Annotated in this window: 98 protein-coding genes and 1 pseudogene (2 of these 99 running past the window's edge); 58 read left to right on the top strand and 41 right to left on the bottom strand. The window is 69.2% G+C overall.

What is annotated here, in order from left to right; all coding sequences use genetic code 11:
• On the bottom strand, positions 1–531 hold the 5' portion of the coding sequence (locus BLR49_RS02700) for a TetR/AcrR family transcriptional regulator (RefSeq protein WP_092533433.1). It extends 186 nt beyond the left edge of the window; only the first 531 of its 717 coding nucleotides appear in the window; the start codon lies at positions 529–531; its stop codon lies off the left edge, out of view.
• A 104-nt stretch (positions 532–635) separates the two neighbouring features.
• Between BLR49_RS02700 and BLR49_RS13925 the strand changes: the two genes are divergently transcribed.
• The 3 genes from BLR49_RS13925 to tsaD all read left to right on the top strand — a co-directional run bounded on the left by BLR49_RS13925 (position 636) and on the right by tsaD (position 5,401).
• Entirely contained in the window at positions 636–2,468 is a 1,833-nt protein-coding gene (locus tag BLR49_RS13925) for an ABC transporter ATP-binding protein (protein ID WP_176765744.1), read from the top strand.
• Positions 2,461–4,290, top strand: coding sequence for an ABC transporter ATP-binding protein (locus BLR49_RS13920; RefSeq protein ID WP_342706619.1), 1,830 nt, complete (start codon positions 2,461–2,463; stop codon positions 4,288–4,290). Before BLR49_RS13925 ends, BLR49_RS13920 begins: the two co-directional genes overlap by 8 nt.
• A 64-nt stretch (positions 4,291–4,354) precedes the next feature.
• Positions 4,355–5,401, top strand: coding sequence for a tRNA (adenosine(37)-N6)-threonylcarbamoyltransferase complex transferase subunit TsaD (gene tsaD, locus BLR49_RS02690; protein ID WP_092533431.1), 1,047 nt, complete (start codon positions 4,355–4,357; stop codon positions 5,399–5,401).
• A gap of 820 nt (positions 5,402–6,221) precedes the next feature.
• On the opposite strand, the gene BLR49_RS02685 is transcribed toward tsaD, so the two are convergent.
• Together BLR49_RS02685 and BLR49_RS02680 are read right to left on the bottom strand one after the other, a co-directional pair.
• Positions 6,222–7,421, bottom strand: coding sequence for a glutamate--cysteine ligase (locus BLR49_RS02685; protein WP_245690377.1), 1,200 nt, complete (start codon positions 7,419–7,421; stop codon positions 6,222–6,224).
• Between the two features lie 110 nt (positions 7,422–7,531).
• Positions 7,532–8,842, bottom strand: a complete 1,311-nt coding sequence (locus BLR49_RS02680) for a class I SAM-dependent methyltransferase (RefSeq protein WP_092532884.1) — start codon at positions 8,840–8,842, stop codon at positions 7,532–7,534.
• A gap of 266 nt (positions 8,843–9,108) precedes the next feature.
• On the opposite strand from BLR49_RS02680, the gene BLR49_RS02675 reads away from it, so the two are divergent.
• The 3 genes from BLR49_RS02675 (at position 9,109) to guaB (ending at position 12,085) form a co-directional block, all read left to right on the top strand.
• A complete protein-coding gene (locus BLR49_RS02675) occupies positions 9,109–9,804 on the top strand; it encodes a SanA/YdcF family protein (protein WP_245690329.1) in 696 nt (231 codons plus the stop codon).
• A gap of 237 nt (positions 9,805–10,041) precedes the next feature.
• On the top strand, positions 10,042–10,338 hold the full coding sequence (gene groES, locus BLR49_RS02670) for a co-chaperone GroES (protein WP_092532878.1): 297 nt from the start codon (positions 10,042–10,044) through the stop codon (positions 10,336–10,338).
• A gap of 223 nt (positions 10,339–10,561) precedes the next feature.
• Entirely contained in the window at positions 10,562–12,085 is a 1,524-nt protein-coding gene (gene guaB / locus BLR49_RS02665; RefSeq protein ID WP_092532875.1) for an IMP dehydrogenase, read from the top strand.
• Between the two features lie 37 nt (positions 12,086–12,122).
• On the opposite strand, the gene BLR49_RS02660 is transcribed toward guaB, so the two are convergent.
• A complete protein-coding gene (locus tag BLR49_RS02660) occupies positions 12,123–12,887 on the bottom strand; it encodes an exonuclease domain-containing protein (RefSeq protein WP_092532872.1) in 765 nt (254 codons plus the stop codon).
• A 612-nt stretch (positions 12,888–13,499) separates the two neighbouring features.
• On the opposite strand from BLR49_RS02660, the gene BLR49_RS02655 reads away from it, so the two are divergent.
• From BLR49_RS02655 to BLR49_RS02625, 7 genes are all read left to right on the top strand, one after another.
• Positions 13,500–14,624, top strand: a complete 1,125-nt coding sequence (locus BLR49_RS02655; RefSeq protein WP_092533429.1) for a GuaB3 family IMP dehydrogenase-related protein — start codon at positions 13,500–13,502, stop codon at positions 14,622–14,624.
• Between the two features lie 152 nt (positions 14,625–14,776).
• Entirely contained in the window at positions 14,777–16,960 is a 2,184-nt protein-coding gene (locus BLR49_RS02650; RefSeq protein ID WP_092532869.1) for an alpha-galactosidase, read from the top strand.
• Positions 16,961–17,076: 116 nt separating this feature from the next.
• Positions 17,077–17,982: a carbohydrate ABC transporter permease gene (locus BLR49_RS02645; protein ID WP_092532867.1), complete on the top strand. Its 906-nt coding sequence runs from the start codon at positions 17,077–17,079 to the stop codon at positions 17,980–17,982.
• A gap of 15 nt (positions 17,983–17,997) precedes the next feature.
• On the top strand, positions 17,998–18,945 hold the full coding sequence (locus BLR49_RS02640) for a carbohydrate ABC transporter permease (RefSeq protein WP_092532864.1): 948 nt from the start codon (positions 17,998–18,000) through the stop codon (positions 18,943–18,945).
• Between the two features lie 8 nt (positions 18,946–18,953).
• Positions 18,954–20,387, top strand: a complete 1,434-nt coding sequence (locus BLR49_RS02635) for an ABC transporter substrate-binding protein (RefSeq protein WP_092532861.1) — start codon at positions 18,954–18,956, stop codon at positions 20,385–20,387.
• A 98-nt stretch (positions 20,388–20,485) separates the two neighbouring features.
• Entirely contained in the window at positions 20,486–20,752 is a 267-nt protein-coding gene (locus BLR49_RS02630; protein ID WP_073328472.1) for an HPr family phosphocarrier protein, read from the top strand.
• A 99-nt stretch (positions 20,753–20,851) separates the two neighbouring features.
• Positions 20,852–21,406: a ribonuclease H family protein gene (locus tag BLR49_RS02625; protein ID WP_092532858.1), complete on the top strand. Its 555-nt coding sequence runs from the start codon at positions 20,852–20,854 to the stop codon at positions 21,404–21,406.
• 19 nt (positions 21,407–21,425) lie between these two features.
• On the opposite strand, the gene BLR49_RS02620 is transcribed toward BLR49_RS02625, so the two are convergent.
• From BLR49_RS02620 to BLR49_RS02605, 4 genes are all read right to left on the bottom strand, one after another.
• Positions 21,426–22,610: an acetate/propionate family kinase gene (locus tag BLR49_RS02620; protein WP_092532853.1), complete on the bottom strand. Its 1,185-nt coding sequence runs from the start codon at positions 22,608–22,610 to the stop codon at positions 21,426–21,428.
• 85 nt (positions 22,611–22,695) lie between these two features.
• A complete protein-coding gene (gene pta / locus BLR49_RS02615) occupies positions 22,696–24,750 on the bottom strand; it encodes a phosphate acetyltransferase (RefSeq protein WP_092532850.1) in 2,055 nt (684 codons plus the stop codon).
• Positions 24,751–25,050: 300 nt separating this feature from the next.
• Positions 25,051–26,049 carry a sugar phosphate isomerase/epimerase family protein gene (locus BLR49_RS02610; protein WP_092532847.1) on the bottom strand — a complete coding sequence of 333 codons (999 nt, stop codon included), beginning with the start codon at positions 26,047–26,049 and terminating at the stop codon, positions 25,051–25,053.
• A 50-nt stretch (positions 26,050–26,099) separates the two neighbouring features.
• Complete coding sequence (locus BLR49_RS02605; protein ID WP_092532844.1) at positions 26,100–27,299, bottom strand: Gfo/Idh/MocA family protein; 1,200 nt, start codon at positions 27,297–27,299, stop codon at positions 26,100–26,102.
• Positions 27,300–27,767: 468 nt separating this feature from the next.
• On the opposite strand from BLR49_RS02605, the gene BLR49_RS02600 reads away from it, so the two are divergent.
• Positions 27,768–28,820, top strand: coding sequence for a LacI family DNA-binding transcriptional regulator (locus BLR49_RS02600; RefSeq protein WP_092532841.1), 1,053 nt, complete (start codon positions 27,768–27,770; stop codon positions 28,818–28,820).
• A gap of 77 nt (positions 28,821–28,897) precedes the next feature.
• Here BLR49_RS02600 and iolG read toward each other — a convergent pair whose 3' ends face one another.
• The 3 genes from iolG to BLR49_RS02585 form a co-directional block, all read right to left on the bottom strand.
• Entirely contained in the window at positions 28,898–29,887 is a 990-nt protein-coding gene (gene iolG, locus BLR49_RS02595; protein ID WP_092532838.1) for an inositol 2-dehydrogenase, read from the bottom strand.
• 14 nt (positions 29,888–29,901) lie between these two features.
• The gene (locus tag BLR49_RS02590) at positions 29,902–30,978 is read right to left on the bottom strand and encodes a transaldolase family protein (protein ID WP_092532835.1); all 1,077 of its coding nucleotides are present in this window, start codon (positions 30,976–30,978) and stop codon (positions 29,902–29,904) included.
• 552 nt (positions 30,979–31,530) lie between these two features.
• Complete coding sequence (locus BLR49_RS02585; RefSeq protein WP_092532832.1) at positions 31,531–32,277, bottom strand: GntR family transcriptional regulator; 747 nt, start codon at positions 32,275–32,277, stop codon at positions 31,531–31,533.
• A 393-nt stretch (positions 32,278–32,670) separates the two neighbouring features.
• On the opposite strand from BLR49_RS02585, the gene iolC reads away from it, so the two are divergent.
• From iolC to BLR49_RS02540, 9 genes are all read left to right on the top strand, one after another.
• Positions 32,671–33,660, top strand: a complete 990-nt coding sequence (gene iolC, locus BLR49_RS02580) for a 5-dehydro-2-deoxygluconokinase (RefSeq protein ID WP_092532829.1) — start codon at positions 32,671–32,673, stop codon at positions 33,658–33,660.
• A gap of 13 nt (positions 33,661–33,673) precedes the next feature.
• Complete coding sequence (locus BLR49_RS02575; RefSeq protein ID WP_092532826.1) at positions 33,674–34,552, top strand: Cgl0159 family (beta/alpha)8-fold protein; 879 nt, start codon at positions 33,674–33,676, stop codon at positions 34,550–34,552.
• Positions 34,549–35,436, top strand: coding sequence for a 5-deoxy-glucuronate isomerase (gene iolB, locus BLR49_RS02570; protein ID WP_092532823.1), 888 nt, complete (start codon positions 34,549–34,551; stop codon positions 35,434–35,436). Before BLR49_RS02575 ends, iolB begins: the two co-directional genes overlap by 4 nt.
• Before the next feature lie 66 nt (positions 35,437–35,502).
• On the top strand, positions 35,503–37,410 hold the full coding sequence (gene iolD, locus BLR49_RS02565; protein WP_092532820.1) for a 3D-(3,5/4)-trihydroxycyclohexane-1,2-dione acylhydrolase (decyclizing): 1,908 nt from the start codon (positions 35,503–35,505) through the stop codon (positions 37,408–37,410).
• 85 nt (positions 37,411–37,495) lie between these two features.
• Positions 37,496–38,989, top strand: a complete 1,494-nt coding sequence (locus tag BLR49_RS02560) for a CoA-acylating methylmalonate-semialdehyde dehydrogenase (protein ID WP_092533427.1) — start codon at positions 37,496–37,498, stop codon at positions 38,987–38,989.
• 256 nt (positions 38,990–39,245) lie between these two features.
• Positions 39,246–40,187, top strand: a complete 942-nt coding sequence (locus BLR49_RS02555; protein WP_092532817.1) for a sugar phosphate isomerase/epimerase family protein — start codon at positions 39,246–39,248, stop codon at positions 40,185–40,187.
• 87 nt (positions 40,188–40,274) lie between these two features.
• Positions 40,275–41,285, top strand: coding sequence for a Gfo/Idh/MocA family protein (locus BLR49_RS02550; RefSeq protein ID WP_092532814.1), 1,011 nt, complete (start codon positions 40,275–40,277; stop codon positions 41,283–41,285).
• Between the two features lie 35 nt (positions 41,286–41,320).
• On the top strand, positions 41,321–42,193 hold the full coding sequence (locus tag BLR49_RS02545) for a sugar phosphate isomerase/epimerase family protein (RefSeq protein ID WP_092532811.1): 873 nt from the start codon (positions 41,321–41,323) through the stop codon (positions 42,191–42,193).
• A gap of 169 nt (positions 42,194–42,362) precedes the next feature.
• On the top strand, positions 42,363–43,817 hold the full coding sequence (locus BLR49_RS02540; protein WP_092532808.1) for a sugar porter family MFS transporter: 1,455 nt from the start codon (positions 42,363–42,365) through the stop codon (positions 43,815–43,817).
• Positions 43,818–43,912: 95 nt separating this feature from the next.
• On the opposite strand, the gene BLR49_RS02535 is transcribed toward BLR49_RS02540, so the two are convergent.
• The 3 genes from BLR49_RS02535 to BLR49_RS02525 all read right to left on the bottom strand — a co-directional run bounded on the left by BLR49_RS02535 (position 43,913) and on the right by BLR49_RS02525 (position 47,073).
• Positions 43,913–44,776: a sugar phosphate isomerase/epimerase family protein gene (locus tag BLR49_RS02535; protein WP_092532805.1), complete on the bottom strand. Its 864-nt coding sequence runs from the start codon at positions 44,774–44,776 to the stop codon at positions 43,913–43,915.
• Between the two features lie 83 nt (positions 44,777–44,859).
• Complete coding sequence (locus BLR49_RS02530; protein ID WP_092532802.1) at positions 44,860–45,861, bottom strand: Gfo/Idh/MocA family oxidoreductase; 1,002 nt, start codon at positions 45,859–45,861, stop codon at positions 44,860–44,862.
• Positions 45,862–46,056: 195 nt separating this feature from the next.
• Positions 46,057–47,073, bottom strand: a complete 1,017-nt coding sequence (locus BLR49_RS02525) for a LacI family DNA-binding transcriptional regulator (RefSeq protein ID WP_092532799.1) — start codon at positions 47,071–47,073, stop codon at positions 46,057–46,059.
• Positions 47,074–47,282: 209 nt separating this feature from the next.
• Here BLR49_RS02525 and BLR49_RS02520 point away from each other — a divergent pair, with 209 nt between their 5' ends.
• Complete coding sequence (locus BLR49_RS02520; protein WP_092533425.1) at positions 47,283–48,437, top strand: zinc-binding dehydrogenase; 1,155 nt, start codon at positions 47,283–47,285, stop codon at positions 48,435–48,437.
• A gap of 154 nt (positions 48,438–48,591) precedes the next feature.
• On the opposite strand, the gene iolE is transcribed toward BLR49_RS02520, so the two are convergent.
• From iolE to BLR49_RS02505, 3 genes are all read right to left on the bottom strand, one after another.
• On the bottom strand, positions 48,592–49,518 hold the full coding sequence (gene iolE, locus BLR49_RS02515; RefSeq protein ID WP_092532796.1) for a myo-inosose-2 dehydratase: 927 nt from the start codon (positions 49,516–49,518) through the stop codon (positions 48,592–48,594).
• Between the two features lie 57 nt (positions 49,519–49,575).
• Entirely contained in the window at positions 49,576–50,772 is a 1,197-nt protein-coding gene (locus BLR49_RS02510) for a Gfo/Idh/MocA family protein (RefSeq protein ID WP_092532793.1), read from the bottom strand.
• Between the two features lie 455 nt (positions 50,773–51,227).
• On the bottom strand, positions 51,228–52,235 hold the full coding sequence (locus tag BLR49_RS02505) for a LacI family DNA-binding transcriptional regulator (protein ID WP_245690326.1): 1,008 nt from the start codon (positions 52,233–52,235) through the stop codon (positions 51,228–51,230).
• 326 nt (positions 52,236–52,561) lie between these two features.
• On the opposite strand from BLR49_RS02505, the gene BLR49_RS02500 reads away from it, so the two are divergent.
• Positions 52,562–52,810 carry a mandelate racemase gene (locus BLR49_RS02500; protein ID WP_092532791.1) on the top strand — a complete coding sequence of 83 codons (249 nt, stop codon included), beginning with the start codon at positions 52,562–52,564 and terminating at the stop codon, positions 52,808–52,810.
• Between the two features lie 98 nt (positions 52,811–52,908).
• Here the strand turns inward: BLR49_RS02500 and BLR49_RS02495 are convergent, their stop codons facing one another.
• Entirely contained in the window at positions 52,909–54,288 is a 1,380-nt protein-coding gene (locus tag BLR49_RS02495; RefSeq protein WP_092532788.1) for an MFS transporter, read from the bottom strand.
• 98 nt (positions 54,289–54,386) lie between these two features.
• On the opposite strand from BLR49_RS02495, the gene BLR49_RS02490 reads away from it, so the two are divergent.
• The 10 genes from BLR49_RS02490 (at position 54,387) to BLR49_RS02455 (ending at position 63,111) form a co-directional block, all read left to right on the top strand.
• A complete protein-coding gene (locus BLR49_RS02490) occupies positions 54,387–55,124 on the top strand; it encodes a sulfite exporter TauE/SafE family protein (RefSeq protein WP_092532785.1) in 738 nt (245 codons plus the stop codon).
• A 151-nt stretch (positions 55,125–55,275) separates the two neighbouring features.
• Positions 55,276–56,832 (top strand): glutamine-hydrolyzing GMP synthase, encoded by a 1,557-nt coding sequence (gene guaA, locus BLR49_RS02485; protein WP_092533422.1) that lies wholly within the window; start codon positions 55,276–55,278, stop codon positions 56,830–56,832.
• A 276-nt stretch (positions 56,833–57,108) separates the two neighbouring features.
• A complete protein-coding gene (gene guaA, locus BLR49_RS02480) occupies positions 57,109–58,092 on the top strand; it encodes a glutamine-hydrolyzing GMP synthase (RefSeq protein ID WP_218121285.1) in 984 nt (327 codons plus the stop codon).
• Between the two features lie 32 nt (positions 58,093–58,124).
• Positions 58,125–58,862 carry a Fic family protein gene (locus BLR49_RS02475; protein WP_245690324.1) on the top strand — a complete coding sequence of 246 codons (738 nt, stop codon included), beginning with the start codon at positions 58,125–58,127 and terminating at the stop codon, positions 58,860–58,862.
• 47 nt (positions 58,863–58,909) lie between these two features.
• Entirely contained in the window at positions 58,910–59,422 is a 513-nt protein-coding gene (locus tag BLR49_RS02470) for a GNAT family N-acetyltransferase (protein ID WP_092532779.1), read from the top strand.
• A gap of 433 nt (positions 59,423–59,855) precedes the next feature.
• On the top strand, positions 59,856–60,176 hold the full coding sequence (locus BLR49_RS13560; protein ID WP_245690322.1) for an AAA family ATPase: 321 nt from the start codon (positions 59,856–59,858) through the stop codon (positions 60,174–60,176).
• Complete coding sequence (locus BLR49_RS13555) at positions 60,173–60,475, top strand: hypothetical protein (RefSeq protein WP_245690320.1); 303 nt, start codon at positions 60,173–60,175, stop codon at positions 60,473–60,475. Before BLR49_RS13560 ends, BLR49_RS13555 begins: the two co-directional genes overlap by 4 nt.
• Positions 60,381–61,046: an ATP-binding protein gene (locus BLR49_RS13550; protein WP_245690318.1), complete on the top strand. Its 666-nt coding sequence runs from the start codon at positions 60,381–60,383 to the stop codon at positions 61,044–61,046. The genes BLR49_RS13555 and BLR49_RS13550 overlap by 95 nt, the downstream gene beginning before the upstream one ends.
• 116 nt (positions 61,047–61,162) lie before the next feature.
• Entirely contained in the window at positions 61,163–61,615 is a 453-nt protein-coding gene (locus BLR49_RS02460) for a zinc ribbon domain-containing protein (protein ID WP_092532776.1), read from the top strand.
• Positions 61,616–61,851: 236 nt separating this feature from the next.
• Positions 61,852–63,111 carry an ATP-binding protein gene (locus tag BLR49_RS02455; protein WP_092532773.1) on the top strand — a complete coding sequence of 420 codons (1,260 nt, stop codon included), beginning with the start codon at positions 61,852–61,854 and terminating at the stop codon, positions 63,109–63,111.
• Positions 63,112–63,115: 4 nt separating this feature from the next.
• Here the strand turns inward: BLR49_RS02455 and dpaL are convergent.
• The 3 genes and pseudogenes from dpaL to BLR49_RS02440 all read right to left on the bottom strand — a co-directional run.
• A pseudogene (gene dpaL, locus BLR49_RS02450) lies at positions 63,116–64,198 on the bottom strand (diaminopropionate ammonia-lyase); the annotation flags it as partial.
• A gap of 583 nt (positions 64,199–64,781) precedes the next feature.
• Positions 64,782–65,624: an aldo/keto reductase gene (locus tag BLR49_RS02445; protein ID WP_092532770.1), complete on the bottom strand. Its 843-nt coding sequence runs from the start codon at positions 65,622–65,624 to the stop codon at positions 64,782–64,784.
• Between the two features lie 15 nt (positions 65,625–65,639).
• The gene (locus BLR49_RS02440) at positions 65,640–66,248 is read right to left on the bottom strand and encodes an NAD(P)H-binding protein (protein WP_092532766.1); all 609 of its coding nucleotides are present in this window, start codon (positions 66,246–66,248) and stop codon (positions 65,640–65,642) included.
• A gap of 118 nt (positions 66,249–66,366) precedes the next feature.
• On the opposite strand from BLR49_RS02440, the gene BLR49_RS02435 reads away from it, so the two are divergent.
• The 6 genes from BLR49_RS02435 (at position 66,367) to BLR49_RS02410 (ending at position 73,610) form a co-directional block, all read left to right on the top strand.
• Positions 66,367–67,143 carry an SDR family NAD(P)-dependent oxidoreductase gene (locus BLR49_RS02435; protein ID WP_092532763.1) on the top strand — a complete coding sequence of 259 codons (777 nt, stop codon included), beginning with the start codon at positions 66,367–66,369 and terminating at the stop codon, positions 67,141–67,143.
• A gap of 44 nt (positions 67,144–67,187) precedes the next feature.
• Positions 67,188–67,679 (top strand): MarR family winged helix-turn-helix transcriptional regulator, encoded by a 492-nt coding sequence (locus BLR49_RS02430; protein ID WP_176765743.1) that lies wholly within the window; start codon positions 67,188–67,190, stop codon positions 67,677–67,679.
• Positions 67,680–67,874: 195 nt separating this feature from the next.
• Positions 67,875–68,339: a MarR family winged helix-turn-helix transcriptional regulator gene (locus BLR49_RS02425; protein WP_092532757.1), complete on the top strand. Its 465-nt coding sequence runs from the start codon at positions 67,875–67,877 to the stop codon at positions 68,337–68,339.
• Positions 68,329–70,617, top strand: a complete 2,289-nt coding sequence (locus tag BLR49_RS02420) for an ATP-binding cassette domain-containing protein (protein ID WP_092532754.1) — start codon at positions 68,329–68,331, stop codon at positions 70,615–70,617. The genes BLR49_RS02425 and BLR49_RS02420 overlap by 11 nt, the downstream gene beginning before the upstream one ends.
• A 136-nt stretch (positions 70,618–70,753) precedes the next feature.
• Positions 70,754–71,764: an aldo/keto reductase gene (locus BLR49_RS02415; RefSeq protein ID WP_092532751.1), complete on the top strand. Its 1,011-nt coding sequence runs from the start codon at positions 70,754–70,756 to the stop codon at positions 71,762–71,764.
• Between the two features lie 343 nt (positions 71,765–72,107).
• The gene (locus BLR49_RS02410; protein WP_092532748.1) at positions 72,108–73,610 is read left to right on the top strand and encodes an ATP-binding cassette domain-containing protein; all 1,503 of its coding nucleotides are present in this window, start codon (positions 72,108–72,110) and stop codon (positions 73,608–73,610) included.
• A gap of 102 nt (positions 73,611–73,712) precedes the next feature.
• Here BLR49_RS02410 and BLR49_RS02405 read toward each other — a convergent pair whose 3' ends face one another.
• The 3 genes from BLR49_RS02405 to BLR49_RS02395 are packed head-to-tail and all read right to left on the bottom strand — an operon-like array spanning position 73,713 to position 77,372.
• Positions 73,713–74,828, bottom strand: a complete 1,116-nt coding sequence (locus BLR49_RS02405; RefSeq protein WP_176765742.1) for an ABC transporter substrate-binding protein — start codon at positions 74,826–74,828, stop codon at positions 73,713–73,715.
• Between the two features lie 49 nt (positions 74,829–74,877).
• Positions 74,878–75,861 (bottom strand): ABC transporter permease, encoded by a 984-nt coding sequence (locus BLR49_RS02400; RefSeq protein WP_092532742.1) that lies wholly within the window; start codon positions 75,859–75,861, stop codon positions 74,878–74,880.
• Positions 75,858–77,372, bottom strand: a complete 1,515-nt coding sequence (locus BLR49_RS02395) for a sugar ABC transporter ATP-binding protein (RefSeq protein ID WP_092532740.1) — start codon at positions 77,370–77,372, stop codon at positions 75,858–75,860. The genes BLR49_RS02400 and BLR49_RS02395 overlap by 4 nt, the downstream gene beginning before the upstream one ends.
• Positions 77,373–77,628: 256 nt before the next feature.
• Between BLR49_RS02395 and BLR49_RS02390 the strand changes: the two genes are divergently transcribed.
• Positions 77,629–78,639: a LacI family DNA-binding transcriptional regulator gene (locus BLR49_RS02390; RefSeq protein WP_092532737.1), complete on the top strand. Its 1,011-nt coding sequence runs from the start codon at positions 77,629–77,631 to the stop codon at positions 78,637–78,639.
• A 119-nt stretch (positions 78,640–78,758) separates the two neighbouring features.
• Here BLR49_RS02390 and BLR49_RS02385 read toward each other — a convergent pair whose 3' ends face one another.
• Positions 78,759–79,691 carry a LysR family transcriptional regulator gene (locus BLR49_RS02385; protein ID WP_092533416.1) on the bottom strand — a complete coding sequence of 311 codons (933 nt, stop codon included), beginning with the start codon at positions 79,689–79,691 and terminating at the stop codon, positions 78,759–78,761.
• Between the two features lie 155 nt (positions 79,692–79,846).
• Here BLR49_RS02385 and BLR49_RS02380 point away from each other — a divergent pair, with 155 nt between their 5' ends.
• Positions 79,847–80,830: an alpha/beta hydrolase gene (locus tag BLR49_RS02380; RefSeq protein WP_092532734.1), complete on the top strand. Its 984-nt coding sequence runs from the start codon at positions 79,847–79,849 to the stop codon at positions 80,828–80,830.
• Positions 80,831–81,120: 290 nt separating this feature from the next.
• Here BLR49_RS02380 and BLR49_RS02375 read toward each other — a convergent pair whose 3' ends face one another.
• Genes BLR49_RS02375 through BLR49_RS02365 form a run of 3 tightly spaced genes read right to left on the bottom strand, consistent with a single transcriptional unit; the run spans position 81,121 to position 84,440 of the window.
• The gene (locus BLR49_RS02375; RefSeq protein ID WP_176765741.1) at positions 81,121–82,344 is read right to left on the bottom strand and encodes an ABC transporter permease; all 1,224 of its coding nucleotides are present in this window, start codon (positions 82,342–82,344) and stop codon (positions 81,121–81,123) included.
• On the bottom strand, positions 82,331–83,479 hold the full coding sequence (locus BLR49_RS02370) for an ABC transporter permease (protein WP_092532732.1): 1,149 nt from the start codon (positions 83,477–83,479) through the stop codon (positions 82,331–82,333). The genes BLR49_RS02375 and BLR49_RS02370 overlap by 14 nt, the downstream gene beginning before the upstream one ends.
• 1 nt (position 83,480) lies before the next feature.
• Positions 83,481–84,440 carry an ABC transporter ATP-binding protein gene (locus BLR49_RS02365; protein WP_092532729.1) on the bottom strand — a complete coding sequence of 320 codons (960 nt, stop codon included), beginning with the start codon at positions 84,438–84,440 and terminating at the stop codon, positions 83,481–83,483.
• A gap of 161 nt (positions 84,441–84,601) precedes the next feature.
• On the opposite strand from BLR49_RS02365, the gene BLR49_RS02360 reads away from it, so the two are divergent.
• Together BLR49_RS02360 and BLR49_RS02355 are read left to right on the top strand one after the other, a co-directional pair.
• Positions 84,602–85,729, top strand: a complete 1,128-nt coding sequence (locus tag BLR49_RS02360) for a sensor histidine kinase (RefSeq protein WP_245690316.1) — start codon at positions 84,602–84,604, stop codon at positions 85,727–85,729.
• On the top strand, positions 85,726–86,373 hold the full coding sequence (locus tag BLR49_RS02355; RefSeq protein ID WP_092532723.1) for a response regulator: 648 nt from the start codon (positions 85,726–85,728) through the stop codon (positions 86,371–86,373). Before BLR49_RS02360 ends, BLR49_RS02355 begins: the two co-directional genes overlap by 4 nt.
• Positions 86,374–86,441: 68 nt before the next feature.
• Here BLR49_RS02355 and BLR49_RS02350 read toward each other — a convergent pair whose 3' ends face one another.
• Entirely contained in the window at positions 86,442–87,002 is a 561-nt protein-coding gene (locus BLR49_RS02350) for an NAD(P)H-dependent oxidoreductase (protein WP_092532720.1), read from the bottom strand.
• A gap of 460 nt (positions 87,003–87,462) precedes the next feature.
• On the opposite strand from BLR49_RS02350, the gene BLR49_RS02345 reads away from it, so the two are divergent.
• A complete protein-coding gene (locus BLR49_RS02345) occupies positions 87,463–88,239 on the top strand; it encodes an SDR family oxidoreductase (protein ID WP_092532717.1) in 777 nt (258 codons plus the stop codon).
• A 427-nt stretch (positions 88,240–88,666) separates the two neighbouring features.
• Positions 88,667–88,810 carry a hypothetical protein gene (locus BLR49_RS13205; RefSeq protein WP_176765740.1) on the top strand — a complete coding sequence of 48 codons (144 nt, stop codon included), beginning with the start codon at positions 88,667–88,669 and terminating at the stop codon, positions 88,808–88,810.
• 135 nt (positions 88,811–88,945) lie between these two features.
• Here the strand turns inward: BLR49_RS13205 and BLR49_RS02340 are convergent, their stop codons facing one another.
• Positions 88,946–89,614 (bottom strand): SDR family NAD(P)-dependent oxidoreductase, encoded by a 669-nt coding sequence (locus BLR49_RS02340; protein WP_092532714.1) that lies wholly within the window; start codon positions 89,612–89,614, stop codon positions 88,946–88,948.
• A 356-nt stretch (positions 89,615–89,970) separates the two neighbouring features.
• Here BLR49_RS02340 and BLR49_RS02335 point away from each other — a divergent pair, with 356 nt between their 5' ends.
• Entirely contained in the window at positions 89,971–90,939 is a 969-nt protein-coding gene (locus tag BLR49_RS02335) for an alpha/beta hydrolase (protein WP_218121282.1), read from the top strand.
• 130 nt (positions 90,940–91,069) lie between these two features.
• Here BLR49_RS02335 and BLR49_RS02330 read toward each other — a convergent pair whose 3' ends face one another.
• Positions 91,070–91,489 carry an SDR family NAD(P)-dependent oxidoreductase gene (locus tag BLR49_RS02330; protein WP_092532711.1) on the bottom strand — a complete coding sequence of 140 codons (420 nt, stop codon included), beginning with the start codon at positions 91,487–91,489 and terminating at the stop codon, positions 91,070–91,072.
• The gene (locus tag BLR49_RS02325; protein WP_092532708.1) at positions 91,486–92,355 is read right to left on the bottom strand and encodes an NAD(P)H-binding protein; all 870 of its coding nucleotides are present in this window, start codon (positions 92,353–92,355) and stop codon (positions 91,486–91,488) included. The genes BLR49_RS02330 and BLR49_RS02325 overlap by 4 nt, the downstream gene beginning before the upstream one ends.
• A 126-nt stretch (positions 92,356–92,481) precedes the next feature.
• Between BLR49_RS02325 and BLR49_RS02320 the strand changes: the two genes are divergently transcribed.
• Positions 92,482–93,063, top strand: coding sequence for a TetR/AcrR family transcriptional regulator (locus tag BLR49_RS02320; protein ID WP_176765739.1), 582 nt, complete (start codon positions 92,482–92,484; stop codon positions 93,061–93,063).
• A gap of 186 nt (positions 93,064–93,249) precedes the next feature.
• Here the strand turns inward: BLR49_RS02320 and BLR49_RS02315 are convergent, their stop codons facing one another.
• The 4 genes from BLR49_RS02315 to BLR49_RS02300 form a co-directional block, all read right to left on the bottom strand.
• Positions 93,250–94,257 (bottom strand): aldo/keto reductase, encoded by a 1,008-nt coding sequence (locus tag BLR49_RS02315; RefSeq protein WP_092532702.1) that lies wholly within the window; start codon positions 94,255–94,257, stop codon positions 93,250–93,252.
• 12 nt (positions 94,258–94,269) lie between these two features.
• The gene (locus BLR49_RS02310) at positions 94,270–94,602 is read right to left on the bottom strand and encodes a carboxymuconolactone decarboxylase family protein (protein ID WP_092532698.1); all 333 of its coding nucleotides are present in this window, start codon (positions 94,600–94,602) and stop codon (positions 94,270–94,272) included.
• A 47-nt stretch (positions 94,603–94,649) separates the two neighbouring features.
• Positions 94,650–95,534, bottom strand: coding sequence for an aldo/keto reductase (locus tag BLR49_RS02305; protein WP_092532695.1), 885 nt, complete (start codon positions 95,532–95,534; stop codon positions 94,650–94,652).
• A gap of 116 nt (positions 95,535–95,650) precedes the next feature.
• On the bottom strand, positions 95,651–96,529 hold the full coding sequence (locus BLR49_RS02300) for an aldo/keto reductase (protein WP_176765738.1): 879 nt from the start codon (positions 96,527–96,529) through the stop codon (positions 95,651–95,653).
• Between the two features lie 117 nt (positions 96,530–96,646).
• Here BLR49_RS02300 and BLR49_RS02295 point away from each other — a divergent pair, with 117 nt between their 5' ends.
• Positions 96,647–97,525, top strand: a complete 879-nt coding sequence (locus BLR49_RS02295; RefSeq protein WP_245690315.1) for a LysR family transcriptional regulator — start codon at positions 96,647–96,649, stop codon at positions 97,523–97,525.
• Positions 97,526–97,883: 358 nt separating this feature from the next.
• Here BLR49_RS02295 and BLR49_RS02290 read toward each other — a convergent pair whose 3' ends face one another.
• The 3 genes from BLR49_RS02290 to BLR49_RS02280 form a co-directional block, all read right to left on the bottom strand.
• Entirely contained in the window at positions 97,884–98,522 is a 639-nt protein-coding gene (locus BLR49_RS02290) for a helix-turn-helix transcriptional regulator (protein WP_092532686.1), read from the bottom strand.
• Positions 98,523–98,778: 256 nt separating this feature from the next.
• Positions 98,779–100,122: an MATE family efflux transporter gene (locus tag BLR49_RS02285; protein WP_092533407.1), complete on the bottom strand. Its 1,344-nt coding sequence runs from the start codon at positions 100,120–100,122 to the stop codon at positions 98,779–98,781.
• Positions 100,123–100,124: 2 nt separating this feature from the next.
• On the bottom strand, positions 100,125–100,574 hold the full coding sequence (locus tag BLR49_RS02280) for a MarR family winged helix-turn-helix transcriptional regulator (RefSeq protein ID WP_176765737.1): 450 nt from the start codon (positions 100,572–100,574) through the stop codon (positions 100,125–100,127).
• A gap of 283 nt (positions 100,575–100,857) precedes the next feature.
• Between BLR49_RS02280 and BLR49_RS02275 the strand changes: the two genes are divergently transcribed.
• The 7 genes from BLR49_RS02275 to BLR49_RS02245 all read left to right on the top strand — a co-directional run bounded on the left by BLR49_RS02275 (position 100,858) and on the right by BLR49_RS02245 (position 111,586).
• A complete protein-coding gene (locus BLR49_RS02275; protein ID WP_176765736.1) occupies positions 100,858–103,317 on the top strand; it encodes a glycoside hydrolase family 3 N-terminal domain-containing protein in 2,460 nt (819 codons plus the stop codon).
• Positions 103,318–103,541: 224 nt separating this feature from the next.
• On the top strand, positions 103,542–104,312 hold the full coding sequence (locus BLR49_RS13830) for a carboxymuconolactone decarboxylase family protein (protein WP_092532680.1): 771 nt from the start codon (positions 103,542–103,544) through the stop codon (positions 104,310–104,312).
• Positions 104,309–104,869: a methylated-DNA--[protein]-cysteine S-methyltransferase gene (locus BLR49_RS02265; RefSeq protein WP_245690313.1), complete on the top strand. Its 561-nt coding sequence runs from the start codon at positions 104,309–104,311 to the stop codon at positions 104,867–104,869. The genes BLR49_RS13830 and BLR49_RS02265 overlap by 4 nt, the downstream gene beginning before the upstream one ends.
• A 75-nt stretch (positions 104,870–104,944) precedes the next feature.
• Positions 104,945–105,796, top strand: a complete 852-nt coding sequence (locus BLR49_RS02260) for an alpha/beta hydrolase family protein (RefSeq protein ID WP_092532677.1) — start codon at positions 104,945–104,947, stop codon at positions 105,794–105,796.
• Positions 105,797–105,968: 172 nt separating this feature from the next.
• Positions 105,969–109,379 (top strand): ABC transporter ATP-binding protein/permease, encoded by a 3,411-nt coding sequence (locus BLR49_RS02255; protein ID WP_092532674.1) that lies wholly within the window; start codon positions 105,969–105,971, stop codon positions 109,377–109,379.
• A gap of 105 nt (positions 109,380–109,484) precedes the next feature.
• On the top strand, positions 109,485–110,954 hold the full coding sequence (locus BLR49_RS02250; protein ID WP_092533398.1) for an alpha-amylase: 1,470 nt from the start codon (positions 109,485–109,487) through the stop codon (positions 110,952–110,954).
• Positions 110,955–111,001: 47 nt separating this feature from the next.
• The gene (locus tag BLR49_RS02245; RefSeq protein WP_092532671.1) at positions 111,002–111,586 is read left to right on the top strand and encodes a DJ-1 family glyoxalase III; all 585 of its coding nucleotides are present in this window, start codon (positions 111,002–111,004) and stop codon (positions 111,584–111,586) included.
• A 97-nt stretch (positions 111,587–111,683) separates the two neighbouring features.
• On the opposite strand, the gene BLR49_RS02240 is transcribed toward BLR49_RS02245, so the two are convergent.
• Complete coding sequence (locus BLR49_RS02240; RefSeq protein WP_092532668.1) at positions 111,684–112,247, bottom strand: hypothetical protein; 564 nt, start codon at positions 112,245–112,247, stop codon at positions 111,684–111,686.
• Positions 112,248–112,274: 27 nt separating this feature from the next.
• The gene (locus BLR49_RS02235; protein ID WP_176765735.1) at positions 112,275–114,386 is read right to left on the bottom strand and encodes a PspC domain-containing protein; all 2,112 of its coding nucleotides are present in this window, start codon (positions 114,384–114,386) and stop codon (positions 112,275–112,277) included.
• A 370-nt stretch (positions 114,387–114,756) separates the two neighbouring features.
• Between BLR49_RS02235 and BLR49_RS02230 the strand changes: the two genes are divergently transcribed.
• Positions 114,757–115,343, top strand: the 5' end (the start) of a protein-coding gene (locus tag BLR49_RS02230; RefSeq protein WP_092532662.1) for an ATP-binding protein. 805 nt of this gene lie beyond the right edge of the window; the window shows 587 of its 1,392 coding nt (coding positions 1–587); its start codon is at positions 114,757–114,759; the stop codon falls past the right edge of the window.

The raw sequence follows: 115,343 nt of genomic DNA, 5'->3' as shown, positions 1-115,343 counted from the left end.
GGCGTCGGCGCCCGTCTCCTTCGCTGAGATCCCCGGGCCCTCGCTGGCGGGGGCGCGCGCCACCTCGGTCTGCAGATGCACGCTGATGACCGTGTCGGCGATGAAGTCCAGTGCCAGGACGGCGTCGTCGGGGGACAGGCCGCCCTGCGTGAGGGCATGCCGCGCCTGCGTAATGGGGCGGGCGAAGAACTGGTAGGCCCAGGAGGTCGACACAAGCACGCCCGCCAGTCCCGGCCGCGCCTCAAGCAAGACCCACAGGCGCTCGGCGTAGTCGCGCGCCACCTGCCGCCAGGGACCGCCCAGATCGGAGAAGTCGGTGTCGGCGGCCACCCGATCCAGGCAGGCGCGCAGCAGGTCCTCGCGCGAACTGATTGTGCGGTACAGCGCCGAGGTCGCCACCCCCAGCCGCTGGGCCACGTCGGAGAGTGTGAAGCGGTCGATGCCGATCTCAAGCGCCGCCTCCACCACGTTCCGGCGGGTGAATCCGGGCTTCGGCCCGGTGGGATTGCCCTGGCGCGTCGTGCGGGTCACGTTACGCGACACGGGTTTGCTTACGGCTCTTGTGCGTTACGTCCCGTGAAAGTAAGTTCGTACTTAGTCAATAAAGAACGGCTTTCTTAATTGGAGTGTGAGACATGCTGAGCACGTCTACGACGAGGGCACCCGACCAGGCACCGTCGTCGACCAGGCCCGGCGACGACCGGGCCCGCGCCGTCGCCGGGCAGGCGGCCGTTAGCCGCCTAGGTGCGCCGGTGCGCTCCCGGCTGCGCCTCGGGCAGGTACTCGTAGTTGTTTCCGGGCTGCTCTCCATCGCCCCGTATGTGGCACTCGTACAGCTGGGCGACATCCTGGTGACGGCGCACGAGGCGGGCTCTGCCCCCGACCCGGAGCGCGTGCGCGCCACGGTGATGGTGCTGATCGGCGCCTACTCCACCCGCCTGCTGCTGTACTCCCTGGCCCTGCTCATCACCCACTTCGCCGACCTGGCCCTGCGTGACCGGCTGCGCCGCGACATCGTGGCCCGACTGACCCGCACGCCCCTGAGCTGGTTCACCGCCTCCACCTCCGGACGGCTGCGCAAGGCGGTGCAGGACGACACCACCACCGTGCACACCGTCATCGCCCACGGGCCGGTGGAGCGCCTCAACGCGGTGGTTACCCCGGTGGCGCTGCTGGCCTGCGCCTTCTGGATCGACTGGCGGCTGGGACTACTGAGCGTCGGCACCATCCCCCTGTACTTCGCCACCTACTCCCTGTCCATGCGCGGCATGAATGAGAAGACCGTGGAGATGGACCGCCGCCTGGAGAACATCTCCTCCGCCATGGTGGAGTTCGTCGCCGGCATCGGGGTGGTCAAGGCCTTCGGACAGGTCGGCCGCGCCCACGCCGCCTACCTGCGTGCCGGCGACGAGTTCTCCACGTTCTACCGCGCCTGGGCCATGTCGATGATGAATATCAGCTGCCTGTCCATCACCTGGGTGTCCATCCCGGTGCTGCTGCTGGTCAACCTGGGCGGCGGGAGCCTGCTGCTGCGCGCCGGCCTGGTCACGTTGCCGCAGGTGCTCGCCACCACCCTGATCGCTCTGGTGCTGCCCGGAGCCATGGTCACCATCGCCAGCGTCTCCTGGTCCTACCAGCAGGCTGGGGCGGCCGCGCTGCGCCTGTGCGACATCCTCGACGCCCCCACCCTGTCCGCGGCCGTTCACCCGCGCCGTCCGGATGGCGCCCGCGTGGAGATCGAGCACGTGTCCTACTCCTATGGGCGGACTCTCGCCGTCGACGACGCCTGCCTCACCCTGGTGCCCGGTACCGTCACCGCCCTGCTGGGCCCATCCGGCTCCGGCAAATCGACCCTGGCAACTCTGATCGCCCGCTTCGCCGACCCCGACGCCGGCACCGTGCGCATCGGCGGAGTGGATCTGCGCGACATGGATGAGCAGACCCTGTACGACACGGTCTCCTTCGTGCTCCAGGATCCCCAGCTGCTCGACGCCCCTATTCGCGACAACATCGCCCTCGGCCGCCCCGACGCGGACCTGGAGCAGGTGCGTGCCGCCGCCCGCGTCGCCCAGATAGACGACTTCATCATGACGCTTCCCAGCGGCTATGACACCGTCGTCGGCCGGGATACGGCCCTGTCCGGCGGGCAGGCCCAACGCATCGCCATCGCCCGGGCAGTCCTGTGCGACACCCCGGTAATCCTGCTCGACGAGGCCACCGCCATGGCCGATCCCGAGTCCGAGGCCGAGATTCAGCAGGCCCTGGCGGAGCTGGTCAAGGGGCGCACGGTGCTGGTGATCGCCCACCGGCCCGCAGCCGTCCGCGGCGCTCACCGCGTAGTGGTCATGGACCGCGGCCGCATCGTGGCTACCGGCACTCACGACGAACTGTTGAACGAGCCCCACTACCGGGCGCTGCTGCGTCAGGGCGGCGTCGCCGTCGACCCCCAGGAGAACAGTCATGACTGAGACCATGAACTCGGCCACGCCTACCACCGTGAACCCGACCGCAGTCGGCGCCCGGGCCGGAGAACATCCGGACGTCTCCCGCTCCCTGATGGCCCGGTACCACCGCCTCATGGGCCCCGTCGCCTGGCGGCAGGTTATCGGCGGTATGGGAATCGGTGTGATCAGCGGCGTGTTCTCGGGCCTGGCGCTGCTGTTCCTGCTGCCGGCCTCAGTGGCGCTGGCGACTGGCCGAAACAGTTGGGGACTCGGCTTCGGTGGCTGGCTGATCGTGCTCGCCGTCCTCGCCGTCGCGGCCGCCGTCGGCGACTACTTCAGCCAGCGCATCGGTATGACGGGCGCACTCGGCTTCCAACACGACGTCCACTACGCCATCGGCGACCAGGTTGCCCGCGTGCCCCTGAGTTGGTTCACCGCCGACTCCGCCGGCGTCATGTCCCGCGCCGTATCCCGGGAGATGATGTCGCTGTCCGAGTCGGCGGCACACTTCCTGAATTCGCTGAGCACCACGGTGGCCGGATGCGCGGTCATCTGGCTGGGTTCCTGGGCCTGGGACTGGCGCCTGGGGCTGCTGCTGACCTGCTCGGCGCCGTTGCTGGCGGTGTTCCTGAGGGTCTCCCGCCATCTGATCGACCGCGGCAAGGCCCTCTCCGAGCCCGCCGAACGCGAGCTCGCCGCCCGCATAGTGGAATTCGCCCGCTGCCAGGGGGCGTTGCGCTCCTGCCACGCGGGCACCGACTACCGCCAGCTGGCCGACGCCTTCGACACCGTCGCCCGCACCTCCCGCCGTGGCCTGTGGTGGGAGAGCGCCGGCAACCTGGTCAACGGAGTCCTGGTCCAGACCATCATCGTCGCCATGATCACCCTGTCGGCCGCACTGGCCGTCTCCGGGGCCTTGGAGCCGATGCAGGCGGTCGTCACCATCGGCATCTGCCTGCGCTTCACCACCATGCTTGAGTCCATCGGCACCACCACCGCCGGTATTGAGGAACGCCGCCAGATGATGGACCACCTCGACACCGGAATGGATGTCGCCCCACTACCGGAGCCGAGCGCCGCCGCTGCGGAGCCTGAGCCCGGTGCCGTCGAGCTCGACGATGTTCACTTCTCCTACCTGCCCGGCGCGCCGGTGCTGCGCGGAGCGAGCCTGCACGTGCCCGCACGCTCCATGTGCGCCGTCGTGGGCCCGTCCGGCAGTGGCAAGACCACGATCGCCCGCCTGGTCGCCCGCTTCTGGGACGTGGATGCCGGCAGCGTGCGCGTGGGCGGCACCGACGTGCGCGACATGCCCGTAGCGGACCTGATGAGCCGGCTGTCCATGGTCTTCCAGGACGTGTACCTCTTCGATGACACCCTTGAGGCCAATATCCGCATCGGGAACCCCGGCGCGGACTCGGCCCGGGTGCGCTGGGCGGCCGACCTGGCCGGGGTGACCGAGATTGTGGACCGGCTGCCGGACGGCTGGGACACACGCGTAGGCGAGGGCGGGCAGGCCCTGTCCGGCGGGGAGCGGCAGCGGGTGTCCATCGCCCGCGCCCTGCTCAAACAAGCCCCCATCGTGCTGCTGGACGAGGCTACCAGCGCCCTGGACGCGGAGAACGAGGCGCATATCGTGGCCGCCATGCAGGAGTTGCGGCGCAACTCCACGCTGCTCGTGATCGCCCACAAGCTGGAGACCATTGCCGCCGCCGACCAGGTCATCGTCCTTAACGAGGTGGGGCAGGTGGCCCAGCGCGGCAGTCACGCCGACCTGGTGGACACCCCCGGCCCCTACCGGGACTTCTGGAACTACCGCAGCCGCGCCGCCGGCTGGCGGCTCGTGTAGTCGCTCAACCGCTGGTCGCGCGGAATCCCGGCCGGGGCCGTTGGGCGGGCTACGCTTGGGCGCCGTGAGTGAACCTTTGATCCTCGGTATCGAGTCCACCTGCGACGAGACCGGTGCCGCCCTGGTGCGCGGGCGCGAACTGCTCGGCGACGTCGTGGCTACCTCCATGGATGAGTACGCCCGCTTCGGCGGCATCATCCCCGAGATCGCCTCCCGCGCCCACCTGGAGTCCTTCCTGCCGACCCTTGACGCCGCCCTGGAGCGGGCCGGGGTGACGCTGAGCGACGTCGACGCCATCGCCGTCAGCGCCGGCCCGGGACTCATCGGCTCTCTCACCGTCGGCGTCAGCGCCGCCAAGGCCCTGGCCGCATCCCTGGGCAAGCCCGTCTACGGCGTCAACCACGTAATCGGGCACATCGCCGTCGATGAGCTCATCGACGGGCCCGTGCCCGAGCACTTCATCGGCCTGATCGTCTCGGGCGGGCACTCCAGCCTGCTGGACATCCACGACCTGGCCACCGACGTCGTCGAGCTGGGGGCCACCCTCGACGACGCCGCCGGGGAGGCCTTCGACAAGGTCGGCCGCCTGCTCGGCCTGCCCTACCCGGGCGGCCCGCACGTCGACCGGCTCTCGCAGGAGGGAGACGTGGAGGCGATCCGCTTCCCGCGGGGCCTGGCGGCGGCCAAGGACCGCGAGCGCCACCGCTACGACTTCTCCTTCTCCGGCCTGAAGACGGCGGTCGCCCGCTATGTGGAGTCGCTGGCGGATGCCGGCCAGGAGGTCCCTGCCGCCGACGTGTGCGCCGCCTTCTCCGAGGCGGTCAACGACTCCCTGACCGCCAAGGCGGTGCAGGCCTGCAAGGACACCGGCTGCGACACCCTGGTGATCGGAGGCGGCTTCTCCGCCAACTCCCGGCTGCGCGCGCTCGCGGTGCAGCGTTGCGAGGAGGCCGGCATCACCCTGCGGCTGCCGCCGCTGAAGTACTGCACGGACAACGGCGCCCAGATCGCGGCCCTCGGCGCGGCGGCAGTGCGTGCGGGCGTGGCGCCGAGCCCCATGGACTTCGCCCCCGACTCCGGCATGCCCCTGGACGTGCCCGTGGCCCGCTGAGCCCGCCGGGCCCGCTGAGCCCGCCGGTCTCCCGCCCCTCTTTTCGCCGAGATCGGTAGATATAACCGCCGAGATCGGTAGAAGTCACGTGCCCAAATCGGTTGATATGGCGATGCCCGCTTGCGCCCATCCATTGAACTCATCCGGCGAAGACCACCGGGGCTGACTTCTTCATCCCGCACGCTCGCGGCCGTGGGCTCCTTATGGGGCTCCCCTCCCGCCACACGACGACGTCAATGACCGCGCATACGCACGACAGCCAGAGGGGGCACGCCCTTATCTGGCTATTCGTGTTTGCGGGTGCGGTGGTTGGCGGCGCGGCCATCTGCGGCGCCGCGGCCTGGAGGTGCTGAGAGCACAGGGTCGAGGTGCCGGGAGTGCGGGGCGGTGGGATGGCGTTGGGTACGCCCCGGCGGCGTCTACTACGCCGGTTAGACCTGCGCTGAAAGCTCCGGATCTCTTCAACAAGCGCCCAACCGGCGTGCTAGCGCACGAACCGGAGTAGCAGAAGCCCCCAGCCCCGGACACCAACACGCCGTCGGCCCCGAGTCGCGGCCCAAGGGTGTAGCCGAACCTCCCGGCCCCCGCGGTCCGACATCCCCCTGGAGCGCCAGACCCCACAGCAAACCCACATACCGGATCAACCTGAATGCAGTCCGAACCCAGACCCCGCACACACCCTCACCGTGGCGGGCGCGCCAGCCCCCATCGCCAGAGCCTCAAGCCCCTTATCTACCGATTTGGGCACGTGACTTCTACCGATCTCGGCGGTTATATCTACCGATTTGGGCACGTGACTTCTACCGATCTCGGCGTGGTACTAGTGGCGAGGACGCGAGGGACGGCGGGGAGGGGCGACGGGACCGGGGCGGATGCCGTCGGACACCAGGGCGGTGATCTCGGCGGGGGACAGCGGCCGGCCGGCGCGCACCTCCTCCATCAACAGCCGCATCGCCGCCTCATTGCTGCTCGCGGCCTTGGCGGCGGCTAGCTGACGTTGATAGGAGGCGCCGGCCGCAAGCGTCGCCCGCACGCTCTCCAGCTCCGCCTCGCAGCCGAGTTCCTCCGCCACCGGCGCCAGCTCGGTGAGCATGCGCTCAACGGTGTCGGTGACCAGCTCCTCCGTGCCGGCGGAGTCGGTGATCAGGATGGCATCCATGCCGTAGCGGGCCGACCGCCACTTGTTCTCGTTGACGTACCACGGCGGAAGCGCGTCCAGCTCCTCCCCGCGGTCCAGACGGCGGGAGAAGTCCTCCACCAGGCACTGGGTCAGGGCGGCGATACCGCCCAGCTCGACGAGGTTGGTGGCGGCGTCGCAGGAGCGCACCTCGATCGTGCCCAGGCGCGGCGAGGGGCGCACATCCCAGCGGATCTCGGTGAAGTCCTCAATGACGCCGGTGTGGACCATGTCGCCGACGAATCCCTCCAGCTCCTCCCAGGAGTCGAGCTGGTGCGGCGCCCCCGCCGTCGGAAGCTGCTGGAACATCATGGCGCGGTTGTCGGCGTAGCCGGTGGAGGCGCCCGCCCAGAACGGGGAGGAGGCGCTCAGGCACTGCAGGTGCGCGGTACGCGTGAGCAGGGCGGACAGGATCGGCAGCACCTTGCTGCGGTCCTCAATGCCCACGTGAACGTGCGTGCCGAAGATGAGCATCTGGTGGCCCCACAGCCGGGTCCGTTCCACCAGCCGGGCGTAGCGCTCGGCGTCGGTGACCTTCTGCACCAGCGGGTCGGCGAAGGGGTGCGTGCCCGCGCTGGCCAACTCCACCCGCAGCGGCTCGACAATGGGAAGCAGCCGGCCATAGGCGAGCGCGATGTCCTCGATGCACTCGGCGACCGTGTGGCGCGCCCCGGAGACCAGTTCCACGGTGTTGAGCATCATCTCCCCGTGGATATGCGGGTCCTCACCCACCAGGCGCAGCACGTCGGCGGCGCACTGGCGCAGGTCCAGGCTGTCGCGGTCCACCAGCTGCAGCTCCCACTCGACGCCGAGCGTGGAGCGTTCGGAGCGGGCGAAGGGCATGTCCGCCCGGTGCAGCAGATGTGAGCGGGGCGTCCGGGTGAATGCGGGCGTGGTCGGTGTCATGACGGAGCTCCTTTGTGCTGGAGACGCGGAGACTTATCTGAAGATGCCTACGACGACGGATGGGCGCTACACGATTCCGGGGGCCGTGCCGGGGCAGCGGGCTCGACGACGAGTACGGCGCCCCGGGGTGAGCGGCCGCGGCCGCCGTCGCCGCGCGGGCCGATGCGGGTCAGCAGCCAGACCTCCCCGGCGTCGCCCTGCGGACGCAGGGAGGCGCGCAGCGCCTCGGGGGAGACGTCGACACCGCGGGCGTGAATCTCCAGGCGGCCGATGCCGCGGTTGCGCACGCGGGAGCGCAGCGCCTTCAGGTGCAGGGGAAGCACCTCCACCAGTCTCCAGGAACGCACGAAGGGGGCCGCCTCCGCACCGGCCGGCGTCGACCCGGTCAGGTAGGCGATGCGGTGCCCGACCGGTACCGCCCCGAGCCTGCCCGCCAGGTGGGCGACCAGGCCGGCGCGGATGGCGGCGCCGTCGGGCTCGTGAATGATGCCTTCCAGGTCCTCCGGGCCTGCGACGGGGTCGAGTTGGACCGGTGGCGTTGCGGGATTGTCGCAGTCTGGGTCGGTCAGCGTATGGGCGACCGGCTCGCCGTCGGCCCCCGAGTGCAGGACCAGGGCGGAACGGCCGGAACCCTCCGGGGCGAGCGGGCCGCACCAGATGCCGGCCTCGACCACCTGACCGTCCACGCTCACCCACTGCACGTGGGCGTCGGCGGGCAGCAGCGCGTGGTCGATGCCCGGGGCGACCTTTACTCCGAGCGCCTCCACCTGCTCGCGCAGGCCTAGGACTTGCCCAAGCGGCGGGGACCAGCACTCGGGGTCGGTGATGCGCCGGCCGCCGGAGCGGCGGGCGGGGTCGGCGAAGACGGCGTCCACGCCCTCCGCCGCCAGGTCCACCTCCAGGGCGTCGGCGCAGCGCACCTCAGCGTTGGGAAACGGAGAGAGGTTGACGGTGGCGAGCGCCGCCGTCGGCTCGTCCCGCTCCACTGCCAGCACCTGCGGGCACAAGGAGGCCAGCGCCAGCGCGTCACCACCGATGCCGCAGCCCAGGTCGGCCACGCAGCGGCTGCCGGCCCGCGCAAAGCGGGAGGCGTGGTGGGCGGACACGGCCAGCCGCGTGGCCTGCTCCAGGGCATCGGGCGTGAACAGCATGCGGGCCGCGAAGGGGCCGAACTTGGCGGCGGCGCGCTGCCGCAGCCGTTGCTGGGTCAACGCGGCGGCCACCAGCGCGGGGGAGTGGCCCTCGCGGCGTAGGGACTCGCCCAGGGCGAGGGCCTGACCGGGGTCGTAGGGGGGCAGTGATTCGAGCAGCCGCCAGCCGTCGGGGGTCAGCAGCGGGGCGAGGTCGAAGCCGTCCATCGCCCAGAATCATGACACGCCTGCCCGCCAACGCGCCGCATACGGAGAGCCGTCTCACGCTTCTCATCCGCTTACCTGAGACCTGACGGCGCCGCCCGGTCCGGTTTCCGTAGCGAAACAAATCGGGTGCACAGGGCGCGCAGCCGGAGCGAACGTCCCCGCCTCGTCGCCCCGATCGGGCTACGCTGACACGTCCGTATGAGCCGGTAGCACCGATGGGTGAACGATCCAGAGCGCCCCGGCCCGGAGGAAGAAGGAGGACCTGCGTGGCACGACGAGACAGGCGCCGCCGCTGGCGGTGGGCCCTGGGTGGGCTGGTTGCGCTCGCGGTGGCCGTGGTGGCGCTGCCGAACGCCTGGGTGTGGACGGCCGCCGCCGGGCACGTGACCGACCACGGGGACGCCGCCGACGACGCGACCGCGCCGGTGGCCATCGTGCTGGGCGCCTCGGTCTACTCCTCCGGCGAGCCCTCCCCGTGGCTGCGCTACCGGCTGGACGTGGCCGCCGAGCTGTACGAGTCCGGGCGGGTGGACGCCATCCTGGTGTCGGGGGACAACGGCCAGACCAGCTACAACGAGCCCATCGCCATGTACGAGTACCTGGTCTCGGCGGGTATTCCCAGCGAGGCGATCGCCGTCGACTATGCCGGATTCGACACCTACGCCACCTGTGTGCGCGCGCAAGAGGTCTTCGGCATATCCGAGGCGATCCTCGTCAGCCAGGACTTCCACGAGCCCCGGGCGGTGGCGGTGTGTCGCGCCGTCGGCGTGGAGGCGTCCGGGGTGGGCGACACGCGCGCCCGCGCCAACCGCAGCACCTGGGCCTACAGCTGGCTGCGTGAGCGCGGGGCGGCGGTCAAGGCCGCCTGGGACGTGTTCACCAGCCGCACTCCGCTGCTGGGGGATCGGGAGACCAGCGTGGACGAGGCCGTGGCCTGGACCCGGGCCAACCGGGAGGCCTGAACGCCGCGGGTAGCGCACGCCGAGGGCGAACCCGGAGACGCGGCTTTAGCACTCGCGTTGACTGAGTGCTAAAGCCACGCGTAGATTCTCCTGGTGGCGCGTGAGGTGCTTCGGCGGCCTCGCGCGACCCGCACCTCACCCGTGCCGGACCGACCCCCGCGACGGCGGCTCGACACCCCGGGATGCGGCAACCAGTCATTTACCCACCCAATCAAGAAGCGAGAAGGGGAGGACGACATGTCGATCTCCATCAAGCCGCTCGAGGACCGCATCGTCGTGCAGACGGTCGAGGCCGAGCAGACCACCGCGTCCGGTCTGGTCATTCCGGACACCGCCAAGGAGAAGCCGCAGGAGGGCAAGGTCGTGGCCGTGGGCCCGGGCCGTGTCGACGACTCCGGCAAGCGCATTCCCGTCGACGTCGCCGAGGGCGACGTCGTCATCTACTCCAAGTACGGCGGCACCGAGGTCAAGTACGACGGCGAGGACTACCTGATCCTGTCCGCCCGCGACGTCCTGGCGGTCGTCACCCGCTGACCCGGCCGTTCGTCGGCGTTTTGACGTTATTGCCGCTGTGGGGTGGCAGGCAGATGCCTGCCACCCCACAGTCGCGTTCCGGGGGAGCCCGTTGCGAGCCGTGGGCAGAGCATGCCGGGGGCTCCGTCCATTTTGCCGAGCCGGCCGCCCCAGCGGCCGCGGCGACGGGCCGCTGCGGGTCTCCGACGTGCGGCGGACGGCGCTCCCGCTCTACGATGCAGGCGTGAGCGAGCCGATCACCAGCCCCGACATCTTTGCCCCCACCGGACTGACCTACGACGACGTCCTCCTGCTGCCCAGGCTGACCGACGTCATCCCCTCCGAGGTCGACACGACCTCCCGCCTGACCCGCAGGATCTGCCTGGCCACCCCGCTGCTGAGCGCCGCCATGGACACCGTCACCGAGTCCGACATGGCCATCGCCATGGCCCGGCAGGGCGGCATCGGCATCCTGCACCGCAACCTGTCGATCGAGGAGCAGGCCCAGCACGTGCGCCGCGTCAAGCGCTCGGAGTCCGGCATGGTCTCCGACCCGGTGACGGTGGGCCCGGACGCCACCATCTCCCAGCTGGACGAGCTGTGCGGCCACTACAAGGTCTCCGGCCTGCCGGTGGTCGACGACGCCGGCAACCTGCTGGGCATCATCACTAACCGCGACCTGCGCTTCGTGCCGCCCGAGCGCTGGGACAACCTGACGGTGCGCGAGTGCATGACTCCGCGCGAGCGGCTGATCACCGGGCCCGCCGGCATCTCCCGGGAGGACGCCAAGGCGCTGCTGGCCGAGCACCGCATTGAGAAGCTGCCGATCATCGACGCCGACGGCCGCCTGTCCGGGCTGATCACCGTCAAGGACTTCGTCAAGACCGAGCAGTACCCCAACGCCACCAAGGACGAGGCGGGCCGCCTGGTGGTCGGCGCCGCCGTCGGCTACTGGGGCGACACCTGGGAGCGGGCGGGCGCCCTGGCCGAGGCCGGCGTGGACGTGATCGTGGTGGACACCGCCAACGGCGGGGCCAAACTGGCCCTGGAGATGATCTCCCGCCTCAAGCACGATCCGGCCTTCGCCGACATCGAGGTGATCGGCGGCAACGTGGCCACCCGCGAGGGCGCCCAGGCGCTCATCGACGCCGGCGTGGATGCCGTCAAGGTGGGGGTGGGGCCCGGCTCCATCTGCACCACCCGCGTGGTCGCCGGCGTCGGCGTGCCCCAGGTGACCGCCGTCTACGAGGCCGCCCGTGCCTGCACCCCGGCGGGCGTGCCGCTGATCGCCGACGGCGGGCTGCAGTACTCCGGTGACATCGCCAAGGCGCTGGTGGCCGGGGCCGATACCGTCATGCTCGGCTCCCTGCTGGCCGGCTGCACCGAGTCCCCCGGGGACCTGGTGTTCGTCAACGGCAAGCAGTGGAAGCGCTACCGCGGCATGGGCTCGCTCGGCGCGATGACTTCGCGCGGCCGCAAGTCCTACTCCAAGGACCGCTACTTCCAGGCCGACGTCTCCGGGGATGACAAGATCATCCCCGAGGGCATCGAGGGGCAGGTGCCCTTCTCGGGCTCCCTGGCCGACGTCGTCTACCAGCTGGTCGGCGGGCTGCACCAGTCGATGTTCTACGTGGGTGCTCGCACCATCCCGGAGCTGAAGGCCAACGGCCAGTTCGTGCGCATCACCGCGGCCGGGCTCAAGGAGTCCCACCCGCACGACGTGAAGATGACCGTCGAGGCCCCCAACTACACCGGCCGCGACTCCTGAGGACGCGTCCGTCGCGGCGTCGGCCGCAGCGGCTTCGTCACATCCCCGCGGGCAGCGGCCAGTCCGGGGCGACGTCGGGCGTGCGGCCGCGGCGGCGCAGGAACTCATTGAATGACTCCGCCCAGTCGCGGTGCGCCGCCGCCTGCCAGCTCATTAGCTCGGTGCGCGGAATGCGGGTGATCTCCGGGTGGGCGAAGGCCATGGCGTCGAGCACGTCCAGGGTGGCGACCACGTCCACCTCGGCGGTGTGCAGGCCGGCGGCCTCGGGGTCGATCCCGTAGAAGCCGCACAGGTCCGTCAGGCGCCGCTTGCCCCTGCGGTAGCGGTCCACCCGCCGGTCGATCACCAGCGGATCCACCACCGGTCCCAGCTCCCGGCCCAGCCGTTGGCGCAAGGTGGGCAGGCCGTGGCGGATCAGTTCGGACTCCAGCAGCGTCAGGTCGTAGGCGGCGTTGTAGGCGACCACGGGCGTGCCCGCCGCCATCGCCGCAGCCAGTGCCGCGGACACCTCCTCCAGCACCTCGCCGGCCGGACGGCCCTCGGTGCGGGCGCGTTCGGTGCTGATGCCGTGCACGGCCGTGGCGGAGGCGGGGATCGCCACGCCCGGGTCCGCCAGCCAGGTGGTCACCTGCTGGGTGCGGGTGCCGTCTGTGCGCAGCGGGCCGCGGGCGACTAAGGCCGCCGTCACCAGCCGATCGGCGGTGGGGCAGACCCCGGTGGTCTCGGTGTCGAAGCCGAGCAGCGGGCCTGCGGCCCAGGAGGCGTGCGGCGTGGCCGTGGCGGGGCGTGATGGCTGGCTCATGGCTCCGAGTGTGCCACCGGCCACCGACACGAATAACGGCCGGCCGCGGCACCACCCGGTTCCCCTGTCCCCTCCGCCGAGATCGGTTGAAGTCACGCACCGAGACCGGTCGATACAACTACCGAGACCGGTCGATGTGGCGGCCGGCTATTCCCCGTCTTGGCGGGGGCCGTCCATGCTGATGACGCTATGCGCACCTGTTTCCGCCACGAACACGCGTTTTGGAGGTTTACACGTGCCTTATACCTGCAAAGCTTCAACTACTCGTGTCTCTGAGGAGAACTCGTGTTTGAGCGGCCAAGTCGTGTTTGTGGCGTGGCCGGAGCGGGCAAACCGGTGCGCGTGCCGGGCGGGATGTCAAAAACGATGACAAATGGCTCAGCGGCGTCCCATGCATGCGCTGCGTACCGTTGGAATTGCAACGTTCGCAGGTGCGTGTTCAAGCTGGCCGCCGGTGTTTGTCAGCGATTGTGACACCTCCCGGCCCGGGGCCGCCCCTTAACGGCGCTACCACTTGCTCCCCGCCGTGGACGCCGCCGATATGGCGGCCGACAGCCGTCGATACCGGCCGACGGCGACTCCCAGGGGGACTTGCCCGCTACGATGCTCGCCATGAGCGGTGAGATCGAGATCGGGCGGGACAAGCGCGCCCGTCAGGCCTACTCCTTCGACGACATCGCGCTGGTCCCGGCGCGCCGCACCCGTGACGTGCGGGACGTGCGTGTTGGCTGGCAGCTGGATGCCTACCACGTGGACCTTCCGGTAATGGCCTCGCCCATGGACTCGGTGATGAGTCCCGAGACGGCGATCCTGGTTGGCCGGCTCGGCGGCATCGGCGTGCTGGACCTGGAGGGACTGTGGACCCGCTACGAGGACCCGGCCCCCGCGCTGGAGCGCATCCGCTCCGCCACGCCCGAGCAGGCCACCGCCGTGCTTCAGGACGTCTACCGGCCCCCGGTGCGCCCTGAACTGATCGCCGCCCGGCTGGAACAGATCCGCCAGGCCGGCGTCGTCGTCGCGGGGCGGCTCAGCCCCTCGCAGACCCAGCGGCACTGGCGCACCGTCGTCGACGCCGGTGTGGACCTGCTGGTCATCCGCGGCTCGGTCGTCTCGGCGGAGCATGTGTCGGGCTCGGTTGAGCCCCTCAACCTCAAGCGCTTCATCTACGAACTGGATGTGCCCGTGGTGGTGGGCGGAGTCACCACGTACACGGCCGCCCTGCACCTGATGCGCACCGGTGCGGCGGGCGTGCTCGTCGGCCAGGGCGGCGGCGCCTCCTCCTCGGTGCGGCAGGTGCTGGGCCTGCACATGCCCATGGCCACCGCCGTCGCCGACGTGGCCGCGGCCCGGCGCGACTACATGGACGAATCCGGCGGTCGCTACGTGCATGTCATCGCCGACGGCTCGGTCGGCAACTCCGGCGACGTCGTCAAGGCCATCGCCTGCGGTGCCGACGCCGTCATGCTCGGTGCCGCCCTGGCGCGCGCCCAGGAGGCTCCCGGCGGCGGCTTCCACTGGGGCGCCGAGGCGCGCCACGAGCGGCTGCCCCGCGGCTATCGCAGCTACGTCGGCACGGTCGGCACCATGGAGCAGATCCTCTCCGGCCCCTCGGATCGGGCCGACGGCACTCTGAACATCATGGGTGCCCTGCGCCGCACGCTCGCCACCACCGGCTACGCCGACGTCAAGGAGCTCCAGCGCGTCGAGATCGTCGTCGCCCCCTACGAGCCGAGCTGACGGAGCCACGGCCCGGCGAGGGGCTGTGGGTGTTTGACGCCACGCATTTCTTCGGTTATAAAATAATCCTAGCGCCGGACCGCGCCGCTGCGGTCGCCCCACAGGCGCCGTTGGCACCCATCCGCACCCCCAGTAATGTCAAAGGAGACGTCGTGCCCGACTCTCGTTCTGTTCACCTGCGCCGCGGCGGCACTTCACTCGTCCTGGGCCTCCTGTCCGATCGCCACCCGGTGGTGCGCCACTGGGGCGAGGACCTGGGCGAGCTCGATGACGGGGCGCTGGCGGACGTCGGCCTGGCCCAGAACATGAGCACCGGTTCCAACCAGAGCTGGACCACACCGGATCTGCCCGTGCTGCCGCTGCCGCATCTGGGCTGGTCGGCCCGCCCGGCCGTTCTGCTGCACCGCGCGGACGGCTCCGCCTTCTCCGTCCACCCCGAGACCGTCACCCACAGCGTCGAGACCGTTGATGCTCCGGGCGGGCATGCCGACGTGGTGACCTCCACCGCCGCCGATCCGGTCCACGGCATTGAGCTGACCACCGTGCTGCGGCTGGAGCCGACCGGCCTGGTGCGGCTGCGCGCCGAGGTTACCGACACCGCCGGTCCCGGTGCCGCGGCACTCGAGATCGACGAGCTCACCCCCGTGCTGCCGGTGCCGTCCGACGCCACCGAGCTGCTCGACATGACCGGCCACCACGCCTTCGAGCGCCAGCCGGTTCGCACGCCCTTCAACCCCGGCACCCGCCTGCGCGAGTCGTGGGAGGGCCGCACCGGGCACGACGCCGCTACCTGGCTGGCCGCGGGCACTTCCGGCTTCGGCTGGCGGCGCGGTCGCGTCCACGCCGTCCACCTCGCCTGGTCCGGCAACACCCGCGTACTCGCCTCACACCCGCAGCAGGGCCACCGGCTGCTGGGTGGTGGGGAGCTGCTCCAGCCAGGTGAGATCGTGCTCGGCCCCGGTCAGTCATACGCCACTCCCTGGCTGGTGGGCTCCTGGGGCGAGGGCCTGGACGCGCTGGTCGCCCGGGCACACGCACACGTGCGCGCCCTGCCCTCCTACCCGACCCGGCCCCGGCCCGTCCTGCTGAACACCTGGGAGGCCGTCTACTTCAAGCACAACCTCCGCACCCTCAAGGCCCTGGCCGATGAGGCCGCGGCAATCGGGATTGAGCGCTTCGTCGTCGACGACGGCTGGTTCGGCTCCCGCCGCGGCGACACCTCCGGCCTGGGGGACTGGCAGGTGTCCGCGGAGGTCTGGCCCACCGGGTTGGAGCCGCTGGCCGAGCACGTGCGCGCCCTCGGCATGGAAATGGGACTGTGGTTCGAGCCCGAGATGGTCAACCTCGACTCCGATCTCGCCCGCAGCCACCCCGAATGGGTGCTGTCCGACGGCGCCGGGGGCGCCATCGAGCACCGTCACCAGCGGGTCCTGGACCTGACCGCACCGGGCGCCTGGGACTACCTCTACCAGGCCATCAGCGACCTGGTGGAACGGCTGGGCCTCGCCTACATCAAGTGGGACCACAACTCCACCGTGCTCGCCGCCGGGCACATGGCCCCCAACGCCGCGCTGGGCACCCGCTACGGCGCCCCCGCCGTCCACGAGCAGACCCTTGCCCTCTACCGGCTCCTGGACGCCCTCCACGAGCGCTTCCCGGACCTGGAGATCGAGTCCTGCTGCGGTGGCGGCGGACGCATCGACCTCGGCATCATCGAGCACACCCAGCGGGTGTGGACCTCCGACTGCAACGACGCCCACGACCGCGCCAACATCAACCGCGGCACCATGACGCTGCTGCCCCCCGAGCTGATCGGCACCCACGTGGGTGCCGGATGCGACCACACCACGCTGCGCAGCCTGGACATCTCCTTCCGGGCGGCCACCGCCCTGTGGGGGCACATGGGCGTGGAGTGGGACCTGCTGTCCGCCACCGATACGGACAAGCAGGGTCTTGCTGAGCTGATCGACCTGCACAAGCAGCTGCGTCCGCTGCTGCACGCGGGCACGGTCGTCCACGCCGACGTCGATGAGGACGACGCCGTGCGCATCCAGGGAGTCGTCGCCCCCGACCGCTCCGAGGCCCTGTACGGCCTGACCAGTCTGGGGCAGGCACTGACCTGGCCCGGCTCGCCCCGGCCCCTGCCCGGCCTGGACCCGGGGCGCACCTACCGGGTGCGGCTGGCGGCCCCCCTGTACGAGGGGCACGTGTACCGGGCTGCCTGGACGCGGCCGGAGGGCGTGGTCCTGCCGGGCTCCTACCTGGTGACCACCGGACTCTCACTGCCCGTGATCCACCCAGACCACTCGTTGCTCGTACGCGTAACCGCCGTATGAACTCCCGTTGACCGCGATTCCCCCCAACTTGGTCCGGCACGGCGCTGCTCGCCGACGCCGTGCCGGACCATCAGTTTTCAGATCCAATCCCCTCGCCAGGAACGGAGCAACCATCCATGTCCACCACCGCCGCGGCCACGCCGTCGCTGCGCAGGAAACCGAAGGATGATCGCCTGCTCGGCATCGCCTTCATCATTCCTGCCGCAATCGGCCTGATCGCCTTCTATATCTGGCCCCTCATCCGGGGCATCTGGCTGTCCTTCACCGAGTACAACCTGCTGACCCCGGAGCAGTTCACCGGCCTGGCCAACTACCGGCGCATGATCGGCGACTCCATCTTCTGGAACGCCGTGTGGGTGACGCTGGAGTATGTCGTGATCAACATCGGCCTCCAGACGATCCTCGCCCTGATCATCGCCGTGCTCATGCAGCGCCTGACCCAGTCCACGCTGGTGCGCTCGATCGTGCTGACCCCCTACCTGGTGTCCAACGTCGTCGTCGCCATGCTGTGGCTGTGGATCCTGGACAACACGCTGGGCATCTCCAACGAGATCATCTCGGCCATCACCGGGGAGAGCGTCAACTTCTTCTCCTCCGCCCTGGCCATCCCCACCATCGCCGTCATCAACGTGTGGCGCCACGTGGGCTACACGGCGCTGCTGATCTTCGCCGGACTGCAGTCGATCCCGGGCACGGTCTACGAGGCCGGCAAGATGGACGGCGCCAGCGAGTGGACCATGTTCTGGAAGATCACGGTGCCGCTGCTGCGCCCCATTCTGGCGCTGGTGCTGATCATGACGATGATCGGCTCCTTCCAGGTCTTCGACACCGTCTCGGTGACCACCCAGGGCGGCCCGGTCAATGCCAGCCGCGTGCTGCAGTACTACATCTACGACATGGCCTTCGGGCGCTTCCAGTTCGGCTACGCCTCCGCCATGGCGGTGGGTCTGCTCATCGTCCTGGCGGCCATCACGATTCTCCAGTACCGCATGACCCGTGCGGGCGAGACGGACCTGGACTGAGAGGAACGACGAACCATGAGCACTCTCACCACCACCGCCCCCGCCGCCGGTGCGAGCCCCGACGCCGAGGTCGGCCGCACGCGAAAGAATGGCCTTTCGGTCGGCCGGGTCATCGCCTGGATCTTCATGGCCCTGGTCATGGTCCTCACGATCCTGCCGTTCTACTGGGTGCTGCGCACCGCCCTGTCCTCCAACGCCGGGATCACCGCCGATCCCACCTCCATCCTGCCGGTCGACATCAACCTGCGCGGCTTCGCCCGCGTATTCGGCATGCAGTCCACCGAGGAGGCCCTGGCCGACGGCGGCTCCGGCGCCTCCATGAACTTCTGGATCTACCTGCGCAATTCGGTGATCGTGTCCACCCTGGTCACTGTCGGGCAGGTGTTCTTCTCCGCCATGGCCGCCTACTCCTTCGCCCGCCTGCGCTGGCGCGGCCGCGACGCCGTGTTCACCCTGTTCCTGGCCGCCCTCATGGTGCCCTCGATCTTCACGCTGCTGCCCAACTTCGTGCTGGTCAAGGAGATCGGGCTGATCGACAACCTGTTGGGCGTGGCCCTGCCGACCATGTTCATGACGCCCTTCGCGGTGTTCTTCCTGCGGCAGTTCTTCATGAACATCCCCCGGGAGCTGGAGGAGGCCGCCCTGCTCGACGGCGCCTCCAAGATCAGGGTGTTCTTCCAGCTGATCCTGCCGATGGCCGCCGCGCCCATCAGCACGCTGGCGATCATCACCTACATCACCGCCTGGAACGACTACTTCTGGCCCCTGCTGGTGTCCTACACGGACTCCTCGCGCGTGCTGACCGTGGCCGTCGCCGTGTTCCGGTCCCAGGCGCCCACGTCCGGCACCGACTGGTCCGGCCTCATGGCCGCGACGCTCGTTGCCGCCCTGCCCATGCTGCTGCTGTTCATGGCGTCAGCCAAGCGCATTGTCAACTCCATCGGCTTCACCGGAATCAAGTGAGGAACGAGATGAATCACAAACTCATGCTCACCCGCCGAGGCCTGCTCACCGGCGCCCTCGCCGGCGCCACGGCACTGACGCTGGCGGCCTGCTCAGGCGGCGACAGACAGTCCAAGTCCAACACGATCGACTACTGGCTGTGGGACGCCAGCCAGGAGCCCGCCTACCAGGAGTGCGCCAAGCGGTTCAAGGAGAAGACGGGCATCACCGTCAACATCACCCAGATCGGCTGGAACGACTACTGGACCAAGCTGACGGCCGGATTCATCGCCGGCACTGGCCCGGACGTATTCGTCGACCACATTGCCAAGTTCGCCCAGTTCGTCGACCTGGACGTGCTCGTGCCGCTGGACGAGCAGGCCGCCTGGTCCGGCGTAGACGAATCCGCCTTCCAGGAGGGCCTGCTGGACCTGTGGAAGGGCGAGGACGGACGCCAGTACGGCTGCCCCAAGGACTGGGACACCGAGGCCATCTTCTACAACCAGGACATGCTTGCCGAGGCGGGTATCTCCGAGGAGGAGATCCAGAACTGCGACTGGAACCTCGAGGACGGCGGCAGCTTCGAGCGCATCCTTGCCCGCCTCACCGTGGACCGCAACGGCGTGCGCGGCGACGAGGAGGGCTTCGACCCCAAGCACGTGAAGGTGTACGGCCTCGGCATTCAGGACTCCGGGTCCAACGACGGTCAGACCCAGTGGAGCCCCTTCACCGCCACGGTGGGGAACTGGCACTACACGGACAAGGAGACCTGGGGCACTCACTACCGCTATGACGAGGAGGACTTCCAGCGCACTCTGGACTGGTACTTCGGCCTGGTGGACAAGGGCTTCCTGAACCCCAACGGGGCCTTCTCCGACGCCACGAGCACGGACATCCAGCTCGGCTCGGGCTCGATCGCGCTGGCGATCCACGGGGCCTGGATGTTCAACACCTTCGCGGGCCTGGACATCAACGTGGGCATCGCGCCCACCCCGATCGGACCCAACGGCAACCGCGCCTCCCTGTTCAACGGCCTGGGAGACTCGATCGTCAAGGACTCCGACAAGATCGATCTGGCCGCACAGTGGGTCGCGTTTCTGGGCACGGCCGAGGCGCAGGACATCGTCGCCTCCTACGGCATCGTGTTCCCGGCGATCTCCTCCTCCACGGACAAGGCCATCGAGGTGTTCGAGAAGACCGGCCTGTCAACCGAGCCGTTCACTGTGCACCTGGAGGAGGGCGGGCAGACCTTCTTCTTCCCGCTGACCTACTTCGGGGCCGACGTCAACGCGATCATCTCGCCGGCAGTGGATGCGGTCTGGGTGGATCGGGTGCCGGCGTCGACGCTCACCGGCTACAACGACCAGGTCAACCTGATGTTCGAAACCTCTGTTCACAGCGAACGAGACCCCCAACCGCATTCCTTGCGGTATTCGCCGCCGTCCGACGGCGAAGTCGGGTAGTGTGAGCCTGACATCAGCCATCGTGCTGGTTCTCATCGGCGCACAGATGCAGTCCCTGCATCCCGGGCGCCGGTCCCGGTTCTCTCTAAGGAGTACATATGGCCCAGGTCACCGCCACAATCGCCTCCAAGGTCGGCCTCCACGCCCGCCCCGCCGCGACCTTCGTCAAGGCCGTCGCCGAGAAGGGCGTCCCCGTCACCATCGCCAAGGAGGGCGGCGCCCCCGTTGACGCCTCCTCCATCCTGGGCGTCATGACGCTCGGTGCCGGCTTCGGCGACGTCGTCACCCTTGCCTCGGACGCCGACGGCGCCGACGGCGCCCTGGAGGAGCTCAAGGCCCTCCTCGAGACCGACCTCGACGCCTGACGCACTGGCGCCGCAAGACGCGCCGCCTGCCCTCCGCCTCGCCGAGGCGGGTGCGCAGGCGGCGCGTCTTGCGCTTTGCGGAGCCGGTAGGGTGCGCCCATGACGATCATTGCAGCGGCGGACGGCTCCGCCCTGGGGAACCCCGGCCCCGCCGGCTGGGCCTGGTACGTGGATGAGGACTGCTGGGCCGCGGGCGGCTGGGAGAACTCCACCAACAACCGCGGCGAGCTCACCGCCGTGCTGGAGCTGCTGCGCGCGACGGCGCAGGCGGGCCTGGCCGGTGAGGAACTGCTCATTCAGGCCGACTCCCAGTACGTCATCAACTCCCTGACCAAGTGGATCCACGGCTGGAAGCGGCGCGGCTGGCGCAAGGGTGACGGCAAGCCGGTGCTCAACGACGACCTCATGAGGCAGCTGGATGCGGCCATGCGCGGGCGCGAGGTGCGTTTCGAGTGGGTACGCGGGCACGTCGGCCACCCCATGAACGAGGCCGCCGACCAGCGCGCCCGCGCCGCCGCCACGGCCTACCAGCGGGGCACCGTCGTACCCGAGGGCCCCGGCTGGACCCGGCCCGGTGCAGATGCGGTGCCCGACTCCGCAGAGCCGAGACCCGCGCCGCGGCAAGCCCCGAGCCGAGCCGAGACGCTCTTCTGACTCCGGTGCCCGGTCGGCCTCAGATGAGCGTCATGGCCTGGCGGGCGATGGCCAGCTCCTCATTGGTGGGGTAGACCAGCACGGCGATGGCCGAGTCCGGGGCGGAGACGATGCGGCCGGTGCCGGAGCGAACCGCGTTCTTCTCGGCGTCCAGGCGCATGCCCATGAACCCCAGGCGCTCCACCAGTTCGGCGCGCAGCCGGTCGTCGTTCTCGCCGATGCCGGCGGTGAAGGTCAGGGCGTCCAGACCGCCCATGACGGCGGTGTAGGCGCCCACGTACTTCACCAGGCGGTGCAGGTAGATGTCCATGGCGTCGCGGGCGTCCTGCTCGCCGGCGTCGATGCGCTTCCACACCTCCCGCATATCGTTGTCTCCGGCCAGGCCCTTCATGCCGGACTCCCGGTTGAACAGGTAGTCGATCTCGTCCACGCTCATGCCGGCCACCCGGCCCAGGTGGAACACCGCCGCCGGGTCGATGTCACCGGTGCGTCCGCCCATGACCAGACCCTCCAGCGGGGTCAGCCCCATGGAGGTGTCCACGGCGCGGCCGGCCACCACGGCGGAGGCGGAGGCGCCGTTGCCCAGGTGCAGCACCACCTGCTTGAGGTCGTCGCGGCCCAGCAGCTCGGAGACGGCGCCGGAGACGAACTGGTGGGAGGTGCCGTGCGCGCCATAGCGGCGGATGGAGTACTTGTCAGCCACGTCCCGCTTGAGGGCGTAGCGGGCGGCCTCCTCCGGCAGGTTCTGGAAGAAGGCGGTGTCGAACACGGCCACGTGCGGCACGTCGGACAGCAGCTCCAGGCCCACCTCGATGCCCTTGAGGTGGGCGGGATTGTGCAGCGGACCGAGCGGCACCAGCTCGCTGATCTTGGTGATCACGTCCTCGTCAACCAGGGCGGGGCCGGAGAAGTAGCGCCCGCCCTGAACCACCCGGTGGCCGACGGCCACGATGTTCGCCTCGGACAGGGCCGGGCCCTTCTCGTCGAACAGGCGCAGCACCTCCGCCAGGCCGTACCCGTGGTCAGGCACCGGCTCGTCCAACTGGGTCTTCTCGCCGGCGTGCCGGTGGATGATCGTGCCGGCCTCCTCACCGATGCGCTCAACCAGTCCAGAGGCCAGGGACTGGCCGGAGTCGGGGTCGACGAGCTGGTACTTGATGGAGGAGGAGCCGGAGTTGATGACGAGAACGGTCCGGGTAGTCACAATGAGCCTTTCTGCGGTTCGGGAGAAGACGAAACTTGGGAATGCGCCTGGGCCGCCGCGGGTGTGCGGCGGCCCAGGCGCCGGGTCAGGCCTGGGCCTGAACGGCGGTGATGGCGACGGTGTTGACGATGTCCTCCACCAGCGCGCCACGGGAGAGGTCGTTGACCGGCTTGTTCAGACCCTGCAGCACCGGTCCGATGGCGACGGCCCCCGAGGAGCGCTGCACGGCCTTGTAGCCGATGTTGCCGCTGGACAGGTCGGGGAAGATGAACACGTTGGCGCGGCCGGCCACCTCCGACCCGGGCGCCTTCTTGGCGGCGACGGTCGGGTCGATGGCGGCGTCGTACTGGATGGGGCCCTCGACGGCGAGCTCCGGCGCCTTCTCCCGCACGATCTCGGTGGCCTCGCGCACCTTGTCCACGTCCGCGCCCTTCCCGGAGGTGCCGGTGGAGAAGGACAGCATGGCCACCCGCGGCTCCACGCCGAACTGGCGGGCCGTCTCGGCCGAGGAGATGGCGATGTCGGCCAGCTGCTCGGCGGTCGGGTCGGGGTTGACGGCGCAGTCGCCGTACACCAGCACCCGGTCCTCCAGCAGCATCAGGAACACCGAGGACACGATGGAGGTGCCCGGCTTGGTCTTGATGATCTGGAAGGAGGGGACGATGGTGTGCGCGGTGGTGTGGGCGGCCCCCGAGACCATGCCGTCGGCGTCGCCCATGTGCACCATCATGGTGCCGAAGTAGGACACGTCCTGGACCTGCTCGCGCGCCTGCTCCAGGGTGACGCCCTTCTTGGCGCGCAGGCGGGCGAACTCCTCGGCGTACTTCTCCAGCAGCTCGGGGCTGTCGGTGGGCACGACCCGGGCGGCGGAGATGTCCAGCCCCAGCTCGGCGGCGCGCGCCCGCACCGTGGCCTCGTCGCCCAGCAGGATCAGGTCGGCGATGCCCCGGCGGGCGATGACGTCGGCGGCGCGCAGGATGCGGTCGTCGTCGGGCTCCGGCAGGACGATCGTCTTGCGGTTGCCCCGGGAGCGCTCGATCAGCTCGGCTTGGAACATGATGGGGGTGACGACCTCGCTGGGCTCCACCTCCAGGGCGGCCAGCAGGGCGTCGACGTCGGCCTCCTGCTCGAAGGTGGTCACGGCGACGTCGAGCTTGCGGGAGGATGCCTGCCCCAGCCCGCCCTGCAGCGAGCCGGCCACCGAGGCGGCGGCGAAGGTATCCAGCGGGGAGGTCATTACCGGCAGCGGCAGCCGCAGCCCCTTGATCAGGCGCAAGGCGTGCGGGGCCACCTCGAAGCCGCCGTTGAGCACCAGCCCGGACAGGTTCGGGAAGCCGGTGGAGGCCTGGGCGGCGGCCAGCGAGATCAGGGCGGCGGACCGGTCGGCGGGGACGATGACGACCTGGCCCTCGTTCAGGCGCTCCAACACGTGGGAGACGTCCATGGCGGCGATGAGCACGCCCTCGGCCTCACGGTCCAGCAGCGCCTCGTCGCCGGAGATCAGGGTGCCCTCGACGGCGTCCATCACCTCGCGCACCGAGGGGGCGCCCAGCAGCGGCACCTCGGGCAGGGTCGTGGTGGTCACTCCCTGCAGGCCCGCCAGGGCGGCGGCGACCGCCGCCCGCGTGTCCGCTGGGCACTTGTTGGCGACGACGGCGACGGTGCGGGCGTGGTTGTCGGCGATCTCGGCCATGGAGACCTCGACGCTGCCGCGCACGTCATCGGGGACGCCCTGCCCGGAGACCACCAGCAGCACGGGCACGCCGATATTCGCGGCCACGCGGGCGTTGAGGGCCAGCTCGGGATTGCCGACGACGTCGGAGAAGTCAGAGCCGTCGATGATGACGACGTCGTGGTCGCGGGCGACCGCCCGGTAGGCAGCGACGATGCGGGACAGTGCCTCGTCGGGGTCGGCGTGGAACTCATCCCAGGTCACGCCGATGCACTGCGCGGCCGGTGTGGTGGAGCCGCAGCGGCGCAGCAGCAGGTCGAGGAAGGGCTCGTTCTCGCGGGAGGCGACGAAGGGGCGGAAGACGCCGACCTTCGCCACGACTTTCGTCAGGGAGGCGACCAGGCCCAGGGCCACGGTCGACTTGCCGGTGCTGGCATTGGGAGAGGCGATGTAAATGCTGCGCGCCACGGTTCGGATGTCCTTTTCGCGTCTCGACGTCGAGTGGGGTGCGCCGCGGGCGGCCGTAGCGCATCGGACCTAAGTCTGCCCCAATTGGCGCGATCTTGGGGGCCGCAGAGTCGGCCTACGCACGTTTATGTCCGACTTTTTGGTCACTTGCCGGGCGGGAGCAGCGGGAGCAGTGGGACGGGCGCGGGCGGGAGGAGGTGTGGCCGGGCCGGCGGGAGCGGCCCGAGGTACGAGGGCCGCGGGTGGTAAGCCGAGGCCGCCTCCTCCCGCCCGTCATGGGGCGGCCGGGGCGGTTGCCATTCAGAGCTTGGCGGCTGCCGCGAGCAGGTTGGCGGCCGAGAGCTGCAGTCCCTCGACGTTGCCGTAGTCGGCGTCCTCGTGCTCGATGTTGACGTTCATGTCCGGGTTGACGGCGGTGATGGTGCGCAGGAACTCGGCCCAGTAGTCGGTGTCGTGTCCCAGGCCGAGGGCGACGAACCGCCAGGCGGGGTCCTGCGGCCAGGCAGCGCACCAGTAGCCGTAGGCGACCGGGGTCTTGTTCTCCGCCTCGGCGGGGACCGGTACGAAGTCCGTGTCGAGCACGCCGCGGTAGGCGGCGCCGGGGAAGACCTTGGTGTCCTTGGCGTGGACGTGGCCGACGAGGCTCCCCAGGCGCTTGGTGGCGGCGATCGGGTCCATCTGCTGCCAGAACAGGTGCGAGGGGTCCATATTCACCTTGATGTTCGTGGCCCCGGTCTCCTCCACCAGTCGTTCGAAGGAGGGAATGTTGAAGACCAGGTTGCGCGGGTGCAGCTCCAGGCAGACCTGCACTCCGTGGTCCCGGGCCAGGGCGTCGATCTCCTTGAAGAAGGGCACCACCACGCTCCACTGGTAGGCGAGGATCTCCATGTCGATGCCGTTCCACGGGTTGACCACCCAGGTGGGGTACTTCGCCGTCGGGTCGGTGCCGGGAGTGCCGGACATGGTGACGATCTCGCCGACGCCGAGCAGGCCCGCCAGCTTGATGGCGTTGCGGATGTCCTCGGCGTGCTTGATGCCCTCGGCGGGCAGCGGCGAGGTGGGGTTGCCCGAGGTGTTCAGGCCGGACAGGCGCATGCCGCGCTCGGCGAAGACGCCCAGGTAGTCCTCCCGGGCCGCCTGGGAGGCGAGCAGGGCGTCCACCGGGCAGTGTGGGGAGGGGATGAATCCGCCGACGTTGACCTCGGCGCCGGTCAGGCCGGCCTCCTTGAGGACGTCGAGGGCGGCTTCCAGGGGTCGGTCGGACAGGCACGCGGTGTAGGCGCCGTAGTTGAGTGCCATGGTGGGTCTCTCCTTCGAGTGTGGTTGGTAGGTGTGGCCGTATGGCGGGGTCAGCGGTTGAAGGGGGTGAGGTCGACGGCGGCGCCGCCGTTGGCGGCGGAGGTGGCTACGGCGTCGGCGATGAGCATCTCGCGGTAGCCGTCGGCGAAGGTGGCGCAGGGCGGCAGCGCGCCCTCGGTGACTCCGGCGACTTGCTGCAGGAAGGCGTAGGCCTGGTAGGTGAACTGCTCGATCTGGGTCAGGCCCACCCCGCCGAAGGCCATGGACGAGCCGCGTGCGAAGTAGGGGAAGGTGGGGTTGACCAGCACCTGGCGGGCGCCGCCCAGGCCGGCGGGGGAGTTCACGTCGTCGAGCTTGATCTCGCCGCAGCGGGCCAGGTCCCAGGAGGCCCGCCCCTTGGTGCCCAGCACGTCCAGCATCATGGCGTTGGGCATGTTCCAGGCCACGCGCGAGCAGGAGAAGGTGCCGACCGCGCCGCTGGCGAAGTGCCCGGTGAAGGTGGCGACGTCGTCGTTGGTGACCTCGGCCAGCTCCACCGCGTAGGTGTCCAGGGCGGTGCCGCGGGTGACGTGCCCCTTGGCGACGGGCCGCTGCTTGATGGAGGTCATCATGGCGCCGCCGGAGACGGACACCAGCGGCCCGCAGATGAGCTCGGCGGTGTCGATCAGGTGGCTGCCGACGTCGCCCAGGGCGCCGGAGCCCATGGGGCCGGAGTAGCGCCAGGCCATCGGGGTGTTGGGGTCGACGCCGTAGTCGCACCAGTAGCGGCCCTCGAAGTGGTTGATCTCGCCCAGGTGGCCCTCGCGCACCAGCTTGGCGATCTCGGCGATGGCCGCGTTGCGGCGGTAGGTGAAGCCGACGGCGGTGACTGTGCCGGCGGCCCGCTCGGCCTCGGCCATGGCCCTGGCGGACTCCAGCGTGTCCGCCAGGGGCTTCTCGCACAGCACGTGCTTGCCGGCGCGGATCAGGGCCTCGGCGATCTCGCGGTGCAGGGCGTTGCCGACCACGATGGAGACGATGTCGATGCTGGGGTCGTCGGCGATGTCGCGCCAGTCGGTGACGGCCTTCTCGTAGCCGTAGCGTTCGGCGGCGTCCTTGGCGAAGGGCTCGTAGGCGTCGGCGATGGCGGCCAGGCGGATCTTGGGCAGGCCGAGGTCGTAGACGGTGCCGACCTGGCGCCAGGCGTTGGCGTGGGTGGTGCCGGCCATGCCGGCTCCGATGACGGCGACTGACAGAGAGGTGTGGCTCATGGTTTGTCCTCGTTGACGGTGGTAGTGATGGCATGCGTGCGTGAGCGGCGGCAGATGCCGACTGCGGGCAGCGGCAGGGGGTGTGGCGCCACAAATTCACGCGCGTGAATTCCTTGAGGAGAGTATGGTCTGCGTGCGCTCGGCTCGTCAAGGGGCGGGAGTCGATGAGTCTGAAATTAGTCAGGACAAACCCGGTATGCCTCGGAGCTCTTCCGCTTCTCCCGGCCGACGCTTCACGACCCTGGGGTACGCTGCACGACCCTGGGGTACGCTGCACGACCCTGGGGTGGTCGTGATCTGTACCCCAAGGTCGTGAATTGCCTCTAAGGTCGTGCGGTGCGGCCGCCGACGCGTGCGGCCGCGGCCGCTTCGGCAGGGCTCATAGAATCCGCGAATCACACCGCCCGCCCGTACTCGGGCGAGGAGCTCGGACGGGCCGTCGGTACGCAGCGTCGTAGGAGGAAGTGCATGCCTCGAGATAGCGCCTCGCGCATCACCATCGCCATGGTCGCGGCGCGCTGTGGTCGGTCGGTGTCTACCGTGTCGGCTGCGCTCAATGGTGCCCCGGGCGTGGCTCCCGCCACCCGCGAGGCGATCCTGCGGACCGCGCGTGAGCTGGGATACGAGGCCGACTCCCGAGCGCGCCTGCTGCGCCGCAGCCACTCCGGGCTGATCGGGGTGAGCTTCGCGGTCGGACAGGCCTTCCAGGGGCTCGTCGTCGACGGCCTGTACCAGGCGTGCGCCGCGCTGGATCACTCCCTGACGCTCGCTGCCGTCACGCCGCACCGCGGCGGGGTCGAGGGACTGCACGCCCTGCTGGCCGACCACTGCGAGGGCCTGGTGCTGGTGGATCCCGCGATCCCGGAGGAGGCGCTCGCCTGGGCCGAGGGACGGGTGCGCACCGTGGTGGTGTGCCGCACCACCGCCGTGGCCGGGATCGACGAGGTGCGCTCGCGCGACGACGTCGGCATTACCGCTCTAATCGATCACCTCGTCGCCACCGGCAGGCGCCGCATCGTCTACCTCGACGGCGGAGCCGAGTCGGCCTCCGCGGCCCGTGTAGCCGCATTCCGCGCCGCCATGGCTGCACACGGCCTGGTTGAGGCGGCGCGGGTGCTCCCCGGCGGGGCCGACGAGGACGCCGGCGCCCGTGGTGCGGCCGTGCTGGCGGAGGAGCCGAGCCTGCCCGATGCCGTCGTCTGCTTCAACGACCATGCCGCCGTCGGGGCGCTCATGGAACTGCGGCGGCGGGGCTTCCGGGTGCCCCGTGAGCTCGCCGTGTGCGGCTACGACGACATTCCCGTGGCGGCGTCGTCGGCATTCTCCCTGACCACGGTGCGCCAGGACGCCGCACTGATTGCCGCGGTGGCGGTGCGCACGCTCCTGGAGCGGGTCCACCCCGGCGCGGGTGTCGATGATCCGCTGGACCTGCCCGGCGGCGTCGTGCGCCAGGCGCGCCCGCAGGGCGGCTGGTCCTACCTGATCGACCCCGAGCTGATCGTGCGTGACTCCACGGCCTGACCCGGCCGCCCACAGTGGGGCGACCGGGTCAAGTGGAGAGGATGCGGCGGGCCGACGGCCATCCGCGGGCGGGTGCCTCAGGCCAGGCGAACCGGGTTGCCGGTGTGGGCGGACTCGGTGGCGGCCTCGGCCAGGCGCAGTGCGGCGACGGCATCGGCGATGCCGGTCGGGGGAGTGGTTCCCGCCTCGACCGCCTCGATGAAAGCCGACAGCTCCAGCCGGTAGGCGTCGGCGTAGCGCTCCAGGAAGAAGTCCAGGTAGGGCTCCTGGGCGTCGGTTACCTCGGCGTTGGACAGGCGCACCGTGTGGGCACGGACGTTCTCCGCCAGCAGGGCGCCGTCCCGGCCCGACGCCTCCAGGCGCTGGTCGTAGCCGGAGGCGCAGTGGCGGTTGTTGATGATCGTCGCCACGGCGCCGCTGGCGGCCTTAAGGGTGACCACGGCGGCGTCGAAGTCGCCGGTCTCGGCGATTACGGGATCCAGGTGCTGGCCCACGGCGTGGACCTCGACGATCTCGCCCAGGAAGAAGCGGGCCGTGTCGAAGTCGTGGATGGTCATGTCGCGGAAGATGCCGCCGGAGACCTTGATGTACTCCGCAGGCGGGGCCGCCGGATCGCGGGAGATGATGGTCAGCTGCTCCAGGACGCCGATCTTCCCCTCCTGCACCGCGGCGTGGATGGCGGCGAAGGACGGATCGAAGCGCCGGTTGAAGCCGAACATGACGGGGGTGGTGATGGCGTCCAGCTCGGCACGGGCCGCCTCCACGTCCTGCATGTCCAGGGCGATCGGCTTCTCGCACAGGACCGCCTTGCCGGCCTTCGCGGCCGCCAGCAGGTGCGGGATGTGCAGCGGTGTGGGGGAGCCGACGACGACGGCGTCGACCTCCGGATCGGCGAAGACCTCCTCGGCCTCCTTGCAGGAGCGCGCGCCGTACTGGGCGGCGAGCTTCTCGGCGGCGTCGCCGAAGGGGTCGCACACCAGCGCGAGGTTGGCCTGTGGGTGAGCGGCGACGGTGCCGGCGTGGACGTGGCCGATGCGGCCGGCGCCGATGATGGCGATGTTGAGCATCTCTTCGTCTCCTCTCACGGCTGGGGCATGATGACGTCGCGTACCAGGGCGTCCAGGTCGGCATCGGCCTGGAGGAAGCCGCGCAGGGTGCGGCGGGTGGCGCCGTAGGACTCGAACTCCTCAGGCGTCATGCCGTCCGGCTCGTAGGCGCGCACGAAGTCCGGGATCGACATCAGCGTCTTCATGATCTCCGGGGCCACGGGAACGTCGATGCGGGGCTCGACCTTGTAGCCGGAGTCGTTGATGAGCTTCTGCCACTTGAAGGGCGGAGAGACCACCAGGTCGCCGCCGACCAGCTCGGACCAGTGCATGACGTTGCGGAAGGCGGCGGACAGGACGCGGGCGCGCAGGCCGCGGGACTGGAACTCCTGGTAGGCGCGCTTGAGCGCGGCCACGCCGCCCCACTCCAGGTGGCCCGGGTCGATGAACAGGTTGTCTCGCTTGGCGACGATCTTGAGCCAGTCGTCCAGGCGGCCGCCCATGAGTGTGACGACCGGGCCCATGGTGGAGGTGTCCTTGCCCTCGGCCTCGCGGCGCTTGAGCCCGCGCTCGATCGCCTCGCCCGCGGTGACGGCCTGGGGCACCGAGAAGGACACGGTCACATTGACCGAGACGCCGCGGTAGGTGGCGTCCTCAATGGCCTTGATGCCGGTGGCGGTGGCGGGGATCTTGACGATGATGTTCTTGGCGAGCTTTGAGAACTCCTCGGCCTGGTCCGCCAGGGCCTTGGCGTCGCGGGCCAGGCGCGGGTCTGTCTGCATCGACAGCCGGCCGTTGCGACCCTTGTGCTCCTCGAAGATCGGCTCGAGCAGCTTTGCGGCGTCAATGCTCAGCTCGCGCACCACCTGCCAGCCGAGTTCGGACTCGCTGGCCCCGGGCATCTCCTCGGCGAGCTCGGCGATCCGGGGGAGCCAGCGCTCCTTCTTCTGGTTGATGCAGGTGTATGCGATCGTCGGGTTGCACGTGGCGCCCACGCCGCCGAAGGAGATCGACTGGCTCAGCTCATCAGGGTCGGCCGAGTCGTTCCACAGGGCGGTCGGGGTGGTGCGGGCGGCCTCAAGAAGAGGGCCGGGGGTGTATTCAATGCTCATCGGCGTGCTCCTGGGGTGAGGGTGGGCCACCGGCGTCCTCGGCAGTGTGGCCCGATGGCCCAATTCAAACCCGGAGCGGCCCTGCTGTCAAGAGTTTGTACTGACAAATTTGGGTCGCTGCCTTCAGTGTCGCGGGTGCTCGTGGGCTGGGCCGCCGGTGGGGCGCCTTGCCCCGCGTGCTTGCGAGCTAACCGGCGTCCTTGGGTCTGCCCGGCCGTAACTGGGAGCGCCGGCAGCCGCGACGGCGCGGCACTTCCTGCGACGGTTCGGCACTCGGGGGCGCTGTATTGTCTCCGCGGTTCCGGGACGCGCGACTTCGCCTCGCGCACACGACTTCGCCTCTGAGACACGCGTTTTAGGCGGTTTGCACGCATAGAACCCATGCAAACCTCCAGAACTCGTGTATATGGCGCGAACACGTGTTCATGGTGAGTAACTGCGCGCGGTGCTGGGAACGGGGGCGTCCGCCGCCAAGGCGGCGGTACCTACGCCGCCATATCGACCGATCTGGGCACGTGACTTCTACCGATCTCGGCGAGGGGGCGGGGCTGGTCAGCCGGTGAACAGGGAGGTCTCGAAGGAGTAGCGCGAGGCGCGGTAGATGTGGTCGCCGTACTCGATCACGCGGCCGGTGGCGTCGTAGGTGGTGCGTTTGGCCGTCAGCAGCGCGGCGCGGCGGCGCTCATCCAGGGCGTCGGCCTCCTTGGCGGTGGCGTTGCGCGCGCCGATTACCTGCTTGGCGGTGGCAGGGGTGATTCCGCGTGCGCGCAGCAGGTCGTACAGGCCCGCCTGCTCCAGTTCCTCCCGGGCTGGTGCGGTCGAGGCCGGCAGGAGGTTGTCCATCAGAGCGATTGGCTCGCCGTCCGCGCTGCGCAGCCGACGCACATGGGTGACCTCGGTGCCGGGGGCGACCTCCAGGCGGGCCGCCTCCTCCTCGCTGGCCGGGTGCGTGGTGTACTCCAGCAGTTCGGTGGAGACCTTGTGCCCGGCGGCGGTCAGGTCGGACAGCAGGCTGGACAGTTCCATCGGGCGGCGCACGTGCGGGGAGGCGACCACGGTGCCGGCGCCGCGTCGCCGTGAGACCAGTCCGCGGTCTGCCAGGGACTGCAGGGCCTGGCGTGCGGTGGGGCGGGAAACCTGCAGGCGCTTGGCCATTGAGACTTCGTCCTCGATGCGGGTTCCCGGCGCCAGCTCACCCTCCAGAATCAGCGCGCCTAGGGCTTCCGCTATCTGGGCGTATAGCGGAAGCCCGCTGGAGCGATCGATGGTGATCTCTGGCTGGTAGGGCGTATCCGACATGCAGACTCTCTGAAAGGGTGATCGATAAACACATCGTACGGCGCCGCGGTGGTTCGCGGGGCGATGGTGGGGAATCGACTTTGACTCGTTCATGTAGCGGCCCTGCGCGCATGGTCGAGGCGGGGTCGCCCCCGTGGCTCCAGCGCCCGCACCGCCGTCCTCGGTCGTCCGCCGCCGGCTTGTATTCCCTGAGCGTCGGCGCAGCCATGCGCCGGGTGCCCACCTGCTCCGCCGGGGCCTGCCCGGGGCGCGCCTCGGATCCGAAGGGCCCGTCAATTTGTTCGGACAAACCCCTTGACTGGTGAAGTGGATCTGAGGCAGGCTTCTCACAGCGGGTCCTCGCGGGCGCAGGTGTGCGCCCCGCCCCAATGATGTGGAAAGGGAGAGACCACCATGACCGCTCCGTCGAGCACGCCACCACTCGATGTGCTGACCATCGGGCGCTGCGGCATCGACATTTACCCGCTTCAGATCGGGGTGGGACTGGAGGACGTGGAGAGCTTCGGCAAGTTCCTGGGGGGAAGCCCCACCAACGTCGCCGTGGCCGCCGCGCGCTACCGGCACCGCTCCGCCGTGATCACCGGGGTCGGCGACGATCCCTTCGGACGCTTCGTCTGCTCGGAGATGCGCCGCCTGGGGGTCTACGACGACTATGTGGTTACCAAGTCAGACTTCAACACCCCGGTCACTTTCTGCGAGATCTTCCCGCCGGACAACTTCCCCCTGTACTTCTACCGCGAGCCCTCCGCGCCCGACCTGGAGCTGAACGAGGACGACATCCCCGGCGATGCCGTCCGCGACGCCGCCATCTTCTGGATCTCCGCCACCGGCCTGAGCAAGGAGCCCTCGCGCAGCGCCCACCACGCCGCCCTGGACCTGCGCGAGCGCAAGCAGCACACCATCATCGACCTTGACTACCGCGCCATGTTCTGGAAGGACGAGGCCACGGCGCACCGCGAGGTCTCCGCCGTCCTGCCGAAGGTCACCGTCGCCATCGGCAACCGCGAGGAGTGCCGCATCGCCGTAGGCGAGACCGAGCCGGACAAGGCCGCCGACGCGCTGCTGGAGGCCGGCGTCGAGCTGGCCATCGTCAAGCAGGGGCTGGAGGGCACCCTCGCCAAGACCCGCGAGGAGCGCGTCGAGATTCCGGTCACCCCGGTGGTCACCAAGAACGGTCTGGGCGCGGGAGACGCCTTCGGCGGCGCCGTCTGCCACGGTCTGCTGTCCGGCTGGAGCCTGGAGAAGACCATCTTCGCCGCCTCCACAGCCGGCGCCATCGTCTCCTCCCGGCTGGAGTGCTCGACGGCGATGCCCACCGAGCCCGAGCTGCTCGCCCTCATGCGCACTCACCGAGAACTCGTGCCCGCGCTGACGGAACTGTGAGGAGGAACCGTAGATGTCCGAAACGCCCCTGACCGACCGGATCGTCGCCATTCGCGCGCACGAGCCCGAGCGCATCGCCCAGGTTCTGGCCGATCGTCCCCGCGGCGCGCTGCCCGACGGCGACGGCAGGCTGATGATCATCGCCTGCGACCACCCCGCACGCGGGGCGCTCGCGGCCGGTGCCGATCCCATGGCCATGGCCTCCCGGGAGCAGCTGCTGGCGCGCTGCGTCACCGCCCTGTCCCGCCCCGGCGTGAACGGCTTCCTGGGCACCGCCGACCTGATCGAGGACCTGGCCCTGCTGGGCGCCCTGGACGGCAAGCTCGTCTACGGCTCCATGAACCGCGGCGGCCTGGCCGGCGCCGCCTTTGAGATGGACGACCGCTTCACCGGCTACGACGCCGCCGGGGTGGCCGACGCGGGTCTGGACGGCGGCAAGATGCTGCTGCGCATCAACTACTCCGACCCCGCCACCGCCGACACCCTCGCCGCCTGCGCCGCCGCCGTCGACGCCCTGGCCGAGCGCGGGGTCATGGCCATGGTCGAGCCGTTCATCTCCCGCTGGGAGTCCGGCCGCGTGGTCAACGACCTCAGCTCCGATGCCGTCATGACCTCCATGGCCATCGCCTCCGGCCTGGGCCGCACCTCCGCATACACCTGGCTCAAGCTGCCGGCGGTGGATGACATGGAGCGAGTCATGGAGGCCTCCACGCTCCCCGCCCTCATCCTGGGCGGGGCCGTCTCCGCGGACGCCGACGCCGCCCGGGAGTCCTGGGCCAGGGCACTCGCCCTGCCCACCGTCAAGGGGCTGGTCATCGGCCGCTCCCTCCTGTTCCCCCCAGACGACGACGTTGCCGCCGCCGTCGACAACACCGTAGGACTGCTCTCATGAACACCACCGCCCCAGCCGCATCCGACATCTACGTGCCCGCGGGCTCCAGCGGGCACGACGCCCTCACCGTCGACGTCGATCCGGCTCGCGCCGGGTGGACCTACTCCGCGTTGCGCGTGTGCGTGCTCGCTCCCGAACGCTCCGCCACCCTGGAGACCGGTGAGTTCGAGCTGCTGGTGCTGCCGCTGGAGGGGGGCGCAACCGTGCTGGTGGATGGGCGGCCCTACGAGCTGGCGGGCCGCACTGGCGTGTTCGAGGAGATCACCGACTACCTGTACGTGCCCCGTGGCAAGACCTTCACCATCACCTCCCACGGGTGCGGGCGCTTCGCCCTGCCGGCCGCCGTCGCCTCCCGGGACCTGCCGGTGGCCTACTACGGCCGCGACCAGGTGCGCACGGACCTGCGCGGCGCGGGGGACTGCTCCCGGCAGGTGAACAACTACGCCCTGAACAACGGCGTGGAGACCTCTCACCTGCTGTGCTGCGAGGTGCTCACCCCGGGTGGCAACTGGTCCTCCTACCCGGCCCACAAGCACGACGTCGCCTCCGCCGACGAGCGGGAGCTGGAGGAGATCTACTACTTCGAGATCCGCTCCGCCCCCGACGGCACCCCCGGCTTCGGGCTGCACCGCACCTACTCCTCCAGCCCCGACCGCCCCATCGACCTGTGCACCGAGGTGCGCCAGGGAGACGTCGCCCTGGTCCCATACGGCTACCACGGCCCGTGCGTGGCCGCGCCCGGCTACGACATGTACTACCTCAATGTCATGGCCGGCCCGGCCGAGGACCTGGTCTGGCTCGCCCCCGACGACCCCGCCCACCACTGGATCCGCGGCACCTGGGAGAGCCAGGAGATCGACCCGCGGCTGCCCATGACGCGCTGACGCTCAAACCCGACCAGCACCAACCAACCCCGACTAACCCCGATCAGCACAGATAGAGAAACACACATGAGCAATGAAGCCTATGCCGGCACCATCCGCCTGACCGTCGCGCAGGCCACCATCCGGTTCCTGTCCAACCAGTACTCCGAGCGCGACGGCGTCGAGCAGCGCTTGATCGCCGGCGCCTTCGGCATCTTCGGCCACGGCAACGTCGCCGGCATCGGCCAGGCGCTGCTGCAGAACGAGGTGGCGCCGCTGGAGGGCGAGGAGCCCATGCCCTACATCATGCCCCGCAACGAGCAGGGCCAGGTGCACGCGGCGGCCGCCTATGCCAAGACCAAGAACCGGTTGCAGACCTACATGTGCACCGCCTCCATCGGCCCCGGGTCGCTGAACATGGTCACCGGCGCCGCCCTGGCCACCACCAACCGCCTGCCCGTGCTGCTGTTCCCGTCCGACCAGTTCGCCACCCGCGTGCCCGACCCGGTGCTCCAGCAGCTGGAGGACCCCACCACGCTGGACATCACCGTCAACGACGCCTTCCGGCCCGTCTCCCGGTTCTTCGACCGCATCAACCGCCCCGAGCAGCTCATCCCCTCCCTGCTGAACGCCATGCGGGTGCTCACCGACCCGGCGGACACCGGCGCCGTCACCATCGCCATGCCGCAGGACGTCCAGGCCGAGGCACACGACTGGCCGATCGAGTTCTTCCGCAAGCGCGTGTGGCACGTGCGCCGTCCCGTGCCCGAGCCCGCGGCCCTGGAACGCGCCGTCGCCATGATTCGCGCCGCCAAGCGGCCGCTGGTGATCGCCGGCGGCGGGGCCATCTACTCCGAGGCCTCCGCGCAGCTGCGCGCCTTCGCCACCGCCACCGGGATTCCGGTGGCCGACACCCAGGCCGGCAAGGGCGCCATCAACTTCGACCACCCCTGCGCCGTCGGCGGCGTGGGCTCCACCGGCGGCGACTCCGGCAACCACCTGGCGGACAAGGCCGACCTGATCATCGGCGTCGGCACCCGCTACTCCGACTTCACCACCGCCTCCAAGACCCAGTTCAAGAACCCCGACGTCAAGTTCGTGAACGTCAACGTCGCCGCCTTCGACGCCGCCAAGCAGAGCGCCGAGATGGTGGTGGCCGACGCCCGCGAGGCCCTGGTGGCACTCACCGACGCCCTGGCCGACTACCACGTGGAGCCCGCCTACACCGAGGAGATCGCCCGCGAGCGCGAGGCCTGGTTCGCCGCCACCGACAAGTGCTTCCACCTGGGCCACGCGCCGCTGCCCGCCCAGACCGAGGTCTTCGGCGCCCTCAACGAGCTGCTCGGCGACGAGGACGTGGTCATCAACGCCGCCGGCTCCATGCCCGGCGACCTGCAGGCCCTGTGGCAGGCCCGCACCCCCACCCAGTACCACGTGGAGTACGCCTTCTCCTGCATGGGCTACGAGATCCCCGCCGCCCTGGGCGTCAAGCTCGCCCGGCCGGAGAGCGAGGTCGTCTCCATCGTCGGGGACGGCACCTACCAGATGCTGCCCATGGAGCTGGCCACCGTGGCCCAGGAGGGCATCAAGGTCATCTACGTGCTGCTGCAGAACTACGGCTTCGCCTCCATCGGCTCCCTGTCCGAGTCCCACGGCTCCCAGCGCTTCGGCACCAAGTACCGTCGGCGCGGCCAGGGCGGACACCTGCAGGACGAGGACAAGATCGCCGGCGTGGACATCGCCGCGAACGCCGAGTCCTGGGGCCTGAGGGTCTACCGGGTGAGCACCATCGCGGAGTTCAAGGAGGCATACGCCCAGGCGCACGCCGGGGACGAGGCCGCCATGATCCACATCGAGACCGACCTGTACGGCCCGAACCCGCCGGCCTCCTCCTGGTGGGACGTGGTGGTCTCCAGCGTGTCCAACCTGGAGTCAACGCAGAAGGCGTACGCGCAGTACGTAGAGGACCGCAAGCCACAGCGCCACTACCTGTGAGCGACTGACCTCCCAATACCTGAACCAAGCCTGAAACAACCCCAAGGAGTCAGCGATGACACAAAGCACGCCAGCGGCCTCCGGGCTGCGGACCATCACGCACTGGATCGACGGCAAGCCCTACGAGGGCAGCCCCATCGGCCGCTTCCCGGTGGAGAATCCCGGCACCGGAGAGGTCGAGGCCGAGCTGCTGCAGGCCTCCGACGCGGATCTGGACTACGCCGTCGAGGTGGCCACCCGGGCGCAGAAGGAGTGGGCCAAGTACTCCCTCGCCAAGCGCACAGCCATCATGTTCCGCATGCGCGACCTGGTCCTGGAGCACCAGGACGAGATGGCCAGACTGATCGTGGCCGAGCACGGCAAGAACTACTCCGACGCGATCGGCGAGATCCAGCGCGGCCGCGAGACCCTCGACTTCGCCACGGCCATCAACCTCGCGCTCAAGGGCGAGTACTCCTACGACATCTCCACGGGCGTGGACATCCACACCCTGCGCCAGCCGGTCGGCGTCGTCGCGGGCATCTGCCCCTTCAACTTCCCGGCCATGGTGCCCATGTGGATGCACCCGATCGCCATCGCCACCGGCAACGCCTTCATCCTCAAGCCGGCCTCCATGACGCCCTCGGCGGCCCTGCTCACCGCCGAGCTGTACCAGGAGGCGGGCCTGCCCGACGGCGTCTTCAACGTGGTCTCCGGCAACCGCAAGATGGTCACCAAGGTGCTGGAGCACCCCGGGATCAACGCCATCTCCTTCGTGGGCTCCACCCCGGTGGCGCACATCGTGCAGGACACCGGCGTCACCCACGGCAAGCGGGTGCAGGCGCTCGGCGGCGCCAACAACCACGCCATCGTCATGCCCGACGCCGACCTGGACTTCGCCGCCCAGCACATCTCGGCCGCCGCCTTCGGCGCCGCCGGTGAGCGCTGCATGGCGCTGCCGGTCGTCGTCGCCGTCGGCGGGATCGGCCCGGACCTGGCCCGGCGCGTCAAGGCGCACGCCGAGCGGATCAAGGTCGGCTACGGCATGGACGAGGGCGTGGAGATGGGTCCGGTGATCGACGCCAAGTCCAAGGAGAAGATCATCGGCCTGATCAATGAGGGCGAGTCCAAGGGCGCCGAGGTGGTGCTGGACGGCCGTGGCCTGGTGATTACCGGCCACGAGAACGGCCACTTCCTCGGCCCCACCATCGTCGACAACGTGCCGCTGGACTCCGAGCTGTACCGGGAGGAGGTCTTCGGCCCGGTCCTGGTGATCGTGCACGCGGACAGCTATGACGAGGCCATTGGGATCGTCAACTCCTCGCCCTACGGCAATGGCTCGGCCATCTTCACCAACGACGGCGGGGTCGCCCGGCGCTTCCAGCTTGACGTGGAGGCGGGCATGGTCGGCATCAATGTGCCGATCCCGACGCCGGTGGCCTACTACTCCTTCGGCGGTTGGAAGGAGTCCCTGCTCGGGGATACCCACATCCACGGCCCGGAGGGCGTGAAGTTCTACACCCGGGCCAAGGCGGTCACCTCCCGCTGGCCCAGTGAGAAGACCTACGCGGCCACCATGTCCTTCCAGCGCGAGGAGTAGCCCGGTCGGCTCCGGGAAGACGGGTGCGGTTCCTGCCGGCGCGCCCCCGCAGCGACCTGTGACTGCGGGGGCGCGCCGTCTCTGCGCGGGTTCGCGGGCGGCGGGGGCGCCTTCGCAGATCCTCAAATTGTCCGTACAAATCTCTGGCGTTTCGGATCTGGAGCCGTTACACTTGTGATCGTCCGAAACGATTCGGGCGGCCGGGCCGGGTCCTATTGCCGGACCGCGCAATCGATCAGAACTCTCAGGAGCGACAATGACGTCAACCGCCTCGAAGGCTGTCAACACCAACGATCCGAAGTACTCCAAGCTCACCATCGGCGTCTGCCCCGACCAGTGGGGTGTCTGGTTCCCCGACGACCCCAAGCAGATGGACCCCCGCCAGGCCTGGGAGGAGATGGCCGAGGCGGGCTTCGAGGTCATTGAGACCGGGCCCTGGGGCTACTTCCCCACCGACCCCAAGGAACTGCAGAAGTGGTGCGACGAGTTCGGCATGCGCGTCGTCGCCGGCACCGGCTGGGGCATTCTGCACAAGGCGGAGGCCTGGCCCGAGACGGTCAGGCACTTCCGCGAGATCGCCGAGACCCACGCCGCCGTCGGCGCCGAGTACATGGTCCACCTGCCCCCGCTGTACCGCGACGACAAGACTTGGGAGTGGACCGACGACCGCGTCCTGTCCGACGACGCCTGGAAGCTGTACGTCGAGCACGCCAATGCCCTGGGGCAGATGCTGCTGGACGAGTACGGCCTCAAGATGGTGCTGCACCCGCACGGCGACTCGCACATCGAGACCCCCGAGGAGATCGCCCGCATCTTCGACGCCACCGACCCCACATACGTCAACCTGTGCCTGGACTCCGGGCACGTCGTGTACGGCGGCGGTGATCCGGTCGAGCTGTGCAAGCAGTACCCCGAGCGCATCACCTATGTGCACATCAAGGCCTTCGACGAGGACATCACCCGCGAGGCCCACGAGAAGGACTGGCCCTTCGGGGAGGCCGTCACCAAGGGTGCCTCGGTCTGCCCACCCGCCGGCCTGCCCGAGATGCACGCCTTCGTCGATGCGCTCGCCGAGCTGGACAAGCCGATCTACTGCATCTGCGAGCAGGACTGCTACCCCTGTGACCCGTCCTTCCCGAAGCCCAACGCCATCAACATGCGCAAGTACCTGGCCGAGTGCGGCCTGGGCCTGGCCTGACCGACGCTCGCCCGGCGGCCCCGGGTGGGCCGCCGGGCGCACCCGCAAACCTTCACCTTCAAAGAATCCTCAAGGAAGAGAGAAATCATGACCGTTCGCATTGGCCTGATCGGCGCCGGCGGCATGGGCCGCGCCCACCTCGCCCGCATCACCAACGAGCTGTCCGGCGGCGAGGTCGTCGCCGTGGCGGACATCAACCACGACGCCGCGGTCTCGGCCGCCGAGCCCTACGGCGCCAAGGTCTACGACACCTCCGACGAGCTGGTGGGCGACCCCGAGGTCGACGCCGTCGTCATCGCCACCTTCGGCAAGGTCCACGCCCCGGACGTCATCAAGTGCATCGAGGCCGGAAAGTACGTCCTGTGCGAGAAGCCCCTGGCCACCACCGCCGAGGACTGCATCAAGATCATGGAGGCCGAGCAGAAGGCCGGCAAGAAGCTGGTCACCGTCGGCTTCATGCGCCGCTTCGACGCCGCCTACAACGAGATGAAGGCCGTGCTGGAGGCGGGCGAGAACGGCCAGGCCCTCCTGGTGCACAACCGCCACCGCAACCCCTCGGTGCCCGAGTCCTACACCTCGCGCATGGCCATCGACGACACCGCCATCCACGAGATCGACACCATGCGCTGGTTGCTGGGGGAGGAGATCGTCAAGGTGCGCGTCGAGCGCCCGAAGTCCACCACCCACCGCTTCGAGCACCTGATCGACCCGGTCGTGGTGGTCATGTACACCGAGTCCGGCGTGCGCATCGACGACGAGGTCAACGTCAACCTGCAGTGGGCCTACTCCATCGAGTGCGAGCTCGTGCTCGAGACCGCGGCGGTGCGCCTCGGCGACCAGGAGAAGATCCACATCCGCGACGCCCACGGCAACCGCAACGCCATGTGCCAGTCGCACATCGACCGCTTCCAGGGCGCCTTCAACCGCGAGTTCCAGGAGTGGATCAACGCCGTCGCCCGCGACGAGCACACCGGCTCGACCTCCTGGGACGGCTACGCCGCCACCTCCGTCGTCGACGCCGCCGTCGCCTCCCTGGAGGACGAGACCTCCCCGCTGGTCGACGTCACGCTCATCGACAAGCCGGACTTCTACGCCTGACAGTAGGCGGGAAGGCGAACCGAAAGGAGAGACCCATGGTCGACATCGCACTCGACCCGAACATGTACTACTTGAGCATGTCCACCGCGGACACCCTGCACAAGGCTGCCGAGCTCGGGTTCAAGTACGTGGAGCTGTCACCCAACAACGAGTTCCACCTCTGGCACCACTACCCCAAGGCCGATCGGGCATTCATCGCCGAGCTCAAGCAGGCGGAGAAGGACTCCGGTGTCAAGGTGCGCACCCTCAACCCCGTGTTCAACTGGTCCTCGCCCGACGAGGCCGAGCGGCAGGCGCAGGTGCGCAACTGGCGGCGTCTGCTCGAGCTGGCCGACGCCTTGGACGTGCGCGACATCGTCTCGGAGTTCTCCGGCGACCGCAACCGCGCCAGCCGTTCGGAGCAGCAGTGGTACAAGTCCATCGAGGAGCTGATGCCGCACTTCGAGAAGTACGGCATCCGCCTGAACATGGAGGCGCACCCCTACGACTTCGTGGAGCTGCATGACCGGGCCCTGGAGCTCGTGCGCAGCGTGGACAAGGACTGGCTCGGGTACGAGTACTGCTGCCCGCACACCTTCCACCTGTCCGACGGCGCGGGCGACGCCGACCGCATGATCCGCACCGCCGCGGCGGCGGGCAAGCTCCGGGAGGTGCACGTCTCCGACGGCTTCAACCACCGCATCAACGACGGCAATCGGTACATCATCAACCCGCCGGGTGCCGACGTCACCGTCCACCAGCACAACGCCATCGGCAACGGCGAGGTCCCCTGGGAGCAGGTGTTCTCGACGCTGCGCGAGGTTGAGTTCGACGGCGTGGTGTCCGTGTGCATCTTCGGCTGGCACGAGTGGGCCGACGAGTACAACAAGGCCGCGCTGGAGCGCCTGACCCAGGAGCTCGGCGCCTGACCCCGGGGGGTGGCCGCTGCGCGGCGCGCAGCGGCCACCCCCTGAGTCAATACCTGCCGCTACCGGCAATCAACAGGTGGGGCGAAGCAGTCGCGAAAATATGTCCTGACAAATAGTCGCTATTCGTGCTAGCGTTGGTCTCACCGTACGATCCGACAAAGGAGTCAATGTGTCGCATAGTCCAACCGCCACCGCACAAGCCGGTGGCGCCAAGCTGCCCCCGCTCACGCCCGGTCCCTACCGTGCCCGTCTGACCGTCGTCGCCCTGATCGCCACGCTGGGTGGCCTGCTCTTCGGCTACGACACCAGTGTCATCAATGGCGCCCAGAGCTTCATGGAGCAGCCCGACCAACTGAACCTCACCCCGCTCGGCGTCGGCATCGCCGTCAGCTCGCTGCTGTTCGCCAGCGCAGTCGGCGCCCTGACCGGCGGACGCATCTCTGACAGGATCGGTCGCAAGACCACGATCACCGTCATGGCCTCGATGTTCATCGTGGGCGTGGTGGTCGTCGTCGCCGCCGTCAACCTGCCCATGCTGGCGCTCGGTCGCGTCATCCTGGGGCTCGCCGTCGGCTCGGCATCCGTGGTCGTGCCGGTCTACCTGGCCGAGCTCGCGCCCTACGAGATCCGTGGCTCGCTGGCCGGCCGCAACGAGATGATGATCGTGACCGGCCAGCTCCTGGCCATCATCATGAACGCCATCATCGGCAACATCTGGGGCGAGCAGTACCCGTGGGTATGGCGCGTCATGTTCACGCTTGCGGCCATCCCCGCCATCCTCCTGCTGCTGGGCGTGACCCGCCTGCCCGAGTCCCCCCGCTGGCTGGCTGACAAGGGGCGTGAGGAGGAGGCCCTAAAGATTCTGGATGACCTGCGGCCCGAGGGGAGGGCCGAGCCCGAGCTGGCCGAGATTCAGGCCGCCAGCAGGGAGGAGGCCAGCCGGGTCAACATGAGCGTCAAGGAGATCTTCTCCAACAAGAACCTGGTGCGCATCGTCCTCATCGGGTGCGGTATCGGCTTCTTCCAGCAGACCACCGGCATCAACTCCATCCTGTACTACGGGGAGAAGGTGCTCGAGCAGTCGGGGTTCTCCAGGAACGGCGCCCTGATCGCGAACATCGCCCCAGCTACCATCTCGGTGATTGCCGCAATCATCGCCCTGCAGATGATGGATCGCTTCTCCCGGCGCAAGACCTTCCTGTGGGGCTACGGGCTGGTTGCGGTCACGCACGTGCTCATCGCTACCGCGGCCGGCGTGCTGCCGGAGGGCGGCGCCAAGCCCTTCGTGCTGCTGGCGCTGATCGTGTTCTTCGTCGGCTCCATGCAGCTGTGCCTCAATGTGGCCACCTGGGTGACGCTCTCGGAGATCTTCCCACTGAAGATGCGCGCCTTCGGCATGGGGCTGTCGGTCTTCGTCCTGTGGATGACCAACTCCTTCCTGAGCCTGTTCTTCGACAGCATTCTCCGCGCTGTCGGGCTGTCGATGTCCTTCATCGGCTTCGCCGTCCTCAACGTCATCGCCTTCGTGTTCTTCTTCCTGTTCGTACCCGAGACCAAGGGGCGCACACTGGAGCAGCTGGAGGCCGACGTCATGAGCGGCGCGCTCTTCAAGCGCGGCAAGTAGTCCGGCGTCGATGTGCCGAGACCTGCACCAGTGACGCGCCCCAGCCGCCCGGGAATGTCCGGGTCGGCTGGGGCGCGGCCGTTCAGGCGGTGCGTTCAGGCGGTGAGGATCCGCATCTCGTTCAGCAGCGTCTGGGCCACCAGGTGGAAGTCCAGCTCGGCGGAGTGGTCGTGGAAGATCTCCGAGCAGTACCAGCCGTCGTAGCCGGTCGCCTTGACGGCGTCGACCCACTCCTGCAGCGGGATGGAGCCGCCGCCGGTCCACACGTTGCGGGACACGCCCTGGTCGGGCACCTCGCCGGCCGGCACGGGCAGGCCGTCGCACACGTGGACGGCACTGATCAGGTCCTTGTCGAGCTGGGCAACCTCCTCCGGGGTCGAGCCGGTCACCCAGAAGTGCCAGAAGTCGACGACGATCTTCGCGTTGGGCCGGTTGATGCGCTCCAGAATCTCCAGGGCCTGGTTCACGTGGCACACCGGAGCCCAGCCGAGCGGCTCGAGGAACAGGTCCAGGCCGTGGTCGGCGGCGATGTCCGCCGCCAGCGCCACGTTCTTGGCGGTCTCCGCGATTACCTCCGCCTCGGGACGGCCGAGCAGCCCGCGGAAGCGGGGATCGTCATCGGCCAGGCGGCCCGCCTTGAAGTCCTGTACGACGGTGACGTCGACCGGGCCGGTGCACATCTGCATGGCCGGGGCGCCCACGACCTGGCCGACGTGGGCGAGCTTCTCCGCCTCGGCGCGGAAGGCCTCGGGCTCGGCCTCCTGCAGGGCGCCGATGCCGGAGACCTCGATGCCCTCCAGGTGCGGCAGCAGCGACTCGGGGGAGAAGCCGGCATCGAGGTAGCGCCACAGCTTGGGGCTCTGCAGCTCGATGCCCTCGAAGCCGACGTCCTTGGCGACGGTGATGTCGTTGAGGGCGGTGCCGTGGAAGGTGGAGGTGACATTCATGGACAGTTTCATGGTTGATCTCCTTCGATCGGGATGGTGGTGGGCCAACTCGGGGCCCGCCGGTTTGCGGGTGGACTATCGGGACGTCGACGGCATTACAGGCCCTCGGGGATGGCGACCGGCTGATGAGTGCGCAGCGACTGTGTGGCCGCCTCGGCGATCACCTGGGCGCGCAGGCCGTCATCGAGCGGGGCGGGCATCGGGGCGGAGCGCTCCAGGGCATCGACGAAGGCGTCCAGGCTCTTGCGGTAGGTGCCGCGGATGCGCTCGAACCAGCCGGCATCGAGTCCGTTGGTGCGCAGTTCGCCGGGCCCGTAGTGGTTCACGAAGCCGGTGCGGTGGCGGGCGGCCTCGACCATGCGCACCGAGCCGTTGACCTCGATGCGCTCGTCGTAGCCGTAGCCGATGCGCCGCTGGGAGTCGATCTGCACCAGCGCGCCGTTGACCAGCCGCAGCACGGCCACGGAGGTGTCGACGTCGCCGACCTCGGCCACGGCCGGGTCCGCCAGGGCGGCGCCGGCGACGTACACCTCCACCGGCTCCAGGCCGGTGATCCAACGCAGCAGGTCGAAGAAGTGCACGGTCTGGTCGCGCATCTGCCCGCCGGATACCTCCAGGTAGGCGATTGGCGGCAGCGAGGGGCCGCGGGTGGTCATGGAGACGAGCTCCACCTGGCCGACCTCGCCGGACTGGACGGCGTCGTGTACGGCCGCGTAGGCGGCGTCGTAGCGGCGGTTGAAGTCCATCATCACGGGGATGCCGGCCGCGCGGGCGGCGGCGGCCGCGTCGCGGGCCACCTCCAGGGACAGGTCGATGGGCTTCTCGCAGAAGACGGCCTTGCCTGCGGCGGCGGCGCGCTTGAGAAGGTCGGCGTGAGTATTGGTGGAGGAGGCAATCAGGACGGCATCGATGGCCGGGTCGGTGAAGACGGCGTCGACATCATCGGTGGCGGCGGCATCGTAGCGGTCTGCGATTTCGGCGGCGCGGGAGGCATCAACGTCGAAGACGCGGGCAAAGTCGACGTTGGGTTGGGCGGCGAGATTCTCGGCGTGGACACGGCCGATGAAACCGGCGCCCAGGAGGGCGAAGGTTTGCATGAGGATTCCTTTCGGGACTGCCCAGGCTCAGGCGGGTCGGGCGCTGTCGTCGGAGGCCGGGCGGCGGCGTTGCCGGGCGGCTGAATCCGCGTGATTCACACGCGTGAATTCACGGCATCATCCTCGCGCGTTCCCAGCGGGGCGTCAACCCCCCTCGGTGGATTCCCCCTCGGCGGGGCGGCTGGGGGCGTGTGGTCATGCGGTGGAGGAGGCGCGGATGACCAGGTGCCCCTGTGTCGGCACGTCCTGCGCGGCCGGCGGCCTGCCCGGCGTACGGGTCAGGGCGGTGGCGCGCTCGACCAGGAGCCGCACCGCCTCGCGCGCCATCTGCTGATCGGGCTGATCCAGGCTGGTCAGGGCGAACTCGGTGCGTCGGGCCAGGTAGGTGTTGTCGTAGGAGGCAAGTGGTATGCGCCCCCCGCCCTCGTGTCCCAGCTTGCGCAGCACGGCGACGGCGTCAATGGCGAGCATGTCATTGTGCGCGATCAGCCCCATCTGTGGCGTGCCGGCGCCCAGCAGCCTGCGAATGGCGGTGCCGGCGTCGTCGGCGCTCGCCTCCTCCGTGGTCAGGGTGAGCCCGGCCTGGTGGGCGGCCCGGGCCAGGGACTCTTCACGGGTCGCTCGGGAGGCGTCGTCGCCGATCCTGGGGGCGACGTATCCCAATGAGCTGACCCCCTGTGAGACCAGGTGGGAGACGATCTGCTCCGCGGCATGACTCTCGTCGATGTGCACGGAGTCGACGTGCCCGCCGGGGGAGCGCCGGCCGATCAGGCAGGTGGGTGCCTCCTCGCCGAGTGCGACCAGCTGCGCATCCGTAAGCCAGGGGGAGACGAGGATGATTCCGAGGACGCGCACGCCCAGCAGGGAGTCGATGGCTCGTTTCAGGCGCTCCTGATCCTCGGCTCCGACGGTGACGAAGGCGGTCAGCCCCTGCTGGGCGGCGGCGTCGTCCAGTGAGCGCGAGACCTGCTCGAAGAAGGCGTTGCGCAGGTTGGGCAGCACCAGGCCGATGGTGTTGGAGCGTTGGCGGGCGAGGGCGGAGGCCGCCGCGTTGATCCGGTAGCCGAGGGATGCGGCCACCTGCAGAATATGCGCGCGCGTCTCCTCAGCGACCTTGGGGGAGCCGCTCAGCGCCAGGGAGACGAGGCTGCGGGAGACGCCGGCGGCCGCGGCGACGTCCGACTGCGTGACGTCGTGGCCGTTGGCGGACATGGTGCTCCCTCCCGCCTGTGCTCACAGGCGAACGAGAGGGACTCTAGTCGATGCAGGAGGCGTGCCGGTGTTGCGGTTGGGCGTGCCTGCGGCGGGCCTCGCAAGCGCGACACTATTTGTCAGGACAAAGGCTCGTTGGTGTGGTAGCCTGAATGCAGGCCACGCGCCGGGGGCGCGATCGTCGCGTCCGCTTCGAGAGAGACACCCACATGACGAGCAACGAAGCAGTCCACAACACCACCATCCCCGAGACCATGCGCGCCGCGGTGCTGCGCGACCCCGAGGTCGGCCTGGAGGTCGAGATCATCCGCACTCCTCGTCCGAAGAACGGGGAGGTCCTGATCAAGGTCGCCGCGTGCGGCCTGTGCCACTCCGACCTTCACGTCATCGGCGGAGCCATCGCCTTCCCCCTTCCGGCCGTGCTCGGCCACGAGGTCACCGGCACCATCGTCGAGCTCGGCCCCGGCAATGAGCACACCGGCTTGAAGGTCGGGCAGAACGTCGCCGGCGGCTTCCTCATGCCCTGCGGCCAGTGCGAGGCCTGCGCTGCCGGACACGACGAGCTGTGCGGCCCCTTCTTCGGCCTCAACCGCCTGCAGGGCCTCCTGTACGACGGCACCACCCGCCTGGCCACCCTCGAGGACGACCCCATCTACATGTACTCCATGGGTGGCCTGGCCGAGTACGCGGTGATCCCGTCCACCTCCGTCGCCCCCGTCCCCGACGCCCTGGACCTCGTCCCCGGCGCCATCCTCGGCTGCGCCGCCATGACCGGCTACGGCGCCGTGCGCCGCGGTGCTGACCTGCGCTTCGGGGAGACCGTGGCCGTTGTCGCCACCGGCGGGGTGGGTACCAATATCGTGCAGGTCGCCCGCGCCTTCGGCGCCAGCCAGGTCATCGCCATCGACGTCTCCGACGACAAGCTCGCCCCCATGCCCGGCTACGGCGCCACCGCGGTGGTCAACTCCGTCACCCAGGACGCGCGCGAGGAGGTCCTGAAGCTCACCGGCGGCAAGGGCGTCGACGTCGCCTTCGAGGCGCTCGGCATCCCCGCCACCTGGAAGACCGCCCTGGATGTCCTGGCAGACGGCGGCCGCATGGTCCCGATCGGCCTGGGGGCCGGCGTGCAGACCGCGCAGGTGGAGATCAACCGCACCGTGCGCCGCTCGCAGAAGATCCTCGGCTCCTACGGCGCCCGCACCCGCCAGGACCTGCCGGCCGTGGTTGACCTGGCCGCCCGCGGGGTCATCAACTACAAGGACGTCGTCTCCCGCCGCTTCCCGCTCGAGGAGGCCGGCACCGGCTACGAGGCCCTGCGCAACCGCGAGATTCAGGGCCGCGCCGTGGTGGACATGAGCCTGTGAGACCGGGGCTCCGGCAGGCGCCGTATCCGACGACGGCGCAGGCTGAGACGCTATGAGACGCTATGAGACGCCATGAGCCGCCGCGAGGCCCCCGGGGGTCCATCCCCGGGGGCCTCGCGCTGTGAGTGGTGTTGGCGGGCGGACGCCGGACCGCTCAGAGGGGCAGCAGCGTGGACTCGATGTAGGCGCGGGCCTTGGCGCCGTACTCGTGCGGGTTGGCGATGGCCGGGTCCTGCTCGGCCTCCACCAGGATCCAGTCCCGGTAGCCGTGGTCGATCAGGAACCGGTAGGGCTCGGTGAAGTCGATCATGCCGTCGCCGGGGACGGTGAACATGCCCGCTAGGAAGGAGTCCAGGAAGGAGCGCTCCAGCCGCTTGGACTCCTCCAGCTTCTCCGGGCGCACGTCCTTGAAGTGCACGTGCGCCACGCGGTCGATGGTGGCCTGAAGCAGGCCCATGACGTCGCCGTCGCCGACGAAGGCGTGGCCGGTGTCGAACAGGAGGCTGACCTTGTCCGGGTCGGTCAGCTCCATGAGCTTGATGGTCTCGGCCTTGGTCTGGATGACCGTGCCCAGGTGATGGTGGTAGACAAGCGTGAGCCCGTGCTCCCCTGCGATCTCGCCCAGACGGTTCAGGCCCGCGGCCAGCACGGGCCACTCCTCCTCGGTGAGCACCGGCTTGTTGGTGAAGATGCACACGTCGCGCCTGCCCTGCACGGAGCCGGTCTGCTCGGAGACGACCACGCGGGTGGCGCCCAGGTACTGCAGGTACTCGCAGGTGGCGGTGAACTCCGGGATGACGGCGTCCACGCCGTCGCGCACGATGAAGGAGGAGAACCACTGGGCGACGATCTGGATGCCGCGGGCGTCGGCGCGCTGTTTGGCGACCTCCTTGGGCGGGAACCAGCCGGCCACCTCGGTGCCGTGGTAGCCCAGGTCGGCCAGGTCCAGCAGCATGTCCTCCAGGGTGTTGAAGGCGCCGACCTCCTTGATGTCGTCGTTGCGCCAGGCGATGGGGTGCATGCCCCAGGTGATGCCGTGGGGGTCGTTAATGGCGGTGGCGGGGTCGAGGCGGAAGCTCATGAGATCTCCTTTGATGTGGTTGGGGTGGATCCGTAGTGGTGGTGATCGGGGGTGGGGTCAGGCGTCGAAGGTGGTCCGGCCCTCGACGCGGGCGACGTCGTGCCACTGGCCGTCGGCGGCGGAGGCGACGACAGCGGCGTCTACCTCGGCGGCGCACCAGGCGTCCGCGGCGGAGGGGGCGTGCTGCTCGCCGGTCAGGACGGAGCGGACGAACTGGGCGGCCTCGATGGACTTCAGGTCGTCGAAGCCCATCGAGGTGCCGATCGCGGGCTGGTAGCGGTGCCACTCGCCCCAGGCGGGGCCGGCCATGGCGCGGCGGTAGCCGTGGGTGGGGCCGCCGTCGACGCCAAGGCAGACCTCCAACTCGTTGAGCCGTTCGAAGTTCCAGCGGGCCGAGCCCTCGGTGCCATAGACCTCCACCACGTACTCGGCGCGCGGGCCGACGCTCACGCGGGACGACTCCATGGTGGCCACGGCGCCGGAATCGAAGCGGGCGAGCATGCCCACATAGTCCTCGTTCTCCACCTCGCCGACCTCGTCGCCGATCTCGAAGCCGGAGTGGCCGATGCCCACCTTGGTGGGGATGGGGCGCTCCTTGATAAAGGTGTCGGTCAGGGCGGTCACCGAGGAGATGCGGCCGATCAGGTACTGGGCCAGGTCCGCCCCGTGGCTCATCAGGTCGGGGACGACGCCGGCACCGGCCTTCTCCCGGGAGGCGCGCCAGGTCAGCGGGCTGCGGGGGGAGGAGTTGTAGTCGGCGATGAACCAGACGCGGGCGTTGGTGATGCGGCCGAGCTTCCCGGAGCGGATGAGCTCGCGCATGTACTCGATGGCGGGTACGTGCCGGTAGTTGAAGCCGACGCAGGTGACCAGGCCTGCGGCCTCGGCGGCGCGGGCGATGTTCTCGGACTGCTGCGCGGAGGTGCCCATCGGCTTCTCGATCCAGAAGGGCTTGCCGGCCTTGGCGGCGGCCAGGGCGATCTCCTCGTGCAGGAAGTTGGGGGAGGCGATTGATACCACCTCTACCTCGGGGTCGGCCAGCAGCTCGTGGTAGTCCGCGTAGGCGCGCTCGAAGCCCAGGTCCTCGACTGCGGCCCGCTGCGCCTCCTCGATCGGGTCGGCGGCGGCCACGAGGCGGGCCTCGACGCCCAGCTCGGGGAAGCGCTCGGACAGGGCGCGGTAGCTGCGGGAGTGCAGGCGGCCCATCCATCCCAGGGAGATGACTCCGACTCCCAGCTTGCGTTTGGTGCTCATGGGTGACTCCTTCGCCGACCGCCGTGGTCGGCATCGTGGTGAGCAAACAGGACAATCAGTGCGGTAACACGCGTCAGCGATGACGTGGGAGCAGTCTATGTGCCGTCAATTTGTCCTGTCAAGGGGTGAGGTGGGTCGGAGGGTTGAGGAGGGCTTGGCCGGCTCCGGCGGGTGATGGCGGGGGCTAGGTGCGGGTCCTCTATGGCCGCCGCCCGCCCCTTGTCTTCGTCACCTGCTTTCGCCGGACGAATGCCGAACAAATCACGACCTTGGGGTACGTTCCACGACCACCCCGGGGTCGTGGAACGTACCCCAAGGTCGTGCAGTGTCGCCAAGGTCGTGCAGTGCGCCCCGGGCGGGGCTGGGCTGGGCGAGGTGAAGGTGGCGCCACCAAGGTCGTGGAGCGCGCGGCGGTTCCGCGTGGGCCGGCGCGATCTGGGGTGACCGTGGCGGCGTCAGCGACGGGCGGTGGAGGCGCGCTCGACCAGCTGTGCGGGGACGACTCGATGGAAGGCCGAGTCGCTGTCAGGCGTCAGTAGCGCCTCGAGCGCACCGGCCGCCAGCAGGTCTGGGTTCTGATCGATGCTGGTGATGCTCAGTTCGGCGCGCTCGGCCAGGGAGGTATTGTCGTAGGAGGAGACGCCCAGCTGCTGGGGGATGCTCAGCCCCAGACTGAGTCCGGCGGCGACGGCGTCGATCGCGAGTAGGTCGTTGTAGGCGATCAGGCCCAGCGGCCCCCTTCCGGTGTCCATGGCTCGGGTGATACCCGACCTGATGCCGGCGTCGGCGTCGACCTCGATGAAGTCGATTCCGGCGCTAGCCGCAGCGGTACGGCACTCCTCAAGCCGTTCGCCCAGGATGGCCTCCCGCAGCCGGGCGGCGGGGGAGAGGAAGGCCAGGCGGGTGTATCCCTGGGAGATCAAGTGCTCGACGGTCAGGCGCGCGGCGTCGGCCTCGTCCAGGCGGACCGTGGCGATGTCGGCCGACTCCGGCAGCGTGCGGTCGATTACGCACAGGCGAACCCGTTGCCCCAGCTCCCCCAGCTCCCCGGCACTCATGGAGGTACCCGGCAGGATCAGACCGGCCGGACGCAGCGACAGCACGTCGTCGATGGTGGAGCTCTCCAGATCGTCAGCGAGGTCTGAAACCAGCGCCACCAGGGTGTAGCCGGCCTGCTTCGCGCGGCGGCGCAGGGCCCGCAGCAGCAGGTCGAAGAACGGGTTGTCCAGGTAGGGGAGGACGACCGCCAGGCGCCGGGAGTGCCGGGCGGCCAACTCCGCGGCGGCGGCGTTCGGGTGGTAGTCCAGGCGTGCCGCGGTGTCCAGGATGCGTTGGCGCGTCTGGTCCGACATTCGTCCCTCTCCCTTGAGCGCAAGGGAGACCAGCCCGCGGGACACTCCGGCGGCGGCGGCGACATCCTGCTGGGTGGCGTGGGTCTGTGCCGGACGCGGGGTGGGGAACACGGCTACTCCTGTACGTCCCGTGGCGGGCGGGAATGGACCACCTCAGGATAGATGACGGGCTCCGGCGGCGATTCGGCGTCGAGAGAGTCCTGTGGGCAGGGCTGCGGCAAGGGGAGGTGGGTCACGGTGGAGCTCGGGCGGGAGTGGCGAGCCGGTTGCTCGCCGGGAGTGATGCGCTTATCAGTAGTTTGTCTTTACAAAGTGTCGGCGGGGTTCCTAATGTACTGCCTGCCGGCCGACCAGGCCGGTACCGACCGCCAGGTCGGGCACACCGCTGTGCGGGCCGCCCGACCGGTTCCGCACAGGAACCGGAAGGAGAAGCCGCCATGAACGCTCCCGTCGTCGACGCCGTCGCCGCCACCCCGCAGTCCGCCGCCACCCCGCAGGACGCGTCCAAGGCCGCCGACCTGCTCACCTTTCAAATAGGAATGGCGACCGTAGTCGCGGTGCTGTTGGTAATGACCATTGTCGGCATGATCGTCGCCTCCGAGCCCCTGCTCATTGCGTCGGGCCTGTTCACCGTCGTGGCCGCCCTGGTCAACGCCAGCACCGGTGTGAACCTCCCGGCGGCCTGAGGCTGTACCGCACCGCGCCACCGGCAACCCGGACGCGGCGGGAGATCCGTGAGCCCATTATTGAGCGCCGACCCGATGGTCGGCGCTTCTCACTGTCTTCAGCGCAGTGCCTCCAGGGCGCACGGCAGTGCTGCCACCGCAATCAGCAGGCTGAGAACCTGGCAGCTGAGCACGACGCCGACCGCTGCCTGCGGGGGCGTGAGTGCCAGCAATAGCGCCGGCGCCAACACGGCCGCCAACTGCACCAGGGGCCTGATCGCGGCAATGGCCCGCCGCTGCGAACGCAGCAGCCACGGGGGGACGAGCGGGTCGATGTTGCCGGTGCAGGCCGGCGCTACGGCCGTGAACTGGCAGGCCACCAGCAGCACATCCACGCAGACCAGCAGTGCCATCATGCCCGCCCCGTGGAGCGTATCGGCCAGCGCCAGCAGCGTGATACCGAAGGCGGATACGCCGATGCCGACAAGAATCCAGGCGTAGGCGAAGTGGTTGCCGCGTCGGCCGGTGCCCAGTAGCGCGACCGCCACCCAGGCCAGCGCCAGCGCTGCGGCGACGCCGAGGGGCAAGTGCGCGGGGCCTGACCCGGCGGTGCCTCCGGCCATCGCCCCGGCCGCCTCCGCCATAAGCGCCGGGCCCAGGCACAGCGCCGCCACCCCCAGCGGCAGCGCCTGCACCACCTCGAGTAGTAGCCCGGCCGCGACCGTGCGCCGCACGCGCGCGATCGACAGGTCGCCGCGGCCAAGCGGATGCTGCTCGTCCCGGGTGCCGGTGTCCATCATCACCCAGTCGATGCCGACCGCGGCCTCGAGGCTGCCCAGCATTCGCTGCAGCGCCGCGTAGGCGGACTCCAAGCGTCCTTGCGCCGCATACCAGTGCGGCGTCTCCGGCAGGGTCAGTGCCAGCAGCAGGGAGACCATTGCCGCCAGTTGGGGGATCAGCCATGCGCAGACCGCGCTCTGTCCGGGGGCCAGCCGCTCGCCCAGGGCTCCGGCCAGAATCGCGAGCCCGGCGCCCGCCGGGGCGGCGGCGCGTACGCGCGGCATCAAGCGGCGGTGTCCGTGTTCGGCCAGCTCGTGGGCGAGCTTGGGCACCACGATCGCGTAGCCGCCGATCCCCAGACCGACGACGCCGATTCCCGCGACCCGCAGCAGCGGCCGGTCGCACACGGCCACGAGGCAGCCGACCGTGGTCAGGACCGCGCATGCGAGCACCGCCGGACGGCGCCCGCAGGCGTGGGAGATGAGGTCCAGCGCGGGCGCGCCTACCAGAGAACCCAGCGGCAGGGCCGCCAGCGTCAGCAGGATTATCGGCAGCGCCTCGGTGCCGGCGGCTCCGTGGGCGGTCAGAGCGGCTCTGGCAGCGGCGTCCCCTGCCAGGGATATGCCAATCGCTCCCCAGGCGGCGCCGGCGGCGAGCGCGGAGCTGACGAGCAGGGCCCGCAGGCGCCTTTGCGCCGGGGTGCGTACAGCGGTCGCCATTAATCGCCTTCCTGCCGTGAGGAGCGCGCCCGGTGATGCGCCCAGGTGTGCGATCCTGGGACTGGGCCGACGCGGGGCTCAGGTTTTAGGATGCCTTTGTGCTGACATTGTTGTCCACTCCGTCATGGATCATACTCATCATCGCCGCCGCCGCCATCGGCCTGGCCAAGACCGCGCTCCCGGGCGCGGCCACGCTCGCGGTCGCCCTGTTCGCCACCGTGCTGCCCGCCAAGGAGTCCACCGGCACCATGCTGGTGCTGCTGCTGGTGGGCGATGTGCTGGCGATCATCATGTACCGCCGTGACGCCGACTGGGGCACCCTGCGGCGACTCGTGCCCGGGGTGCTCGCGGGCGTTGTGCTCGGTGCCCTGTTCCTGCGCCTGGCCTCCGACGAGGCCACCAAGAGGTTCATCGGCGTGCTACTGATCGCCCTGATAGCCATCACGCTTTTGCTCATGCGGCTGCCCCGGCCGCCGCAGCTCCAGGGGCGGGTGGGTCGCGCCGTCTACGGCACCCTGGCCGGATTCACCACCATGGCGGCCAACGCCGGCGGGCCGGTCACCACCATGTACTTCCTGGCCTCCCGCTTCTCGGTGCTCACCTTCCTGGGCACCACCGCCTGGTTCTACTTCATTGTCAACCTGGTCAAGCTGCCCTTCTCGATCGGCCTGGGCATCATCCGCCCCGACACGCTGTGGGTGGACCTGGCACTGGTACCGGTGGTCGTGGTCGCGGCGCTCGGCGGGCGCTGGCTGGCCGCGCACATGAACAACCAGGTCTTCGACCCGCTGGTAACGGTGCTCACGGTCCTGTCTGCCGCCTACCTGCTGGTGTGAGGCCGGGGCTGACGTCTCTGGCGCGCGACCAACGGGCCCACAGGAGGCGGGCGGCGACCGCGGACGCCGTCGTCGTCGCGGCTGGCGATGCCGCTATCCTGTGCCGGTGACGACAACTCCCCATGGTGCCACCGGTGACGAGGAGGGCCGGATCGGCCCCGTCCTCGTGGTGGACTTCGGCGCCCAGTACGCCCAGCTGATAGCCCGCCGCGTGCGCGAGGCCAGCGTCTACTCCGAGATCGTGCCGCACAGCATGTCGGCGGCGGACATGCTCGCCAAGCGGCCGGCCGCCATCATCCTGTCCGGCGGGCCCGCCTCGGTGTATGCCGACGGCGCCCCCGGGGTCGACCCCGCCCTGTTCGACGCGGGCGTGCCCGTGCTGGGTATCTGCTACGGCTTCCAGACCATGGCCCAGGCCCTCGGCGGCACCGTCGGGCGCACCGGCACCCGCGAGTACGGGCACACCGACGCCGACGTCGCCTCCGGCTCCCGCCTGTTCGCCGGCACACCCGCCCGGCAGGCGGTGTGGATGAGCCACGGCGACGCCGTGCAGGCCGCCCCGGACGGCTTCGCCGTCACCGCCTCCACCGCTCAGACGCCGGTGGCCGCCTTCGAGGACCCCGCCCGGCGGCTGTACGGGCTGCAGTGGCATCCCGAGGTCATGCACTCCCAGTTCGGTCAGCGAGCCCTGGAGAACTTCCTGCATGACGGCGCCGGCATCCCCGCCACCTGGACGCCGGGCAACATCATCGACGAGCAGGTCGAGGCCATCCGGGAGCGGGTGGGCGACGCCCACGTCATCTGCGGCCTGTCCGGCGGCGTCGACTCCTCCGTGGCCGCGGCCCTGGTGCACCGGGCCATCGGGGACCAGCTGACCTGCATCTTCGTGGACCACGGCCTGCTGCGCGCAGGCGAGCGCGAGCAGGTGGAGCGCGACTACGCCCAGGGCATGGGCATCCGCGTGATCACCGTGGACGAGTCCGAGCGCTTCCTGACCGCGCTCGCGGGCGTCGCCGAGCCCGAGGCCAAGCGCAAGATCATCGGCCGGGAGTTCATCCGCTCCTTCGAGGCCGCCCAGCGGCGCGTGATCGCGCAGGTCGGCGCCGCCGGCGGCGAGATCAAGTTCCTGGTGCAGGGCACGCTGTACCCGGACGTGGTGGAGTCCGGCGGCGGTGAGGGCGCCGCGAACATCAAGAGCCACCACAATGTGGGCGGGCTGCCCGAGGATCTGGACTTCGAGCTGATCGAGCCGCTGCGGGCGCTGTTCAAGGACGAGGTGCGCGCGATCGGGCGGGAGCTGGGCGTGCCCGAGGGGATCGTGGCCCGCCAGCCCTTCCCCGGGCCGGGCCTGGGCATTCGCGTCATTGGTGAGGTGACGGCGGAGAACCTGCGGATCCTGCGGGCCGCGGACGGCATCGCCCGCGAGGAGCTGACGGCGGCCGGGCTGGATAAGGAGATCTGGCAGTGCCCGGTGGTGCTGCTGGCCGGCGTGAGGTCCGTGGGCGTGCAGGGCGACGGGCGCACATACGGGCATCCGGTGGTGCTGCGGCCGGTGAGCAGTGAGGACGCGATGACGGCGGACTGGACGCGTCTGCCCTACGACGTGCTGGCCCGCATCTCCACCCGCATCACCAACGCCGTCCCGGAGGTCAACCGCGTGGTGCTGGACGTGACCAGCAAGCCCCCCGCCACCATCGAGTGGGAGTAGTGGCTGACGTCTCCCTGACTGCCAGCCGCCGCCAGCGCATGGAGCGGAAGTGTCAATATCGATGACAAACCCTCCCGATGCCGGCGAGAGTCGGCCTGGCGCCCGCATGATTCCAACGTTTTGTTCGCTGTCGCCAACGCCCCTGGACGCGTTTGTCATCGATTTTGACATCTTGGGCATCGACTCATCGGGAGGGGGCGGCTTCTTCCGCGCCGTCTCGGGGATGGCAGTAGAGTCGGGCGCGAACCCGCGCACGCGACGACGAAGGAGACCGCAGTGGACTTCACCTCCAACCAGCGCCCCGCCGACATGGATCGCATCACCACCCCCGAGCTGGCGGACGCCTTCATCGCCGAGGCCGTCGAGGCCGTGCGCACGCAGGTGGGTGACGGCAAGGTGCTGCTGGCCCTGTCCGGCGGCGTCGACTCCTCCGTCGTCGCCGCCCTGCTCATCAAGGCGATCGGCAAGCAGCTGATCAGCGTCCACGTCAACCACGGCCTGATGCGCAAGGGCGAGTCCGAGCAGGTGATCGAGGTCTTCCGGGACGGGCTGGACGCCAACCTCGTCTACGTCGACGCCGCCGACCGGTTCCTGAACCTGCTGGCGGGCGTGGCCGAGCCCGAGGCCAAGCGCAAGCTCATCGGGGCGGAGTTCATCAACGTCTTCGCCGAGGAGGCCGCAAAGCTTGAGGGCGTCGGCTTCCTGGGGCAGGGCACCATCTACCCCGACATCCTTGAGTCCGCCGACGGCGTGAAGGCCCACCACAACGTCGGCGGCCTGCCCGAGGACATGGACTTCGAGCTGGTGGAGCCCGTCAAGCTGCTGTACAAGGACGAGGTGCGCGTGGTCGGCCGCCGGCTCGGCCTGCCGCAGTCCATGGTGGAGCGCCAGCCCTTCCCCGGCCCGGGGCTGGGGGTGCGCTGCCTGGGCGCGATCACCCGCGACCGCCTGGAGGCGCTGCGCGAGGCCGACGCCGTCGTCCGCGAGGAGATCGAGGCCGCCGGCCAGGACATCTGGCAGTACTTCTGCGTGGTGCCCGACATGCGTGCCACCGGCGTGCGCGACGGCAAGCGCGCCTTCGACTGGCCCGTCATCATCCGCTGCGTCAACACCGTCGACGCCATGACCGCCGAGGTGCCCGAGCTCGACTGGCCGCTGCTGCGGCGGATCACCGACCGTATCCTGGCCGAGGTCCCCGGCGTGTGCCGCGTCGCCTACGACCTGACCCCCAAGCCCATCGGCACCATCGAGTGGGAGTAACACCATGGGGAGTACACGTGCCTGGCGTCGCCGTGACCACGCCTGAGTCACCGCTGCTCGCCCGGCTGCGGGCGGAGAAGGCGGATAGGATCAAGGGCGGCATCTACCACCGCCTCCAGATCGACCTCACCTACTCCTCGAACCGGATCGAGGGCAGTCTGCTCTCCGAGGACCAGACCCGCCTCATCTTTGAGACCCGCACGCTCGATGCCTCCGAAGGCTCCGTGCGCGTCGACGACGTCGTCGAGACCTCCAACCACTTCCGCGCCATCGACGCCGTAATTGACCACGCGGGTGAGCCGCTCACCGAGGACGCGCTCAAGCGCCTGCATGGCATTCTCAAGGTGGCGACCGGCGACGCCGCCAAGGAGTGGTTCGCCGTCGGCGACTATAAGCGCGTGCCCAACGAGGTCTCCGGGATGCCGACGACGCGGCCTGAGGAGGTGCCCGAGGCGATAGGTGCGCTCCTGGCCCACTACCGTCCGGCTGAGCGACACGCCCTGGAGGAGATCATCGACATGCACGTGCGCTTCGAGCGCATCCACCCCTTCCAGGACGGCAACGGCCGGGTCGGGAGGCTGATCATGCTGGGTGAGTGTTTGGCGAGTGACGTCGTGCCCTTCGTCATCACCGATGACATGAAGGGCTTCTACTACCGGGGCCTGCGCGAATGGGACTCGCAGCCGGGATTCCTCCTGGAGACCTGCCGTGCTGCGCAGGACCGTTTCAAACAGCACCTCGACTACTTCCGCATCCCCTACACCGGCTGAGCGTCCGGCATGCCGCAGAAGCAGCGCTTCACCTACAATCGCACCCGATGACGATCAAAGACGACGCCGTAGTAATACGGCCCCTGCGGCCCGAGGAGACGCCTCTGCTGGAGGACTTCCTGCTGGAGGCCGTCTACGTGCCCGAGGACTTCACCGGGCAGGTGCCGCGCAGCGTCATCTACGACGACCCCATGTGCCGCGCCCACTTCGAGGGCTTTGGAACCCTTCCGGACGACCGGGCGCTGGTCGCGGAAGTCGATGGCCGAGTAGTGGGCGCCTGCTGGGTGCGTACCACGAAGGGCTATGGGCACCTGGACGCCTCCACGCCGGCGTTCTCGATTTCCCTGTACCGGGAGTACCGGGGCCGGGGAATCGGCACGCGCATGATGCAGCGCATGCTTCAGGAACTGCGGGAGGCGGGCTGTGCGCGTGCCTCGCTCGGCGTCGTCAAGGCCAACCGGGCCGTGCACCTGTATGAGCGGCTGGGCTTCCGCATCGTCGGCGACGGCTTCGATGAGACCGAGTGGCTGATGGTGTGCGAGCTGGCCGCGCCGGAGTAGCCGGCCGACTGGACGTCGGTGCTGCGGCACCGTCGTTCGTCAAGGAACTGCGTGAGCGGCGCGCATCAACAGGCAGTTCTTCTGCCGCTACTGTCCGGCCACCGAGTACTTGCTCGCGGAGGTTCAGGAGCGCTCCTCCCGCCCCGGTCGTGGTTGCAGGCGGGGCGCGAAGCTCGTGTCGGGGTACCGGGTGGAGCACCCGGATCCCGCGCGTGAATTGGTGGTATCGGTCGGCTGTTGTGCTTTGCTGCGCCGCTCCCGAACGCCAACTGTCCAGTTGAAGCGGCGCCAAATGCCGGGTCGAAATGGCGCCAACTCCCGGATTGAGGTGGGCCTTGCGCTGCATTGCAGGAGGAAGCTGATGGCTGATGTGAGCTGCCGTCCTCGTGTCGTTGACGCCCCCGTTGACGGTGTCCTGGGGTACTCAGGCGGTTTGCTGATTGAGGGTGTGCGCGCCTGTGGCAAGACCATGACCGGGCTGCAGCATGCGGCCTCGGAAGTGACGCTGGACTCCGGCCTGCCGCAGATCCGCGCCGCGCTGGACCTCGACCCCGCGCTGCTGTTGGACGGCGATACCCCCAGGCTGATCGATGAGTGGCAGCTCGCGCCGGACCTGTGGAACGCAGTCCGTAGGGAGATCGACGCCAGGCGGAGCCCGGGGCAGTTCATTCTCACCGGGTCCTCTGTCCCCGCCGAGGATGCGACGCGCTGCTCCGGCGCCACCGCATCTCCAGGGTGCGGATGCGACCCATGACCCTGTTCGAGCGCGGTCTGGGCGGCGGGGACGTCTCGCTGGCGGCTCTGTTCAACGGTGACGGTCCGGAACCCGTGCTCGAATCCGGCACGAGCGTCCGGGAGGCCCTGGACGCGCTAATACACGGCGGCCGGCCGGGCGACCTCGATGCGTCCGCCGCTCAGGCGCAGCGGCATCTGCGCGACTATGTGGAGGACGTCGTCAATGTCGACGTGGGGCGACTCGACGGGGAGCCCCCGTCGCGACCCGATCCGGCTGCAGGCGCTGCTGCGCTCACTGGCGCGCCATATCGCCACTGAGGCCTCGTTCGCCACCATCGCCAGGGACGTGACGGCGCGGACGCTGAGCGCGGAGACCGCCGTCGGTTATGTGAACGCGCTCAAGCGGCTGTTCATCGTAGAGGAGCAGCCCGCATGGACCCCGCACCTGCGCTCTCGCTATGCAGTGCGCACCTCGTCGAAGCTCCACTTCGTGGACCCCGCCCTGGCGGCTGCCATCACCGCGACCTCGGTGGAGCGGCTCATGCAGGACCTGGAGACGGCGGGGCTGTGGTTCGAATCCCAGGTCGTCCAGCACCTGCGGACCTTCGCCGAGCTGCGGGGCGGGCGTGTGTACCACTACCGGGACAAGTCCGGCAAGGAGGTCGACGCCGTCGTTGAGTTCGATGACGGACGCTGGGCCGCATTCGAGCTCAAGCTCGGCCAGCGGCAGATCCCGAAGGGACGGGCGTCGCTCGCGGCCTTCGTCGCGGATATCGACGTCGAGCGCACGCCGGCGCCGGTCTTCACCGCTGTCGTGACCGCGGACGGGCCGACCATGCGACTGCCCGACGGCGTCCTCACCTTCCCACTGCACGCGCTGCGCCCGTAAACGGCGTCGGGCTGGCGCCGCGTTGTGATGCAACAACCTGTTGCTCGACGGGATCGGGGCTCTGTGGTGTTCTTGTGCTGCGGCGCGGTTGGTGTGCCGCGGAACAGGAGAACGACATGACAATCGGAGAAATCATCGCCGACGTCCGGGGGGCGCGGGGGATGACTCAGGGGGAGCTCGCGGATCGGGTTATGGTGACCCGGCAGGCGGTCTCGCGCTGGGAGACTGGCGCCACCACCCCGGGCATCGACATGTGCAAGCTGCTGGCCGCCGCGCTCGACGTGCCGGTCACCCGCCTGCTCGAGGCTCCGCCCGGCCCGCACTGCCAGAGCTGCGGCATGCCCATTCCAAGGGAGGGGCAGCACGGCAGCGAGGCCAATGGGACCAGGTCCGAGGACTACTGTTCCATGTGCTACCAGGACGGCGCCTTTGTCGGTCCGGAGACGTTGGAGGACCTGATTGAGCACAGCGCACCGTACGTGTCCGAGAGCGCGCACATCACGGAGGACGAGGCCGTCTCCTACCTGAGTGCGGTCCTGCCCCAGCTGCGCCGCTGGAAGGAGCAGTAGGTCGCGGGCGGCAGCCCGGCCGGCGGCGCCGGCTCGGGCTGCGGAGGTGGCGACTCGTGCAGGCGCCCGTCATCGCTGCGGCTGGCGGCGCCGCACCGTCCAACTCACGCAACGAAACCCGTCCAACTGACGCAACAGAATCGGTCCAACTCACGCAATGAAACCCGTCCGACTCACGCAATCGGCTAGGCTTAGAGGCGGAGACATGCGGGTTTCGCAAGCCGGAGGAGGAACTGATGCGTTATCTGCCGCGTGTGGCAGATGACCTGCTCGCCGTCGCCCTAGCAACTAGTGGTGCCGTGCAGGTCAGGGGTCCGAAGTGGTGCGGCAAGACCGCCACATCCCTGCAGCAGGCCGGCAGCGTCATCTACATGCAGGATCCCGATCGCAGCCAGTCCTACATCGCTCTCGCGGATGCCAAGCCCTCCGCGCTGCTGGAGGGGGCCACTCCGCGGCTCATTGACGAGTGGCAGATGGCGCCACAGCTGTGGGACGCCGTCCGCTTCGCCGTCGACCGCCGCGGGGAGCCCGGGCAGTTCATCCTCACCGGCTCGGCCGCGCCGACCGCCCAGGGCGCGCACTCCGGCGTTGGGCGGATCGCTACCCTCGTCATGCGGACCATGGCGCTCTTCGAGTCGGAGGAGTCCACCGGGCAGGTGTCCCTGCGGGCGCTCTTCGATGGGGAGGCGGAGGTCGCGGGTGTCAGCGCATTAGACGTGGAAGACATAGCGCGGATTCTGTGCCGCGGCGGCTGGCCCGCCGCCGTCACCGCAGGTGCGACGGCGTCGCCCGGACGCCTGGCGCGCAACTATGTAGAGGGCCTGATCGACTCCGATGTCGCCCGCATGGACGGCGTCTCCCGCAACTCGACGCGTATGCGCGCACTCATGCGCGCCTACGCCCGCCACGTCTCCACCCGGGCCGCGCAGGCCACGATCGCCGCGGACCTCGCCGTCGACGATGCCACCATGGCGCCCAACACCGTCAGCGACTACCTCGGCGCGTTGTCGCGTGCCTACGTGATTGAGGACCTGCCCGCCTGGACTCCCGCGCTGCGTTCGAAGACCGCAATCCGAACCAGCCCGACGCGTCATTTCGTGGACCCGTCAATCGGTGCGGCCGTCATGCGGTGGGCGCCGGCCGACCTGCTGCGCGACTTCGAGGCCTTCGGACTGCAGTTCGAGTCGCTGTGCGTGCGCGACCTAAGGGTCTACGCCGAGGCCAACGACGGGACGCTCTTCCACTACCGTGACAAGACCGGGCTGGAGGCCGACGCCGTCGTTGTCCTCGCCGACGGACGGTGGGCGCCGCTGGAGGTGAAGCTCGGTTCGCGCCAACTCGACGACGCCGCCGCCCACCTGCGGCGGCTGCGCGATCGCGTGGATACAGCCCGCATGGGGGAGCCCTCCTTCCTCGCCGTGATCACCGCGGGCGCCACCGCCTACCGGCGTGACGACGGCGTGCTCGTCATCCCCCTGGCCTGCTTGCGCCACTGACCGCTTACGCGCTCGCGTAGCGGCCGTCCCACACCACTCGGCGGTAGTTGTCCCGGTCCGTGTCGCCCTCGGTGGAGATGCACAGGACCCGCGCGTCCGCCCCGAGGCGCAGGTCGCGCCGCAGGTCGGCATAGCAGTCCCTCCGCAGAAGCTCGGTGACGGTGCCCCGCGAGGCGGCCCCGCTCTCGCCGGAGATGATCGGCCGGTCGCCGGTAAGCGGATTACCCAGGATGCGCATGCCGGTTGCCGCGACCTCATCGGGGACGGCGAGGAAGGCGTCGGCGTGCTGGCGCAGAATCTCCCAGCCGATGCCGCAGGGCTCCCCGCAGCACAGTCCCGCCATGATGGTTTGTGGTTCTTTGACCGCGTGGAGCCGCCCGTCGTCGGCGGCCGCGGTGCGGTACAGACAGTCCGCCCCGTCCGGCTCCACGATCGCGATCAGTGGTCGCTCCAGCCCATAGCAGTCGGCTAGGAATGCGGCCATTGCGCCCGCCATCGAGCCCACGCCCGCCTGCAGGAACACGTGCGTAGGCCGGACGCCGCCCAGCTGCTCCATGATTTCCGCCCCCATGGTGGTGTAGCCCTCCATGATCCAGCCTGGGATCTGCTCATAGCCGGGCCAGGACGTGTCCTGCACCAGGATCCAGCCGCGCTCCTGGGCGTGCGCGGCGGCGAGCCGGACGGCGTCGTCATAGACCAGGTCGGTGATGCAGGCCTCGGCGCCCAGGGCGCGGATGTTCTCCAGCCGCTCCCGTGCACTGCCCCGGGGCATGTACACCACGCTCTTGTGGCCGAGGCGGTTAGCCGTCCAGGACACGCCGCGCCCATGATTTCCGTCCGTCGCGGTCACGAAGGTGAGCGTGCCGAGCGCTTCACGGGTATCGCTGCTCGTGAGCACGGGGTAGGGGAGCTCGGACAGTTCCTGGCCCAGGCGCTGCGCGAGCACGCGCCCCATGGCGTAGCTGCCGCCCAGGACCTTGAAGGCGTTGAGCCCGAAGCGACTGCTCTCATCCTTGACGTACGGCGAGGAGACACCCAAATGCGCAGCCAAGTGATCCAGGCTGATCATCGGCGTCTCCCGGTACTCCGGGAGGCTGCGGCACTAGGCACGTGCGCGCTCGGCGGTCTCCAGGCTGTAGCGGTGGACCGATGCGTCGGGGGTGGCACGCTTGTTACTCAGGGCAGCGTTGATCATGCCCACGTCCTGCTCCTTCGCGATTGGCGCTGCTGTGCTATCGGATACTGCTTGAGGGGCTGGTTTTCAAGGGATTGTTAACGTTGTCCTGGACCATAACCGGCGCTTCCGGTTTGAGGGCGTGGTAGTTCAGGCCGAGATTGCGGTGGGCTCGTCCACAACGCGGGGTTTGGCCCCCAGGGGCACAGGGCGGCTGTCGGACACGCCTTCCCTGGCAGCTGGGGGACGGGTTCCTTCGCACTGCCAAACACCGGCGAGGTTGGAGGAGGCGCCACGCCGCACCCTCAAACACGAAGAGCCGGTCAAATTCGGGAACGTTGTTCCCGAAATCCGCCACCGTGCTGTGGATGCGACCGGCGGTTATGTGGCCATCTGGACGATCGACATCGCCATGTGCGTCTTCGCCAGCGCGATGAGCCTGCGCATCCGCGACGCCGCAGAGCCCGCCGCCGGGTGACGGGCTCCGCAGTGCCCGTCACCAGGTGATGGCCGACGCGGCGAGCGTCGCATCCTGCGGGTTGCCGATCATCGGACGATCGGTGTCGATGGAGGCGAGGGCGGTCATCTCGGCCCCGGTCAGCTCGAAGTCGAACACGTCCAGGTTCTCGGCCATACGCTCGGCGTGAGTCGACTTGGGAATGACGCCGATGCCGCGCTGAATCATGAAGCGCAGCGCCACCTGGCGCGGCGTCTTGCCGTGCGCCCGTGCAGCCGCGGTCACCTCGGGCAGGTTGAACATCTCATTCGCCCGGCCCTGCCCGAAGGGCGCGTACGCCTGGTGGGCGATACCCTTGTCAGCCATGAGCTCATGAAGAGCGTTCTGCTGGGCGAGCAGATTCGTCTCCACCTGGTTGACGGCGGGCACGACCTCGTTGAACTCGATGAGGTCGATCAGCTGGCTGGGCGCGTAGTTGGACACGCCGATGGCGCGCGTCCGCCCGTCCCGCTGGAGCTCTTCGAGTGCGCGCCACGCGGCATAGGTGTTGCCGAATGGCCAGTGCAGCAGGACCAGGTCCACGTAGTCGGTGCCCAGGCGGCGCAGGGATGCCTCCAATGACGCCAGCGAGGAGTCGCGCTCGTAGTTGCGGAACCAGAGCTTGGTGGTGATGAAGAGTTCTTCGCGCGGCACACCGCAGCGCGCGATGCCGGCGCCGACCGCCTCCTCGTTGCCGTAGGCCTGCGCGGTGTCGATGAGCCGATAGCCTGTCGCGACGGCTTCAACCACGCAGCGCTCGCACTCGGCGGGATCGGTGATCTGATAGGTGCCGAAGCCGATGATCGGCATCTCGACACCGTTGTTCAAGGTGATGGTCTGCATGTGCTCTGCTCCTGTTCACTTGCGGGTGATGGCGATGCTTTCGTGGAGGTGAGTCGTCTCGTCCTTAAGCAGGTTCATGACGAACCCGACGACCGAGGGAATGGTGGTGTGATAACGGGCCACGGGCGCGCCCTTGGGGGTGAGCACCACGTCGTCGGCATCGCCGTCCCGGAGGAAACCCGGCCGCAGGATCGTGTAGTCGAGGTCGCTGGCCTCAACGATGCCGACGGCGTCGCGATTAGGCACCTGCTTCGGCTCATGGGCGACGTTATGGCGGATGCCGTCCGGTGCGGAGATCTCGTTGTAGATGCCGACTGCGCCGGTGAATATCAGCCGCTTGATGCCGAGCCGATCCATGACGGTAACGAGATTCTCGGCAATTCGGGGCAGGTCGCTCCCGGGGATTGCGCAGATCACCGCGTGCTGGCCCGTGAGCACGTGCTCCAGCGCGTCGATGTCGCCGACGTCTGCGGACAGGAAGCGCGATCCCTCCTGGTTCTCGGGTGCCCGCCGCGCGACCCGTGTCAGGTTGAGCGCGGGGTCCGCCTGGATCGCGCGCGACAGTGCGGAGCCGAGCTTGCCGGTAGCCCCCAGCACGGCAACGTTGCGAGTCATTGTGGTCATGTCCAGGCGCTCCTGTCTCTAAGGTGTGGTGAGCGGCTATCTTGCGGTTGCAACATTATAGTTCACCAGCCTAGGCTTGAGAAGCATTCGTGGCAAGGGCGCGCTGGGGAGGAACGGCATGAACGCGGAATTGGAGGGTGCGACGGCCCTCGTTGTCGGGGCGGCCTCGGGAATCGGCCGGGCCTGTGCGGAGGCCTTCGCTCGCGAGGGTGCGGCTGTTGTCTTAGCAGACATTCGGGTGCAAGCAGTTCGCGCCCTGGCGGAACAGATCACGGCGGACGGTGGCAGGGCGGCGGCCGTATCCTGCGACGTGACCAGCGAGGAACAGGTCGAGGCCGCTGTCGGTACCGCCGTGGAGCTGTTCGACAGGCTGGATATTGCCGCCAACATCGCCGGAGTGCAGTCCGAACACCGGGAACTTGCTGACCTTCCCGCCGAGGAGTTCGATCGGGTGATGAAGATCAATCTCTACGGCGCATTCTTCTGCACGAAACACGAACTGCGTGTTATGCGGGAGCAGGCGCCCGACGCCTCCGGCTCGCGGGGAGTGATCGTCAACTGCTCATCGCAAGGCGGACTGCGCGGCATTCCCACCATCGGTGCCTACACGGCGAGTAAGCACGGGGTGCTGGGACTGACCAAGTCGGCTGCGCTTGAGTACGCCGCTCGGGGAATACGGGTCAACGCGGTATGCCCCGGTACTTGTGACACGCCTATGGTGGCCGGCGCCGCCGCTGATGCACCCGCGCATATTCGCGCAATCGTGGACGCGATCCCGGTCGGCCGCATGGGACGAGCCGCCGAGATCGCGCAGACGGTAGTGTGGCTCGCCAGTCCGGCGGCGGGATTCGTGGTCGGGCAGGCGATCATCGCCGACGGCGGCTGGTCGGTCTGATGGAGCTGCCGACTGCGCCGGGGATACGGAGGGGAGATTCGGACATGGAGACATATGTCCCGACACCGGCCAACGCCCTGGGCAATCGCATCGACGCGGCGGTGGCCATGCTCTACCGGCGTACCTTCTCCTATGTGTCGCGCGAACTCGCCGGGGAAGGCTTTGGGTCCGGCAAGCAGGCCGTCATTCGGATACTGGACACCGAGGACGGCATCACGCAGACCGCTGTGGCGGACCGCGGGGCCTTAGATGCGGGCAATGTCGCGCGCATAGTCGCCGCCTTGGAGGCTGACGGGTACGTGCGCCGCGAGCGCGATACGACCGCACTGCACGCCTACAGGGTGTTTCTCACCGAGCGCGGGCGGGCGGCTGCGGTGCGCATGCACGAGGTGGTCGATGCGTGGAATGCGACCTGTTATGCAGACCTGTCGTTGGAGGAGATGGCCGCGCTGGCGCGGAGGCTCGAGTGCCTGGCGGCGCGCGCCGATGAGATCTGGCACCGCCATGACCGCAGCGGATCGCTGACCGAGTCGTAGAGGTGCAGGATGCGGTGGAGACGAGTCGGCGCTCGACTTCTGCAATCCGGATGGACCCGCCGTTAGGTCGGCACTGCATACATGTTGGAGTGTTGCTCGATGTGGGAGGTGATGGTGAGTATCTGAAAGTAGGCGCCTCATGGTAGTGTCCGATTTCGGAAACTGCGCTCGGGGCGACATGAACGGGAGGCCGACATGGGTGGCGGCGCCAGGGAATACCTGGACACCATGGGCAGGCAGGACAAGCAGTTCGCCGCCCTCTACCGGCAGGCGGCGGCGGCCTTCGGCATCTCGGAGTGTGCCATGTGGGTGCTCTACTTCATCCGGATCGCGGAAACGCCCCTGACCCAGCACGAGCTCATCGAGTTGATGATGTTCCCCAAGCAGACCATCAACTCCGCGGTCTTCTCCCTGGTCAAGCGCGGCTACCTGCGACTGGAGCCGATACCGGGCACGCACAACCGCAAGCACGTGCAACTGACGCCCGCCGGGGAGGCATTCGCGCGCTCCACCGTGGAGCGGCTCATCAGGGCGGAGGAGCAGGCCGTAACCGCCATGGGCCTGCAACGGGCGGAGCGCTACGTGGCCCTGCGCAATGAGTTCCTGGATGCGCTGCACAGCGAGTTCGAACGCGAGGAGGTACTTGACCATGGCGCATGATCCCGCCGCGAACAGCATCGAGGTCATCGGCGCCGCCGAGAACAACCTCAAGCACGTCGACGTAACGATCCCCAAGGGCAGGCTGGTGGTGTTCGCCGGCGTCTCCGGCTCGGGCAAGAGTTCCCTTGCCTTCGACACGCTCGCCGTCGAGTCCGCCCGCCAGTGGCAGTCCTCCTACCCGCTGTACCTGCGCAACAAGAAGCCTCACTACGAGCGTCCCAAGGCTGACGAGTTGCGCAACCTGACCCCGGCGATCGTCGTCGACCAGCGGCCGGTCGGTACCAGCGCCCGCTCCACCGTCGGCACGGCCGTCGACGTCGCCCCACTGATGCGTCTGCTGTTCTCGCGCGTGGGCGAGCCCAGCGCCGGCGGCTCCATGGCCTACTCCTTCAACCATCCTCTGGGGATGTGCCCGGAGTGCACCGGCTTGGGGGAGCGGCTGGTGCTCGATGAGGACACGCTCTTCGACGTCGACAAGACCCTTGCCGAGGGCGCCATCCGCTTCAGCCAGTTCTCCTCCGGCTGGCAGACCTACCTCTACCAGGCTAACCCGCTGCTGGACCCGCACAAGAAGCTGCGCGACTTCACCGCCGAGGAATGGCGCACACTGCGCGAGGGCTCCCCGCAGCCGCTCAAGGTGGAGATCCGCTCCAACAACACCGGCCGGGTGGACACCGTCGACTACGAGGGCGTCATCCCGCGCTTCAACAGGCTCTACCTGAACCGCGACATCTCCAAGCTCCGCAAGAGCCTGCAGGAGGAGATCCGCGCGCACGTGCACCAGGGGCCGTGTGCGGCCTGCGGCGGCACCGGCCTGAACCCGAAGGCGCTCGCCTCCCGCATCAACGGGCACAACATCGTGGACCTGTCTGATCTGCCGGTGCGCGACCTGATCCCCATCCTGGGGCGGATCTGCGATCCGCGCGGCACCTCCCTGGCTGCCCAGATCACCGCCTACCTCGAGCGCATGGTCGACGTCGGCATCGGCTACCTCTCGCTCTCACGGCGCACGGACACCCTCTCCGGCGGAGAGGCGCAGCGCATCAAGATGGTCCGCAACCTGGGCAGCAGCCTGGCGGACATCACCTACATCTTCGATGAGCCCACCGCTGGCCTGCACCCGGCCGACGCGGAACGCATAGGCCGCCTCCTGATCAGCCTGCGCGAGCGGCACAACAACGTGCTGATCGTCGAGCACAGCCGCCAGATGTTCCAGCTCGCCGACCACATCATCGAGCTCGGCCCGGCAGCCGGCGAGCACGGCGGGAGGATCGTCTACCAGGGGGATCTCGCCGGCCTGGCCGATGCAGATACCGCTACGGCCCGGGCCCTGCGTCGGCCCGTGGAGATCAACCCCGCCCCGCTTCCCTGGAGCGAGGGCTTTGAGATCACCGACGCCCACTGCCACAACCTCAAACACGTGAACGTCACCATCCCCAAGGGCGTTCTCACTGCCGTCACCGGGGTGGCAGGTTCCGGCAAGAGCTCGCTGGCCACCTATGAGCTCGCCGCCCGCCGCCCCGAGGCGATCACCATCGACCAGAAGCCCATTGGCACCTCCATCCGGTCCACCCCGGCCACCTACACCGGGGCGATGGACGAGATCCGCAAGCTGTTCGCTCGCGCCAACGGTGTGGGCGCCGGCTGGTTCAGTTTCAACTCCAAGGGTGCCTGCCTGGTTTGTAAGGGCAAGGGCAAGGTCACCTACGACATGGCCTTCGCCGAACCCGTAGAGGTCCCCTGCGAGGAGTGCGGGGGACACCGCTACAACCCCACTGCGCTGAGCTACACCTACAAGGGCAGGAACATTGAGACGGTCATGGCCCTGACCATCGAGCAGGCCCTGAGCTTCTTCGACGACGAGCGGGTGCGCCGCCCGCTGCGCACCATGGCCGACGTCGGACTCGGCTACCTCACGCTCGGGCAGCCCACCTCCACGCTGTCCGGCGGCGAGGTCCAGCGGGTCAAGCTCTCCAGCGAGCTGCACAAGCGCGGCAACGTCTACATCCTGGACGAACCCAGCACCGGCCTGCACAACAATGACCTGGCCGAGCTGCTGGCCCTGCTGCGGCAACTGGTCGACGGTGGCAACACTGTGGTGATCGTCGAGCACCGGCTGGAAATGATCGCCCAGGCCGACTGGGTCATCGACATGGGGCCCGCCGGCGGCAGCGAGGGTGGGCAGGTGCTCTTCACCGGCACGCCCGCAGAGCTGATGGCGTGCCCCGACTCCCGTACCGGTGCCTACCTGGCCGCCGCCGCGGAGGCTCGCGCCTAGCGGTTTCGCCGGCATGGGGGATCTGTCAGGTCCTGGCTGCGCGCCCCGGTTCCGGGGCAGGCTGGGCGGTAGGACGGCAGCGGCGTCGTCGTCCCGCGTACCTGGCGCGCCACCGAACTGTTAAGGAGAACCGCACATGGAGTACACCAAGCTCGGAACCACGGACATCACCATCCCCCGCCTGTGCATCGGTGGCATGAGCTTCGGGAAGGTCTTCCCCGACTTCCACCAGTGGGTGATCGACCAGAACGCCACCCAGGCCGTCATCGCCCGCGCGCTGGAGCTGGGGGTGAACTTCTTCGACACCGCCAACGTCTACGCCCGTGGCACCAGTGAGGAGTTCATCGGCGCCTCCCTGAAGAACCTCGGCGTCAAGCGTGAGGACGTGGTACTCGCCTCCAAGGTCTACTTCAATGAGGGACACCTGTGCCGGGAGGCGATCAACCGTGAGATCGAGGGCACCCTGAGGCGCCTGGGCACCGACTACCTGGACCTGTACATCATCCACCGCTTCGACTACGACACCCCGATCGAGGAGACCATGGAGGCGCTGGACGGCCTGGTGAAGGCCGGCAAGGTCCGCGCCCTGGGCGCCTCGGCCATGTATGGCTACCAGCTGCACAACCTGCAGCTGGCCGCCGACGCGGGCGGCTGGACCCGCTTCGCCTCCATGCAGAACCACTACAACCTGCTCTACCGGGAGGACGAGCGCGAGCTGATCCCCGTGTGCCAGCAGTACGGCATGTCGCTGACCCCGTACAGCCCGCTCGCTTCTGGCCACCTGACCCGCCCCACTTGGGACTCCGACTCGGTGCGCTCCACCACGGACGCCACCATGCGCTCCAAGTACGACCGCGACCGCGAGATCGACATGCCCATTGTGGCGCGCGTCGCCGAGACCGCCGAGAAGCACGGCGTGCCCATGGCGGATGTGGCGCTGGCCTGGCACTGGGCGCGGGGCGTGGCCGCGCCGATCGTCGGCTGCTCGCGGCCCAGCCGGGTCGACGACGCCGTGCGCGCCCTGGACCTGAAGCTCACCGCCGAGGAGGTCGCCTACCTGGAGGAGCCCTACCAGCCCCACGAGCTGGTCGGCCCGCTCGCCCGCCCCGGCGACAAGCCGCTCGCCGGCACCGCCGTCCTCAAGTAGCGGCAACTGCGGGTGCGCCCGCCCGAGAGGCCACCGGGCGGGCGCAGTATCCGTGGAAAGCCTGGACGAAGGCGCGCGCGGTCGGTAACGTCGGGCGCATGAGGAAGTAGCGATGCCCCACGGACGCACGGAACAGATCCCACCCATGAGGCCGTGCCCGGGGTGCAGCATCGCTGACCTCCATACCGACCAGCCGCATCCCCGATCCCCGCGATGGCGGCGGATATAGGTGCCGTCCCCGCGTCGCGCCAACTGGTGGTGGTCCATGAGGACGGCCTAGTCGGAACGCACCTCGAGAGCAGCCTGCACCGCCGCACGGTCTCCCAATCCAAAGGAGGCCCGTATGCAACTGACCCTCTCCGCCATCGAGTACACCTACCCCGGCGCCGCCGCCCCGGCACTGGTGGGCGTCACCGCCGCCTTCCCGGTCGGCTGGACCGGCGTCGTCGGCGACAACGGCTGCGGCAAGACCACCCTCGCCCGCATCGCCTGCGGCCAGCTGGCACCTGACGCCGGCGCGCTGTTCCCGCAGTCTCAGCAGCTGGTGACCCACTACTGCGCCCAGGACGCCACCGCACCGCCGCCGACGCTGATGGACTTCGCCTGCGCCTACGACGAGGTCGCCATGCGGCTGCGGCGCGACCTCGGCGTCGATGACGACTGGGCCTGGCGCTACGACGCGCTCTCGGGCGGCCAGCGCAAACTGGTCCAGATCGCCTGTGCCCTGTGGGAGCAACCGGACGTGCTGGTGGTGGACGAGCCGACCAACCACGCCGACGCCGCCGCCCGCGCGGCCATCCGCACCGCCCTGGGGCGCTTCGGCGGCGTCGGCGTCCTCATCTCCCACGACCGCGCCCTGCTGGACGCCCTGTGCACCCAGTGCCTGTTCATGACCGCCGGCACCGGTGTGATGCGCCCGGGCGGATACACGCGGGCCGCCGACCAGGCCGAGCAGGAGCGGGAGTTCGCCGTCCAGCAGCGCGAGCAGGCCCGGCGCGAGCAGAGGCGCCTGGCCCGGGAGACCCAGCGGCGGCGCGAGGAGGCCTCCCGCACCGCCTCCCGCCGCTCCGGCCGCAACATCGCCAAGCACGACAACGACGCCCGCTTCCGCCGCCGACTGGCCGTGGTCACCGGGCAGGACGGCAAGGCCGGGCGCCTCGCCTCCCGCATGGAGGCCCGGCTCGCCCGCGCCGACGCCGCGCTGGAGGCCATCAGGATCGACAAGCGCTACGACGCCGACGTGTGGGTCGACGCCGCCCCGAGCCGTCGGCCGGTGCTGCTGCGCACCGGGCCGCTGACGCTGTCCCTGGAGGAGACGACGACGCTACGCACCCCGGCGCTGCACCTGGACAGTGGCGACCATGTGGCGCTGGTGGGTGACAACGGCACCGGCAAGACCACGCTCGTCCGCACCCTGCTGGAGCGTCTGCCGGACGGCACTGCGTGCTTGTACGTGCCCCAGGAGCCCGACCGGGCGGTGCAGGAGGCGACGCTGGCGCGCCTGGCGGGGCTCGGCGATGAACAACGCGGTCGGGTGCTGTCGATCGTGGCCAGGCTCAACTCCTCTCCGGAGCGGGTCCTGGAGGGGGAGGTGGTCAGTCCCGGAGAGATGCGCAAGCTCATGCTCGCGCTCGGCGTCCTCGACCGCCCGGAGCTCATTGTCATGGACGAGCCCACCAACCACTTGGACCTCGGCTCCATCCGGGCGCTGGAGCGGATGCTGGCGGCATTCCCGGGGGCGCTGCTGCTCGTCTCCCACGACGCAGCCCTGGTGGAGGCCACTACCTCCATCACCTGGCGGATTCACCGGAACGCCGCAGGAGAGCTGCACTTGCTTGTCGAGTAGGTGGGAGTCTCTCCAAGACGCGGGCGGTGGCCGCCTACGGGGAAACCACGTGGTGGCCGGACGGCGCATTGCCGCCCGGCCGCCGCGCCGTCAAGGAACCGGTCAGTCGTACAGCAGCACGGAGATGTCCTCGTCGTCGATGTTGGAGGAGTCGTACCAGTGCGAGCCGGTGTCCACGTCCTCGACGCTCTCTCCGTTGGCAGCCTTCACTGCCAGGGCGACCGCCTGGTACCCCATCTGGTAGGGGTCCTGGGTGACCGAGCCGAGGAAGGCGCCCGAGCGCACGGCGTCCTTCTGGGAGGTGCCGGCGTCGAAGCCGACTACCAGCAGATCCTTGTACCGGCCGGAGTCGCGGTCCAGCTGGGAGGCGTCCGCGGTGGCGCTGATGACGCCGTTGACCGCGTCCTGGTTCGCGGCGAACAGCGCCACCAGGCCATCGGTGGACAGGATCGAGGTGGCGGCGGACTGGATGTCCGCCTGACTGGTGGTGGGCGGCACGGTGACGACGATCTTGACCTTGGCGGGGTTGGAGGACGGCGTGGTCCAGCGCTGCTGCCCGGAGATGTCGACCGCACCTGCCAGGCCGTCGAGCTTCTCCAACTCGGTGACCAGGGTGGCGGTGAAGCCGTCCACGCGCTGGACGATTGAGCCGGAGGTCGAGTCCTGCGCGAGCACGCCGATGACGGCGGGTGAGTCGGCGCTCGCGGAGGCCAGGGCGGCTTGCAAGTCGGTGTTGGCGGCGAGGTTGGTGGCCACATTGCCGCCGGCCACTTCGTTGTCCGTCGTGGCCGTTGCCAGCACCGCACCGGAGGCGTCGTCGGGCACGCCCGAGTCGAAACCGATCACCGGGATGTTCTGGTTCTTGGCGTTCACCAGGGCGTCCTGGACGGCGTCGGGCTGGCAGGCCGCCAGGGCGATGGCGGCCGGCCGCTGGTTGACCGCCGACGCGAGCTGCTCCACCTGCTGGGAGACATTGCTCTCCGCGTCGGGGCCGTTGGTCTCCAGGTCCACGCCGAGCTCGTCGGCGGCGTCCTGCGCGCCCTTGAAGGCGGCCTGATAGAACTGGTTCTGGTAGCTCTTGGAGATGATGATGACCTTCATCTTGCCGTCCGAGCTCGCGGAACCGCCGTCGTCGCTGCACGCGGCGAGCAGTGAGAGCGAGCAGGCGGAGGCGAGCGCCGCGGTCAGAGCGGACCTGCGGGTGAGGGTGATGGCCATGGTGTGGTTTCCTTTCATGGGGTGGGGCGGTGGAATGCGGAGGTTGGGGTCAGGCGCGGCCGGCGCGGCGGGTGCGGATGACGTCGAGCAGCACCGCGAGCACCACGACGACGCCGATCAGGACCTGCTGCCACTGCACGGGCAGTCCCATGGACAGCAGCCCGGTCTTGAGTACGGAGATGACGAAGACGCCGATGATGGTTCCCCACAGGGAGCCGACGCCTCCCGCCAGGGAGGTGCCGCCGATGACGCAGGCGGCAATGGCGTACATCTCCTGACCGTTGCCGGTCTGTGGGGTGATGGAGGAGAAGGTGGCCGCGTAGATGACGCCGGCCAGCCCGCAGAAGAAGCCGTTGAGCACGTAGACCCAGAACTTCCAGCGGGAGACCACCACGCCCGACAGCTCGACGGCCTCCTCGTTGGAGCCGATGGCGTAGGTGTAGCGGCCCAGCTTGGTGCGGGTGAGGATGAACCAGGCGATTACGAAGAATGCGGCCAGCCAGAGGATGCCCACGGGCAGGTTTCCGGCCTTGTACAGGACCGTCTTGAACCAGCCGTCCTCGGAGGTGAGGCTGGGGTAGGTCTGCGTCTGCACCTGGGCGATGACCGCGCACAGGCCCAGCGAGGCGAACTGCATGCCGAGCGTGGCGATGAACGGCGGGATGTGCAGGAAGCCGACCAGGATCCCGTTGCCGATGCCGAAGGCGATCCCGGTGGCCAGCACCACCAGCAGCGCGAGGCCGATCGGCAGGTGCCAGACGTTGTAGGCCACGCCCCCTACCAGGGCGGAGCCGACCATGACCGTCCCGGAGGACAGGTCGATGCCTGCGGTGATGATCACGAAGGTCATGCCGATGGCCAGGAAGCCGATGTAGTAGGAGGAGTCGAGGATCGACACGAAGGTGCTGGGGGACAGGAAGTGGTTGCCGAATACGGCGAAGAATGCGTACAGAATCACGAGCGCGGCCAGCGCCATGAGCTGCTGCATCGGTAGTGCGCGCAGCGGGTTGTTCTTGGTGACGTTAGTGCTCATGCTGCACGACCTGCTTCCTGCTTGGTGGCCAGTTCCATGATCTTGATCTGTGTTGCCTCGGAGGCGTCGAGCTCTCCGGTCTTGCGTCCCTCGCGCATGACGACCACGCGATCGGACAGGTGGAGGACCTCATCGAGGTCGGAGGAGACGAGGATGATCGACTTGCCCTGCGCCACCAGGTCGCGCATGAGCTGGTAGATCTCTGCGCGCGCACCGATGTCGATCCCGCGGGTCGGCTCGTCGAAGATGAGCACGTCGACGTCGCGCAGCAGCCACTTGGCCAGAACCACCTTCTGCTGGTTGCCGCCGGAGAGGTTGCGCACGCGCTGGCGGGTGGAGGGGGTCTTGATGCGCAGCATGTCCACGTACTTGCGGGTCGCCCGTTGCACCGCGCGCTCGTGCACGACCGTCGCGGTGGTGAAGGCGTCGTAGGAGGCCAGCACCGTGTTGTCCGAGACGGACAGGCCGGTGACCAGGCCGAAGCGCTTGCGGTCCTCGGACAGGTAGGCGATGCCCGCCCGGATCGCGTCCTTGGGGCGGCGGAAAGACACCTCGGTGCCGTTGACCTCCAGCCTCCCGGAGGTGGGGCGATCCGCGCCGGCAATGATCCGCATGGTCTCGGTGCGGCCCGCTCCCACGAGTCCGGCGAAGCCGAGGATCTCGCCACGATGCAGGGTGAAGGAGACGTCCTTGACGTCGCCGGAGGCCAGATGCTCGGCCCGCATGACGACGGGTGCGTCCGGTGCCACCTCGGAGCGGGTCTTCGGGGTGTTGACCACCTGGCGCCCGACCATCATCTCGATGATCTGATCGAGGTTCGTCTCGGCGGCGGTGAGCGTGCCGACGTGGGTGCCGTCGCGCAGCACCGTGATCCGGTCGGCTACGGCCATGACCTCGTGCATGCGGTGGGAGATGTACACGATCGCCACGCCGCGGTCGCGCAGGCGCTTCACGCGCTGAAGCAGTTCGGCGCTCTCGGCCTCCGACAGCGCCGCCGTGGGCTCGTCCAGGATGAGTACCCTGGTGGACTCAAAGGACAGTGCGCGCACGATCTCCACCAACTGTGCCTTGGAGACCGACAGGTCGCGCAGCAGGGTCCGCGGGTCGACGTCGACCTCGTGCTCCGCGAGCAGGTCCCGGGCTCGCCGGTTCAGTGCGCGGTCGGAGATCAGCAGGGAGGAGGACTCCCGACCGATGAAGATGTTCTGTGCCACGGTCAGGTCGGCCATCATGTTCAGTTCCTGATGGACGATGGCGATGCCGGCCTGTTGTGCGTCACGGATGGAGTGGAAGGCGGCGGGGGCGCCGTCGTACTCGTAGGTGCCCTCGAAGTCCGGGTGGATGCCGGTGAGGATCTTTACCAGCGTGGACTTCCCGGCGCCGTTCTCGCCCACGAGGGCGTGCACCTCGCCGGGGAGCAGGTCGAAGGAAACGCCGCTGAGCGCCTGCACTCCGGGGAATGACTTGGAGACGTCTATGAGTCTCAGGCGTGGTGGCCGTGGTGGTGCCATATCTGCTCCATTGCTTTTCGTGGTCCGCGCTCGACGCTGCGGGCGCGGGTGGGAGAGCCGCCGGGGCGACTGTTGGGGTTGGGTTATTGGAGCGCTGCCAAGTGGCGGCGTTCCAGTACTGACAACGATGTCAATCGCGAGTCCGATGGTACGGTTGGTTCCCGTTCGGGTCAAGTGCGTTTCGAGAATTGGGGAGGAGACAGTGGGGTCATACTCGTCAGCCGGTTCGACGCCTGGGGTGCAGCGGCGCGCCACCATGAAGCAGGTCGCGCGCCTGGCGGGGGTAGGGGTCAAGACGGTTTCGCGCGTCGTCAACGGTGAGCCCAATGTCGCCGACGCCACGGCCGAGCGCGTGTGGGACGCGGTGCGGGAGCTGGACTACCACGTGGATCTGCGGGCGGGCAGCCTGCGGCGGCCCGGCGGGGCGACGCGTACGATCGCGCTGCTGGTCGGCAGCGTCGACAATCCCTTCGCCGGAGAACTGCACCGCGGGGTGGAGGACGTGGCACGCGAGCACGACGTCGCGGTGCTGGCCTCCAGCCTGGACGAGGAGCCGGTGCGCGAGGTGGCGGCGGTTGAGGACTCCATCAGGCGCCACGTGGACGGCATCATTGTCAACACCACCACGGTGGACGGCGCCGCACTCGAACGCGTGCTGCACCTGGGCGTGCCGATTGTCTTCGTGGATCGCGCCCCGCACAACGTGGAGGCGGACAGGGTCACGAGCGACACCCGGGCCGCCGCGAAGCGGGCAACGCTGCATCTGCTCCAGCGCGGGCACACCCGCATCGCCCTGCTGACAGAGCGCCTCAACGTCGCCACCGCGGTGGAGCGCTGGGAGGGATTCTCCGCCGCATTCGAGCAGTTCGGTGCCGACGCCGATGGTGCGGTCCTCGTCTCGGGGCTGGTGGGCGCGGCTGCGTCCGAGCGGGCTGTCCTTGAGCTCATGAACGGCCCGCAACCGCCCACGGCGATCTTCAGTGGGCAGAATCTGCTCACCGAGGGGGCACTGCACGCGCTGCACGTGCTGGGTCTGCGTGACCGGATTGCGCACGTCGGCTTCGACGACCTGCCGCTGGCGGACATGCTCCAGCCCGCGCTGACGGTGGTGCGGCAGGACCCGCGGCGCATGGGAAGGGTGGCTGCGCAGCGGCTGTTCCTCCGCCTGGAGGGTGAGCGGCCGGCGCCGGAGCACATTGTGATTCCCACCCAGTTCCTGATACGTGGCAGTGGGGAGATCGCTCCTCGGCGAGACCGGCACAAGTGACGTGCTGCAACCGGAGCACGGCACACTATGCGCTCGGGGGAGCCGTCTGGGTGGCTCGCGGTGAGCTGCCGGTGTCGGTCGCGACGGGAGGTGCTGATGTCTGCAGGGACAGTGAAGTACTAGTCATTCCCGTCGCGTTTGTTCCCTCGGCCGGCGTCCGTGCCGTCGTCGGCCAGTGAGGCCCGCAGCCGGGTCAGAAAGCGCTCAGCGATGGGGGAGAGGGCCTGCTGCCGGCGCCAGATCAGATACATCCGGGACTCGAGCGCCGGGGCCAGCGGCCGGAAGACCAGGCCGCTGGACGTGCTCGTGTCGGTCAGGCGGTCGAAGGTGAGCAGGTAGCCCAGGCCCTCGCGCGCGAACACCGAGCCGTTGTAGGGCAGGCGGAAGGTGCCCTCCAGGTGTAAGTCCGCCATACGCCCTCCGGCCCAGGCGGGGATGTCCCGGGACCAGGACTGCTCGGAGCAGAACAGCGGCAGCCCTACCAGGTCCTCCACGGTGATGGCAGCCTCTCCGGCCAGGGCGTCGTCGCGCCGCATGACCACGCCCCACCTGTCCGCCACGGGCAGGGGCAGGGCCTCGTACCGGCTGAAGCGTTCGCCGTCGGGCTCCTCCACGATGGCGGCGAAGTCGAGCAGGCCCCGGTCCAGCTTCTCCGTTACCTGCTCGGTGTCGCCGCTGGTGATGTGGTAGTGGAGTCCGGGGCACTCCTGCTTCAGGAGCTTGAGCTGACGGGCGAGCAGGCCCACCTGGTAGGACTCGGCCAGTCCCAGATAGAGGTCGCCGCCGGTGATGTCGCCCAGGGCGAGGAAGTCGTTCTCGATGCGGTCCGCCAGGCCGATGAGGTCCTCGGCCCGCTCCCGCAGCAGTCGGCCCTCCGCGGTGAGCTCGATGCTGAAGGAGTGTCTGACGAACAGCTTGTGCCCCAGCTCCCGCTCCAGCGCCTTCATCTGCTTCGAGAGTGTCGGCTGGGACACGTGCAGCTGGGTGGCGGCCCGGGTCATGTTCTCCTCGCGGGCGACGGCGGCGAAGTAGCGCAGCGTACGGATTTCCATGTCGAACATGATATGCCAGTATGGAATGTCAAGTATGACAAACAGTCATTAGCGTCATCTCATCCGCGCGGTTAATTTGGATACCGGAGGCGCCGCGGCACCGTGCCGGAGCGCCACAGATACGCATAAGATCCGAAGAAACGGAGCATCAGGACATGAGCACAGAGAACCTCAAGCTGACTCAGGAGTGGGACAAGGTCTTCCCCCAGTCCGACGCCGTGGACCATGAGAAGGTCGCCTTCCACACCCGCTTCGGCATCACCCTCGCCGCCGACCTGTACAAGCCCAAGGATGCGAGCGGCCCCCTGCCCGCACTGGCCGTGGCCGGTCCCTTCGGAGCCGTCAAGGAGCAGTCCAGCGGTCTGTACGCACAGACCATGGCCGAGCGCGGCTTCGTCACCATCGCCTTCGACCCGTCCTTCACCGGTGAGTCCGGCGGCACGCCCCGCTACATGAACTCCCCGGACATCAACATCGAGGACTTCCAGGCCGCCGTCGACTACCTGTCCGTGCGTGAGGATGTTGACGCCGAGCGCATAGGCATCATCGGCATCTGCGGTTGGGGCGGCATGGCCCTGGCCGCCGCAGCCGCCGACCCGCGCATCAAGGCCACCGTGTCCTCCACCATGTACGACCTGAGCCGCGTGGCCGCCAAGGGCTACTTCGACTCCGCCGACTCCGCCGAGTCGCGCAACCAGATGCGCGCAACCGTTGCCGCCCAGCGCACCGCCGACTACCGCTCCGGCACCTACGCCCTTGCCGGCGGCGTGGTGGATCCGCTGCCCGAGGACGCCCCCGACTTCGTCAAGGACTACCACGCCTACTACAAGACGCCCCGCGGCTACCACCCCCGCTCCCTGAACTCAAACGACGGGTGGGCCGTCATTGGTGGGTCGTCCCTCATGAACGCGACCCTGCTGGGCTGCATCGAGGAGATCGAGAACGCCGTCATGATCGTCCACGGGGAGGCGGCCCACTCCTACTACATGGGCAAGGACGCCTTCGCCCGACTCCAGGGTGACAACAAGGAGTTCGTCTCCATCGCCGGCGCCACTCACACCGACCTGTACGACGGCGGCGAGAACGGCGCCATCCCCTGGGAGAGGATCGCGGAGTTCCTGAGCGCCAACCTCGGCTGAGCTAGGCTCGCGGTTCGGGGCTGGGAACGACATGGCGTTCGGGGCGGCACACGGTGGGCCGCCCCGAACGCTCGGCCTCGGCCGACGATGCCTTCGCGGAGCTTGTCCGGGGTGACGTGCCGAGAGGAAAAAGTGTCCATCCGTGACCACTTTCACGGTGGAGGGCCTGGGCGCTGTTTTGGGGCCCTACGTGGTTGCGCCGTTTTACTTCGGTTTCATAATGAAACTATGGGTTGGTTGCGGTGAAACTGGGCACCGATGGACATCTCTACCGGTGACTCGATGTCTGGCTAGAGCGACTCCCGCGCGCGTGAACGACCTACGGCCAGGCCGACGGCGGCGATCGCGACGGCGAACAGTGCGCACACTCCGCAGTCCCCGATCAGCGGCATGAGCTCCTGCGCCGAGGCCGTGTCTGCGCTGAAGGCGCCGCTGACTGCCTGGGTCGCCCAGTAGCCGGGGGTGAGCCGCGAAACCGCGACCACGGCGTCGGGCAGCATGTCCAGGGGTGCCCAGGCGCCCGCCAGCGCGGACAGCGCCATGCCGCCGATGACCGCCGCCGCATTGGCCGTGTTCTCTCCCAATCGCAGCTGGCCCACCAGGAAGCCCACGGCGACCCCGCTGAGGGTGTACGCCGCCAATGCCAGGCCGATGACTCCCAGTCGCGGTGCGGAGTCGCCGATGCGGTCGCCGGCGAACACCGCCGTTCCCAGGCAGAAGAACCACGCCCATCCGACCACGCCGATCACCAGGCACGCGCCCAGCAGGCCCAGGCCGCGTGAGCGGCCGGTCACGGGCGCGGCCGATACGCGCGAGTACACGGCGCGCCGGTTCAAAGAGGCCATCAGCATTGCGATTGTCACCACGCTGGACGCCATCAGCGGGAAGAGCGAGAACAGTAGATACACCTTGAGCGTCTCCGGCAGCGGGAGGGACTCTTGGGTGATCAGCCGCGCTGTTGCACTACCCTGCATGGATTGATTCGCCAGGCTCACGGCCCGCTCCGCGCAGTCGCCTGCGGCATCCGCGGTCTGCGTGCCGGTGGAATCGGTGTCCACGGCACTCAGGTAGTCATAGACCTGGTTCAGGTAGGAGCCGGTGCGCACGTTCATGAGCGAGCCCGCGTAGGAGCGGTAGCTGATGACGGTCTGCAGCCTCGGCGGCTTAGTTCCCGCCCGCGCCGCGTCCTGCAGATCCTGACCGAAGCCGGCGGGGATGATCAGGATGTACTGGATGCGGTCTTTGGCGGTAGCTTCCTGAATCGCCTGCGGACTGTCCTGGAGGGGCTGCGGCTCGCCGACGGAGCCGACGTAGTCGGCCAGCGCCCGAGAGACCACGGAGTCGTCGCGGTCGATCACGGCCACATCCGCCGTCGGCTGGGTTATCCCGGCCTCCGTCTCGGTGCCGGCGCCGAGGCCCGTGAACAGGCCGCCCACGCTCATCAACACCAGATAAATCAGGACATAGACGCGGTGCGCGGCCACGATCCGCAGCGAGGTCCTAAAGGTGCTCATAGCTCATCCTCCGCATGCGCATCAGGGCGATCAGTAGGAACACGACGCTCATACCCGCCAGCACGGCGCAGCTGCGGGCGAAAGGCACCAGGGAGTCGTAGTACAGCAGCCCGAAGAAGCACTGGGTCGCCTGCCACAGGGGATTGAGCTGAGCGAACAGCGGGGCATTGACCTCAATGGTGCTGGTCAGCCGTTGAGAGGCGGTGCCGTACAGGCCGCAGAACAGCCCCAGCAGGCAGCTGATTGCCGACACTCCGCCCAGCGGCAGCCGCGGGATCGTCCCCAGGGCGGCGCCCGCCGCGCAGGACATGAGACTGGAGACGGCGATGGCCACCAGGCACAGGGCCGCATACGGGCCGAAGTCCACGCCCACCACGAACCGCATGAAGATGAAGGCGAGTACCAGGCAGGCCCAGGTGCACAACCACGCCCCGGCGAGGGTGCCCGCCAGCACCCGCCAGCGGGGCAGCGCCCCCAGGTTGCGGCGCGCCGCCAAGGGGCCCGCGGGAGCGGTGATCTCCCGAATGGCCACCACCGCGATGGTCATGCCCATGCCACTGGTGAAGGCGAGCAGCGCGAAGTAGTAGGGCACGGCGGGCTTCCCTGGTACGCGGGTCACCTGCAACTCCTCGGTGAACTCGTGCCGGAGCTGCAGCGCTGCGGACGCCTGCGCGGGATCGGCGCCCGCAGTGACCAGCCCGGTGAACTCATCACGGCTTTGCACGTAGGCGTCCAGCGCGGCACGCAGTACCGGGGTCGTAGCCAGGTCATTGCATGCGGGCGTGAGGTGTAGCGCGGGCCCGCCGTCCTCGACCGCGAGATAGCCGAGGGTCTCGCCGTCGACGACGGCCTCCTCGGCCTCGGCCACGGAGCCGTAGACCACGGGATCGAGCAGGTGCAGCTCGGCGTCGTCGTCGGACAGTGCCTCCAGGGTCGCGTCCAGCCCGACCTCGGTGGTGTAGGCCTGATCGTGGACGACCCCGATCCGCAGGGGCTCGACGGCGTAGCCCGCCTCCAACGCGGAAAACATCGCCATGAATATCAGCGAGAGCATGATCGGCAGGCCGAGCGTCCACAGCAGCAGGATCTTGTCGCGCAGCAGGCGCAGCACCTGGTAGGAGAAGACGGAGCGCATATCAGGCCGCCTCGTCGCGCAGGGCTCGGCCGGTGATCTCCAGGAACACGTCGTTCAGGGTCGGCGGCTCGGAGGTGATCCGCCCACATGACACGCCCGCTCTGGCGAGTGCTTCGAGAACGTCGGCCAGGTTGTGCGCCCCCGGGCTGCACTCGACGACCAGCTCGGGCGCCTCGTAGACGACGGTGCGTACATGCTCCGCTCGACGCACCGCCTCCAGTTCACGCTCACCGAGCTCTGTGGGGGAGACGACTTCCACGCGGATACGCTCGCCGGTGCCGATCATCGCCTTGAGCTCGCTGGCGGTGCCGCCGGCGATCTGCTTGCCCCGATCCATGATGCTGATCCGCGTGCACAGCTGCTCCACCTCCTCCATGTAGTGGCTGGTGTAGATGACGGTGGCGCCGCGGGCGTTGAGGCGCTTGATCCCGTCGAGGATGGCGCTGCGGCTCTGCGGGTCGACGGCCACGGTGGGTTCGTCCAGGATGATCAGTTCTGGCCGGTGGGCAATGCCGCAGGCGATGTTCAGACGACGCAGCAGCCCGCCGGATAGCTTCTTGGGGCGGAACTTCGCGAACCGCCCCAGATCAACGAATTCGATCGCCTCCTGCACCAGTTCCCGCCTGTGCGTGCGGTCGGAGACATACAGGGCGCAGAAGGCGTCGATGTTCTCCTGCACCGTGAGTTCCTCGAAGACGGCCACCTCCTGCGGCACCACCCCGATCCGCCGTTTGAGCTCATAGGCGGTGGCCGACATAGGCTCCCCGAATACACGGATCTCGCCCCGGTTGTAGGTAAGCAGTTGCAGGATGCAGTTGATCGCCGTGGTCTTGCCCGAGCCGTTGGGGCCGAGCAGGCCCAGGATCTCGCCGGAGGCGACGTTGAGCGACAGACCATCGACGGCGACCAGTTCCCCGTAGCGCTTGACCAGGTTCTCAACGACCACTGCCGGTTCGCTCATGCCGGTTCCCTCCTCCGTGGATTGCGTGGCTTCATGGTGCCGAGTACACGTGCTGCGCCGGAAGTGTGTGCTGTCATCAATCAGCGGCTCGGGCATGACAGATGTCAGGGAGACGCCGCCGTCGGCCCCTTGAGGCGGCCCGTGTAATCGATAATCGGGGCGTGAAGCAGCTGGCGGACCGGGCCGTGGTCATGGGAGCCTGCATTGTTCTGGCACTGGTGGCGGGTGTGCCCGGAACGGCGACGATCGTGTGGTTCCTGGTCGCAGTCACCTGCAGCGGGGCCTGCGCCGCAGCGGAGCGGGGGCGTGGCGCGGCCGTGCTGCCGACCGCCTACCTGCTGGCGGGCTGCCTGCATCCTGCGGCTACGGTGGGGGTGCCGCTGGCCGCCTATGACCTGATGCAGGCGCTCTCGGGCCGGACCCGCTGGGCCTGGGGCGGGGCGGCGATATGCGCGGCACCGCTGCTGGCGGCGCTACGGCATACTCCCGACGTCGTCGTGGGCGCGGCGGTGCTGTCCGTATTCTCGGCCCTGCTGGCGGCACGTACCGGTCAGGAGGATCGTGCGCGCGGCGCCCTGCATCGGGTCAGGGACGATCTGCACGAGCGGGTCACCGCGCTGCAGGAGGCGCAGGCGCGGCTGGAAGCGGCCCAGGACCACGAGACGCGGGCGGCCGCCCTGTCCGAGCGCACCCGGATCGCCCGTGAGATCCACGACGGCGTCGGCCACCTGCTGACCCGGCTGCTGTTTCAGATGCGTGCGGCACAGGTGTCCCATCGAGACGCCCCCGACGTAGTCGCCGACCTGACTCAGATGGCGGATACGGTCGATGATGCGCTCGCCTCCATGCGCGCATCGGTTCATGCGCTCGCAGACGAGGGCGAGGACTTGGCGGTGGCGCTGAATCGGCTTGCGAACCGCAGCGGCATTGAGACGGTCAGGGTCGACTGCGCGCCAAGCGAGCCTCCGCCGGTGCCGGTGGCGCGCTGTCTGGTGGCGGTGACGCGGGAGGCGCTGACCAATGCGGCCAGGCACGGGCGAGCCGTCAATGCCTCGGTGACCGTCACCGACTTCCCCGGGTTCTGGCGGCTCACGGTCGCCAACGACGGGGTCGTACCGAATCGGAACCAGTCCCGGAGCCCGACGGAGGCGCTGGAGCCGGACCTGCTCGGAGCCGGACTCGGCCTGCGCTCCATGAGCGATAGGGTCGAGTCCTTGGGCGGCAGTCTGCGCATCCTCTCCCACCCAAGGTTCACGGTGCTCGCCACGATCCCGAAGGAGACCGCATGAAGGTGCTCATCGTCGACGACGACCCCCTGCTCGCGCGGTCTCTGGCCACGATCCTGGCCGCGGAGCCGGACATCGACGTCGTCGGCCTGGGATTCAGCGGACCGGAGGCGGTCGAGGCGTATACGGCGAGCCGCCCGGACGTGCTGCTGCTGGACATTCAGATGCCGGCGGGCGACGGGCTCACGGCTGCCGAGCGGATTCTCCGGCTCGACGCGCAGGCCCGGATCGTGCTGCTGACCACCTTCTCCGACGACGAGTACATCGTGCGCGCCCTGCGCATGGGGGTGCGCGGCTACCTGATCAAGCAGGACGTGGCCCAGATCGCCCCGGCGCTGCGCAGCGTCATGGCCGGGGTCAGCGTGCTGGAGGGGCAGGTGCTGGAGCGCACGGCGAGGCTCGGGATCAGCGCGGGAACGCCGTCGGCGCGCGGGGTGCGCCCGCCCGTGTTCGCCCCGCTCACCGAGCGGGAGTACGAGGTGGTCGAGGCGGTGTGCGAGGGGCTGGACAACTCCGAGGTAGCAGACCGACTGCACCTGAGCGAGGGCACCGTGCGCAACCACATCAGCACCGTGCTGGCCAAGCTCGGCCTGCGCAACCGCACCCAGATAGCGGTGCTGTACTACCGGCCCTCCCGCCTGCCCTGACCGCCGCCCCGGCCAATGGCGCCCGTGCCGGGGCGGCCGTCGGTCGGGGATCGGGAGAAGCGGGCGACTTACTCGAAGTCGCCGAGCGCGGGCACCTGCCCCGTCAGCCAGGCCGGGTAGGCGGCCGCGCGGGAGGCCAGCTCGGCGTCGGAGATCGCCATGGCCCCGGTGGTGATGAAGGGCCGCAGGAAGCGCGTGCCGATCAGGTTGCTGGTGGCCTGCAGGGGGCGCAGCAGCTCGGTGAGCGTGTAGTGGAAGGCTCCCTCCCGGGCGTAGCGCTCGCCGGCTCCGCCGGGGGAGACGGCGACGCCGAGCTCCTTGCCGTGCAGGGCGGTGCCGGTGGAGCCGTATGCCCAGCCGTGCTCCAGCACGTCGTCCTCCCACTGCTTCAGGAGTGCGGGGGTGGAGTACCAGTACATCGGGAACTGCCAGACAATGCGGTCCGCGGCGGTCAGGACGTCCTGCTCGGCCTTGACGTTGATGCGGAAGTCCGGGTAGAGCGCGTACAGGTCGCGCACCTCGACGGGGTGCTCTGGGCGGTTGGCGGCCTGAGCGGCCTGCATCAGGCGGGCGTTGACGCGCGAGCCGGTGGCCAGGCGCGGGTGGAACACGAGGACGGTGGTCTGCATGGGACTCCTTGCATGAAGTAAGGGCTGGATGCAATCGGTCAGGGGCGAGCGGGCACGGACGGCCCGTGATGGGGCCGCGGTGCCGTGGGTGCCTACCGAAGATTCGTCGGCCACGGTAGGCGGCGCCGGCGTAGGCCTGCCAGGCACCGGCAGGGCCTGTCAGGGGTGCCGCGTGTACGAGGGCTTGGACGGCTCACGATCCTGGGGCGGTCAATCGGGTACCGGGCGGCGTCGGCGCGGGCCCCGGGTGTCTGGGTGCGCTCCGGCCGGCAGCGGGCCGAGGGCATCTCATCTCACTATTTGTTGTGACAAGGGTTCCTGGCGGCCGGCCCGAGCACATAGGCTTGCCTCACGCCCTCGCCGGTCGCTGCCGACTGGAGGGCGTCGCCGGGTTCGCTTCCTGCGCACCTGTACCGGCTCCGTGCCCCCACATTTCCCGACAGAAAGACCTTGAACAACCATGGACCGCAACTACTTCGATCTTTCCGGGCAGGTCGCCCTCGTCACCGGCTGCTCCTCGGGCCTGGGGGTGCAGATGGCGAGGGCGCTGGCCTCCGCCGGCGCCGCCATCGTCGCCGTCGCCCGCCGCGTGGACCGCATCGAGGCGGTCGCCGCAGAGATCGCCGCGGAATTCGGCGTGCCCACCCTCGCCATCCGCTGCGACATCACCGACACCGCGAATGTGGAGGCGGTCGTGGACGCCGTCCTGGAGAAGTACGGGAGGCTCGACATCCTGATCAACAACGCGGGCACCGGCGCCGTCGGCCCGGCGGAGGACATCACCGACGAGCAGTTCCAGCACGAGTTCGACATCGACCTGCTGGGCTCCTTCCGCGTGGCGCGCGCCGTCGCGAAGAAGGCGATGATCCCGGCCGGCTACGGTCGGATCGTCAACATCTCCTCCATGTATGGGCTGGTGGGCAATATGGTGGCCGGCTCCGCCCCCTACCACGCCGCCAAGGGCGGGGTGGTGAACCTGACCCGGGCGCTTGCGGCAGAGTGGGGCAAGCACGGCATCACGGTCAATGCGATCTGCCCCGGCTACTTCTACACCGAGCTGACCACCGACACGCTCGACTCGGAGTTCTTCCAGGAGCACGCCAAGCGCACCATTCCCGTGGGGCGCTACGGCGCGGAGGGGGAGTTGGACACCACCGCCCTGTTCCTGGCCGCGCCCGCTTCCGCCTACGTCACCGGCACGGCTATTCCCGTGGACGGCGGCTACACCGCCATCTGACCGCGCTTGCCGGCGACGGGCTGCTGCGTCGGTGACGGTTCGTCAGGTAGCACCGGCGCTTCGCTATGAACGGCGACGGCTCGCGCACCTACCCCGCGAACCGTCGCTGTCCTGTCTCAGGACACCCGCGAACCGTCGCCACAAGTGGCGAAGCGTCGAACTGCGGACGCCCCGCACCTACAGGTGACGCGAACGCCAACCATCACCCGGACAACCGCCACCCGTTGGCCCTCTATCCCCCCACACGCGAAGAGCCGCATGAGTTGTCGATCGTGGGCGCGTGGGCGAAGAGGCGCGATGGTCGAATGACCACCCCGTACGCGTCGTACCTGCCGCGTACGCTGGAAGCGCCTTCTTCGGCACCTCCTCCCGGAACATTCCATGTCCTTAGCCGGGAAGGTCAGGAGCCAGGAAGGAGGTGGGGGCCATGTCCAAGCCGAAGGGCCGACATGCCAAAGTCCGCAAGGACAAGGGAATGGCCCGGAAGCTGAGCGAAATACTCGAATCACTCGCTCAACTGATCCGGGCCATTGGTGTCCTTGTGGATGCCCTCGGCAGGTGGCTCAACTGAGCCGTCTGCCTCGGGGAGTCATCCGGGTTAGCTCCGGGTGGCTCCCCATCATTATGCCTCTCGGCCTTCCCAGCGGGCAAGCATTCCGGCAGGGTCGATGCCGGCCAGGTGGATGTGCAGGTTCAGGCGGCTGGGTCAGGCGTCCATGGGCTCCACGAAGGTGCGGAAGTCGCCGTCGTGCCGGGCGTGCAACTCCCAGATGCGATCGGCCAGGGCGGCCGGCTCGTGGGAGGGCTCGCCGCCGCCGATGCCGCGCGGAATGATCAGCTGGGCGACGTGAATCCCCTCCATGGCAAGCGCGTCGTGGAGGAGCTGCCCGTAGGCGCTCTCCCCGGCGAAGGCCACCGAGGTGCCCGTGACCCTCGGGCCCGGGCGGACGGCGGAGCCGCCGTTGATCAGCAGGATCGTGCCGCGGCCGAGCTCGCGCATGCCCGGCAGTACCTGGCGCACCGCGTTGACGGGGCCGTAGACGGACATCTCGATGGGGCCGACCAGGTCCGCGGCACTGGTCTCCAGCACCGGCTTCATGAACTCACGCGCCGGTACTGGGCTCCACTGGAGCACCTCGATGGGGCCAAGTTCGCGGGCAGCGTCGGCCAGGGCCCGGGTCAGGGCCTCACCGTCGCGGCCGTCGGCGACGTACCCGCGGGCATTCACGCCGTCGGCACTCAGGGCGGCGACCCGCTCGTCCAGGTGCTCGCGGCTGCGGGAGATCAGGGCGACGTCGAAGCCCTCGCGGCCGAAGCGGCGGGCGACGGCGCGGCCCAGGCCCGGGCCGCCTCCGACAATGGCGATGGTGGTCATGGTGGTGTCCTCTGTTGCTCAGCGCTTGTACGGTATCTGTGCGCCGAGACCGGCACTAGTGACATGCCCAGACCGGTCCGGCGATGTTATGGGGGCGGGCGCGTCTCGCCGCCCGGTGGCGTCCAGCCTATGCGGCCGGTCGGCGCCGCGGGAGTGACCGCCAGTACCACCCTGCAGGAATCATGCCGCGGTCCGTGCGGGACGGCGGTGCGCGGCCGACGGCGTATTCCGGTTGACACGGGCACGGAGAGAACCCCAATCGGTGGTTCCCCGGCGCGGCGTTCCCGCATACGCTGACGCAGCCTGCCGCACACGGGATGCGGAGGCCCTGCGTTCAAAGCAGAAAGGAACACGAAGTGCCCTTGCAACCAGACGGTCTGACGTTTGTAATCTCGCCGGAGGTGGAGCGCACGCGCGTCAACTACAAGAACCGCTACGGCATCACCATCGCCGCGGACCTGTACACCGCCAAGGACCTCGACAGGACCGCTCGGCACGCGGCGGTCGTCATCGGCCCCAGTCACGGCGGCGTGAAGGAGCAGATGCCTGGCGTGTGGGCCAACGAGCTCGCCCAGCGCGGTTACGTCGCCCTCGCCTTCGACCCCTCCTACAAGGGCGATTCCTCCGGCGAACCGCGCTTCGTCTCCTCCCCGGAGATCTTCATGGAGGACTTCAGCGCCGGCGTGGATTACCTGGGAACCCTCGAGTACGTGTCCCGCGAGCGGATCGGCGTGGTGGGCATCTGCGGCTCGGGCGGTTTCAGCCTGGGGGCCGCGCGCATCGACTCCCGCATCAAGGCGGTCGTGACCGCGTCCATGTACGACATCGGTGAGAACTACCGCAACGGCTGGCAGCACGGCTGGAGCGACGCCGACCGCCGCGCCGAGCGGGACCGGCTGGCCGCCCAGCGTTGGGCCGACCTCGACTCCGGCGAGGCCGCCTATGACCCGGTCTTCCCCGAGGAGGTGCCGCCCGCGGACGTGGAGCTGGACCCGATCACGAGCGAGTTCTTCGACTACTACGTCAAGAGCAACGACCGCGGCTACCACCCGCACTCGCAGGGTGGGCACGTCGCCGTCAGCCACCTGGGCTACCTGGGCTACGGCGGCCTGCGCTATCTGGAGGACATCGCCCCGCGGCCGGTGCTCATGCTCGTTGGTGAGCTGGCCTTCTCCCGCTGGTTCACCGAGGAGGCGAAGGAGCAGATCGGGGACAGCGCGAGCATCGTCGAGGTCCCCGGTGCGCGCCACATCGACCTCTACGACCGGGTGGATCTGATTCCCTTCGACGCCGTCGACGCGTTCCTCGCGCAGAACCTGGCCTGATACTGGTTCGAGTCCGGCGGCTGGTTCCCGCTCGGTTGAATAACCCGAGCGTGCCCACGGCAGGCGGTCCTGAGCAATCGTCGTTGGGGCGGCGCGTTCAGCGCGCCGCCCCAACGAGCGTCTAGAAGAACTAGAAGAAGTCGGGCAGGCCACTTGCTGCCGAGATACCCCCGTCGATGGGCAGGACGGCTCCGGTGATGAAGCGCGCGTCTTGGCTGGCCAGGAAGGCCGTCGCGGCGGCGACGTCGTCCGGCCGGGCGTGGCCGGGGAGGGCTTGGCGCTGCTCGCCTCGGGCGACCCACTCGCTGACCGGGGCGGTGGCGGCCAGGTCGTCGGGGACGGTCAGGGCCGGTGCGACGGCGTTGACCCGGATCCCCCACTCGCCCAGGTCGAAGGCCAGTCCGCGCGTGAAATTGACGACGGCGCCCTCGGCGGCGAACCGTCGGGTGATGGCGCTACCGATGTTCCCCGCGCCCCCGGTGACCACGACGCCCCTTCCCGAGAATCTCCGCGGCGCTCCTGCCGGAGCCTCTGCCGTGCTCGCACTCATGCCTGTGCCTCCAGGACCTGCCGGATGGTCTGCGCGAGCGGGATGAGCGGGCGGCCGACCAGTTGCGCCAGGTCTTGGGAGTCGGTCTCCATCTCCCCGGCCCGGATGGAGGCATCGGTTCCCACAACCAGTCCCGCACTGGCCCCCGCTCCGGCGGCCTCAAGCTCGGCCGTGTACTCGACGTCGGTCAGGTTACGGTGGGTGATGGTGCGGCCGGTGACATCGGACAGCGTGCGCGCGAACTCACCCAGAGTGAAGGAGGAACCGCCGAGCTCGTAGATGCGCGGAGTACCGGCCTCGGGTACGGCATCGTCGAGCAGGACCGTGGCGGCAGCGGCGGCGAAGTCGGCACGGGCTGCGCCGGAGATCCGTCCCTCACCGGTGGAGCCCACGACCTCCCCGGAGGCGAGGCTGCTGGGGATCAGGCGGGTGTAGACCTCGTGGTACCAGGCGTTGCGCAGGACCGTGGTCGGGATGCCGCTGGCGGCAAGGATGCGTTCGGTGGCGTAGTGCTCGGGGGCGAGCGGGTTGCTGCTGTGGTCGGCATTGAGGATGGAGGTGTAGGCGATGTGGCCCACGCCGGCGTCCTGGGCGGATTCGATGATGTTGCGGTGTGCCGCGGAGGCTCCGGTGCCGGAAATGGAGATCAGCAGCAGGCGGTCCACGCCGTCCAGCGCGGCCCGCAGCGCCGTCGGGTCTGCGTAGTCCGCCCGGCGCACGATAAGGCCGCGCTCGGCCAGGTCGGTGGCCCGGGCGGGGTTTCGGACGATGGCAACGATCTGCGCGGCCGGAACGTCGCGGGAGAGCAGCTCGTCGACGACGAGGCGTCCAAGGTTTCCGGAGGCTCCGGTGAGGGCCAGCAACATGAGGGGATTACCTTTCTGGCGGATGATATGACTATCCGAAGCGGACCATGTGGTCCGTTTCGAGATGAGACTAGCAGGCTGGAGCCGAAAGCGGAACCTCTGGTCCGTATCGGTTATGATGTCCGCGTGCCCAGTGCAGCAGTGACCCCGGCAAGGAAGGACGCGGCCCGCAATCGTGCGAGGCTGCTCGATTCCGCGAAGCGACTGTTCGGATCTCGGGGCCTGGCGGTCACGCTCAAGGACGTCGCTCGGGACGCGGGAGTCGGCGTCGGCACCGTGTACCGGCACTTCCCCACCAAGGACGCCCTGGTCGCCGCGCTATTCGCCGAACAGCTTCAGCGGGAGGTGGAGCGGGCGCGTGCGATGGCACAGGCAGGTGACGCGTGGCGGGCGCTGGTCGACTACCTGGAGGAGACGATGCGCCTACAGGCATCCAACCGGGGCATGCGTGCCCTGATGTGTCCGGCCGGATCAGTATTCGAGTCGGTGCGCGAGTGCAAAGCGCAGATCAATCCCTATCTTGAACAGGTGATAGAACTCGCGCACGCGCAGGGCACTCTGCGGTCCGACTGCACCGCCCGCGACATCGCCTACCTGCAGGTGGCGCTCGTCGGCATCATGGACGCCAGCCCGGACGACGCCCCCGACCTCTACCGCCGCCACTTGGCGCTGTTCCTCGACGGCGTGCGCACCGATCGGAGCCAGTGAGCCGACGTCTACCAGCGGCGCGGCACGGACCCGGTACCACTGACGTTCACACCCGGCATGGGGCGCCGGCTGTTGGAGGACCGCGCCACCATTGAAGCTCGGGGGACCGGAACATGACGAGCGTCCTACTTGGTACCGACCCGCGGCCCTGGGCGCGCTCAGCGAGCCAGCCACCCTTGGCGCGGATCAGCGCGGACGGTCCAGGAAGCTGCGTCCCTCGGACTCGTCGAAGCCGCGGTGTCCGTGAATCTCGATGGCGGACAGTGCCCGTTCCAGGTCGGCCAGTTCCGCGGCGGTCAGCGCGACGTCTGCGGCGCCCAGGTTCTCCAGGATCCGCTCCCGGCGCTTCGAACCGGGGATCGGCACCACGTGCGGCCACTTGGCCAACATCCACGCGAGACTGATCTGCGCGCTGGTGGCCCCCTTGTCGGCGGCGAAGGTGGTCAGCAGGTCCACTAGCGGCTGATTGGCGGCGAGGTTGTCGGGCTGCAGCTGCGGGACCCAGTTGCGCACGTCGTCGTTCTTCTCGAAGCGCGTGGCGGTGGTGACCTTACCGGACAGCAGCCCGGACGCTATGGGGGAGAAGGGGACGACGCCGATGCCCTCCTCGGCGCAGAACGGCAGCACCTCGGCCTCGATGCCGCGCTCGACCAGGGAGTAAATGTTCTGCACGGCAGCCAGGGGCGTGACCTGGTGGGCGGCGCGAATCACCGGCACGTCCACCTGCGACAGTCCCCAGCCGCGAATGAGTCCCTCCTCAATGAGTGCGCCCATACCCGCGGCCACGTCCTCGATCGGCACCTCCGGGTTGATGCGGTGCAGGTAGTACAGGTCCACGCGGTCTGTGCCCAGGCGCTCAAGCGAGGCGGCCAGGTGTGCGTGCAGCGTGGCCTCGACGCCGTCGGCGCGCACCTCCTCGGTGGGCAGGTGCAGTTTGGTGGCCAGCACAACCTCGTCCCGGAAGGGCGCCACCGCCTTCCCGACGATGCGCTCGTTGTGGCCCCGGTTGGCCGGGTCGAGGTTGGGTCCGTAGGCCTCGGCGGTGTCGAAGAAGGTGCAGCCGGCGTCGAAGGCGGCGCGGATGGCGGCGATCGACTCCTCCTCGTCGGGGATGCGCCCGTAGCCGTGGGACAGTCCCATGCAGCCCATGCCGATCTCGGAGACCTCTAGGGTTCCCAGGCGTCGTGTTCTCATGCTCTGCTCCTCTCATTCCTCGGCGTCGTCGTCCCAGATCTCAGCGACCATGGGGAAGGTGCTCCAGGCCTTGGGCCAGCCGCAGTAGAAGGCGAGCTGGGTGACGATCTCTATGGCTTCCTCCCTGGTGATGCCGTGTGCCTTGCCGAGTTCGAGATGGGCGCGCAGCTGAGGGTACAGCCCCGCGGAGAAGAGGGCGGCGATGGTGATCATGGAGCGGTCGCGGGCACTGAGCTGTTCCTCGCGCGCCCAGACCTCCCCGAACAGTACGTCGTCGTTGAGAGCGGCGAACTGCGGGGCGAGGTCGCCCAGGTGGTCGCGACCGGCAGTCTGTTTCTCAGCCATAGTGTGTCTTCCTTCGTGCGTGGTTCGTGAGTAGTCGATCTCGGCCGTCAGTACAGCGAGCCGCCGCCGATCTGCTGCTTGACCATGTCGCGCAGCAGCCAGCCGACCACCTTCGGGTCGTAGTGGTCGAAGATCCGCGGCAGCGTGCCGTCGTCCAGGGCGGAGAAGGTGGCCAGGTCCTCCTCGCTCAGCTCGAAGTCGAAGACATCGAAGTTCTCCTCCATGCGGTTGCGGTGGGTGGACTTCGGGATGACCACGACGTCCTTCTGGATCAGTGCCCGCAGGATCACCTGGCCCGGCTTCTTGCCGTACTTGTTGCCGATCTCGGCCAGGGTCGGGTTGGCGAAGATGTTGTTCTGCCCCTCCGCGAAGGGCGCCCAGGCCTCGTGGACGACGCCGAGCTCGGCCATGACCGCGTGCGCGGCATCCTGCTGGCGGAAGGGGTGGGTCTCGATCTGGTTGACGGCCGGCGGGACCTCCGCCAGCGCGGCCACGTCCACCAGCCGCTCGGGGTAGAAGTTGGACAGGCCGATGGCGCGCAGCTTGCCGGCCTTGTAGGCGTCCTCCATGGCCCGGTAGGCGCCCGGGTAGTCACCCATCGCCTGGTGCAGCAGCATCAGGTCGATGTGGTCGGTGCCGAGCTTGTCCAGCGACTCGTCGATGGAGGCGGCGGCGCGCTCGTAGTTCATGTTGGACACCCAGATCTTGGAGGTGATGAACACGTCCTCGCGCGGCAGGCCGCTCTTCGCGACGGCGGCGCCGACGCCCTCCTCGTTGCCGTAGGCCTGGGCGGTGTCGATGAGCCGGTAGCCGACCTCAAGGGCCTCGCTCACGCAGCGCTCGGTCTCATCGGGCGGGGTCTGGAAGACGCCGTAGCCGAGCACGGGCATCTCGACGCCGTTGTTGAGGGTCTTCGTGGGGACGGTGGTCATGAGTTGCCTCCTGAGGCGGGTAGTGAATCCGGGTTGTGGATCGCTGATTGTTCTGGTGCGGATGGGTGATCGGCGTGTGCGGCGGCCGGAGGGCGAGGGCGCGCGAGCCGGAAGGGTCAGGCCTGCTGGGAGTAGTCCATGACCGTCGTCGTGAAGGCGGGCGGCTCGTCGGGGACTACGTAGTAGGGGGCCTGCGGGATCTCGTTGATCGCGGCGATCTCCGCCTGCGTCAGCTGCACGTCCAGGGCGGCCAGGTTGTCGGCCATGTGGGCGGGGTTCAGGGTCTTGGGGAAGGTGATGTTCTTCTCCGCCAGGTGCCAGGCCAGGATCACCTGGGCCGGGCTGGCGCCGGTGCGCTGCGCGGCGGCGGCGATCGCGGGCTCTTCCAAAAGGGTCTTGTCACCGTGGCCGAGCGGGTACCAGGCCTCGACCAGGACCTCGGCGCCGGCGGCCCGGTCCATCTGCGCCTTCAGCTCGTGCTGGTTCCAGCGCGGGTGGGCCTCCACCTGGTTCACGACCGGCTTGATGGAGGCGACGTCCAGGATCTCCTGGAACTTGGCGATGGGGAAGTTGGACAGGCCGATGGAGCGGACCTTGCCCGCGGCCACGGCCTCCTCCATGGCCTTCCAGCCGGAGGTGTACTCGCCGTAGGGCTGGTGGAACAGCAGCAGGTCCAGGTAGTCCAGGCCCAGGCGCTCCAGGGTGGCGTCGATGTCCTTCACGGCCTGCTCATAGGGGTAGGACTGGGGGAACAGCTTGGAGGTGATGAACAGGTCCTCGCGCTTCACGGTGCCGGCGGCGATGGCGTCCCGCACCACCTCGCCGACGGCTACCTCGTTGAAGTAGGCGTTGGCGGTGTCGATGTGCCGGTAGCCGAGTTCGAGGGCCTGCGGCAGGTGCTCGCGCACCTGGTCGGAGGTCATCTGGAAGACGCCGTAGCCCAGCGCCGGGATGTCGATGCCGTTGTTCATGGTGAAGGACGGGATGGTGGTCATGTTCTGCTCCTCGTGTCGGCTGCGGGACCACAGGGCCGCTTCGGTTAAACCGTCGCAGTGCGCATAAGTTTTCGCCGCCAGCACCCCGTATGTAAAATGCCAATATCGGAACTGTTGATGCGCCAGACGCATAAGCAGGGGGAGTGGATGGACTTCGAGCAGCTGCGCCAGCTGGAGACGATCGCGCGCGAGGGCACCCTCAGCGCCGCCGCCCGCACCCTGCACCTGTCCCAGCCTGCGCTCAGCAGGTCCCTGCAACGCCTGGAGACTGAGCTCGGCCAGTCCCTCTTCGACCGTCCGGGCCGCCGCCTGGTGCTCAACGAGGCCGGACGCGTCGCCCTGGAGCACGCCGGCCGGCTCCTGCGTGAGGAGCAGGCCCTGCGCGCCGCCGTCGACGACGTTGCCCGCCGCACCCGGGCACTGCGCGTGGGCACCGTCGCCCCCGCGCCGCTGTGGCGGCTCACGGCCCTGATTGTTGAGCGCTTCCCCGGCCTGGTGCTCACCTCCCAGAGCCTCAGCCGGGAGGAGGTAGAGGAGGGGGTCGTGAGCGGCGAGCTGGATCTGGGTATCTCGCTGCGACCCCACCCGCTGCCGACCGTGCGCTCGGCCTGGCTGATGGTGGAGAACCTCGCCGTCGCCCTGCCCGCCGAGCATGCGCTCGCGGGCCGAAGCGAGGTGAGCGCCACCGAGCTCGACGGTGAGACCTTCCTGCTCCTGGCGGACATCGGCTTCTGGCGCGAGCGCTGTGACCGCTACCTGCCCCACTCCCAGTTCGTGGTGCAGGAGGACCGCGGTGTCTTCGAGCAATTTGCCCGCAGCTCGTCGCTGCCGCACTTCATCACCGACGCGCCCGCACTGTCCGCGCCCGGACCCGATCGCGTCGTCGTGCCGATCCTGGACGCCATGGCGCACGCCACCTTCTACCTGCTGCTGCGGCCGGGCGCCCGCAGCGAGGCGGCGGATGTCTTCGAGTGGGTGCGCAGCCACGCCGCCTGAGTTGCGCTGACTCGCTCCCTCCGCCGAGATCGGTAGAAGTCACGTGCCGAGATCGGTAGAAGTGGCGCGGCGGCGCGGATAAGGAGGTGGAGGGCAAGGAATAGCCGGCGTGTACGCGCGATGATCACGCGTTGCCGCCAAGGACACGCGTTTTGGAGTTCTACACGGGTCTAACACCTGCAAGGCTTCAAATACTCGTGTCTCTGAGGAGAATCCGTGCGTGAGAGGCGAACTCGTGTGTGTAGACGTACGGAGGGAGGCCCTCGGCCGGGGGTGTGGAACGCGGGTCGGCGGGTGAGGCGGCTGCGCCGCACCCTCCGACCCGGGTCTGATCGCCCGTCCCGGTCTTCCCCGGAGGTCAATCCACCCAGATACGCACCCGGTCCTCCTCGTCGGTGACGTCGATGAGAGTGCTCGGTCCGGCACTGTCCAGGGCGCTGTACGAGGTCGCCAGGAGCGCATTGAGGTCGATGCCGTGGGCGCCGACGGCGGTGCGCACCTGCGGCACGTTCGCGATGAGGGCCGCCAGCGCGGAGACCGCCTGCATGGGGAAGGCCAGGTCGACATTGTCCTGCGGGCCCCGGACCTCGATGTGGAGGCTGCGGCCGGCCGTTCGAGGTGCTCGCCCGGCGTCCTCCGTCATGGGCGCGGGTCGCACCAGGGTGAAGCCGTTGGACACGGGCTCGGCGGGCGACGGCGTCGATGGGGGAGAGGCCGGAGCCGGCGTAGGGCCGACAGAGGGAGGTGATGCCGGAGTCGCTGCTGGGCCTGCGGCAGCGGGACGTGCGTCGTCGTCGGGTACGGCGAGCAGTGCGTCGACGCTGGTGCCGAGCAGCGCCGCCAGGGCGGGGAGCGTGGCCACGTCCGGGTAGTTGAGGTCGTTCTCCCACTTGCTGACCGCCTGTGGGGTGACGCCCATCTTCTGGGCCAGCTGTTCCTGCGTCATTCCGCGCGACAGCCGCAGGCTTGCGATATTGCGTCCGACCGAGTGCTTCATTCTTGTGTTCCTGCTTTCAGTGGTGATGGTTGCAGACCCGCTGTTGGTGAGCGATATTCGGGACGGTGTCCCTGGCGCCGCCGTACCGATGATGCCGGGCGCCCCGGCGCGGCGGTAGCACGCATCCGTTGATCACCGAATCGTTGAGCGGCGCCTCCGGCGCTGACCGACTCAACCAGCGGTTGAGTCGGCGTGGTTCCGGGTGTTTCCCGACTGGCGGTTCGCCGCCGACGCCGCCTCGCCCCAGCAGTCTCGGCTACCGCTCCTGCCGCCTGGCGCGCAGGCCGTACCTGGGCCCCAGCCACCTGATGAGCGCCACCACTGCCGCTGCCGCGAGTGTCTCGGCCACGACGACCGAGGACCAGATGCCGTCGGGGCCGATGAGCGTCGGCAGAATCAGCACCGAGCAGACCTCCAGGCCGAGCGTGCGGCCCGCTGCCAGTGCGGCGGAAACGAGACCGTTGCCGAGGGCGGTGAACAGCGAGGAGCCGTACACGCCCACACCCATCGGCAGGAATGCCACCGAGAATATGTGCAGGGCGGTCTTGGTCAACCGCATCAGCTCCGGGTCGTAGCCGGTGAAGATGTGGGCCAGCGCGGGTGCGAGCAGTTGCGAGGCCAGCAGCATCGCCGTGCCGGAGGCGGCGATGACGGCGAGCGAGGTGCGCATGAGGCTGCGCTTCTCGACGTCGTTCGCGGCCCCGTGCTGAAAACTCATCAGCGGTGCCGCGCCCATGCAGAAGCCCTCGAAGACCGCGGTGAAGATCATGCTGACATACATAACCGCGCCGTACGCGGCCACCCCGTCCTGCCCGAGGTACTTCAGCAGCTGCCAGTTGTAGACGATGCTCACCACTGAGACGGCGACCACGGCCATCATCTCCGAGGAGCCGTTCACGCAGACCCGTACGAGTGCGGCCAGGTCTCTCGCGGGGCGCCCCAGCCTCAGGAAGCTCGGGTTGGGCTGTGCGAACCAGGCCAGTGGCACGAATCCGCCAATGAGGGCCGCGGTGACGGTGGCCCACGCGGCTCCGGCGACGCCCCAGCCGAGGATGCTGACGAACACCAGGTCCAGGGACATATTGGTCAGACCTGCGGTGAGCGTCACGTACAGGCCGAGTCGGGGACGGCCGGCCGTCGAGGCGAAGGTCTGGAAGGCGTACTGGAGCATGAAGGCCGGCAGTCCGACCATGATGATGCGCCCGTAGAGCACGCACAGCTCCAGCATCTGGCCGGAGGCGCCCAGCAGCTGGGCCACGGGTCGCATGACGCCGACGCCGGCCACCGCCAGGACGACGCCTGTTCCCAGCGTGACGTAGACGATCATCGAGAAGTAGCGGTTTGCCAGTGCAGCGCGTCCCTGCCCGCGAGTGCGGGAGACGAGCGCGCTGCCGCCCGCACCCGTCATAAAGCCGACCGTGCCCAGGATCATGATGAACGGCATAATCAGGTTGACCGCGGCGAAGGCCGTCTTGCCGACGAAGTTGGAGACGACTAGGCCATCGACTACCGCATAGACCGAGGTGAATACCATCATCGCGATCGAGGGCAGTGTGTAGCGCAGCAGCTCGCGTGCGCTCAGGTGTCGCGACATGTCCATGGTCACCGTCGGCCTCCGGTCGCGTCGAGTGCCTCCACCAGGGCGTCGGCGTAGCGGGGCAGCCCGGCGGAGAGGGCGGTGCGCTGCTGAGGTGAGAGCGAACTCAGCGCGGTCGTCTCCGCGTCGATGATCGGGATGACGCGGTTGTTTACGAGTTCGCGCCCCTGCGCGGTGAGAAAGATGTGTGTCGCCCGTCCCGGGCCTGCTTCCACACGTACCGTGCCGTTCTGCTGCAGCCGCTTGATGGCGGAGTTGACCGTCTGTTTGCGCGTGAAACACAGTTCGCACAGTTGTCTCTGCGAGCAGCCCTCACCCGCGACGTGCAGTGCGTAGAGGATGTCGAAGGCGGAGTCCGAGAGCCCGGCCGCGCGGGCGGCCCGGTGATAGGCCTCCTCGATGCGTTTGCTCGCGGCGTTGATGGTCTTCTGCAGCGAAAGCAGATCGGTGGTCATGGTTGCCTCCCAGCGCCCGTTAAGTCCGAGATCGGACATAGTACACGGCAAGCTCGCCGGATTGGGATGGGGCCGGCGCTGTCCGCGGCCGCCGTGCCGCGGCGAACGATCTGGGCACGTAACTTCTACCGATCTGGGCACGTAACTTCTGCCGATCTCGGCGGGGGTGGGCGGGGGTCTTCCCAAACAATGGACCAAGCGGTAGGATTGTGATCAGCGGGTGCTCTTCGGCGAGTGCTCGTACAACCTGACCTGACGTAAGGGGCTCGCAGTGGAGCACAACATGAACCAGTACGAGATCGACCACATGGCCACGGTGCGCGCGGGTGCGCCCGAGTCGATGGTCCTGCTCAAGACCGACGGATCCTTCCCCCTTGACCGGCCCGGCCCCCTCGCCCTGTTCGGGGCCGGCGCGCGGCGCACCATCAAGGGCGGCACCGGCAGCGGGGACGTCAACTCCCGCCACGTCGTCTCCATCGAGGAGGGCCTGGAGAACGCGGGGTTCACCATCACCACCAAGTCCTGGCTGGACGCCTACGACCGCGTCGCCGAGGACAACCACCAGGCCTTCGTCGCCGACCTCAAGGCTAAGGCCAGGGCCGCCGGCGTGCCCGCGATCATGTTCGGCATGGGCGCCGTCGAGCCCGCACCGGCCTTCGACCTGCCGCTTGACGGCGACGGCGAGGCCGCTATCTACGTCGTCGCCCGCGACTCCGGCGAGGGCAACGACCGCCACCCCGAGGCGGGCGACGTGAAGCTGACCGACTCCGAGATCCGCGACATCACCGCGCTCGCGGCCAAGTTCGAGCGCTTCCTGCTGGTCCTGAACGTCGGCGGCGTGGTCGACCTGAGCCCGGTGGTGGACGTGGAGAACATCCTCCTGCTCTCCCAGGTCGGCGCCGTGATCGGCGACGCCTTCGCCGACGTCCTGCTCGGCAAGAGCTACCCCTCCGGCAAGCTGTCCACCACCTGGGCCGCCTGGGAGGACTACTCCACCGAGGGCGACTTCGGCGACCCCGATGACACCCACTATCGCGAGGGCGTGTACGTCGGCTACCGCTACTTCGACTCCGTCGGCACCGCCCCGCTGTTCCCCTTCGGCTTCGGCCTGGGCTACACCACCTTCACCATCGGCGCCCCCAGCGTGAGCGCGGCCGGCTCCGAGATCACCGTCAAGACGACCGTTACCAACACCGGTGCCGCCGCCGGCAAGGAGGTCGTCCAGGTCTACGTCTCCGTGCCGGCCGGTGAGCTCGACCAGCCCTACCAGGCCCTGGTCGGCTTCGCCAAGACCGGTGAGCTCGCCGCCGGTGCCGCCGAGGACGTCACCGTCACCTTCGACCTGACCGACCTCGCTTCCTACGACGCCGCCAAGACCGCCACCGTGCTCGAGGGCGGCGACTACGTGGTCCGGGTGGGCGCCTCCAGCCGTAACACCACGGTCGCCGCCGTCGTCGAGCTGCCCGAGACCGCCGTGGTCCGCGAGCTCCACGACGCCCTGGGGGAGCCCGGCTTCACCGACTTCAAGCCCGCCGCTCCGGTCGCCGTTGAGGTCCCCGCCGCCGCCCCGCGCCTGACCGTGGCCGCAGCCGACCTGCGCCGCGAGGACACCCAGCCGCCGGTGGACCTGACCGACGCCCTCGAGTACGTGAAGGACCTGTCCGACGACGAACTGGCCTACATCGTGCTCGGCCAGTACGCGGACAGCGCGGACAAGCAGTCCATCATCGGCCAGGCGTCCCAGGCGCTGGTCGGCGCCGCCGGCCAGACCACCACCCGCTTCGCCGGCCTGCCCTCGCTGGTCATGCCCGACGGCCCCGCCGGGCTGCGTCTGACGCCCCAGGTGGGCGAGGACGCCGACGGCAAGTTCCCCCTCGGCGAGGCCCTGGGTGGTCTGTTCGCCGAGCTCATGGACGCCGAGTCCATCGCCGCGCTCGGCGGTGAGGTCGACGACGACGCCGCGGAGCGCGTGCCGGAGCGCACCTACGAGCAGTACGCCACCGCCATCCCGATCGGCACGGCCATTGCCCAGTCCTGGAACCCGGAGCTGGCCGCCGCCTACGGCGACCTGGTGGGCGCGGAGATGGAGCACTTCGGCGCCCACCTGTGGCTGGCCCCGGCCTTCAACCTGCACCGCACCATCCTGTGCGGGCGCAACTTCGAGTACCTGTCCGAGGACCCGCTGCTGGCCGGGCGCATGGCCGCCGGCATCACCCGCGGCGTGCAGGCCCATCCCGGCCGTGGCGTGACGGTGAAGCACTTCGCCTTCAACAACCAGGAGACCAACCGGCTGAACTCCAACAGCCACGTCTCCCAGCGGGCCGCCCGCGACCTGTACCTGCGCAGCTTCGAGATTGTCATCCGTGAGGCCCAGCCTCACGCCATCATGACCTCCTACAACCTGGTCAACGGGGTGCACACCTCCGAGTCCGCGGAGCTGCTGGAGACGATCCTGCGCGAGGAGTGGGGCTTCCAGGGCCTGGTCATGACCGACTGGGTGGTCCGCTCCATGACCCGCACCGACCTGAAGTACCCCCGCGCCACCGCCGCGGCCACCATCAAGGCCGGCAACGAGCTGTTCATGCCCGGCTGCGAGGAGGACCGTCAGGACATCCTGGCCGCCCTGCGCGGCGAGGCCGAGTCCGGCGTCACCCTCACTCGCGCCGAGCTTGAGAAGCAGGCCGCCCGGGTGGTGCGCATGGCCCACCGGCTCGGCGACGTCGCCTCCGCCCCGGAGGTCTGAGCCGGCTCTCGCCGGTTGCCCGGCCCGGGGCGGTCAAGGCCACGGATCGGCCAAACCGCGCGGTCGCTCGGCACTGACAGGCCCCGGCGGACACCCCCTCAGGTGTGTCCGCCGGGGTCGGCGCTGTGCCAGGATCGTGCCCGAGGCCCGCCGACGCCGTCGTCGGCCCCGCGCCCCGGCGCGGAACAACCAAGCAGAACCCGAACGAGTCCCAAGGAGACCCCATGGCACTGACCCCCGAGGCGATCGAGACCTTCACCCGCCTGTTCGGCGCCGAGCCCCAGCCCAGCCCCACCGACCCCGAGCTCATGGAGACCCTCCAGAACCACATCTTCGGCGAGGTCTTCTCCGCCGGCGTGCTCACCGACGTCGAGCGCGAGCTGATCACCGTCACCTGCCTGGCCTCCATGCAGACCCTGCCGCAGCTGCGCGCCCACGCGGCCGCCGCGCTCAACGTCGGGGCCGCCCCCGAGCAGCTGCGCGAGGTCATCTACCAGTGCCAGCCCTACATCGGCTATCCCAAGACCCTCAACGCCATCGGGGTGCTCAACGAGGTGCTCACCGAGCGCGGCGTCCAGCTGCCCCTGCCGAGCGCCGCCACGGTCGCCTACGAGGACCGCGACGAGGCCGGCGCCGCCATCCAGATCCCCCTGTACGGGGACGAGGTCAAGGCCGTCTTCGCCAAGCTGCCCGCGCCCTTCGACACCCAGGTGCCGCACCTGCTCACCGCCATCGGCTTCGGCGAGGTCGAGTCCCGCGGGGTGCTGAGCGTGGCCGAGCGCGAACTCGTCAGCCTGGTGGCCATCGCCGCGCTCGGCGCCGCCACCCAGCTGCGCCCGCACGTGGCCGGCGCCATCAAGGCCGGCAACAGCCTGCAGAAGGTCACCGCCGCGCTGGTGCAGGCCATGCCCTACATCGGCGGCCCCTACGCCCTGTCCGCCCTGGTGCTGGTGGCGAACTACGACGAGAACGCCTCCTCGGAGGCGTACCGGTGACTCCCGCCGCCCAGTATGCGGAGGCCTATCTGCAGGCCTACACCTCTCCGCTCGGCCCCATGACACTCGCCGCCGCCACGGGGGAGGGGTTGCCCGAGGGCGGCGCCGTCGTCGGCGCCTGGTTCGACGGGCAGAAGCACGACCGGGCCGGGCTGGCCGACGGTGCGCTGACCGTGGCCGCGGGCGACCCGGCCGAACCCGCCGTGCTTGCGGCCACCCGCACCTGGCTGGAGCGCTACTTCGCCGGCGCGGACCCCGGGCCGATGCCCGCCCTAGCGTCGACCGGCACCGCCTTCCAGCAGGATGTTTGGGCCCGGCTGCGCACCATCCCCCGCGGACGCACCACCACCTACGGGCGCATCGCCGCAGACCTCGCCGCCGAGACCGGCCGCCCCACCTCCGCCCGCGCCGTCGGCTCTGCCGTGGGCCGCAACCCCATCAGCGTGCTCGTGCCCTGCCATCGTGTGCTCGGGGCGAACGGGGCGCTGACCGGCTACGCGGGCGGGCCCGAGCGCAAGGCCGCGCTGCTCCGGCTGGAAGGGGTGACGGTCGCATGAGCTATACGCAGCCTTCCCAGCCCGAGTCCGGGAGCATCCATCCCGCTGCCGTCCACCGGAGTCGGGCGGGACGGCATGGGTGAGGCATTTGCATCGCTTGCCGACGGCTCCGCACGCGGGACGGTCGACTATTCGGCTCATGAACTGACCGCGCGGGTTGACGCCACGGATGCCGACCCGGGCGGGCTCGTCCACGCCCTGGCCTATGTGCCCCGCGCCGCCGCAGCCGGGCGGATGCGAGCCCCGCTGGTGGTGTGCTGTCACGGCCTGGGGGAGTCCGGGCTGCGAGTGGCCCCGGTGGCGCAGCGCTTGGCGGCCGCGGGCGCCGTCACCATTGCCCCGCATTTCCGTGGGGGAGGGGCGCCGACGGCGGGACCGACCACCGCCATGACCGTCGGCACCGAGGTGGCCGACCTGGAGGCCGTGCTGGAGGCGGCCCAGACCTGGCCCTTCGTGGACACCTTCCGCATTGCCCTGTTCGGCCGCAGCCAGGGAGGGCTCGTCGCCATGGAGGCGGCCGCCGCCCGCCCGGCCCAGATCGCCGCGCTGGCGCTGTGGTACCCGGCGCTCGCCGCCCCGGCCGCCGTGCGGCGTCGCTTCGGACGCCTCGGCGCGGTGCCGGAGACCTTCACCTCCCACGTCGACGGCCGCGACATCGTGCTCGGACGGGACTTCGCCCGCGACCTGTGGAGCCGCGACGTCGACGCCGCCATGCGCCGCTACCGCTCCCCGGTGCTGCTGGTACACGGCGATGCGGACGCCGACGTGCCGCTGGCCGTCTCCCAGGCGGCCGCCCGCACCCTCCCCGACGCCCGCCTCGAGCGCATCCCGGGCGCCGGACACGGCTTCGCGGATGCGGACTTCGAGACGGCGGTGGAGCGCACCGTGGACTTCCTGGCCTGGACGGGCCTACTGGAAGCGGACTGAACTCGCGGGCCGGGTGACCGCGGCCGTGATGGCTCCCGTACTGACACTCGTCATATCTACCGATCTGGGCACGTTACTTCTACCGACCTCGGCGAAGGGACGGCGCAGCTTTGTTGGTTCTTTCAGGAAAACGTCATAGGGTCTGGGACTCGACCCCCGCTCCGGAGAGCCCATGCTTGAGCTGCACGAGATAACCAAGTCCTACCGCACCGCCTCCTTCGACCAGACCGCCCTTGACGGCGTAACCGTGTCCTTCCGGGACAACGAGTTCGTCGCCGTGCTCGGCCAGTCCGGCAGCGGCAAGACCACCATGCTCAACGTCATCGGCGGCCTGGACCACTTCGACTCCGGGGATCTGGTCATTGACGGCATCTCCACCAAGGACTACCGCAGCCGCGACTGGGACGCCTACCGCAACAACCGCATCGGCTTCGTCTTCCAGTCCTACAACCTGATCCCGCACCAGAGCGTGCTGGCCAACGTAGAGCTCGCCCTGACCCTGACCGGCGTCTCCCGGGGTGAGCGGCGCCGCCGGGCCCTGGAGGCCCTGGAGGAGGTGGGGCTGGCCGACCACGTCCACAAGCGTCCCAACCAGCTCTCCGGCGGGCAGATGCAGCGCGTGGCCATCGCACGCGCGCTCATCAACGACCCCGAGATCCTGCTCGCCGACGAGCCCACCGGCGCCCTGGACTCGACCACCTCCGTCCAGGTAATGGACCTGCTGCGCGAGGTCGCCTCCGACCGGCTGGTCATCATGGTCACCCACAACCCCGAGCTCGCCCACGACTACGCCACTCGCATCGTCGAGCTCGCCGACGGGCGCATCACCTCCGACACCGCCCCCTACTACCCCGCCGCCGACGACGCCCGTGCGGCCCGGCCGCCGCGCCGCACCCGCATGGGGCCGCTGACCGCCCTGTCGCTGTCCTTCAGCAACCTGATGACCAAGAAGGGCCGCACCCTGATGACCTCCTTCGCGGGGTCCATCGGCATTATCGGCATCGCCCTGATTCTGGCGCTGGCCAACGGGGTCAACGCCTACATCGCCCGCACCGAGGAGGAGACGCTCTCCTCCTACCCGCTGCAGATCGAGCGGCTGGGCATGGACTACACCGCCATGATCGCCCAGGCCACCGACACCGGTACCCAGGAGGAACTGCCCGACGGCGTTGTCGGCGAGCGGGGCGACGTGCGCAATATGTTCGGCTCGGCCAACAGCAATGACCTGGCCTCCCTCAAGGCCTACTTCGACGCCGACGGCGGCGGCATCGGCGTCCACGTCAACGCCATCGAGTACCTCTACGACGTCACCCCGCAGCTGTACCTGCCGGTCGACGAGGCCTCCTCGAAGCTGCCCACCCAGGTCAACCCCGACTCGGCATTCGCCTCCTTCGGCGCCATGACCGCCACCATGCAGATGAGCGCCTTCCGCCAGCTAGCCGCCGACACCGGGTTGTACGCCGACCAGTACGACGTCGCCGCCGGGCGCTGGCCCACCGCGTACAACGAGCTGGTCCTGGTGCTGCCGGAGGACGGCCGCATGAGCGACCTGACCGAGTACGCGCTTGGCCTGCGCGAGCACAGCGAGTTGGAGCAACTGGTGCAGACCTACGTGGGAAACGCCTCGGGCGCCATGGCGGTCCCCACCACCGCACCCACCGCTGCGCCCAGCTCCACGCCCACCGATGGCGGCACCGACTCCACCTCGGACTCGACCGCCGAGCGCACCTACACCTACAACGACCTGATCGGCCGCACCCTGAGCCTGGTACCCGCCCATGCGCGCTACGTGTACGACGCCGATTACCAGGTGTGGACCGACAAGTCCGCCGACGCGGCGTATATGTCCTCCCTGGTCGCAGACGGCGAGACCATGACCGTGGTGGGCGTGGTGCGCGCGAGTGGCGCGCAGGCATCCCTAACCCCCGGCATCTATTACACCCCCGACCTGACCGAGCACCTGGTGGAGCAGGCCGCAGCCTCAGACATCGTCAAGGCACAGCTGGCCGACCCTGAAGTGGACGTCTTCACCGGCAAGACCTTCGCCGAGGAGGCCGACGCCACCGGGGACACCGAGTTCGACATCTCCAGCCTGTTCACCATCGACGAGTCCCAGCTGCGGGCCGCCTTCCAGATCGACCCCAGCGCCTTGGACCTTTCCGGCATGGATCTGTCGGGCATAGACCTGTCCGGCCTGGACACCACCCAGATGGACTTCTCCGGCCTGGACTTGTCCGGGCTGGCAGACGCCCAGCCCGACATCGACCTGTCGGGTCTGGACCTGTCCTCCCTCAGCCTGACCGACCTGGAGCAGCAGTTCCCGCAGCTCGCCGACGTCGACTACGTCACCCTGATCACCCAGGCCCTGTCCGACGGCGTCATCAAGGAGGGCGCCGACGCGCAGGTCTCGGCCATGATGACCTCTCTGATCGCCGGCTTCACCGACTACTACGCCGAGCACGCTGCCGGTGAGGATCCCGCCGACCCCGCTGACGACCCCGAACTGGGCACGCTGGTGACCGACTACCTCTCCCAGGAGGACGTGCAGCGCACCATCGCGGACACGCTCGGCTCCGACGAGGTCATCGACTCGGCCAAGCTCACCGAGAACCTCACCGCGGCACTGGGATCCGACCCCGCCGTCGCCGAGATCTCCGACGCCGTGCGCGACCAGCTGGTGGCCGAGATCGGCTCCCAGGTGGCCGCGGCCGTCACCGGCTCCATCACCCAGGCGCTCTCCAGCGCCGTGCAGCAGGCCATGGCCACCGCCATGAGCCAGATGATGACCGCCATCCAGACCCAGATCACCGCCCAGGTGCAGGCCGCCACCAGCCAGCTGGCCACCGACTTCGCCGACGCCATGAGCGTGGACACCGACGCCTTCGCCCAGGCCTTCCAGCTGGACATGACCCCCGAGGAGCTCGCCGAACTGCTAAGCACCCTGGTCAGCACCGAGGTCGCGACCTACGAGTCGAACCTGTCCGCGCTGGGCTGGGCGGACCTGGACAACCCCAGCGAGATCGACATCTACCCCAAGGACTTCGCCGCCAAGGACGCGGTCAAGCAGATCCTGGAGGACTACAACGCCCAGCAGGCCGCCGCCGGGGCCGACGACAAGGTCATCACCTATACCGACGTGGTCGGGGTACTGATGAGCTCGGTGACCCGGATCGTCAACATCATCTCCTGGCTGCTGATCGCCTTCGTGGCCATCTCCCTGGTGGTCTCCAGCATCATGATCGCCATCATCACCTACATCTCGGTGCTGGAGCGCCGCAAGGAGATCGGCATCCTGCGGGCGGTGGGCGCCTCCCGCTCCGACATCCGCCACGTGTTCAACGCCGAGACCGTCATTGAGGGGCTGCTCGCCGGACTCATGGGCGTGGGCATCACCCTGCTGGTGAGCCTGCCCCTGAACGCCTTTATCTACGGGCGCTTCGGGGTGGAGTCCATCGCCCAGCTGCCGGTGAGCGCCGCCGTCGTGCTGGTCCTTATCTCGGTGGGGCTCACGGTGCTGGCCGGTCTGATCCCCTCGGGCAAGGCGGCGCGGGAGGACCCGGTGGAGGCGCTGCGCTCTGAGTGAAGGCGGCTTCGGGATGGGCCCGCGGTGGCCGTTTCGCCCCTCCGGTAGGCTGCCCCTGTGAGTGACAGCACGACCTTCGGTACCGGCGGGCGCGAAAACCCGATCATGCTCCAAGGATTCGCGTGGGATCTCGCCGCCGACTCCAGCCACTGGCGCTTCCTGAGCGATAACGCCGCCCTGATCGCCGATTCCGGCGTCACCACCATCTGGCTGCCGCCCGCCTACAAGGGACAGGCCGGCATCAACGACGTCGGCTACGGCGTCTATGACACCTACGACCTGGGCGAGTTCGACCAGAAGGGAACCGTCCCCACCAAGTACGGGACCAAGGACGAGTATGTCGCTGCCGTGGCGGCCCTGCGGGCGGCCGGCATGGAGGTGCTGGCGGACATCGTCCTGAACCACCGCATGGGCGCCGACGGCGCCGAGCAGGTGCGCGCCATCGAGGTCGACGCCGCCGACCGCCGCAAGCCCATCGCGGACCCGGCCACCATCACCGCCTGGACCCGCTTCACCTTCCCCGGACGCCACGGCACCTACTCCGACTTCACCTGGGACCACACCTGCTTCCTGGGCACCGACTGGGACGAGCAGACCCGGCGCAACGGGGTGTGGCTGTTCGAGGGCAAGGAGTGGAACGAGGACGTCACCGATGAGCTCGGCAACTTCGACTACCTCATGGGCGCCGACGTCGACCTGAACAACCCGAAGGTGTCTGACGAGCTGATCCGCTGGGGCCGCTGGTACCTGGAGACCACCGGCGTCGACGGCGTGCGGCTGGACGCCCTGAAGCACATGAGCCGCGAGTTCTACCGCCGCTGGCTGCCGGCCCTGCGTGAGGCCACCGGGCGGGACGTGCCCGCCGTCGGCGAGTTCTGGTCCCGAGACGCCGCGGAGTTGTGCGCCTACCTGGGCGAGGAGCCGATCATGTGCATGTTCGACACCCCGCTGCACTACCGGCTGTTCCACGCCTCCTTCAAGGACCGCTTCGACCTGTCGAAGATCTTCGAGCACACTCTGGTGGAGGCAGACCCCGACCACGCCGTCACCTTCGTGGAGAACCACGACACCCAGCCGGGCCAGTCCCTGCAGTCCTTCGTCGAGCCCGGTTTCAAGCCCGCCGCCTACGCGCTGATCCTGCTGCGCCAGGAAGGCACCCCCTGCGTGTTCTGGGGCGACCTGTTCGGCACCCCCGAAACCGGAGACATCTCCGCGTGCATCGAGCTGCCCCTGCTCATGCGGCTGCGTCGCAGTCTCGCCTACGGCCCGCAGCACGACGTCTTCAACGCAGCCGACCTGGTCGGCTTCACCCGGGAGGGCGACGACTCCCACCCCGGCTCCGGGATCGCCGTCGTCCTGTCCACCGCCCTGGCCGCGAGCAAGCGCCTGTACGTCGGCGCCCGGCACGCGGGGGAGCGGTGGATCTGCGCCATCGGCGGGCACGGAGCCATCACCATCGGCGGTGACGGCAGCGCCGAGTTCCCCGTCAGTGAGACGGGCCTGGCCGTGTATGTGCCCGCCTCCGCCCGCCCCATCATTGACCGCGGCATGAAGTGGCTGGTCCGCGTACGCTGAGGGTGCCCGGCACGCGCTCACACGCCGGGCCCGACTCAGGAGGAACCATGCCCACGCCTGCCAAGCTCGCCACCGACAAGAAGGTCGCCGTCCTCATCGCCGAGGGCCTGGAGGAGGTGGAGGCGCTGGCCGTAGTCGATGTGCTGTTCCGCGCCGGCATTCCCACCGAGCTGATCGCCGTCGGCGACCGCCTGACGGTCACCTCCTCCCACCAGGTGGTGATTACCTGCGAGGCGCTGCTCGAAGAGGTGAACCTGGCCGACTACGACCTGGTGTTCCTGCCCGGCGGCATTCCCGGAACCCCCAACCTCAAGGCCGTCCCGGCCATCACCGCTGAGGTCACCGCCCGCATGGGCCAGGGCCGTCCCGTCGCCGCCATCTGCGCCGCCCCGTCGATCCTGGCCGAGCTGGGCCTGCTGGAAGGGCGCGCGGCCACCGCGAACCCGAACTTCATGGAGCTCCTGGCCACCCGCGGCGCCCGCACCAGCGAGGCGGCGGTCGTGGTGGACGACCAGCTGCTGACCAGTAGGGGCATGGGCACCGCCATCGAGCTGGGCCTGGAGATCGTGCGCCACTACCTGGGTGACGACGCGGTAGAGGCCGTTAAGCGCGGCATCGTCTACCAGCACTGACGCCGTTCCTCACCGCGGGACCGGCATAAGTGACGCAGCGGGACCGGCGCTGATGACGCGCCGGTCCCGCTGCGCTCCGCATGTCCGCTGCGCCGCCTCAGGCCCCCGCCCCCGGGGCGCCGGCCTTGCGACGGGGCAGCAGCGCCGTGATCAGCAGGGCCACGCCGACGCCAGCCAGCAGCACGATCACGGCGGTGACCAGGTCGATCTGCAGCCCGGCGGCGACGGCGATCAGCAGCCCGCCCAGCACCAGCAGGATCAGGCCCCACACCAGGGTGGTGGCCCGCACGCCGCGCGGGGCGGGCGCGGTGGTGGCCGCGCCCGGGGCGCCGGGCTGCGCCGCGGCAGGACGGCGCGGTCCGCTCCACACGTCCCGCTCAGGGGTGACGGGTAGATCCTTGGCGTCCTTGGGCGGCGCGGGGGACTCGGGCGGCTTCCCGCCGGGCAGCTCCCAGGTGTCCTCGGGGGAGGACGGCGTCGTAGCCGGCGCGGGCAGCGGAGCGGTGGCGGATTCATCCGGTGTAGAGGCGGTGCCGGGGGAGGTGAGCGGCAGTGGCGTGGTTGTCTCCTCGGCCTGCGGCGCCTCGGCTTTCGTGTCCGCCGGGTCGGTGTCTTGCACCGGGGCGGCTTCGATCGGCTCGGTGAGTTCGTTGTTGCTCATGGTCGTCTCCTTGCAGAACGTCGCGGGTCAGTGGGTGGGGGAGGCGCTGGGCTCCGCCGCGGTTGCCGACGGCGTGGTGGTCGGCTCGGGCGACGGGCCCGGGGCTGACGACGGCGATGCCGAGGCGGACGCATCGGCGGCGGCCTCAGTGCCCTGGGCCTCCAGCGCCTCGTTCACGCAGTTGTCCCAGGCCTCGCGGCCCACGCCGGTCAGCTCCGACACGCTGTACCAACTTCCGTACCAGTCCTGGTCCTCCCAGTCCTGGGTGTCGTCTGCATCGCCCGACTCGCTGTCGTCCTGGCCGTCTGCGGCCGCCTGATCCAGGGCATCGGTCACCGCGTCGGCGCATACCGCGGCGGTTTCCGTATTGATTGCTGCATGCGTCATGCCGGGAACCGGGAGTTCGCTGTGGTAGCCGCCGTGCTCGTCGAGCCAGTATTCGACGATCCACGCGGCGTCATCCATGTGACCCCACCAGGTGATGCCGCTTGCCCACTCGTCCACGCGCACCGATCCGGTGCCCACCTCAATGTCCAACCTGAGCGCGGTGGTCGCCTCCTGGGCGGCAGGCGAGACGAATGATGTGCTCTCGTCGGGAAGCCACCGCTCCACGTGGCGGGTGACGACGCTGTCGCCGTTTACGGTGAAGCGGCTGTCCCAGTACCCGCCGTACTCGTCGATGGAGCGCCCGTCGACCGTCCATTCGTCCAAGACGGTGGCGGTAGTGACTCCAAGCCCGACGCGTGAGTCGAGGCGCAGGTTCTGCCCCATGGTGGTGCGGATACGCACGGTGCCTACGCCGACGCTGAGCCGTGCCCGCACCTGCGGCTCCTCGCCGGTCGGCATGTCGGTCAGGTCGAGGAGGAGCTCGCCCACGGCGTAGTTGCCCAGGTCCACTGTCGTGTTCGGGTCGCCGTCGGCGGCGGCGAACTGGGGCTCCAGCTCGTCCCAGGTGAGGGTGACGGTGCCGGAGGGGGTGTCCCTGGTGGTCGCAGTGGCGCTCAGGGCGCCGTCCGGCACGCTGGTGCCGACGATGAGTACGGGCACGGCCACCAGCGCGGCGAGCCAGCCCAGGCCGGTCATCCAGCCGCCGCGGCGTCCGCGCAGCGCGCTGATGATGACGCCCGCCCCCAGCAGGGCGGTGACGGCGCCGATGCTTGCGAAGCCCGCCGCGAGCGGACCCATGCCGCCCGTCGACCAGATCAGCACGATCGCGGCCAGCACGCAGAAGGTGATGCCCACAATCACCAGGCCGAGGCGCCGGCCGGGTCCGGGCCGACGTGGGCGCGGGGGCCTGACGGGCATGGGCGCGGGCGGTACCGGTCGCACGGGAGGTGCGGTGGGCGCGCCCTGCACGGATGCCGCAGGGGCGGTCGCCGCCATAGACGACGTCGGCGTCGGATGGGGCGAGCAGGCCTTGGCGGGCATGGATTGGCCGGGACCGGGGTGCATCGGTCCGCTGGCGCTCAAGGGCGAGCCCTGCGGCGGCGTGGGCCGGGTAGGGCCGGGAGCGGCAGCAGGCGCCGGGCCGACCCGGGATCCGGTTGGCGCATACGGGCCGGGCTGCGGCCCGGGGGCATACGGTGCCGACGGCGTGTACTGCTGTGCCTGCGCGTATGGTGCGGTGCTCGGCGCCATCGGCCCGGTGTTGCCGCTCTGGCCGCCCGGGGACTGCGGGTGGCGCCGCCGGCGGAAGGCGCGGTACGCCCAGTACAGGACGCCCAGCATCACACAGATCGACACCACGGCCCAGAAGGCGTCCTGGTAACCCGAGCCGACCCAGGCGCCGATGTACCAGTAGGGGATCAGCCCGTGATCAAGCAGCACCCAGCCGGAGACGAAGGTCGCCACGGCGCCGGCGAATCCGGCCTCGAAGTCACCGGCCAGGACCTGCTCCAGGTGAATGCGGCCGTCGGCCTCCTCCGGCATGAGCGCCCAGCCCAGTCCGTACAGCACCAGCCCCAGGCCGGTGAAAACAGCCAGTACCGCCCACACGCAGCGCACCAGCGTGGGGTCCAGGTCGAGGCGGCGGGCCAGGCCGCCGGCTACGCCCCCGATCCACCGCTCATTCGTGCGCATCAGGCCGGAACGACGCAGCGAGTCGAAGAACCCGGCCGCGGCCGACCGCCGCGGCGGCATCTGTCCGCCAGTTCCGGCCGGCGGTACTGGCCCGCCCGGCGCGGCGGCGTAAGGCGGCACTGGCCCGCCCTGCGGCGGCACCCGTCCTCCAGGCGCAGTGGCGTCTGGAGGTGCCTGGTGATCTCGTGGCGGCACCGAGCCCGGCGGCGGGACCGGGCCGCTCTGCGGGCTTTGCGGCGGGACCGGGCCGTCGGACTGCTCGGCTGGCGGGTTGGGAGGGGGCACTTCACTCATGGCTCCATGTTCCCCGGCCCGGCGTCTCCGCCGCGATGGGGGTCCCCCCTGAACCGTCCCCGATTCGTCCTTCCACGGCCCCTGATTTCCGCGACCACGCCCGCTCCGGGCAGCTCCGGCGTGCCACCATGGAGCCATGACCTCGACGGCTGCCGGCTCGCCCCCCGCATTCGGGCACCGGTCCGCGCCTGCCTCGGTGGCGCCACCCGTGTCTTCCGCGGGCGGTGCGGGCGCGCCGTCGCCCTCCCGCCCACCGCTGCGCCGTCCACCTCGCCGGGCTCCGGCGCCCTGCCCCTCCCGGGCGCTGGCCGGCGTATGCGCGGGACTCGCCGTCCACCTGGGGCTGCCGGTCGGGGTCGCGCGCCTGACGATGGTGTTGCTGACGGTCGTAATGGGCGGGGCCGGAGCCATGCTGTACCTGCTGCTGTGGGTGCTGGTTCCCACCGGCAACCCCCTGCGCCCAGCGCCCCTGCCGCCGGCACGCGCCCGCCTGGCCTCCCGGTTGGCGGGACATGCCGCAGACCAGCCGCTGCTGACCCCCAGGCTGCGGGGTCTGGCCGGGGGCGCTGCGCTGCTGGTCGCGGCGGCCCTCATCGCCGCCTGGCGGGAAGGCGCCTTCACAGGTGGCGCAGGTTGGCTGCTGCCGCTGATCCTGGTCACCTCCGGTGCCGCCCTGGCCTGGTCCCAGGCCGATGCTCTGACCGGCCCAGCCCGGGAATCCGG

The sequence above is a fragment of the Actinomyces ruminicola genome, assembly GCF_900103885.1.
Classification (GTDB): Bacteria; Actinomycetota; Actinomycetes; order Actinomycetales; family Actinomycetaceae; genus Actinomyces; species Actinomyces ruminicola.
Note: the sequence above shows the minus strand (reverse complement) of the source record. Positions and strands in the feature narration are given on the sequence as shown.

Bases quoted from the DNA above. Each gene is read 5' to 3' on its own strand.
- BLR49_RS02345 (WP_092532717.1), top strand. From the start codon at position 87,463: ATGGACCGCAACTACTTCGATCTTTCCGGGCAGGTCGCCCTCGTCACC.
- BLR49_RS02415 (WP_092532751.1), top strand. From the start codon at position 70,754: ATGGAGTACACCAAGCTCGGAACCACGGACATCACCATCCCCCGCCTG.
- BLR49_RS02455 (WP_092532773.1), top strand. From the start codon at position 61,852: ATGCGTTATCTGCCGCGTGTGGCAGATGACCTGCTCGCCGTCGCCCTA.
- BLR49_RS02300 (WP_176765738.1), bottom strand. From the start codon at position 96,529: ATGACCACCATCCCGTCCTTCACCATGAACAACGGCATCGACATCCCG.
- BLR49_RS02555 (WP_092532817.1), top strand. From the start codon at position 39,246: ATGACGTCAACCGCCTCGAAGGCTGTCAACACCAACGATCCGAAGTAC.
- BLR49_RS02635 (WP_092532861.1), top strand. From the start codon at position 18,954: ATGAATCACAAACTCATGCTCACCCGCCGAGGCCTGCTCACCGGCGCC.
- BLR49_RS02575 (WP_092532826.1), top strand. From the start codon at position 33,674: ATGTCCGAAACGCCCCTGACCGACCGGATCGTCGCCATTCGCGCGCAC.
- iolB (WP_092532823.1), top strand. From the start codon at position 34,549: ATGAACACCACCGCCCCAGCCGCATCCGACATCTACGTGCCCGCGGGC.
- BLR49_RS02545 (WP_092532811.1), top strand. From the start codon at position 41,321: ATGGTCGACATCGCACTCGACCCGAACATGTACTACTTGAGCATGTCC.
- BLR49_RS02380 (WP_092532734.1), top strand. From the start codon at position 79,847: ATGAGCACAGAGAACCTCAAGCTGACTCAGGAGTGGGACAAGGTCTTC.
- BLR49_RS02430 (WP_176765743.1), top strand. From the start codon at position 67,188: ATGGAGACATATGTCCCGACACCGGCCAACGCCCTGGGCAATCGCATC.
- BLR49_RS02275 (WP_176765736.1), top strand. From the start codon at position 100,858: ATGAACCAGTACGAGATCGACCACATGGCCACGGTGCGCGCGGGTGCG.
- BLR49_RS02330 (WP_092532711.1), bottom strand. From the start codon at position 91,489: ATGAGTGCGAGCACGGCAGAGGCTCCGGCAGGAGCGCCGCGGAGATTC.
- BLR49_RS02250 (WP_092533398.1), top strand. From the start codon at position 109,485: ATGCTCCAAGGATTCGCGTGGGATCTCGCCGCCGACTCCAGCCACTGG.
- BLR49_RS02470 (WP_092532779.1), top strand. From the start codon at position 58,910: ATGACGATCAAAGACGACGCCGTAGTAATACGGCCCCTGCGGCCCGAG.
- BLR49_RS02375 (WP_176765741.1), bottom strand. From the start codon at position 82,344: ATGAGCACCTTTAGGACCTCGCTGCGGATCGTGGCCGCGCACCGCGTC.
- BLR49_RS02370 (WP_092532732.1), bottom strand. From the start codon at position 83,479: ATGCGCTCCGTCTTCTCCTACCAGGTGCTGCGCCTGCTGCGCGACAAG.
- BLR49_RS02310 (WP_092532698.1), bottom strand. From the start codon at position 94,602: ATGGCTGAGAAACAGACTGCCGGTCGCGACCACCTGGGCGACCTCGCC.
- BLR49_RS02645 (WP_092532867.1), top strand. From the start codon at position 17,077: ATGTCCACCACCGCCGCGGCCACGCCGTCGCTGCGCAGGAAACCGAAG.
- BLR49_RS02630 (WP_073328472.1), top strand. From the start codon at position 20,486: ATGGCCCAGGTCACCGCCACAATCGCCTCCAAGGTCGGCCTCCACGCC.
- BLR49_RS02400 (WP_092532742.1), bottom strand. From the start codon at position 75,861: ATGAGCACTAACGTCACCAAGAACAACCCGCTGCGCGCACTACCGATG.
- BLR49_RS13925 (WP_176765744.1), top strand. From the start codon at position 636: ATGCTGAGCACGTCTACGACGAGGGCACCCGACCAGGCACCGTCGTCG.
- BLR49_RS02295 (WP_245690315.1), top strand. From the start codon at position 96,647: ATGCGCCAGACGCATAAGCAGGGGGAGTGGATGGACTTCGAGCAGCTG.
- BLR49_RS02435 (WP_092532763.1), top strand. From the start codon at position 66,367: ATGAACGCGGAATTGGAGGGTGCGACGGCCCTCGTTGTCGGGGCGGCC.
- BLR49_RS02280 (WP_176765737.1), bottom strand. From the start codon at position 100,574: ATGACCACCGATCTGCTTTCGCTGCAGAAGACCATCAACGCCGCGAGC.
- BLR49_RS02590 (WP_092532835.1), bottom strand. From the start codon at position 30,978: ATGAGCATTGAATACACCCCCGGCCCTCTTCTTGAGGCCGCCCGCACC.
- BLR49_RS02425 (WP_092532757.1), top strand. From the start codon at position 67,875: ATGGGTGGCGGCGCCAGGGAATACCTGGACACCATGGGCAGGCAGGAC.
- BLR49_RS02235 (WP_176765735.1), bottom strand. From the start codon at position 114,386: ATGCCGCCGCGGCGGTCGGCCGCGGCCGGGTTCTTCGACTCGCTGCGT.
- BLR49_RS02365 (WP_092532729.1), bottom strand. From the start codon at position 84,440: ATGAGCGAACCGGCAGTGGTCGTTGAGAACCTGGTCAAGCGCTACGGG.
- BLR49_RS02240 (WP_092532668.1), bottom strand. From the start codon at position 112,247: ATGAGCAACAACGAACTCACCGAGCCGATCGAAGCCGCCCCGGTGCAA.
- BLR49_RS02405 (WP_176765742.1), bottom strand. From the start codon at position 74,828: ATGGCCATCACCCTCACCCGCAGGTCCGCTCTGACCGCGGCGCTCGCC.
- BLR49_RS02510 (WP_092532793.1), bottom strand. From the start codon at position 50,772: ATGAGCACCAAACGCAAGCTGGGAGTCGGAGTCATCTCCCTGGGATGG.
- BLR49_RS02600 (WP_092532841.1), top strand. From the start codon at position 27,768: ATGCCTCGAGATAGCGCCTCGCGCATCACCATCGCCATGGTCGCGGCG.
- BLR49_RS13920 (WP_342706619.1), top strand. From the start codon at position 2,461: ATGACTGAGACCATGAACTCGGCCACGCCTACCACCGTGAACCCGACC.
- BLR49_RS02355 (WP_092532723.1), top strand. From the start codon at position 85,726: ATGAAGGTGCTCATCGTCGACGACGACCCCCTGCTCGCGCGGTCTCTG.
- BLR49_RS02445 (WP_092532770.1), bottom strand. From the start codon at position 65,624: ATGCAGACCATCACCTTGAACAACGGTGTCGAGATGCCGATCATCGGC.
- BLR49_RS13205 (WP_176765740.1), top strand. From the start codon at position 88,667: ATGTCCAAGCCGAAGGGCCGACATGCCAAAGTCCGCAAGGACAAGGGA.
- BLR49_RS13830 (WP_092532680.1), top strand. From the start codon at position 103,542: ATGGCACTGACCCCCGAGGCGATCGAGACCTTCACCCGCCTGTTCGGC.
- BLR49_RS02325 (WP_092532708.1), bottom strand. From the start codon at position 92,355: ATGTTGCTGGCCCTCACCGGAGCCTCCGGAAACCTTGGACGCCTCGTC.
- BLR49_RS02420 (WP_092532754.1), top strand. From the start codon at position 68,329: ATGGCGCATGATCCCGCCGCGAACAGCATCGAGGTCATCGGCGCCGCC.
- BLR49_RS02390 (WP_092532737.1), top strand. From the start codon at position 77,629: ATGAAGCAGGTCGCGCGCCTGGCGGGGGTAGGGGTCAAGACGGTTTCG.
- BLR49_RS02550 (WP_092532814.1), top strand. From the start codon at position 40,275: ATGACCGTTCGCATTGGCCTGATCGGCGCCGGCGGCATGGGCCGCGCC.
- BLR49_RS02260 (WP_092532677.1), top strand. From the start codon at position 104,945: ATGGGTGAGGCATTTGCATCGCTTGCCGACGGCTCCGCACGCGGGACG.
- BLR49_RS02660 (WP_092532872.1), bottom strand. From the start codon at position 12,887: ATGAGCCAGCCATCACGCCCCGCCACGGCCACGCCGCACGCCTCCTGG.
- BLR49_RS02640 (WP_092532864.1), top strand. From the start codon at position 17,998: ATGAGCACTCTCACCACCACCGCCCCCGCCGCCGGTGCGAGCCCCGAC.
- BLR49_RS02350 (WP_092532720.1), bottom strand. From the start codon at position 87,002: ATGCAGACCACCGTCCTCGTGTTCCACCCGCGCCTGGCCACCGGCTCG.
- BLR49_RS02685 (WP_245690377.1), bottom strand. From the start codon at position 7,421: ATGCCCTTCGCCCGCTCCGAACGCTCCACGCTCGGCGTCGAGTGGGAG.
- BLR49_RS13550 (WP_245690318.1), top strand. From the start codon at position 60,381: ATGTCGACGTGGGGCGACTCGACGGGGAGCCCCCGTCGCGACCCGATC.
- BLR49_RS02410 (WP_092532748.1), top strand. From the start codon at position 72,108: ATGCAACTGACCCTCTCCGCCATCGAGTACACCTACCCCGGCGCCGCC.
- BLR49_RS02605 (WP_092532844.1), bottom strand. From the start codon at position 27,299: ATGAGCCACACCTCTCTGTCAGTCGCCGTCATCGGAGCCGGCATGGCC.
- BLR49_RS02385 (WP_092533416.1), bottom strand. From the start codon at position 79,691: ATGGAAATCCGTACGCTGCGCTACTTCGCCGCCGTCGCCCGCGAGGAG.
- BLR49_RS02655 (WP_092533429.1), top strand. From the start codon at position 13,500: ATGAGCGGTGAGATCGAGATCGGGCGGGACAAGCGCGCCCGTCAGGCC.
- BLR49_RS02530 (WP_092532802.1), bottom strand. From the start codon at position 45,861: ATGCAAACCTTCGCCCTCCTGGGCGCCGGTTTCATCGGCCGTGTCCAC.
- BLR49_RS02680 (WP_092532884.1), bottom strand. From the start codon at position 8,842: ATGGACGGCTTCGACCTCGCCCCGCTGCTGACCCCCGACGGCTGGCGG.
- BLR49_RS02245 (WP_092532671.1), top strand. From the start codon at position 111,002: ATGCCCACGCCTGCCAAGCTCGCCACCGACAAGAAGGTCGCCGTCCTC.
- iolE (WP_092532796.1), bottom strand. From the start codon at position 49,518: ATGAGCTTCCGCCTCGACCCCGCCACCGCCATTAACGACCCCCACGGC.
- BLR49_RS02440 (WP_092532766.1), bottom strand. From the start codon at position 66,248: ATGACCACAATGACTCGCAACGTTGCCGTGCTGGGGGCTACCGGCAAG.
- BLR49_RS02625 (WP_092532858.1), top strand. From the start codon at position 20,852: ATGACGATCATTGCAGCGGCGGACGGCTCCGCCCTGGGGAACCCCGGC.
- iolD (WP_092532820.1), top strand. From the start codon at position 35,503: ATGAGCAATGAAGCCTATGCCGGCACCATCCGCCTGACCGTCGCGCAG.
- BLR49_RS02340 (WP_092532714.1), bottom strand. From the start codon at position 89,614: ATGACCACCATCGCCATTGTCGGAGGCGGCCCGGGCCTGGGCCGCGCC.
- BLR49_RS02395 (WP_092532740.1), bottom strand. From the start codon at position 77,372: ATGGCACCACCACGGCCACCACGCCTGAGACTCATAGACGTCTCCAAG.
- BLR49_RS02255 (WP_092532674.1), top strand. From the start codon at position 105,969: ATGCTTGAGCTGCACGAGATAACCAAGTCCTACCGCACCGCCTCCTTC.
- BLR49_RS13555 (WP_245690320.1), top strand. From the start codon at position 60,173: ATGACCCTGTTCGAGCGCGGTCTGGGCGGCGGGGACGTCTCGCTGGCG.
- BLR49_RS02315 (WP_092532702.1), bottom strand. From the start codon at position 94,257: ATGAGAACACGACGCCTGGGAACCCTAGAGGTCTCCGAGATCGGCATG.
- BLR49_RS02610 (WP_092532847.1), bottom strand. From the start codon at position 26,049: ATGGCACTCAACTACGGCGCCTACACCGCGTGCCTGTCCGACCGACCC.
- BLR49_RS02520 (WP_092533425.1), top strand. From the start codon at position 47,283: ATGACGAGCAACGAAGCAGTCCACAACACCACCATCCCCGAGACCATG.
- BLR49_RS02285 (WP_092533407.1), bottom strand. From the start codon at position 100,122: ATGGACATGTCGCGACACCTGAGCGCACGCGAGCTGCTGCGCTACACA.
- BLR49_RS02460 (WP_092532776.1), top strand. From the start codon at position 61,163: ATGACAATCGGAGAAATCATCGCCGACGTCCGGGGGGCGCGGGGGATG.
- BLR49_RS02305 (WP_092532695.1), bottom strand. From the start codon at position 95,534: ATGACCACCGTCCCCACGAAGACCCTCAACAACGGCGTCGAGATGCCC.
- iolC (WP_092532829.1), top strand. From the start codon at position 32,671: ATGACCGCTCCGTCGAGCACGCCACCACTCGATGTGCTGACCATCGGG.
- BLR49_RS02495 (WP_092532788.1), bottom strand. From the start codon at position 54,288: ATGGCGACCGCTGTACGCACCCCGGCGCAAAGGCGCCTGCGGGCCCTG.
- BLR49_RS02535 (WP_092532805.1), bottom strand. From the start codon at position 44,776: ATGAAACTGTCCATGAATGTCACCTCCACCTTCCACGGCACCGCCCTC.
- BLR49_RS02500 (WP_092532791.1), top strand. From the start codon at position 52,562: ATGAACGCTCCCGTCGTCGACGCCGTCGCCGCCACCCCGCAGTCCGCC.
- iolG (WP_092532838.1), bottom strand. From the start codon at position 29,887: ATGCTCAACATCGCCATCATCGGCGCCGGCCGCATCGGCCACGTCCAC.
- BLR49_RS02290 (WP_092532686.1), bottom strand. From the start codon at position 98,522: ATGAAGCACTCGGTCGGACGCAATATCGCAAGCCTGCGGCTGTCGCGC.
- BLR49_RS02525 (WP_092532799.1), bottom strand. From the start codon at position 47,073: ATGTCCGCCAACGGCCACGACGTCACGCAGTCGGACGTCGCCGCGGCC.
- BLR49_RS02585 (WP_092532832.1), bottom strand. From the start codon at position 32,277: ATGTCGGATACGCCCTACCAGCCAGAGATCACCATCGATCGCTCCAGC.
- groES (WP_092532878.1), top strand. From the start codon at position 10,042: ATGTCGATCTCCATCAAGCCGCTCGAGGACCGCATCGTCGTGCAGACG.